Here is a 115,343-nt window from a genome sequence, read left to right as displayed (position 1 = left end):
GCGTTATATGGAGGGGAAGTTGGGATTGAAATGTATGACTTTGCAAATATCTCAGCTAAAACAATCGTATATGCAGTACTAGATGATTTCAGTGGAAATACATTAATGGGGCCAACTGTCCCGAATCAATATAGGAATGTGAAAACAGGAAAAGTTATTTTAAAAAAACATACGATTATTGGTGCTGATTCTATTATTTTTCCAAATGTAACTGTAGGAGAAGGCACAGCAGTTGGTGCGATGAGTATGGTAAAAGAGAGTTTAGATGATTGGTATATTTATGCTGGAGTTCCCGTAAGAAAAATAAAACCTCGTCAAAAAAAGATGCTAGAGTCAGAAAATGATTTTTTAAAAAGCATTAATTCTTAACAAAAAAGAATTAATGTTTTTTATTTTTATGATACAGCAAAGTTGTATCTTAACTTATTATGTTTTAAATTTAGCTGACAAAGGCAATACTGAGCCATAGTGAATGTAAAGTTGGAGGGCGAGCGTATATGTTTGATGAGGATGGGATTGTTTTAATTATGGAACCAGCTGATGAAAGTAACTTGAGGAGGTTTATTTTTTCGGTGCCAAAGTCAGTGTATGAAAAGAAGGGGCTTACATTACACTATGGAACAGCTATAGGACAAGGATATATGGATATAATTGAAGATATTATTAGCGTAAATATAGAAATAGATGTTGTAACGATAATAGGGCATGTACGAGGGTAAATAGCTATTTGAAAAAGGTTATAAGTAATTTAGCTAGAAGTTATGCATAGAGAAAATTGCAGACAATTATAAAGGCGAAGGGAGTCTAAAATGAAAATCAAATCAATTTTATTAGTATTTATAGTTTCAATTGGTTTAATGGGATGTTCACTAGTAGAGCAAGGAAAGAACTCCATAGATTATGCTCAAAAAGCGACAGACTATGTAAATGAAATAAGTGCATTTGCAAATGATGCACCAGCATTAGCTGAAAAGGCTGTTAATGATAGCGAAGCTCGAAAAGAGTTAGAAACGAAGCTTAGTGAAATTAAACAAGATATACCCGCTTTCAATGAATTAACACCACCTGATGTAGCAAAGGATCTTCATCAGCAAATCGTCGGATATAACGAAAAGTTAAATACATTAATTGATACGGCAATGACGAAGATAGAAGAAGGAAAAGTGGATGTAGAGCAATTTAAAAACTCTGAGCTTATGCAGACGATTGATCAAGTTCGTGATTTGAAAGAGAAGGTTCAAAATTTAGGACAATAATAAAAAGCTCCGTTTTGTGATGAACGGAGCTTTTTTATGTTTTCTAATGGAAAAGTTTATAATATTTTCTTCCTATAATATAAGTGTTTTTTTATATCTTCCATTGTTCTAAAATATGTATTGTTTTATTAGTTGCATCCATGTTCACTTGAGCACCTATCGGCATAGTGATCATCGGATGGGTATGACAACAATCAAAGTCAGCTAATAAAGGAATTCTTTGATTTTGCAGTACTTCTAATAATATTTCATAAGGTTTGCGATTTGTACCACAATCATCAAATTGCTCATGTTTTCCAAGAATAATACCTGAAACTTTATCAAATACGCCGTTAACTTTAAGTAATGAAAAGCTTCTTTCAATAGTAGCTGCATCTTTTGAACTATCCTCAATAAATAAAATATCCCCATCTTGAATACATGGCATATAAGGACTACCCCAAATTCCTTCTATTGTATTTAAGTTCCCTCCAATAATACGTCCAGTAGCTTGTCCATTTGTTACAGAAATCCAATTGTTTGGTCTAAGTTCTTTTTCTATCGTCTTCTCTTCCCAATTCATAAATTCATCTGACCAAAATAAAGGTTGTTTTATGTTGTAAGGAAGCATTTGATCATGTAGTAATGTTTCTACAAAATATTTGTATGTATAATCTACAAACGGCTCAAATTCTCCAAAGGAGGGGACGAGTGCCGGACCGTGAAATGTAGGGATTTCTGTTTTGGCATAAATCCCTAGCAATAAAGCTGTTGCATCTGAATAGCCAATCATTATTTTGGGGTTATTTTGAAAAGCATCATAATCAATATAAGGTAATAATGAATTAGAATTCATACCGCCAATTGTTGACATAATACAAGATACATTAAGGTTTCTTATTAAAGTATTCAGTTCCTCAGCACGCTCTTGTATACTGCCAGAGCGATAATAATCATATCGACCTGTTAGTGAACCTTCTAATATGTGAAATCCTTTCTGTTGTAAATAAGATTTCGCTCGTTCAAATCTTTTTGGAGAAGTGTAGGTTGCTGGTGAAGAGGGCGAATAAATGCCGATTGTGTCTCCGTATTTTAATGATTTTGGAAGTAGCATCGTAAGAATCCTTTCTATTAAGTAGTTAAATTACGACAATATAACATTGAATATTCTTATATTTCGGTATTTTAATTGTAACATAAATGTATTAGATGAATAAATATGCTTTTTGCCTTGACGATATAAAGTAATTATTGTTATGGTTAAACGTGAGTGTATAAAAGGTTTGCTAAAGGAGTTTTGAAATGAAGCGGTTAAAATGGGGAAGGCTGACGATCCTAGTAGTCATTATTTTAGGGATATGTTGGTTCTTATTCCAAGGAACTCAAAAGAGTGCAACAAATATAGAGGGACAACCTTTACAGGTGGCAGAACTACCTAAAACAGGATTAGCTGAAAAAGTAGTGCCACCAAAGTACATACCACCGGAAATTGATGCAAAAGCAGCTATGATTATTGATGCGAGTAATGGAGATGTTATTTATCAACATAATGAAAAAGAAGCTTTTGCGCCAGCAAGCATGTCTAAGATGATGACAGCGTATCTTCTATTAGAAAATGTACATAATGGGAAAGTTCGCTGGGAAGATCCGGTGAAAATGAGTGCGAAAGTGGCACAAACAGAGGGTGCGAGAATCCCAGTCCAAGTGAATGACATATTGACTGTTAAAGATTTGTACCATGCATTAATGATTGAATCGGCAAATAATTCGGCTGTGGCTTTAGCAGAACATATGGCTAAGACGGAGAAAGATTTCGTTCAGCTTATGAATGCAAAAGCGAAGGAGTTAAAAATGTCGGATTATGCTAAATTCGCAAATGCATCAGGACTACAAGAACCTGATGGAAGTGAGACGAAGATGACGGCTGCTGATGTAGCAAACTTGGCGTATCATCTAATAAAAGACTATCCAGAAATATTAGAAGTGACTCACTTACGTCAAAGTCAGTTAGCATTTAATAATATTAATGTTGTAAGTACAAATGATATGTTAAACAAAAATAATAAAGCTTTATATATAGAAGGAATAGACGGATTAAAAACAGGATTTACAGATAGCGCGGGGTATTGTTTTACGGGTACAGCAAAACAAGGTGATACTCGTATTATTACTGTTGTAATGGGAACGAAAGGTAAAACGAAGCGTTTTACAGAGACGAACAAGCTAATGTCTTATGCATTTGGCTTAGTTAATTAAGTGAAATACTGAGTTGGATCATCATATAAGAAAGGCAATTTGTTGTTACTTATTATCGGTAACAATAAATTGCCTTTTTATTGTTAGTATTAGGAAGTAAAAAGGTAAAAAATGTGAGTGTTATTATTTGAGTTTATCCGACTTTAATGGGCAGTAAGACCCCCACCTCAAAATTCAGCGAAAACAAAGAATTTAGAAGGTGGATCAACTGCCCATAAAAGTCCGATTGGTTCAACTAATAATCAGTGGGGGATGAAGAAAACCCCCACTGATTAAAGTTTCACTTTATTATTGTTTGTTGATAGTATAAAGTTAGAAGCTTATTAATGATAAGTTTTAAGAGGCGGAACATGATGTATACATATGAAAAAGCCTCAAATGAAAATTGGAGGGAATTATGATGGCAAAAGATTTTTACACAGCAATTGAAGACAGAAGATCTATTTACGCGATTAGTAAAGAGCAAGTAGTTTCTGATGAAAAAATTCAAGAAGTGATTTATCATGCTGTAAAACATACACCTTCAGCTTTTAACTCTCAGAGCGCCCGCGTTGTCGTCTTGCTAGGAGAACAACATGATAAGTTATGGAATATTACGAAAGAAACGTTACGAAAAATTGTACCTGAAAAAAACTTTGCATCTACTGAAGAAAAAATGAATGCATTTAAAAGTGGTTATGGAACGGTTTTATACTTTGAAGACAGTCAAGTAGTGGAAGAACTGCAAGAAAACTTTGCATTATACAAAGAGAATTTCCCGACGTGGTCACAGCAATCCTCAGGAATGTTACAATTTGCAATTTGGACAGCTTTAGAAATTGAAGGATTTGGTGCTACATTGCAGCATTACAATCCATTAATTGATGAAGAAGTGAGAAAAGAATGGGATGTTCCAGAAAGCTGGAAACTTACTGCGCAAATGCCGTTTGGTAAACCGGTGGTAACTGCAGGTGAAAAAAAATACCAACCTTTAGAAAATCGTGTGAAAATTTATAAATAATGCGAGATAAAAGGTGAACAGGGATACAACCTGTTCACCTTTTATAAGTAATAAGGATTTTTTTGATAGGAATTTTTCATCTGATCTTTTAATTCGTTTTTACGTGTTTCAATAGTTGATATTTTTTGTAAGGTAATAATTGAAACGAATTGAAAAAAAGCATAGTATAATTCTATATTTTTATTTATAGGATCATCTATTATGTTTTTCATAAATATACCTCCTTTTTTAATCCCAATATTTGCGGGCAATAAGACTTCCATCTCAAAATTCAATGTACCGCCCTGTAAAAGTTCGATAGGTTTCAGTGTAGGGTAAATAAAATTTGTATTGGTTAAAATACCACTATATATATGATAATATAAATATCCTATAAATTCCATAGTTAGTGAAAAGTGGGTAGTGGTGTGTGTGTTTTCGCCAAATTAGAACAGAATTTTTGAAGTTAAATCTTACAAATCGTCAAATCTTTTATAAGTGATAGATAGTATCAAAAATAGTTTTCTAAAAATATTATACTATTGATAAAAAAAGTATTTTTTGTCATGATAAGAGTATGCTTCATGGGAGGAGCTTTACTAGGAAATACATTCTTTGCATTGGATTAGATGAATAGGGTTTTTCAAAGTGGATAGACAATGTATATTAAGATAATGAATGAAATGTCGAATTTTCAATGAAATACATAAGAGAATTGAAAAAAGCATTGCAAAAACAATAAGTTTAATGGTAAAGTTCACATGAAGTTCACACGGAATTCACTTCATTCATTTAAAATGAACTCTGTGTGAAAAATAAAACTCTTGTTAAAAAATGGAACTTAATGAATATTTTACTTTAATAATATTGTAAAGTATTAAGTTTATAAGTTTTTTAAAGAGGATAGTAGGGAAAGGAAGTAAAGACAACTTATGAAAAAAGTAATTGCAGGTTTAGCAGCAGCTTCAGTAGTAGGTGTTGCAGTTCCAGGTATGGATTCTGCTCAAGCACAAGTTTCAAATGAGGCGCTAAAAGAAATTAATGGACAAACTCAAACTCAAACGACTGTAACTGAAACAAAAAAGGTAGAAACAACTTCTGAATTAAAATACACGGTAACAGCTGATGTATTAAATGTACGTTCAGGTGCTGGTACAGGACATAACGTTATTTCTAAAGTGAAATCAGGTCAAGTACTACAAGTAATTGGACAAGAAAACGGTTGGTTCAAAGTAACTGTAAACGGTCAAACTGGTTATGTAAGTGGTGACTTCGTAACGACTGGTGGTAAAACAGGAACTACTGTTCAACAAGGAACTGGTACTTACACAGTAAACGTTTCTTCACTAAACGTACGTACAGGCCCAAGTACATCTCATACAGTATTAGGCTCTGTAAATAAAGGTAAAACAGTGCAAGTTGTTGGAGAAGTACAAGATTGGTTTAAAATCAACTTCAATGGTGGAACTGGATACGTAAGCAAAGACTTCGTAACAAAAGGTGGTTCTGCTGTATCTAACGAAACAAAACAACCAACTACAAACAACAATACTACTACAGTTCAAACTGGTGGTTCTTATGTTGTTAACACTGGTGCTTTAAAAGTACGTACAGGCCCAGCTACATACAACGCTGTAATCGGTGGCGTAACACAAGGTAAAGTATTAAACGTTACTGGCGCTGAAAATGGTTGGTACAAAATTAACCATAACGGCCGTACAGGTTACGTAAGTGCAGACTTCGTTAAGTTTGTAAAAGGCGGAGTAAACAACGTTACAAATAACGTTCAACAACCAGGTAAAGACGTACAAAAACCAACAACAGGTGGAGATACATCTTCAATCGCTGGATTCGCTAGATCTTTAAATGGTTCACCATACAGAACTGCTGGTACAACACCTGCTGGTTTTGACTGCAGTGGATTCATTCACTACGTATTAAATCAAACTGGTCATAAAGGCGCTCGTCAAACAGTTGCTGGATACTGGAGCTCTAAAACAAAAACTAGCAATCCACAACCAGGTGATTTAGTATACTTCCAAAATACTTATAAATCAGGTCCTTCTCACATGGGTGTTTACTTAGGAAACGGTCAGTTTATTAGTGCAGAAACTGATGCAACTGGTGTACGTATTAGTTCTGTAAGCAACTCTTACTGGAGCAAGCACATGTTAGGTTACACAAAAGCATACTAAGAAAAAGTAGTTTATATACTTTTCGTATAGAGAAAAGGCTTTCCAGGGAAACTTGGGAAGCCTTTTTATAGTTGAGTAAATTGGGAATGTAGTAGTTTTTACTGTAACTTCCCAGTTAAAAATCGAGCGTATAGGTCATGAAAGTAGTTGGGACGAAATAAGTTTGCTGCATGTCCTGCTAACGGTATTTCTTTATATAAAACGTTAGGAAGAATGGACTTTAAATCAAAAAGACAAGATTTATAGAGATGATCATGTTCACCCATTACCCATAATATAGGGTGGGGAAGTGATTTTAATTTAGATTTTAAATCGAATTCTAAACGATGCCGTAATGATTGGGAAATAATTGATGAATGTAATTGCAATCCGAAACGGTAATAAATATTTCTTGAAATGACTGCGAACGGATTTGCCTTTAGTATGCCACTTGGAAAAATGGTATTTGCATATTGAGAGAGCCATTTAGAGTATTCGTCTCCGCGCTTCTCCCAAAATTTTTGAAATACGTTATATAAAAGGGATGGATTATTATAATGTCCACCAATATGACAAATGCTTAATACTTTTTCTGGGTGCATTTGTGCAAAAATTGTAGAGATATAACAGCCATAACTTAGAGCGCAAATATGAGCTTTTGTAATACCTTCTATTTCATATAATTTCAATAGTTGATCTACGAGGCGCTGTAATGAAAATTCGATAGCTTCTCCTTTATCGTCGCCGTGACCTAATAAGTCATAAGTAATAATGTTGTAAGAGGCGGAAAATCGCTTATGCTCTTTTTTGAAGGCACGACGATTGCCGACTAATCCATGAATAAAAATGATTGTTTCCTTTTCGGAATGTATATTTGTTTGCAAAAAGGATACTCCTTTCAATAACGGGAGATTTATACAGTATTGTAAATTGTTTATCTATAATTCACATAGAATAATATTAAGTACCAGGTAATAATATCAGATGTTTATATCTGTTGTAAAGATGCGTTTGTATGTATATTTTGTAAAAACAGAAAAAGTGTGTTTACATTCAGTTTACATTTGTATTGTATTCTACTTTTAGAAAGAACAGTTTGGGTGAACACGAGGAGATGAACAAAAATGGAAGTTAGAAATGAGATGGAGAAAAAAGGGAGCTGGAGGCAGTTTTTACGCCTTATTCAAGATACAAATCCTCCAAAGGGGATTCTTGCTTTTGCGTTATTAATGAGTTTACTTTCTACTGGAGCAAGTTTATTTATACCGATGTTAACGAAGGGCTTAGTAGATAATTTTTCACTTTCGTCAATTAGTACAGGACAAATTGTTGGGCTAATTGCATTCTTTATTATGCAAACTATAGCCGCGGGATTGTCTATATATTTACTAAATTATATAGGACAGAAGATTGTAGCTGGACTGAGAGAACGTTTGTGGAAAAAGGTGCTTATTTTACCGGTAACTTATTATGATCAAAATAGAACAGGCGATACAATTAGCCGTATGACAAATGATACAGGAGTTGTGAAAACGTTAATTTCTGAGCATTTGTCAAATTTATTAACAGGCGGTATTTCAATTGTTGGATCATTAATTGTATTATTTGTTTTAGATTGGAAAATGACACTTTTACTTTTAACGGTTATTCCATTATCAGTACTCATTTTAGTTCCACTTGGACGAAAAATGTATAAGATTTCAAAAGCACTTCAAGATGAAACGGCTTCTTTTACTAGTGTATTAACACAAGTGTTATCAGAAATTCGTTTAGTAAAATCTTCGAACACAGAAAAAAAGGAATATGAAACTGGAAATAAAGGTATTGAAAAGCTATTACAATTTGGTTTGAAAGAGGGAAAAGTGCAAGCGTTAATTTCACCAGTTATGTCGTTTGTTTTAATGGCATTACTTGTTATTATCGTAGGATATGGTGGAATGCGAGTTTCTAGCGGTGCATTAACAACAGGAGAACTAGTAGCGTTTATTTTATATTTAGTTCAAATTATAATGCCGATGAGTCAATTATCTATGTTCTTTACACAATTCCAAAAGGCAATTGGTGCAACGGAAAGAATTAATACAATTTTAGAATATGAAGTAGAAGATCATGAAACTGGTGTGAAAGTCACAAATGCTAAGCAGCCAATCGTTCTTGAAAATGTACATTTCGAGTATAACGAAGAAGAGCAAGTTTTAAAGAATATTGATTTCACAATTGAATCAGGAAAAGTAACAGCGATTGTAGGACCAAGTGGTAGCGGGAAAACGACGTTATTCTCATTATTAGAACGTTTTTATGAGCCAACTAGCGGTGTTATTAAATTAGGAAAAGACTCAATTAAGAATTATTCATTACAGTCATGGCGACGTCAAATCGGTTACGTATCACAAGATAGTCCGTTAATTGATGGGACGATTCGTGATAATATTTGCTACGGTGTTGAGGGTGAAGTGACAGATGAAGAAATTGAAAAAGTAGCAGCAATGGCATATGTTGATGCATTTATTCATGATTTGCCAAACGGATACGCAACAGAAGTTGGAGAACGTGGTGTGAAGCTTTCAGGAGGGCAAAGACAACGAATTGCGATTGCTCGAGCGTTACTTCGAAACCCACAAATTCTTATGTTAGATGAAGCAACTTCCAGTCTAGATAGTAAATCCGAGTCTGTCGTTCAAAGGGCATTAAATAACTTAATGAAAGGTAGAACAACGTTAGTTATTGCACATAGACTTTCTACTGTTGTAGATGCAGATAAAATTATCTTTATAGAAAAAGGGAACCTTACAGGAAGTGGTACACATGATGAATTGTTACGCACACATGACATGTATCGTGAATTTGCAACGCAACAATTGAAAATTAAAGAGGGCGCATTATAAAATGAATAATCAGTGGGGTATGTACTCCACTGGTTATTCATTTTTAAAAGCTTTATAAAGGATGCTAATTAGAAGGGAAATGGTTTCTTTGATACCTAACATTTTAATTGTGGATGACGATCCGCATATTAGAGAACTTGTTTCTGTATTTTTAGAACGAGAAGGTTTTCAAACATATGAGGCAATTGATGGACTAGATGCACTTAAGAAAATAGATGAAGTAAAAGTTGATATGGTTATTCTTGATATCATGATGCCAAATATGGATGGATTTGATGTATGTTTTGAATTAAGGAAGTACTATGATATTCCGATTTTGATGCTAACTGCTAAAGGGGAAACATCTCAAAAAGTAAAAGGGTTTCACCTTGGCACGGATGATTATCTTGTAAAACCATTTGATCCGATAGAATTAGTAGTGAGAGTAAAGGCGCTACTGAAACGTTACCAAATTACAGTGTCGCAATCGATTCAAGTTGGAAATGTACTGTTAAATCGTAAAACATTTGAAGTTACAGCCGGAGAACAAACGGCTACATTACCGCTAAAAGAATTCGAATTGCTCTTTACTTTAGGTTCTAAAGCAGGAAGAACTTGTTCGAGAGAGCAATTAATTGAAGATGTATGGGGATATGATTTTGAAGGGAATGAACGTACACTAGATGTTCATATTAATCGCCTACGTGAGAAGTTCCAAGTAGAGAAGTCGAAGTTCAGCATTAAAACGATAAGAGGTTTAGGGTATCGCTTAGAGGTAAGTAAATGAGAAAAAGAAAACGAATGAGTAAGTTGAAAATGTTGAAAGTAACGGGAGCGATAATAGCGCTCTTTTCTTTTCTCACTATAATTTGGTCTATCGCATTTTATGTAGCAACTAGTATATTGAATGCTTTTGAAGTGAACGTATCGTCGTTTGTGGCCTTTCTAATTAGCGATATGGTCGGTTTTGTATTTATTGTTCTTATTTGGACATTGATTGGGATATTAATGAGACCAAAACGAGAGGCAATGATCTGGACTATTATTGAACCGATACAAAAAATTACAAAAGGAGACTTTTCCGTAAAAATACGAAATGAAGAAAAGTATGATGGAGAAATTGGTGTACTCGTAAAAAGTATAAATGATATGACAGATGAACTGAATGCGATGGAGAAAATGCGCCAGGAATTTGTATCGAATGTTTCTCATGAAATACAGTCCCCTTTAACTTCTATAAAAGGATTTGCTAGAGCGCTACAAGATAACAATCTTTCCGAGGGAAAACGAAAGCATTATCTTACCATTATTGAAACGGAAACGACGAGATTATCTAAGTTAAGTAAAAACTTACTGAAACTAACTCTTTTAGAGTCGGAAGAGTATACACCAGAAAGAGTGACTTATCGATTAGATCAACAGTTAAAGCAAACTGTGTTAAATAGTGAACCGCTCTGGGCTGAAAAAGAAATTGAATTAGACCTTGATTTAGAAAAAGTGCATATAATTGCGGATCAAGAAAGTATGAGTCAAGTGTGGATTAATTTAATTCATAATAGTATTAAATTTACTCCAATTGGTGGCACAATTACAATCCAGTTAAAAGAATATGAGAAAGTAGTGGAAGTGCGTATTCGCGATTCGGGAATTGGTATATCCGAAGAACAGAAACAACATATTTTTGAACGTTTTTATAAAGCGGACACTTCACGAAATCGTACTTATGGAGGAAGTGGCTTAGGTTTGGCCATCGTAAAAAAAGTACTCGACCTTCATCAAGGAGAAACAAAAGTCGAGAGTGAGGAAGGGGATGGCACAGAATTTATTGTGTGTATTCCGAATTATGAAGAAAAATAGTGTTAGGAGGATATCTTCTAACACTATTTCTCTTTAAAAATACATTCCCCGTTACTGCAACTATATTGATAAGCCTTCCCTTCGTTATCAGTTAGTGACAAGAACCATTTTTTCTTTTCATACACATGCACTCTCCTATGCGGGATTTATTTTTATTTCACATGAATTATGGCAAAAACATGAGATTTATCAATAAAAACTTTCCATAGTTACCTATAAGTAACCTACGCACATGAAAGTGCATCATTGCCTTTTTACATAAACACAGATACAATTTTAATATAATACATAACTGAGATGATTAAGGAGTGTTATACTTGGCAGAATTATTACAAGGTAAAAATGCTTTAATTACAGGAGCAGGTAGAGGGATTGGTCGCGCTGTAGCGATCGCATTAGCGAAAGAAGGCGTAAATGTCGGTCTTTTAGCTCGTTCAGAAGAAAACTTAAAAGCTGTAGCGAAAGAAGTGGAAGCAGAAGGTGTAAAAGCTGTTATTGCGACTGCTGATGTTTCTTCATATGAAGAAGTGACTACTGCAATTGAAACGTTAAAAAACGGTTTAGGCTCTATTGATATTTTAATTAATAACGCTGGTATTTCTAAGTTCGGTAAGTTTTTAGAACTAGACGTTGCTGATTGGGAAAAAATCATTCAAGTAAACTTAATGGGTGTATACTATGCAACTCGTGCAGCTTTACCAAGCATGATTGAGCAACAATCTGGTGATATTATTAATATTTCATCTACAGCAGGACAAAAAGGTGCACCTGTAACAAGTGCATATAGTGCTTCTAAATTTGGTGTTCTTGGTTTAACTGAATCGTTAGCGATGGAAGTTCGTAAACATAACATTCGTGTAACTGCTTTAACTCCAAGTACAGTAGCAACTGATATGGCTGTAGATTTAGGATTAACTGATGGGAATCCAGATAAAGTAATGCAAGCAGAAGATATTGCAGAGTTTATCGTAGCGCAGCTGAAATTAAATAAACGTACATTTATTAAATCAGCAGGACTTTGGTCTACTAATCCGTAAGGGATAATTTCATAAAAAAAGAAGGGATATTTATTCTGTAATGGAGTGGATGTCCCTTCTTTATTTTTTGTATATAAGACAGAATTTTCGTTATAATCAAAAGTGAATAGTAGAAAAGCATTGAAAAATTGAAGGGATGGTATTTTCATGAGTATGATTGAGAAATGGACGGCTGTTGATCAATATGTGAGTGATGTATTAATACCGAAAGATTCTACATTAGAAGAAGTACTTCAAGCAAACGCTGCAGCTAATTTACCAGCACATGATGTATCGCCAACGCAAGGGAAGTTTTTACAACTATTAGTACAAATTCAAGGAGCTCGGAACATTTTAGAAATTGGTACTCTAGGCGGATATAGCACGATATGGCTTGCAAGAGCATTGCCATCTGGAGGCAGAGTTGTTACATTGGAGGCAAGTGAAAAGCATTCTGAAATTGCACGTAGCAATATTGAGCGTGCCAATTTGAATGATAGAATTGAAGTGCGAACAGGATTAGCTTTAGATTCTTTACAGCAAATCGAAAATGAGAATTATGAACCATTTGATTTTATTTTTATAGACGCCGATAAACAAAATAATCCTACTTATTTTGAATGGGCACTGAAACTATCACGCCCTGGTACTAATAATTATTGGTGATAACGTAGTACGTGAAGGAGAAGTTATTGACAATACGAGTAACGATCCTCGCGTACAAGGGATACGTCGCTTCTATGAATTAATAGCTGCAGAGCCACGTGTAAGTGCTACTGCGCTTCAAACTGTCGGAAGTAAAGGATACGATGGGTTTGTAATGGCAGTTGTAAAAGAGTGACGAAAGGTGGTAAAAAGATGAAAAAGATGTTTCAAAAATTATAACATGTATCGTGTACAACACAGCTAGCTCGTGGACCTCCAACATACTTGGAAATATAAGTTTATATAAAAATTGGAGGTAAGGAATAGATGAGAACTGAAAAAGAAATGTTAGACTTAATTATAAATACAGCAAAAGAGGATAGAAGAATTCGAGCTGTCATCATGAATGGGTCACGTGTAAATCCACATGTGAAAAAAGATTGTTTTCAAGACTATGATATTATGTATGTTGTAAATGATATACAATCTTTTACGTCTAATCATAATTGGATTCATAGATTTGGCGAAATAATGATTGTACAAATGCCGGAAGAAATGTCATTAGTTCCAGCAGATGAAGACGGGAAATTTCCGTATTTAATGCAGTTTATGGATGGAAACCGAATTGATTTAACGTTAGTTCCCGTTGATTTGATACATACATTCGTTGGGCAAGATAGTTTAAGTAAACTGCTTCTTGATAAAGATAATTGTATTAACGAATTTCCACCAGCAAGCGATAGGGACTACTTAATAAAAAAACCTACAGAAAAAGAGTTTTTGGATTGCTGTAATGAATTTTGGTGGTGTAGTACGAATGTGGCAAAAGGACTATGGAGAGAAGAACTTTCTTATGCGAAAGGGATGCTTGATGGTCCAGTACGAGATATGTTCATCGTAATGCTAGAATGGCATATTGGTATGAAAACAGACTTTACAGGTAATGCAGGAAAGTTTGGGAAGCATTTCGAGCAATATATTGAAAAAGATATGTGGGAGCAATTTAAAAGAACTTTTTCTAATGCAGAATATGAAAACATATGGGAGTCATTCTTTGTCATGGGTAATTTATTTAGGGAAGTAGCGAATGAAATTGCTAACACATATGGGTATCAATACCCGCAAGGTGATGATGACAGAGTGACGAGCTATTTAAAACATGTAAAAGCTTTGCCGAAAGATAGTGCATCGATTTATTAATTGTATAAAGCAGTAAGACTGTCCAAATTATGGACAGTCTTATTTTTGTTCATGAATAATAATTTCTCTAACAAAGTGCAGATGAATCACATATGAAATTTTAGGGAGGTTTTTATCATGTATTATTTTTATTCGTCAGAAATGTTTGCCCCATATGAATGGGGACTAGAACGAGATGTTTCGTACGCCTATATGCCATATAACTCATTTTATTATGGAGACTATATGAGCTCATTGCCATACGCATATATCCCTCAAAACTATACAGTACAAATGAAAGCATATGAGCGAGGATCGTGGACACCATTTTCGTGGGTCGAAAAATATGCGTACGCATTTTCAGGGCCGTACAATAAAGCGGAAGTAGCTCTTACATTTGATGATGGACCAGATTTAGAATTTACGCCGAAAATTTTAGATAAGTTAAAACAACATAATGTGAAGGCGACTTTCTTCTTGCTTGGTGAAAACGCAGAAAAGTATCCGAATGTAGTAAAACGTATTGCGAATGAAGGGCATGTAATTGGTAATCATACGTACAGCCATCCAAATTTAGCGAAAGTAAATGATGCTGAGTACCGTAATCAAATTATGAAAACGGAAGAAATATTAAATCGTTTAGCTGGTTATGCACCGAAATTTATTCGTCCGCCATACGGTGAAATACTTGAAAATCAATTGAAGTGGGCAACAGAGCAAAATTTTATGATTGTACAATGGAGTGTTGATACGGTTGATTGGAAAGGAGTAAGCGCTGATACGATTACAAATAATGTGTTAGGGAATTCATTTCCTGGCAGTGTTATACTTCAGCATTCGACTCCAGGTGGACATTTGCAAGGATCTGTAGAGGCGCTAGAGAAAATTATTCCGCAGTTAAAAACGAAAGGGGCACGCTTTGTAACGCTGCCAAGTATGTTCCAAACATCGAAAGAGAGAAAATAAAATGGATTTTAAATCACTCGGATTGTGTCTGTTATCTACTGATTATTAGCCCACTCGTACGGGCGCCCGACTTCAAACTCACTCATTGCATTTGTAGAAATTTGAGGTGGGGTTCTTATTGCTCGCAAATAGCAGGATAAAGAATAGGACTCCCAGGTACTTTAAAATGGGAGTCCTATTTTATTTATAAACTATTATTTTCTAGTAAGTCTTTTCCTTTTTCTATAACAAATTCATAGTATGCAAGATCATATGGATAAATATCTTCAAATGTTATCGTTATTGGTTTATTGTTTAAAACAGAAATAGCCGTAAAAGATGAAATCTCTCTTTTTAATAGTTGTAGAAAAGAAGTTGCATGTATTTTCATCACATCGTCTACTTCTTCACCTGGTGCAAATGAGAGTGTATTGATGACATTGTGAAAATACATATGACAAAATTCACGATCAGTAAGATTTGAAATTTCATAATCTATTTTAAAGATTCCTTTGTATGCTAAATCGGTAGTTTGAAAGAAAAGTCCTAGTTCTTCTTCAATTTCACGAAGACCGCCAATTTGTACATCTTCATCATGCATAATATGTCCAGCTGAAGTAATATCCCATATACCCGGCGCTTCTTTTTTATTTTTAGAGCGTAATTGAAAATATAAAAACATATCTTCAGCATCTTTTTCTACAAACCAACAATGAAATGTTTCGTGCCAATCACCGTCGCGATGCACTTCATCACGTAATTTCTTCCCAAGTATATTTCTTTCAGTATCAAATATTGTTAACCACTCTGTCATTTGAATTCCCCTTTCTGCCAATTATATTATACAATATTTGTATTGAATTTTGAGAAAATAAAGAAAAGAGGTAGTTATAAGTGGGGAGAGAGAGTAAGGAAATAAAATCGATTATTTCAACAGAGGAAGAGTTACGAAAAATATTGGGGCGACCAAGTGAGCGAGCTTTGAAAAAAGTTATTTCATCATTAGACCATCATTGCATAGATTTTCTGTCTAAATCTCCTTTTCTAGTATTATCTACTGCAAATAAATTAGGAGAGTGTGATGCTTCGCCGAGAGGAGACGCACCTGGATTTGTACACGTATTAAATAATAATAAAATTATCATTCCAGAAAGACCAGGAAACCGTCGTATAGATTCCATTTTGAATATTATTTCAAATTCGCACGTAGGGTTACTCTTTTTGATTCCTGGTCTTGGGGAGACACTCCGAATAAACGGCCGAGCATTCATTACAAACGATGAAGAAATTTTGCAAGAAATGCAGGCAAATGGACGCAATCCGTTACTTGGAATTGTTGTTGAAATAGAGGAATGCTATATTCATTGCGCGAAAGCTTTTATTCGTTCAAAAATGTGGGATTCAGAGTCATGGCTAAATAAAAAAGAGTTACCTTCAGCAGCAAAAATGTTGCTGGAGCATGCGAGAGTGAATGGTTCAGAAGAAGATGTTGCACGTTCTTTAGAAGAAAGTTATACGAAAAGATTGTATTAAAAAAGCTTTATTAATATATTTTTTGAGGCGGATTTCTACTTGTTTTAGAATGGAGTATTTATATATAAACCGTTGATTTACAAACTGGGGAAATTACAAAATAGGTAAATCAAGCGGTGGTTGTAAAATGTTATTGTGAAATATAATAAAAAGTAATCTTGATGATAGTTAGTAAAAATAGGCTTGCTTTTTAAAAACTTCATAACTATAATAAATTAACAAATAGACATGAACGAAAAAGTAACGATAAGGACATGAAATCATTTTTACGGTTTACAGAGAGGGAAGCCAAGGTGTGAGCTTCCTAACACGAGAAATGATTTTACCACCTTTGAACTTCAATAGTGAACGAGTAATCTAGTAATTATTGACGGAATCAGCCGTTATCTGAACTTGAGCAATCTAGAAGGAAATAAGTCTGGATTGGAACAAGGGTGGAACCACGAAAACACATTCGTCCCTTTCCTAGGGATGAGTGTGTTTTTTTATGGGATTAGAGATTGAAAATTAAAAATAATTAAAAAATAGTATTGATTTTGTTGTTTATGCGAGTATAATGAATTAACAAATAAACATGAGCGAAAAAGTAACGATAAGGACACGGAATCATTTTTACGGTTTACAGAGAGGGAAGCCAAGGGTGTGAGCTTCCTAACACGAGAAATGATTTTACCACCTTTGAACTTCAATAGTGAACGAGTAATCTAGTAATTATTGACGGAATCAGCCGTTATCTGAACTTGAGCAATCTAGAAGGAAATAAGTCTGGATTGGAACAAGGGTGGAACCACGAAAACACATTCGTCCCTTTCCTAGGGATGAGTGTGTTTTTTTACTTTGAAAGGAGGTGCAGTAAAATGAAACGATTTGTACGTACGGAAATAACCACCACCTGCATGATTAAAAAGCAGAGCAAGGTGATTGATAGAGATAAATAATAAAATTGTAGGAGGAGATTAGAAGATGAATAACGTTATTAATGTTGGGGTGTTAGGATTAGGTACGGTCGGAAGTGGTGTTGTCCATATTTTGAAAGAACATTATAAAAAAATTGCACTTGATACAGGGTATGAAGTGAAGGTAAAGACAGTCGTTGTACGTGACTTAGAAAAAGAACGTGATGTTTGCATTGATGGAATCGTAGTAACAAGTCATGTCGATGAAGTTCTAAATGATCCAAATATTGATATTGTAGTAGAGGTAATGGGCGGAATTGAAGAAGCAAAGCAACATATTGTTAAGGCTTTACGAAATAAAAAACATGTCGTAACAGCAAATAAAGATTTAATGGCTGTATACGGTGCGGAACTTCTCCACCTGGCGAACGAAAATGATTGTGATCTATGTTATGAAGCAAGTGTAGCGGGCGGTATTCCGGTGTTAAGGGGATTAACAGACGGATTAGCTTCAGATCAAATTGAAAAAATAATGGGAATTGTAAATGGCACAACAAATTATATGTTAACAAAGATGAGTCAAAAGGGATGGTCGTATGAAGAGGCTTTACAGGAAGCACAAAAATTAGGTTTCGCAGAATCGGATCCAACAGCGGATGTAGATGGGTTAGATGCGGCGAGAAAGGTAGCCATTCTTGCAAACTTAGGTTTTTCGATGAATGTTTCTTTAGATGATGTGCAAGTAAGAGGGATTCGAAAGGTCGAAAAAGAAGATTTACAAATGGCTGAAAAGTTAGGATTTACTATGAAATTAATTGGTAAAGCAGAGAAACAAGGGGCAGCCATTCATTTAAGTGTAGAACCAACACTTTTACCAAGCCATCATCCATTATCGAATGTAAATAATGAATTTAATGCAGTATATGTTCACGGTCAAGCGGTAGGAGAAGTAATGTTTTACGGCCCTGGAGCTGGGAAGTTACCGACTGGTTCTGCTGTAGTAAGTGATATTATTTCAATCGTTAAAAGTATGAATCAAGTTCCGAAAAATAAAAGTGCGTTAAAAGAACCAGAACCGTATGAATTACAAGGAGATGAAGAAGTCGTTTCGAAATATTTCTTACGTATTTCATTACGAGATGAACCTGGGATGTTGCAAAAAATAACAGAATGTTTCGTTAATTATTCTGTAAGTTTAAAAGAAGTTATTCAATTACCTTTAAATCGTGAACTTGCAGAAGTCGTTGTTGTGACACATAAAACTTCAAAGTATCAATTTGAACGAGTACTAGGAGCGATAGAAAATGTCGCAAGTGAAATAAACAGTTATTACATTATTGAGGAGGAAAAACAATATGTATAAAGGATTATTAAAACAGTATGCTTCTTATTTACCGGTGAATGAAAATACACCTGATGTGAGCTTAATGGAAGGAAATACACCGCTTATTCCGTTATTAAATATATCAAAACAATTAGGAATTCAGTTATACGGTAAGTATGAAGGAGCGAATCCGACAGGTTCTTTTAAAGATCGTGGTATGGTAATGGCTGTTGCGAAGGCGAAAGAAGAAGGTTCGGAGGCAATTATTTGTGCATCAACAGGTAATACTTCGGCATCGGCCGCAGCATACGCGGCACGCCTGGGAATGAAATGTATAATCGTAATCCCTGAAGGAAAGATTGCACATGGAAAATTAGCGCAAGCAGTCGCCTATGGAGCTGAAATCATTTCAATAGAAGGAAATTTTGATGATGCACTTAAGGCTGTAAGAAATATTGCTGCGGAAGAGCCGATTACATTAGTAAATTCAGTGAATCCTTATCGAATTGAAGGGCAAAAGACAGCAGCATTTGAAATTTGTGACCAGTTGCAAAGTGCACCAGATGTTTTAGCGATTCCTGTTGGGAATGCCGGAAATATTACAGCGTACTGGAAAGGTTTCTGTGAATATGAGAAAGAAAAAGGCTATAAGAAGCCAAGAATTCACGGATTTGAAGCAGAAGGAGCAGCAGCAATTGTAAAAGGACATGTCATTGAAGAACCTGAAACAATTGCAACAGCGATTCGTATTGGTAACCCCGCAAGTTGGTCATATGCAGTAGAGGCTGCTGAACAGTCTCACGGTGAAATAGATATGGTATCAGATGAAGAAATTTTACATGCGTATAGATTATTAGCAAAAACGGAAGGGGTTTTCGCTGAGCCGGGATCAAATGCTTCATTAGCAGGTGTAATTAAACATGTTCAATCTGGAAAAATTAAAAAAGGAGAGACAGTTGTTGCAGTTTTAACTGGAAACGGCTTGAAAGATCCTGATATCGCAATTTCTTCTAATACATTAGACATTGCAAGTGTTTCAAATAATATAGAACAAATTAAAGAACATATTAAAGGGGTGATTATGTCGTGATACCATTAAGTATTCGTGTTCCTGCTAGTACAGCGAATGTTGGACCTGGATTTGATTCAGTAGGAATAGCTTTGTCATTATATTTAGATGTGGTGGTAAAAGAAAAAGCTGATAGATGGCAAGTAATCCATTCCTTTGAAGAATCAATTCCGACAGATGATAAAAATTTAATCGTTAGCACGGCATGTAAAGTATGTCCTTCTTTATCACCTCATATAATAGAAGTTACTAGTAATATTCCGCTAACAAGAGGACTAGGAAGTAGTGCATCAGCCATTGTAGCAGGGATAGAGCTTGCGAATCAACTTGGCAATTTGAACTTAACGACTGATCAAAAAGTTCAAATTGCAACAAATTTTGAAGGGCATCCAGATAATGTTGCGGCTTCTATATTAGGAGGAACTGTAATCGGAGCACTTGATGGAAAGAATGTTTCGGTTGTAAGAATTGAAAGTAAGGAATTAGGTGTAATTTCTCTTATTCCAAATGAAGAGTTAAATACAGAGGAAAGCCGATCTGTATTACCAGCTGTGTTTCCGTTTCATGAAGCGGTTAAGGCTAGTGCAATCAGCAACGTATTAGTAGCTGCGTTTTGTCAAAAGAAGTGGGAAGTTGTAGGTGAAATGATGGAAAGAGATCATTTTCACGAGCCGTATCGTTTAGAACTCGTACCGCTATTACCCTCAATTCGTAAATGTGCAAAAGAGTTTGGCGCATACGGCACAGCGCTTAGTGGTGCAGGTCCATCCATTTTTATATTAACGCCATATGATAAGCGTCAAGAAATTGCTGAGCAATTAGCGAGAGTATTTACGTCTATGAAAGTGTGTGAGCTAGAAATCGATCATAGAGGAATTACTGTAAATAAAGAAGAACATATAGAACTATAAAAAAGCTAGCATTGCTAGCTTTTTTTGTTGTAAATATCTTTTCATTTGGCATATAAAAGAAAAGTAATAATGTATAATTTAGTAAAGCGTGTATTCATTTGGAGGTGATCGTATGAAAAAAGAGTCACCAGAAGAAAACAGAGAACGTATAAGGCAAAGTGAATTGAAAAATAATCCTACCGGTTCTTTACATGATGGATTCAACAGAGCTGAATCAGGTAGTCCAGTTGATATGACGGGTGGTATGAATTGGAAAGGTACAGCGCTAGTAATTTTAGTGCTATTTTTAGGGTATATTATATACACTTATTTTTTTAGTTAAAAAATAAGTGTTAAGGCTTCGAATTATTTGCTTTTATATTTAGTGGGGATGAAAAAACACGGTTATTGTACTACATATACTTTAAGCAGATTATAGTTGTTCATACACACTTATTTATAATACTCAAAATAGAGCAAGCGTTATGCTAGTTCTATTTTTTTTGCCACATTCCTGTAACAAAGCCCCTGTATATTCAGTGGTGGAGGTGCAGAAGATGAAAAAAATGATAGCAATATGTCTTCTTACAACGATGTCATTTTCGACTTTAGTCGGGTGTGATGTAAAAGGTAACAAGGCTGTACAAGAGTCTAAAGTAAAGAAAGCGACGTATAAAGAGTTTACTTACGATGTAAATCCAGAGACTTTCATGTTAACTGTAGAACATGATGGTGTAAAGGAACAGGCGTCACAGCCGTTACCAAAAATGAAGGTGTCGAATGTAAAAAAAGACAAGGAACGCACATCTTGGGAATATCCAGATCAAAAAGTAAAAGTGAATCTAGAAAAGAAAAAAGATCACTTAAATATTGAAGTGGAATCGACTGGTGCAGAAAGCTTTACGTGGCCGAAAGTACAAGCTGAAAATTATACACTTCCGTTATGGGAAGGTAAGCAAATTCCGAGTAATGATGAAAATTGGAAGAAGTTTTTAAAGGATGATGCATATTCATTTGCTGAATCATTTTCTATGAAGTTTTTTGCGTTAAATGGTTCGAAATATTCAATTGTATTTATTGCGAACAATATGTTTAATAATGAATTGAAATTTCATTCGGATCCCAAAATAGGATTTGATTTTATACATGAATTCCCGAGTATAAATAAAAATAAAGCATATGGATTTCAATTATATGTGACAAATAATGATGCAGTCAGTATTGCTAAACTGTATAAGGATAATATTGCTCGAAAAGGTGAATTTAAAACATTACAAGAAAAGGCTAGAAAAAATAAAGAGATTGAAAAACTTTATGGTGCTGCTCATTTTTATTTTTGGAATCAAAATGGCTTGTCTGACAGTAACGTAAATTGGCCTAAAATAAGAGAGCAAATAAATAGTCCTGTATTTAGTCATATAAAAGGGCTTATTCAAAAGAATAGTTCGGAGCCTGGAGAACTGAGTGTGTTTGAGCAAGTAAGTAAACAAGATTTCATTGATAAGTACCAAAAAAATGTTATTTTGCGTTATGTAAATGAAGTATTATCAATGAAGGAATTGTATAAAGATGATATTTTTCAAAAGGTTGATCAGAACGCTAGTGAGTTATTAAACAAAGGGGTAGATCACTTATCGAAGATGGAGTTATATAACTTAAATAAGCATGTATTAAAGTCGGCGCTCGGTGATGCGATTGAAGAAGTAAGTAAATGGGGTAACGCAGATGGAACGGATATTATAAAGGAAATGAAAGAATCAGGAATAGACAAAGCGTGGATTGGGTTACCGAACTGGGAACAAGGGTATATGCAGCCTGATTTCGTGACAGAAGCTAAGAAAATAGGATATTTAGTTGGTCCGTATGATTCTTATCATTCTATTCACGAAAAAGCTGATAAAAATTGGAATACAGCTTCTTTTCAGGATCCATCGTTATATGAAGAGGCAACTGTGACGAAGAAAAATGGAGAAAAAGTGCAAGGATTTTTAGGTAGAGGGCGAAAGTTAAATCCAACTTTATCTCTTCCTAGTGTAACAGAGCGAATGAACGATATATTAAAAAATGGACCTAAATATAATTCATGGTTTATTGATTGTGATGCAACAGGTGAAATTTATGATGACTATTCAGCCAAACATATAACGACACAAGAACAAGATTTAAAAGCAAGATTGCAACGAATGGATTATATTGCGCAAGAAAAAGGTATGGTAGTTGGCTCAGAAGGCGGAAATGACTTTGCAAGTAGCACGATTGCATTTGCTCACGGTATTGAAACACCGGTTATTAAATGGGACGATGAAGATATGAGGAAAAATAAAACAAGTCCGTATTATGTAGGCGGATATTGGTCACCGAATCAAAATGTTCCAGAAAAATATGCAAAACAAGTACCGTTAAAAGAAGAATATAAACAAGTATATTTAAATCCAGTATATTCGGTACCGTTATATAAATTAGTATACAATGATTCTGTAATTACAACGCACCACTGGGAATGGGGAAGTTTGAAAGTAAAAGATGAGGTAGGAAACCGTATGCTATACGAATTATTGTATAATGTTCCTCCGTTGTACCATTTAGATGAAGTAGAGTGGAATAAGCATAAACAAGAAATTACGCAGCACCTGAAAGTTTGGAATGACGTTCATGAACAGGCAGTAAAAGAAGAAATGACGAACTTTGCATATTTGTCAGAAGATAAATTAGTTCAATCTGCTTCATATGGAAAAGATATTAAAATTATTGTGAATTTCTCAAATGAAGAGATAGAAATAGATAAGGTGAAACTAAAAGCAAAATCCGCTTTCATTTATAATCATGGGAAGAAAACAACGTATACACCGCTTGAGGGATAATATGAAATGTATTGTTGCATTACTAATTTTTCTCTTTATTCTTGTTGATTTTTCAGGTGAAAATTGAAGAATTCGAAACGAATAAATTTATAAATCTGTAATTTCGGATGTTGAGAAGTGCTAAATATTTGAAGTTGGAAAATAGTGACTTGCCAAAAATAGCACGAGAGTATAATGTGAAATGGAATACATTTTGGATTCATCATGTAACCTTACAAAAATGTAAGGTGTTTGAAAGGAAATTCAATATGAAGAATACTAGACATACATTATACTAGGGAAAGAGAAAGAGAGGCGAATGAAGATGAGCTCTGAATTAGAACAAAATACGAGAAGCAATAAAAAACGTTCTAAAAGAAGGTCAATAAAATGGTTCATTTTAATTCCATTTTTCCTACTTATTTTTGGAGGAGTAGGATATGGATCATTAATATATAATAAAGCAAAAGCTGTTGTAAGTGATGCGTATGCACAAATTGATAAATCATCAAAACGTGATAAAGAAGTTGAGCCTTTAAAGGATAACATCTCTATTTTAATTATGGGTGTAGATGGTAGTGAAATGCGAAAAAGTCAATATGGTGAAGCTGTTCGCACAGATGCACTTTTATTAGCAACAATTAATAAAGATGATAAATCAGTTAAATTAGTAAGTATTCCGCGTGATTCACGTGTATATATTCCATCTAGAAAGAAATTAGATAAAATTACACACGCACACGTATTTGGTGGTGTTGAAAGTACACGAGATACAGTGGAAAGATTTTTAAATGTTCCTGTTGATTATTATGTGAAGTTTAACTTTGAATCATTCGTACAAATTGTCGATTCACTTGGTGGTATTGATATTGATGTACCTGTTACTTTCACAGAGCAAGATAGTAAAGACCAAGCGGGTATGATTCATTTAGAAAAAGGCTTCCAACATTTAAATGGAGAACAAGCACTTGCACTTGCAAGAACGCGTAAAATTGATAGTGACGCAATGCGTGGACAAAGACAACAACTTGTAATAGAAGCAATTGCAAAAAAAGCGATGTCTGTGCAATCAATTAGCAAAATGGGCTCTTTACTTGATGCGGTTGATAAAAATATGAAAACGAACTTAACTTTCGATGATATGCTTGCGATTACAAAAAATATGGCAGGATCTAATTTAGAAATGGAAAAAATGCAAATAGAAGGTACGGATAAACGTATCGGAGGTATTTATTATTACATTCCAAATGAAAAAAATGTGAAAGATATTTCGAAAAAATTAAATGATCATCTAGGTGTAACACCGAAACCAGTTCGAAACGAATAATAAAAAAAGATTGGCTTTCGCCAATCTTTTTTTATCGGAATGGATTTGTAACTTTTCTGTAACGATTTTTTATTTTAGAAAAACTATACTCATATGTATGAGAATATTGGAGAAGCAAAAAGTAAAGAAAAATAATAAAAATCTGTAATAAGGAAAGATATCATATGCAGAAATGGATAGGCATTATGGGAATCATTTTTATGTTGACTGGATGTAAAATGTCTGAAGCTCCAACAAGTTTAATGGGTGCTCCTGCCAATGAGAAATGGATTAATGAACTAAAAGAGCAAATAGATAAAGATTTGCCTGTTAATTATCGATTGCTTACTCCAAAGTCTAATAAAGATAAACAGATGATTTGGTCAATGGATTTTAAACAAGATAATAAGAAAGAAGCCATCTTATTTTATAAATTACCGAATGAAGATCATAGCGTATATTTAGCTGTCTATGAAGAAGTTAGGAATGTCTGGAAATTAAAGTCCACGCACAGATTTGATGGTGGAGATGTAGATATCGTTGAAGTCGGTGATTTTACAGGGAACGGGAAGCGAGAGTTATTAATCGGAATTTCTGTAAGTCGTGAATCGTTAGAACATGTTATGTATGTTTTTTCGGAAGAAAATGAAGATATGAAGGAAATATATAATCGAAGTTATACGAAGTTATTCATAGAGGATTTAAATAAAAATGGACTGAAAGATATAAGTCTTGTTACGTATGAAAAAGATGAGAAATTGACAGTTGAGTTCATGGAACAATTTAAGACTTTATCTGAAGCGTCATTCGATCCATTTATAAATAGTATTCAAAGAATACAAATGGGCCGCATTTCTGAATCACTAAAGGCGGTTGTAATTGACGCAGGTGTTGGTGCTCATTCAGGGATAACATATGTAGCAAAATTTGATAAGGGTCATTATGAGGTATTACCTATAGATGGGAAAGAAGATTTGTTCAATGAATATGTTGTAGAAAGTAAAGATGTTAATGAAGACGGCATTATTGAATTTGTTCGTACAGTGCGTCCACAAGGTTGGGAAGATAAATCACATGGTGATAGTCCGCTTTTCGAACGTTACATACAGTGGAGTGAATCTGGAATTAAACCAATTGAAGAAAGATATATCGATATAGAAAAAGGATATTATGTGAAAATTCCTGAAGAGTTAATTGGAAAAATTACGATACCAGATGAGCAAAAGGAATCAAATTCTCAAAAGTTTTTGGAGACAAGTACAAAAGAATTATGGCTTGAAGTCCATATATTTAAGCGAAAAGAATGGTTCAAAATAAAAGGATATGAAGCAGCAGTTAAAACAGCTTCTCACGTATATGCTGTACCGAAACAACCACATTTTGAAAAAGTGAAAGCATATGTAAAACCGCTAGCCGATTATCAACAAGAGTAGGGAGGTGGAAATTATGCCAACAATTTTAGTTTTAGAAGATGAAATGCCTATTCGTAGTTTTATCGTCTTGAATTTGAAACGTGCTGGATTTTATGTGTTAGAAGCTAGTACGGGAGAAGAGGCGTTACAGATTTTATGTGAACATACTGTTGATGTAGCATTACTTGATGTAATGTTACCAGGAATTGATGGTTTTCAAGTTTGTAAATCCATCCGGGAAGAAAATAAAAAAATAGGTATTATTATGTTAACCGCACGCGTACAAAATGAAGATAAAGTACAAGGACTAGGAATTGGTGCAGATGATTATATCGCAAAGCCGTTTAGTCCAGTGGAATTAACTGCACGTATACAATCGTTACTAAGGAGAATAGAAGTACATCATGAAAAAGCGAATATCATCATATCTGGCCCATTTTCGTTAAATGTAATAGAGGAAAGACTATATAAAAGTGGACAATTAGTCGATTTAACCCCTACAGAGTATATGATATTACAGTATTTGATGAATCAGGCTTCAAAGCCGGTTTCACGTGATGAAATTTTAAATATGATTTGGGGAACGAATTATGTAGGTGAGACGAAAGTAGTAGATGTAAATATGAGGCGGTTACGCCAAAAAATAGAATGTACTCCATCAGAACCTGAATTTATTCTTACTGTGTGGGGAAAAGGATATGTGTGGAAGGAAAGTATAAGATGAAAAGAAAAGTGACTTTATATTTTATGACGGTCATTATACTTATGCTTGTATTATTTGAAGTCGTATTTTCAGTCTCAATTTATCGATATTATTATAATGGTATTGTGCAATATATAGAATCTCATGCGAAGACAAGTACGCGATTTTTCTCTGAATACAATTCACTATACTTTATTCGATTGCAAGAATACAGCGGGGATATAATTGAGAGCTTTCAGTTAGAAGGAACCGAATTACAATTAATTGATCGGCATGGTACGATTATACAATCGTCAAGTGGACAAAAGGTAGAAGGTAAAGTAGTTATTCCATATTCGTTACTAGAAGGAGAAATGTATCATCAAGTGACTGCTACGAAAGACAATGTGAAACAATTGGAAGTGATTAGTCCACTTATTCATCAAGGACAAACGATCGGTGCTTTGAAATATACAACTGTTTTAACGAATGTAAATGCAAAGATTATTGAAATTATTATGTTTACTATTTCAGTTGGAATTGTCATTTCTGGTATCGTATTCTTAATCAGTAGACGATTAGCGAATTCGTTTGTTAAACCTATCGAATCTATTATTCATGCTTCTTCACAAATTGCAGAAGGTACATTAAAGAAGAAAATTAAAGAGGATTATCCAGGTGAATTAGGTGAGTTGGCACATAGTTTAAATCATATGTCTAATAAAATAGAAAAAGCGGAACAGATGAAAAATGAATTCATTGCTTCGATTTCTCATGAAATACGAACGCCTTTAACTGGAATTAAAGGTTGGAGTGAGACGTTAAAAACGGTAGATCATTTAACGGAAGAAGAGATAAAGCAAGGCATGGGAATTATATCAGGTGAGACAGACCGATTGATTCATTTAGTAGAAGAATTACTAGATTTTTCAAGATTACAATCAAATCATTTCAATTTATATAAACAAAAGGTGCAATTATACGATATACTAGAGGAGACGATTTGGCAATTAACTCCTAATGCTGAAGAGAAGCAAATGCAATTCATCAAAACTATAGAACGAATTGAATTGATGGGAGATCGAAATAGGCTAAAGCAAGTTTTCTTGAATATTGTTCAAAATGCCATTAAATATTCACATAAAAATGGTAAAGTATATATTGAAGCGACTAAAAATGAAGGACAAGCAGTGATCAAGGTGAAAGACGAAGGAATTGGAATTGCTAAAGAGCATTTACCATATATAGAACAGTCATTTTACCAGATTAATAACCATGCTACAGGTGCTGGTCTCGGTTTAGCTATCGTTAAAAAAATGGTGGAGCTTCATGGAGGTACACTTAGTATTATAAGTAAAGAAGGAATAGGAACAACCATTTTAATAAAACTCCCATTATAATACATAAAAAGTCTGTTTATATAGTGTAATAAAATAAATAGATGTATAATTATATTGGGTGATTTATATATAAGATTAATAGGGAGAGGAATTCGATAGAATGGAAAAAGCTTTTAAAATTAAACGAGTAGTAGTCGTTTTAATAGCGATTGCAGCAGTAGCTATTGGGTATTTCATGTTTCAATCCATTACTTCACCAGCAAAGGCTGTTGCAAAACAAGAAAATGTAGTACAGCTTGCAAGTGAACAACCGAAAGTAGAAATGAATAAAACGGCACCAAGTCGTTTTAATGGAAAAGAAAGAAAAGTTGCTTATCTTACATTTGATGATGGCCCAGGGAAATATACGGCTGAATTGTTAAATATGTTAAAACAGCATGATGCGAAGGCGACGTTCTTTTTAATTGGAGCGAATGTAAAAGAATTTCCGGATTTAGTGAAACGTGAAAATGCAGAGAGTCATTATGTAGGTATGCATAGTATGACACATAATTTTGCAAAGTTATATAAAAATGGCGAGTATGTAAATGAAATGAAAGAAGATCAAGGCTTAATCGCAAATATTATTGGAAAATCACCTAAATTAACACGTCCACCATACGGTTCGATGCCTGGATTAAATGAAGGTCTTCGAAATAAAGTGGTAGAGGGCGGTTTTAAAGTATGGGATTGGACAATTGATTCATTAGATTGGAAATATAACAAAATGCAAGTTGATGCAGCGGCAGCACAAATTGCTCAAAATGTAATAACAAATGCAACAAAACCACAGGAAGTCATTTTAATGCATGACATTCACCCACAATCAGTTGCTGCTGTGCCAGCAATTTTAAAAGGGTTAAAAGAAAAGGGTTATGAGTTTGAAGCTTATCATGAAGAGAGTCACTTCTCAGTGAATTTCTGGCATGATAACCGTATGTAATGGAGGAATGAACGTTGAAGTATGGAAAAGTAGCAGTAGTTGGAGCACTATCAGTAGGACTATTAACAGGTTGTTTCGGTGAAAAACCAGAAGAAAATCTATACACAGCTTTTGAAACAGCAGCGACACAAGAAAAATCATTAGTTGATGAAGCGAAGAAATTAGAGAAATTAGAGAATGAAGGTCAAGAGCTATATTCTCAAATTTTACAAGAAGGTAAAGATCATAATGACGCTGTTATGAAGAAAATAGAGCAAGCTACTGCAAATGTAGATGAACGTGAAAAAGTATTGAAAAATGAGAAAGAAATGCTAGAAAAAGCTCAGAAAGAAACAAAATCTGTTCAAGGAAATATAGAGAAGCTTGAAGATAAGAAGTTACAAAAACAAGCGAAAGCAGTAGAAGAGTCGTATAAAAACCGTTATGATGCATTCCAAAAGATGAATGAAAATTATACGAAGGCGTTAGCGACTGAAAAAGAACTGTATGAAAAATTAAAAGTAAAAGAAACGAAATTAAAAGAGATTGGTGAAAAAGTTAAGGCTGTTAATGAATTAACTGTGGAAGCACAAAAATCAAAAGAGCAATTTAACAATTTTACAAAAGAGTATAATGACAGTAAATTAGCATTCTACAAAGATGCAGAGATTAAGATTAAAGATCAGAAATAAAGAAGAATCTTAAGCATAATAAAAAGCCGGAGAAACATCGTTACAAATGTTTTTTCGGCTTTTTACGTTAAATGAATAGAAAAGACTGGAATTGATATCATAAAAGAGTTATAGTGAATTATTCCAAGGGAAACATTGTAAAGTAAGGAGAATGGAAATATGTCATATGAATTTTTACTCAAATTAGGTTTAGCACTCTTTTTAGGATTATTCATCGGGATAGATAGGCAGCTAAAGAATAAACCGCTTGGTGTGAAAACAAGTATGGTTATTTCTGTAGCAAGTTGTTTAATTACGATGGTTTCAATTGAAGCCGTACATGTATATTCTGTTCCAGGGCATACAAATATGGATCCAATGCGTCTAGCTGCTCAAATTGTGAGTGGGATTGGTTTTCTTGGGGCAGGTGTTATTTTACGAAGAAGTAATGATGTTATTTCTGGATTAACGACAGCTTCTATGGTGTGGGCTGCTTCAGCTTTAGGTATAGCAATTGGGGCAGGCTTTTATTTACAAGCGACGGTTGCAATGATTTTAATTATTTTAGCAATTAACGTACTTCCACAACTTGTGAAAATTGCAGGTCCGTATTCATTAAGACAAAAAGATTTATCTATAAAAATTACTGTAAAAGAGCATCATGAGTTAGATGGTATATTTAAGCAAATTAAAAATTTAGGTATGCATGTGAAACGCGTAAAAATTAAAGATATAGATGGTGGAGCATTTCAGCAATTGGAAATGGTTATTTTAGCTCCAGAAGATTTATATACAACAGAGTTATATAGTTCCCTGAAAGAGATTGATCGTGTTGTTTCAGTTGAAGTGGAAAGTAGATAATTGTGATAAAAAAGAGTGAAGTGCATTCGCTCTTTTTTCATTTGGATTTTTAAGGAAATAAGTTGATATAATGATGAATAACAAGGGGGAGAAATGATGGAAATACATATTAGAAGAGCGATAAAAGATGATATACGAGGTATAGCAAAGGTGCATGTTGATAGCTGGAAAACAACGTATAAAGGGATATTTGCTGACGAATTTTTAGAAAATATAACATATGAGCAACGAGAAAAACAATGGGAAAACATTTTTCAACAAGAAGATACATACCAATATAGATTTGTAGCAGAGACGTCAGATGAAACAATAATCGGATTCATTGACGGAGGAGTTGAAAGAACCGGTACATATAATTGTGATGGAGAATTATATGCAATCTACCTTTTACAAACGTATCAAGGAATGAAAATAGGACAAAAGTTATTTCAAGCTTTATTATCGGAATGTATAAACAATGATATGCAATCACTTTTAGTATGGGTTGTTACGAATAACCCTTCTAAAAAGTTTTATGAAAAATTTAATCCTGAAAAAATTGATACGAAATTTTTAGAAAGACTCAATGTAGAAGAAACAGCGTATTGTTGGAGAGATATAAATAATATTATTATGTAAACTTAGTGTTTGAAAGAGGTATACCAAATGAGGTATACCTCTTTTGTTTAACTATTTCGAATGGATTAGTAATGAAAAATAGTAATGTATGTAGTTTGAAAATGAGAATTTTCCTAGTTTATTTTTAATTAGGTTAAAGAAAAGGTAAAAAAAGAAATATTTATTCAGATTAAAAAATTCTGAAATAAACTATTGAATTGATAATGATAATCAATTAGAATCTTAATTGATAACGAAATTCAATTATCAAGTGTAATATGAAATTCCGATAGTGTTTATAGAAAGAGGAGGGCAAGTATGAAGCATGCGAAACAAATCGCGGAACATGCAACAATACAAAGTTTTTTAAATTGTTATTTAAGAGAAACAGGAAGTGGAGAATGGATTACAGAGGATAAAAGGATAGAGGATATTTTCTACCATTCATTTCAAAGAGATACTTGCTCTACTTATTTATGCTGTCGGTTATCGGCACAACACATTACTTTGTATGAAGAAGTTATATATAAATCAGCAACAGATCGCCATTTGTTTGGAGAACAATTTTATTATCAAATGGGAGAAAATAAGAATGTTATAAAAGCAGATTACGTTACAGTGATTACGTTCTTAATAAAAGAGATGTCTATCAACTACGGAGAAGGTACGAATCCTGCTGAACGTATGCTTCGAGTTATTTGTAGTTGTCAAAATATTGAATAATTTACAAAGGAGAGAATAGAAGATACATCTGCATTATACGGTTTCCATACATCCTTTATAGAAGCGGAGCAATCTTTATTATTTGGACATTTAACGCATCCAACCCCAAAGAGTAGACAAGGTATTTTGGAATGGAAAAGCACAATGTATTCTCCAGAATTAAAAGGAGAATGTCAGCTTCATTATTTTAGGGCACATAAAAATATAGTAAATGAAAAATCATTATTGTTAGATTCTACAACAGTAATTCTAAAAGAAGAGTTACGTAATGATGAGATGGTTTGTAAAGAATTTATATCGAAGTATTGTAATGAAGATGAATATTCATTACTTCCAATTCATCCGCTTCAGGCAGAATGGCTATTACACCAATCATACGTACAGGATTGGATAGATCAAGGAGTACTTGAATATATCGGTCCTGTCGGTAAGTATTATATGGCAACATCATCACTTAGGACGTTATATCATCCCCAATCAAAATATATGCTTAAGTTTTCATTCCCAGTAAAAGTAACAAATTCAATGCGTATTAATAAATTGAAGGAACTAGAGAGTGGTCTTGAAGGAAAGGAAATGCTAAATACAGCAATTGGTGAAGTGTTAGATAAGTTTCCAGGTTTTGATTTTATTTGTGATCCAGCATTTATTACATTAAATTACGGGGCAAAAGAATCTGGATTTGAAGTAATTATACGAGAGAACCCTTTTTATGGTGAACATGCAAATGACGCTACTTTAATTGCTGGATTAGTTCAAGATGCTATACCTGGGGAACGTACTCGTTTATCGAATATTATTCATCGACTAGCAGATTTAGAAGGTAGAAGCTGTGAAGAAGTAAGTTTAGAGTGGTTTAGACGATATATGAACATTTCTTTAAAGCCGATGGTATGGATGTACTTACATTATGGTGTTGCATTAGAAGCGCATCAGCAAAATAGCGTTGTTCAGCTAAAGGACGGTTATCCGGTCAAATATTATTTCCGTGATAATCAAGGTTTTTATTTCTGTAACTCAATGAAAGTATTAACAAATAGAAATTTAGAAGTAGTAACTTCTTAATATAAAATGATGTAAGAGTCTCTCATTGTAGAGACTCTTTTTTTAAAAATATAAATAACCAAAAATTACCATGTATTTAAATTAAAATTTAACACAATTTATATATAAATAAGGAGGTGATTGGTAATGGCTAGAAATCGTAACTCTAATCAATTAGCATCACATGGAGCACAAGCAGCTTTAGATCAAATGAAATATGAAATTGCACAAGAATTTGGTGTACAACTTGGCGCTGATACTTCTTCACGTGCAAACGGTTCTGTAGGCGGTGAAATTACAAAACGTCTAGTAGCGATGGCAGAACAACAACTTGGTGGCGGATATACTCGCTAATTGTAGAAGGTTATAGGAGAAAGGAAGGATTCTTCCTTTCTTTTTTTTTCAATTAATTGGTATGAATATATTGCGAACTGGATTCAAAGAATAGGAATAATACTATATTTTCCCCAATTTCTTTTGTTGTGAATGGGAAGTAGTAAAGATGTAATAGCCCTGGTGGAATGAAAAATTACGTTCCAGCAGGGCTATTATATGGTCAGAAATATACGATGAAAGGGTTCCGAAGCCAACATGTTAAAAAAAGAAAACTGTTGTTTAATTGCGCTTGCATCAGTTCCACTTGTTATGACATTAGGGAATTCAATGCTCATTCCAATCCTACCGACTATCGAAAAGAAATTACATATTTCATCGTTTCAAGTATCCATGATTATTACAATTTACTCTATTGTAGCCATTTTACTTATACCGATTGCTGGTTATTTATCAGATAGATGGGGACGAAAGATGATAATGGTTCCGAGTTTGCTGATTGCGGCTATAGGCGGAGCGGTAACAGGTTGGGTATCATGGAAAGTTGATAATCCCTACACTTGGATACTGATTGGTAGAGCGATTCAAGGTATTGGTGCAGCTGGTGCAATGCCAGTTGTTATACCTTGTGTTGGTGATTTATATAAAGATGAAAAACAAGTTAGTGCAGGTTTAGGAATCATTGAAACATCCAATACATTTGGAAAAGTGCTGAGCCCTATTTTAGGATCTGCTCTTGCTGCCATTGTATGGTTCTTACCATTTTGGGCGATTCCAATTTTATGCGTAGTATCAATTGTTTTGTTACTTGTTCTAGTAAAGGCAAAGAAACAAGAAGGAGAAGTGCCACCACTTAAAGAGTTTATAAAATCTATTATCTCTACATTTCGAGAAAAGGGAAGATGGTTAATTGCCATTTTTGTATTAGGTGCAATTATTATGCTTATTTTATTCGGAATGCTCTTTTATTTGTCGACGATACTGGAATCAAAGTATGACATACATGGTATATGGAAAGGTTGTGTACTTGCTATCCCGTTACTTGTACTGTCACTTAGTTCATATATGGCCGGTAAAAAAATTGGAGATAATCAAAATGTAATGAAGAAGTGTATTTATATTGGTTTTTTAATGGCAGCTGCATCAGTCATCATTCCTTTATTTATAAAAGGGGTTTATTTACTACTTCTTTGTCTCGTTATTATGGGGATAGGAATTGGTATGGCACTCCCATGTTTAGACTCCCTAATTACACAAGGAATTGAAAAGGAGCAAAGGGGAACGGTTACATCTTTTTATAGTTCCATGCGATTTATCGGTGTAGCAGCTGGCCCACCTCTATATTCTTTTTTCATGAAAGGTGCTGACCATGAAGTGTTTTATGTAACAAGTATTTTCGCTGGTATCGGTGCCGTTATAGCAATGATTTGGATTAAACCAGCAAAAGATGCAAAGAACGTAAAACAGAAACCGGAACCTACTTCATAATTTGTAAGAGAATTGTATGGTGTTTTAAGGAACATGCAATTCTCTTTCGTTCATTAAGAATACATAACTTGTTTTAACATATAAAGCGCGACACCCCATATGATGAGACCCGAAAACTTATTTAATAATACGATTGTCTTTCCAGTTGAGTCTATTTTTTTTAGAAATTTCCCCGCTAAAGCTAAGCTTATAAACCAAATCCAAGAAACGATAATAGTTGCAAGTGTGAAAGCCCATTTTTCACTTCCTATGTATTGAATAGAATTTGTTCCGATTACACCGATTGTATCTAAAATTGCATGTGGATTTAATAACGAAACCGATGCAGCAAAAAGGATTTGCTTTTTTAATGGCATGCTGTTTTCTTGTTTTATATCGTTGGAAGGGTTACTTCTCCAAATAACAAAGCCCATATATAGGAGAAAGAAAAATCCAATTATATATAACGTGTTAGTTAGCCAAGAAAAAGTAAGGAGTACAAGGGAGACACCTTGCACCGCAATCAATATGAGTAACGTATCACATATAGAGGCAGTTAATACTACAGGGGCTGCCCTCCAAATGTTTGGTTGGCTCGCACCTTGATTAAAGACGAAAACATTTTGGACGCCTAATGGAATGATAAGACCAAATGCAAGAATGATACCATGAATAATTGCTTCACTCATCATATTACCTCCTATTTTAATTCATTATGATAGTGTATATTGTATAGAAGAAATGAAAATTTGTATCCATCCATATGGTTGGAGAGGTTACCAACCAAAAAGAATATAAGGTGATATGATGGAAAGATTTGTTTGGAAACCGAATATGTCTCTAGCGACTCCTCTGTATAAACAAATAGAAACGTATATAAAAGAAAGAATCGTTAATGGAGAATGGACTGTTGGAACGAAATTACCTTCACAAAGAGATTTGGCACATACATTCGGTGTGAACCGGAGTACAATTGTAATGGCTTTCGATGAACTAGTGGCAAAGGGATACATTGAAGGGAATGGCAGGAAAGGAACAATTGTTGTAAATAATAATGAGAATGCTTCAACGTACGCGCCCCCGCCTAATTGGCAGTCTTATGTAGAAACAGGACTTCATTATCCGAATCTGCCTGCTATTCAAGAGATTAATCAAGCTGAATTTTATCCGCATGTAATTCGTTTAGGAACAGGTGAGCTCGCGCCGAGTCTTTTACCTGAAAAAAAGATGAAAGATATTATGAATAAGCTTTTAAAGTCGAGCATGATACTTGGGTATGAAGAACCAAAAGGGAATTTCTATTTAAGGAAGAAAATTGCGGACTATTTAAAAGGACATGGTATAGATGTAACTCCTGATTCTATATTAATTGTTTCAGGAGCAATTCAAGCGTTGCAACTTATTTCTATGGGACTTCTTCCAAAAGGGGCATCCATCTTATTAGAAAAACCATCTTATTTATATTCTCTTAATGTTTTTCAATCAGCAGGAATGCGTTTAATTGGTATACCAATGGATGAGAACGGTTTACATGCATCATATATTACGAAATATAAGAAGCAATTTAATGCATCTATTTTATATACAATTCCGTCTTTTCATAATCCGACGAACTTTAGTATGAATGCGAAGAAACGAATAGAAGTGATGGAAATATGTAACGAAATTGGTTTGCCTATTATAGAAGACGCGGTGTACCAAGACTTATGGTTTGATGAGCCTGTTTCAAAGCCTTTAAAAGCATATGATAAAAACGGAATTGTACTACATATTGGGAGTATGTCTAAAGTTATTAGTCCAGGATTAAGAATTGGATGGATTGTTGGATCTGAGCCTGTCATTCAAAGATTGGCAGACATAAAAATGCAAACAGATTATGGTTCAAGTTCTATATCCCAACAAATTGCAGCGGAATGGTTTACAAATGGATTGTATGATGAACATTTACAGGTTGTAAGAACTAAGTTGAAAAAACGCAGAGATTTTATGTTACAAATGTTAGAGAAATATTGTCGTGATATAGCAACATGGTATGAACCGACAGGTGGTTTTTATATTTGGTTATATATGAATGTACCCGTTTCGAACCGTAGCTTATTCGACAAAGCTTTGAAAGAAAAGATTTTATTAAATCCAGGTACTTTGTATGATAGAAGTGCAAACCAATTTTTGCGTCTATCCTATTCATACGCAACGTTAGAAGAAATTGAAATAGGTATCAAAAAACTTGCACAACTAATGAAAAAGTAAGAGGAGAAAATAATGAAACAATATGTAATTTGCCAAATTATCAATGGAGATAAATATTTAGCTGCTTATGCGGATACGAAGCAGGATGCAATTGAAAAAGCAGAATTGTTAGGATTACGAACAGGAAATCGATATACAGTTATTACTGCGGAGGAAGCTGAAGGGTTAACTTATCCTTAAGCTACGTATCATAATGATACAGGAAGTAAATAAGCCTAGTAATATATGATATTACTAGGCTTATTTTTTTGAAAGCGTTACGTGTTCTCGTATGAAAAATAATAGTATTATGAGTCAAGTTGACGGAAATACCGATTTGTTTTTCGGTCCTGATTTCCGTTTCTATATGCATCAATATATTGTCTGAAATTCCACGATTGTAAAAACTTATTTGCGGCGTTATAACCAGAATTGTAAAGCCACTCTTTTTCTTCCTTTGTTAAGTCAAAGTTTGTACTAGTAATGGCTCCTGTTGGAATTATAATCGTTCTTGCTTTTGATTCCTTATCTAAATGACGTAAATCATGGGCTTGCATCATTGTTTTAAATAGTCCTTTGAACATGGAGATAGGCTCGTTATAGTGAGCGGGATCAGCTTGAATCTCATCTTTTACGAAATGAAATCCAAAAGTCGGCCAGCGAGGAGAGGTAGGTGAGTCGAAAATCCAAATTGGGTAATTGCTTAAAATCCCTCCATCAACCATATAACAAGGTTGCTTCCATTTTGGGGTTCTCCATTTTACGGGTTCAAAAAAGAAGGGGATTGTACTACTCATTCTTACAGCTTTAGCAATAGAGAAGCGATAATTTAAAAATCCGTAGTTCGGTAAGTCATCGGGAAAGATAACCATTTTGCCATTACTTATATCAGAAGCGATAATTTTAAGCTTATTTAAATCAGGTAAATCTGTAAATAAGTGAACTCCTTTTTTTCGAAGTAATTCCTCAATCCATTCTTCTATGAAAATATTAGAGTAAATACCAAGAGTAGTCCATGCGCTTAATCCTTTTCCGATAAACGGGATTCTGTCAATAAAGGTTCTTTTCGTAAATTTATTATAATCGATATCAGTTATAATCGTTTTTAACTCTGAGCAAGAGTATCCTGCTGCTAGGAGCGCAGCGATAATGGAACCAGCTGATGTTCCAGCTACACGTTCCCATTCATAGCCTTTTTCAGCTAACGCGCAAATTGCCCCTACATGCGCAATTCCGCGTACACCGCCCCCTTCAAAAACACCATCAATCTTCATCAATCATACTTCCTTTCACATAAAAAATTTGAAAATGGCAAAAAAGCACGTATTGTACGTGCTTTTTTACAATAGTTTTTAAATTAACTAGCAGCCTACAAAGCCGCCCCAACAGCTAGCTCCGATGATGATTAGAAGGATAAATAAAACGATTAATAAAGCGAAACCTCCATAACCACATCCACCGCAACTACCGCCGTAACCGCCGTAACCGCCGCAACTATATCCGTAACCCATGTGGAATTCCTCCTTATATTAAAAATAAAAATGAACGAGGGGAAAATGTGCTGGAAGAAATAATGAACTATCGTGTTTGTAGGAACAATGTATACTATGCTTTTTTAAACTTGTTCGCGTATGTAGGAAGAGCCCGTTTTTTTGGAGGCTTGTTGTTTTTACAAAGAATGGAGTATAATTTTTGTACAATGATACAAATAAGTATGTAAATATAAGGAGAATTTATGAATAAACAAATTGAAGTATTAATTGATAAATATGGGCTGACACATTTAAAAGAGGAACTTATTAATACTGTATTTCCTTGTGTGAAAGTTGTGCCAAAGCAGGAGGCAACAGTTGCGGTAGGTAGTTCGAAAATGGGAGGAGCTCCTGATTTGCCAGCTACATTTGAATACCCAACGCATAAAGGAAATCCGTTACAGTTTCTCGCTCAATTTAATTTAAATGATTTACAAAATGTTGGTATAGATCACAATCTCCCTAAGACAGGAATGTTATATTTCTTTAGCATTGAAAATTATTTTGAAGAAGATGTGAAGCCAACTGAAGCGGGGCGTGTGCTTTATTATGATGTTCCTGTAGAGCAATTAAGAAGAGCAGATGAATTGCAAACGAATTATAACCAGTGTGCAACTACTTTTGAATTGACATATAAATTGCCAGAGCTCTTCATTGAAGATGAGGCTGATTCAGATCGATTCTTACAATTGCTTGAAGAGTTAATTCCGGACAACTACGATAGCCATCAAATGTTTGGAGAGCCATTCTCTGTACAAGAGGAAGTATTATATGAGACAGGAGAATATATGGGGATAGACCCGCAGCAAATGACGCTTTTATTCCAAATTGATTCAGATACTAAAAATTGTAATATGATGTGGGGAGATTTAGGAATGCTTTATTTCTGTATTGGAAATGAAGACTTGAAAAATCGACGTTTTGAAAATACATGTTGTGTATTACAAACTTGTTAATGAAAAAGGTTGTTCTTGTAAAAAGAACAACCTTTTTACAATGTTAAATATGCATAATCTCATATGACCTATACGAAAAAGTATTGTATACTCTGAAACTATACGATACTTTTTTCGTATAGTTATAGAATGTAAGGAGTGACGAGATGGGAAAGACAAGTAAGTATGTGACAGCTACCCTGCTTTGTTCAACTATAGTAATGGGAGGCTTACACGCGTCAACGGTATCTTATGCAGCTACGAATCCGACTGTAGCGACAACACAAACAGATGCAAAGCTATTAAATGATTTCAGAAAAGAATTAAAAAAACAGGTTGATAATCGAGAAGAAAATATGACAATCACTTATAAAACGAAAGATAGAAATGCCAGAAATGTTATGGATCAATTGTATGGTGAGTTTAATAAAATTGTAGATGCAGATGAGTATGTAAAATATAATGTAGCCTCTACTAAATATTCTATTAAAGGGCTACCAGGAAACTATACGTTTACACTGCAAGTGAAATACCGTGAATCAAAAGAGCAAACACAATATGTAAAATCTCAGGCAAAAGCAATTATCAGTTCAATTATAAAACCTGGAATGGATGAGCATGAAACAGTAAAAGCTATTCATGATTACGTTGTAAAGCATGTATCTTATGATACGTCTTATGAAGCGTATACAGCATATGAAGCATTAGCGAATCGTTCTGCCGTTTGCCAAGGATATACGTTATTAACATATGAATTGCTAAAAGAAGCGGGGATCGAAAACCATATTGTAACAGGTACAGGAAATGGACAAGCTCACGCATGGAATTTAGTAAACATTGAAAACAAATGGTATCACCTTGATACGACATTCGATGATCCAGTACCAGATAAAGCTGGACGTGTAACATATTCGTATTTTAATATGTCTGACGAGCAATTAAGTAAAGATCATGAATGGGATCGTAGTAAATATCCAGTGGCATCTACAAGTTACTTTAATGAATTAACAAACAAAATAAAAGCGGGTAGTTTAAAGACTGCTGCATATGAACAAATGTTAAAAGAAACAAATTTAAAATATTTGTCTGCACAATACGGGGCAGACAATTACAGTGAATTTAAGAAAAAATTACAGCAACAATTCGCTTCTAAGCCAGAGAAGGTAGAAGTACGATATAAGCAATCCATGGATGGAACAATGCAGGATATAAAGAAAGTGTTAAATGAAATAAATTGGCCAAAAGGTGCAAAACGTGTATCTTATCAAGTAGCACCGTATAGTGCAATGGCAGATTATTCATTAGCGACAATTACATTTACGTATTAATTAATGAAGAAGAGCATCTGTAAAGGGTGCTCTTTTTGTTATGTATCACTTTAAAAAACAGAATTGTGTGATAAAATTAAAAAGGAAGGATGTGGAATCTGAATGAATTTGTTCGAAAATAACATATTTACATTGATATATACTTGTTTAGTAATCGGACTTATCGTTTTGTTTTTCCTATCATTTACTTTGTTTATTAGAAGAGTATTTCAAAACAGTGTTGCAAAAAAACAACAAGTGATGCATATGAACGAGAAGCTAGACCGAATGATTGAATTTCTTGAAAAAGATAAGAAATAGCGATAGAAGATGTATGAAAAGGAGAAGAGGATGGCTAATTATATAAAAGAATTACGTGAAAAAGTAGGTCACGACTGTGTTCTCATAAACTTTGCGGGTGGTTGTGTGTTGAATAAACATGGAGAAGTATTACTGCAAAAAAGAGGTGATTTTAACGCTTGGGGATTTCCTGGCGGTGCAATGGAAATTGGAGAATCTGCCGCAGAAACCGCGATTCGAGAAATAAAAGAAGAAACAGGTTATGACGTGGAAATAAATGAGCTTATCGGGGTGTATACAAAATATTTTCAAGCATATCCAAATGGAGATAATGCCCAGTCAATTTTAATATTCTTTTCATGCTCAATTGCCGGTGGAGAGCAAAAAGTAGACGGTGATGAAACGTTGGAATTGAAGTTTTTCCCGCTAAACAAAATGCCACCATTGTTTAATCAACAACATGAGGATTGTTTACAGGACTTACTAGAGAAAAGAGTAGGGGTGTATCGTTAACATAAAAAAGAAGCTAATGAGATTAGCTTCTTTTTTATGTTTTATTTATTTCCACCAATCATCAAACATTGATGCTGGAACTTGTCTTTTATGTTCGCTCACTGTGTAACGTTTTTCAATTTTTTCTGCAACGTCAGTTGGAACTGCTTTACCTTCTAAATAATCATCTAGTTGATCATACGAAATACCTAACTCCGTTTCATCAGCTTGACCTGGTTTTTCATCTAATAAATCAGCAGTTGGCATTTTTAAGTAAAGTCGCTCATCCGCACCTAATTCTTGTAAAAGAGCACGTCCTTGACGTTTCGTTAAACCCGTTAATGGTAGTAGGTCTGCACCACCATCTCCGAATTTTGTAAAGAATCCTGTAACAGCTTCTGCAGCGTGATCAGTTCCAATCACAAGTAATCCATGTTGGCCGCCGATTGCATACTGCGTAACCATACGGATACGCGCTTTCACGTTACCTTTATTGAAATCTGTTAATGATTCACCCAATAAGTTTTCGTATTGATTTGAGAAAGCATCAACTGTTGAAGCGATATCAAATGCAACAGATTGATCAGCTTGAATAAATTGTAATGCTAATTGCGCATCATCTTCATCTTTTTGCACTTTATAAGGAAGGCGCACGGCGATAAATGTTGCGTTACCACCTTCATTACGAATTTCCTCCACTGCAAGCTGAGCTAAACGTCCAGCTAATGTAGAGTCTTGTCCGCCACTAATGCCAAGTACAAATCCTTTTGCACCTGTTTTTTTTACATAATCTTTTAAGAAATCTACACGTTTACGGATTTCTGCTTTCGGATCAATTACAGGCTGAACATGTAATGCTTTCATAATCTGTTCTTGTAATGTCATTATGTTTCCTCCTATTCATATTAAAGCGGTAATTAAGTTTATATGTATATTGGTACATACTTCTATCCTTTATTATTTCGCAAAACTAACGAATATACAATAGGATGCGTGTATGAATATGAATGTAGTCATTATAATGAAACTGTTTCGTTTAAGCAATTTTTTTGAAACCTTTCAATAATGTAAGGTTTTTGTCATTTGAATCGATGGAAGGTATTTCCGGACTTTACTAATATAAGAACATAGTTAGTAGAAGGGCGGAGAAGGAATATGAACATTAGAGAACTTGCTTATCGGAATGTAACGAGAAATAGACGAACATATTCAGCATATTTTTTAAGTAGTGCATTTGCCATTATGGCCTTTTTTGTATATTCGTTTTTTGCGTTTCATCCCGCATTAAGTGTTGGAGAATTGGGACGATACGTGTTCGTAAGTATGTCTTTTGCACAGTCCATTATTTACTTATTTACATTTTTCTTTATTTTATATTCGATGGGAATGTTTTTAAAAACGAGAAAGCGTGAATTAGGAATTTTAATGATGTTAGGTATGACAAAATATCAATTAAAGCGTCTTATCTTTTTTGAAAATATTATGATTGGAATAGGGGCAATTATTTTTGGGATACTTTCTGGAATGGTATTTTCCGGAATATTAATATTTGTAGCGCCCATGATATTAAAGTTAGATATTTCCTTACCCTACTACATTCCAATGAAAGCCATTGTTGTAACGAGTATTATGTTTTTCGTATTATTTATGATTATTTCATTGTTTAGTGCAGGAATGATTCGAAAAAATAAAATTATGAAATTGTTTAGAGGATCAGCAGAAGCGAAGCCAGAACCGAAAGCATCCATTATTTCTTCTATATTAGCAGTCATATTGCTTAGTGCGGGATATGCAGGAGCGCTTCTGTCACACGGCGCAATGGTATTTGTCATGATGATTCCTGTTACAACGGTAGTCATTATTGGTACGTATTTGCTGTACAAGCAGTTGAGTGTCTTTATTATTAGACTATGTAAAAAAAGTAAACGTTTCTATTGGACACAGACAAATATTATTACGTTGTCAGATTTAGCTTACCGTATGAGAGATAACGCAAGAATGTTTTTTATTGTAACCATCATTTCAACTGTAGCATTTTCAGCAATAGGTACATTAGTTGGCTTTACATCAATGACAAAGGCGATTATGGAGAGACCAATTGCGTTTCACTATCATTCTAAGCAAGGAAATAGTAATGAATCACAGCATTTGAAGATGATTGACGAAGGATTAAAGAAACATAGTATAGCAGCTTCAAAAACTAATATTTCGACGAAGAAAACGGAGGAGCAGTCGTTAAAAAACGCCACCTTTATAAAGGAATCAGACTATAAGGAATATGCGAAGTTAACAGGAGAACCCTTTAATGCGGTATCCAAAAAAGAAGCTTTATTTTTATCAGTCGATATACCAGGCCCACCGATGAAAGAAAGAAAAGAAATTACTTTACCACATTTGAATGAATCTTTAAAAGTGAAAAAAATTAATACTTCTTCATTAAGTAAAATACTAAGAGGTAACGTTTATGTAATTTCTAAAAATCAATATGATGCATTACAAGAAGGGTTTAAAGAGGAAAAAGATTATGTGTACAAAACAGAAGGAACGAAAGATGAAATAGAGGCTGGTAAAGAGCTCACGTATCAAATGAAGCCTTATGAAGAATATGCAACGTTTAGTGCAGAAGAGTATGAACAAAACCAAAGTTTACAAATCGCAGGACCAATTCTATTTGTAGGTTTCTTTATTGGTATAGTATTTTTCGTATGTGCAGGAAGTTTCCTTTACTTCCGTTTGTTTTCTGATTTGGAGGATGATACTCGTTTGTTTGAAATGATTCGAAAAGTAGGCTTAACGAGTGGAGAGTTATCGAAAGTAGTTACAATCCGATTGGCACTTTTATTCTTCGTTCCTATAGGTGTTGCAACATTACATGGAGCAGTAGCGCTAACTGCTCTGGGACAGATGTTTGAGTACTCACTATTTAAAGAAAATGCGATTGTATTAAGTGTTTTCGTAGGAATTCAAGTTGGTTACTTTTTACTGATAAGATCTCGTTATTTAAAACAATTGAAAGAGAGATTACGTATTCGATAAATGTGTTTTTTTAACTTGAGTACAAAATTTTCTAAAAAGAGACAAGTATTACCAAAAAGTGATAAAATGGAAAGAGCGAGGTGGAAAAAAATAATAGAAAGTAAGGGGGGAGTATTATGAAAGCAACAGGAATTATTCGAAAAGTAGACGAATTAGGACGAATTGTTATTCCTAAAGAGTTAAGAGAAGTATTAGGAATCCAAATCAAATCACCACTTGAAATTTTCGTAGAAGCAGATAAAGTCATTTTACAAAAATATCAACCTTACAATGCTTGTCAAATAACAGGTGATGTTTCAGATCAAAACATATCATTAGCAAATGGAAACATTACTGTTAGTATAGATGGAGCGAAACATTTAATAAAAGAAATAGAGAAGTTTTTAAATAAGAGTGAGGCTTAGTCTTAATTTATTTTATTTTTAAAATTTCATATCATTCTTTAAAAATTATAAAAGGACCATTAAATTGGTCCTTTTATTTTTGTTATTGGTTGTACCAATCGGATGTTTGGTGCCTAAAAATTACGAGATTAATAAAAGAGTAGTATAAAATTAGTAAGCTTTATTGAGAAATATTTTTAAGGAAGGAAAACGAAACGAATAAAACGAATGTTACATTTAAACGTTTTCAAAGGTGGTCTGAAATGAAAATAATATATTTTCAGGAGGGATTACGATGAATAGTAGTACAGCGAATAAACAAAAAGGTATACAATTGATTCCTTTTACAGTAGATAAGGTGGTTGAACAAGTAAATGAAATCCCGCCAGGTGTACAACTCATTCATGCTCCACAAGTATGGGAGAAGAGCGCGAAAGGAAAAGATATTGTTGTTGCCGTATTAGATACAGGTTGTGATGTGAATCATATTGATTTAAAGGATCGTATTATCGGTGGAAGAAATTTCACGAAAGACTACGAAGGGGATCCAAATATTTATCTTGATAATAACGGACACGGTACTCATGTAGCGGGGACAATTGCAGCGAATGAAAATGGTGTCGGTGTTTTAGGAGTCGCACCACTTGCTAAAATGTTAGTATTAAAGGTTTTAGCGGGAGATGGTTCTGGAAGTTATGAGCAAATTATTGAGGCGATTCATTATGCTGTAAATTGGAGAGGGCCTAATAAAGAAAGAGTTAGAGTCATTTCAATGTCACTTGGTGGCCCGCAAGACGTTCCAGAATTACATGAAGCAATTCAAAATGCGGTAAGGCAAGATGTTCTCGTCGTATGTGCTGCTGGGAATAATGGAGATTGTAATGATAACACGGAGGAACTGGACTTCCCAGGTGCGTACTCAGAAGTAATTGAAGTCGGCGCTGTCAATTTAGAACGGAAAATCGCATGTTTTAGTAATTCGAATCAAGAAATTGATTTAGTGGCGCCAGGTGATGAAATTTTATCTACTTATCCTGAGGGGAAATATGCGGTATTAAGTGGAACTTCTATGGCGACACCGCATGTCGCTGGAGCGCTGGCATTGCTCATTAAGCAGTGTGAGAGAGAATATGGTAGAAAGTTATCAGAGCCAGAAATATATGCACAACTTATTAAAAGAACTGTACCTTTAGGGTATGAACGTACATCTGAAGGGAATGGATTAATAGATTTATTAAAAGAATAGCAAATACGAAAAAACATCTCATATTCATATGAGATGTTTTTTCGTATGGTTCTGTCGCATATACAGGGGAATCTAGTATTTAATTCTTTTTCACGAAATGGTTGACACAACTATATCTATTTTTTCTGAAATAGAGGCTATGCATCCATTAAATATTACGAATACGTTGTTCGGTGGCGATATCGAAAAAGTGTGCTTTCGCTAAACTAAAAGCTAATGGAAGTGTATCGTTAGCTTTAATCTCGGAACGAGCATTAATTCGCGCAACAAAGTTTTGATTCGAAAGTTTTCCATGAATCATCGTTTCAGCACCTAATAATTCAGCAACTTCTACTGTAATTTCGACTGTGGATTCAGGTGAAGATTGAAGAACGATTGGTTCATCATGAATGTCTTCAGGACGAATGCCGAGTATGATTTTTTGTCCATTATATCCTTTTTGCTTTAATGTTTTTAGTTGGCCATCTGGTACTTTGAAGCGAATATTTTCTATATAGAAATAGTTCTCTTGTAATGTCCCGGTAAAGAAATTCATAGCTGGAGAACCAATGAATCCACCAACAAATATGTTTTCAGGAGTATCATATACTTCTTTTGGAGTACCCACTTGCTGGATGAGCCCATCTTTCATAACAACAAGGCGTGATGCCATTGTCATAGCTTCTGTTTGATCATGTGTTACATATATAGTGGTCGTATTTAAACGACGATGCAGTTTGGAGATTTCTGAACGCATACTGACGCGTAATTTTGCGTCTAAATTCGATAGAGGCTCGTCCATTAAAAATACTTTTGCGTCACGGACGATAGCTCTTCCTAGCGCAACCCGTTGGCGTTGCCCACCCGATAATGCCTTCGGTTTTCGTTGTAAGTAATCTTCAAGCCCTAAGATTTTCGCTGCCTCCGTTACTCGGCGATTAATTTCATCTTTTGGAAGTTTGCGTAGTTTTAAGCCAAACGCGATATTATCATAAACAGTCATATGCGGGTATAGTGCGTAATTTTGAAATACCATCGCAATGTTGCGATCTTTTGGAGCGACATCATTCATACGCTCTCCATCAATATAAAACGAACCATCAGAAATGTCTTCTAGACCTGCAATCATACGTAGAGTTGTTGATTTTCCGCATCCAGAAGGACCGACAAATACGATAAACTCTTTATCTTCAATATGTAAATTAAAGTCAGAAACAGCAGTAGTTTTATTATCATAAACTTTAAAAATATGATCTAATACTAGTTCGGTCATAAATATTCACTCCTTTTCATAATTGATTGAATTATAAGATTTTTATAACCGTAAGTAAATCGGCATTGTGCACAAAAGAATGAGAGGGTTTTATACAAGTTTAAAGATGTAAGAAACGAGAAAGCACCTGTAGGATGTACTTTCATCTATAGATATGGGATGAAAGTATTACTTTTTCGTAGAAAAATATGTAAAAAGAGTTTCCAAGTCATAAAACAATGATGGTATGAGAAAATGAATATTTTATCGTCTTTCATGAGAGCTTCACGAGATATCTAAAGAAAGAAACGCCATATAAACTGCTACTGCGCCTTCAAAAGTTTTTATATTCATTCCTGTTTTTTCAATGAATTTATCAATTCGATACTGCAAAGTATTACGATGTAAATATAATTGTTTCGCTGCAAGAGATACATTTAAGTTACATTGGAAGAATACTTTAACGCTATCTATAAGTTCTTTGTCATTCGAAATGTGTGCCAATAATTGATTCGTGTACTTTTTTCTTTCTTCTTTTGATAATGAGATCATTAATTGATAAGGGAGCAGTTGTTCAATGTGTGTAATTTTTTTGGATAAATAGGGAGAAAGAACAGAAAATAATTTTCGCTCCCATTCATACAGATAAGCAAATTCAGTTGTTTGCGTATAGCGTCTGCCAATAAAGAAGGATAGGGATATAAAAAAATCTGTTTCTAGTGTATCAAGGGCTGCTCGCAATATAGACTCAGGTACATTTTCTTCTAATATGAGGACACCGGCTTGCGAAGTTTCCCATATCATTGTAGTAGTAAAAGAAAACATGGACTGTAAAGCATCTTGAAATTCTTCTCTCTCTATTATGGGTTGTGTTGTGAAAAAGTGTAAAAAACGAACTGATAGTATAGAAATATTATTATTTTTGTATAATGCTTCATGCCATGATTTTTCTTTTTCTGTTTTATAAAATGTATCAGTATGAATGGGCGTTAAGATGGATGAAAGCAATTGATGCTCCTTTTGATGTAATCGGATTTTTCGAATCCCGACTTTGTTTCCTTCAACTAAAAACCAGCTATAATCTTCAGATAACACAGCTGCATTGATTTTGATATCCTCACCATAGTATGTTTTTAATTGTTGAATCATAGGAACACTCTCCTTTCTAAAATAATAGTATCAATATAGTAAAGAAGTATAGATTCATTGCGATTATCTTTAAAATTTCGCGCTAGAATCTGGTTTGTTTTTGCTAGAATTGATAGTGTTTCTGTATTGTGAAGGAGATAGATTCGTTTCTCGTTTAAATGATTGTGCAAAGAATGATTGGGAAGAAAAACCGGTAATGGTTGAAATATTAGAAATCGAATAGTTGGTCGTTTCTAATAATATTTTGCTTTCTCTAATACGAGTTTGAATTAAGTATTCAATAGGCGAAACACCAACGAATTTCCTGAAGGAATGAGATAAATAATATTTATTAATATGACTGATTCTTGCTAATGTATCCAGACTTATATTTTCGTGAAAATGCTGCTTAATATAGTTTTTTATAAATTCAATATCTTTATTGATTTTTTGAGTAGATGTTTTTTCTACATTAAAAGATTTTTTTCTCATCATTTTAAGTAGTAAAATTTCCAGAATATTTTGTATAATTAAATCGTAATCTTCTTGATGATTTTCCACTTCCTCAATTAATTGCTGAAGGTAGAAGAGGAAGCTCTTTTGATCCTGTTTATAGTTGTGAATAGTGACTTGACTAGGATTTTCTATGGATGAAAAGGACAAACCTTGAATACCAAGTGCGATGTATTCGAGTGGGTGATTCGTATCAGATTTTTCTGTGTGCTCGATATTTGGATTGATGATAATCAAATTGTGCTCTTGGACAGGGATTTCTTCTTTGTAAAAGATAAAAGTTCCTTTGCCCTTGGTAATATACAATAGCTCTGTAAAGTGATGCGCATGAATGGTACTATGCCAATCTTTATCGTATTTTGATTTTGTTATATAAAGAAGTTTTACTGGAAGATGGTTTCGTTGAATTTGTGGAATCTCATATACTTCATTGGACAAATGAATCCCTCCTTCGTAGACTTTTTATCTATGTTATAAAGATTTTAGTGGGATATTCAGTAAAAAGCAAGATATCTAAAAAACAGAACAAGATGTTTATTGTGAAAGCGTTATCTATTTTGTATTCTTTAATTATGAAAGGAAGATTAGGAGATGGGGGTAAATAAAGATGAAAAAAAAGTTATTGTTGTCTGGAATGACAGCTTTGTTATCTTTTAGTTTAATAGCTTGCCAAGGTAATACTACAAAAGTTGATAACTCTAAGGAAGGTAAAGGCTCCAGTGAAAAACAAACCCTTCATGTGGCAACACTTGAATCGGCTTATGGTAAAGAGATGTGGAGCAAAGTCATTGACGCATATGAAGCTGCTAATCCAAAAGTTAATGTTAAATTGACGGTGGACAAAAATCTTGAGGATGTCATAGGCTCAAATATGAAAGCAGGAAAATATCCAGATGTTGTGTTGTTGGCAACCGGGAGAAAACAGGCACTAACAGAAACTTTAATTAAAGATAAAGCATTAGAAGACATTACCGATGTTTTTGATAAAAATGTTTATGGTGAAGATGTTAAAGTGAAAGATAAGTTAGTACCAGGGCTTACTGGTACACCTGCGACTAATCCTTATAATGACGGTAAAATTTATATGGCACCGATGTTCTATAGTCCAACTGGATTATTTTATAATGCTAGTTTATTTAAGGAAAAAGGTTGGGAAGTGCCGAAGACTTGGGACGAGATGTGGGCCTTGGGAGATAAAGCGAGAGCAGAAGGAATTTCATTATTTACTTATCCTACAACAGGCTACTTTGATACATTCTTCTACTCTTTACTACTAGGGGTGGGTGGACCTGAGTTATTTAATAAAGCTATGAAATATGCAGATGGTGTTTGGGAAACTTCTGAAGCAACAAAATCTTTTGGAATTATCGGAAAATTAGGAAAATACACAGAACCAACTACTGTTGCGAATGCAAATGATAAAGACTACAAGAAAAATCAACAATTGGTTCTCGATAACAAAGCTTTGTTTATGCCAAATGGTACATGGGTAGTTGGTGAAATGAAAGAAGCTCCTCGATCTAAAGGGTTTGAATGGGGCATGATGGCTTTACCAACAATTGATGCTAATAGCGACCGTTATGCATTTACTTTCTTTGAACAAATGTGGATTCCTTCGGCAGCTAAAAATAAACAACTTGCTAAAGAGTTCATGACGTTTGTTTATTCGGATAAGGCAGCTGAAATTTTTGCTGAATCGAGTGCGATTCAGCCTATCAAAGGCCTTTCTAATAAACTGACAGGTGAAAATAAATCATTCTATAGTATCTATGATAATGGAGTGAAAGTGGGAATAGGTGGATTTGCTGCAACGAAAGCCGTTGAAGGTGTAAGTATGCCGGATACATTATTTAGAACGATTGATAGTGTTATTTCTGGTGATAAAAAGGTGAAAGATTGGCAAAGCTCTGTTGAAAAAGTGAGTGACCAATTACGGTCTGCATTAAAATAAATTCGTTTTCACTACGTACAATGGTGAGTCGCTAGTCTCACCATTGTACTTATTAACTGAGGTGATGGCATGAATAAGACAACAGAAAAAAGAATTTTTATTTTTGTTTGTACTGCACCCGCACTAATCCTGTTAGCCATTTTTATGATTGTTCCTACGATTGAGGTATTCAGGATGTCCTTATATAAGTGGGGAGGGTTTTCTAATAATAAAGTATTTGTTGGATTAGAAAATTTCAAGATTTTATGGAATGATATGAATTTCATTCGATCTCTCCAAAACAGTATCGTATTAATTGTTATTGTTACACTTATCACGATGGTGATGGCGATCTTGTTTGCTACTTTGTTAACGAGAGAAAAAATAAAAGGTAAAAGTTTCTTTCAAATTATTTTTTATCTCCCTAATATCTTATCCGTTGTAGTTATCGCGGGAATATTTTCTGCAGTTTATGATCCGACTACAGGATTGTTAAATAATATACTTGCTTTATTTAACCTTGAAAACCTTCAAAAGATGTGGCTCGGCAATCAAAAAATTGCTATCTACAGCATTGGCGGGGCACTCATTTGGCAAGCGATTGGTTACTATATGGTTATGTATATGGCGGCAATGGCAAGTATTCCGGAAAGTTTTTATGAAGCATCTGCTTTGGAAGGTGCTGGACGGGTCAGACAATTTTTCAGTATTACTTTACCGTTAATTTGGAATAACATTCGGACGACGTTAACTTTCTTCGTTATTAGTACGATTAATTTAAGTTTTCTACTCGTTCAAGCGATGACTGGCGGCGGACCTGATGGATCGACGGAGGTGTTTTTAAGCTACATGTATAAGCAGGCTTACACTAATTCTTCTTACGGTTACGGTATGGCTATTGGGGTGGTCATTTTCCTATTCTCATTCGCATTATCTGCAATTATCAGCGGTGTCACTAAAAGGGAAGTGTTGGAGTATTAAGGAGGGCCAAAAACGATGGAAACACAAAAAAGAATGAATACAGAAACAGCTTATCGAGATCCAAAAACGGTGGAAACCAAAAAAGAAATGATTGTAGAAACAGCTTATCAAGCCCCAAAAACAATGAAGCCCCAAAAAGGAATGACTACAGAAGCAATATATCGCTGTTTTATATATGTTGCACTGATTACGTTAGCAATTTCTATTATTATTCCTGTTGCATGGGTTTTCTTAGCTTCAGTGAAGCAAAATTCAGAATTTTACGGAAGTCCTTGGGCCATGCCGAAAAGTTTCTATTTTCAAAACTTTATCGATGCTTTCCAAAAAGCAAACATGGGTACCTACATGTTGAATTCAGTCATGGTAACTGCGTTGGCTCTGCTTATTTTATTAATTGTAGCCTTACCAGCAGCTTATGTGTTGGCAAGGTATACCTTTAGAGGAAGCAAGTTAATAAATACTTTTTTTAAAGCTGGATTATTCATCAATGTGAACTACATCGTTGTTCCAATTTTCTTGATGTTATTGGACGGAGATACCTTTTTACAAGGCCAACTGGGTGATGGATTTCTACTAGACAATTTATTTATTTTAGCTGTGGTATATGCGGCGACGGCGTTACCATTTACCATTTACTTGCTGACTAGTTTTTTTCAATCACTTCCATCCACGTATGAGGAAGCGGCGTTGGTCGATGGTGCCGGATATTTCAAAACAATGATTTCAGTCATGATTCCGATAGCTCGTCCAAGTATTATTGCCGTCATTTTATTTAATTTTCTTGCCTTTTGGAACGAATACATTATTGCCTTAACGTTAATCCCAGGACCGAATAAAACGTTACCTGTTGGGTTAATGAACTTGATGGCAGCTCAAAAATCTGCTGCGAACTATGGTCAAATGTATGCAGGAATGGTTCTTGTCATGCTGCCAACTTTGATTTTATACATCATTGTTCAAAAAAAATTAACACAAGGAATGTCCCTTGGTGGTTTAAAGGATTAAAGGAGGATTTACATGAAAAAGAAAAAAGGCCGTGTTACTTTACCGAGTGAAGAAAATTTTCTTAAGGAAACAAAAGAATTGATGGAACGATGGGGTGCGGATGCGATTCGCGATAGTGATGGAACGAAACTAGATGATGATATTAAACAATTGGATGCAAAAATTTATACGACTTATTTTGTTGCTCGAGCTCACAATGAGTTCGCAGAGAAGCACATGGATGAATGCCAGCAACTTTATTTAATGAGCTTATTCAATACTGCGCTTACTAACACCCTTGAAATTGATTTTATGAAAGGCTACTTTGAGGAACAGTTAAAGCCGGATTACGTTCACAACCCTAAAAAATACTGGGAGGTTATTGACCGGACAACCGGAGAAGTTGTTGACGTTAATGATTGGGAAGTAAATGAAGAGCAAAATCGTGTTTTGATTACGAAGGCGATTCCTTGGCATGAATATACGGTTTCATTCCTAGTCTATGCGATTTGGGATCCAACCCAAATGTACAATCATATTACTAATAATTGGGGAGATAAGCCGCATGATATTCCTTTTGATGTCAGGCAGCCACATTCCAATGAATTTATGAAAACCTATTTAAAACAATGGCTGACAGAAAATCCAGATACAGATGTGGTTAGGTTTACAACGTTTTTCTATCATTTTACCCTTGTGTTTAATAATCTTGGCAAAGAGAAATTTGTCGATTGGTTCGGTTATGGTGCTAGTGTTTCAGTTGCTGCTTTGGATGCTTTTCAAAAAGAAAAGGGCTATCGCTTAAGGCCAGAGGACATTGTTGATCAAGGCTATTATAATACTGCATTTCGAATTCCAACTCCTGCTTTTTTAGATTATATAGATTTTGTTCATAAGTTCGTTGCTGAAGAAGCAAAGAAACTTGTGGATATTGTCCATGAAAGTGGAAAAGAAGCAATGATGTTCCTTGGTGATAACTGGATCGGTACAGAACCATATGGGAAATACTTTGAAAATATCGGATTGGACGCAGTTGTAGGCAGTGTGGGCGGTGGAGCCACGTTACGTATGATTGCAGATATACCACATGTTCGTTACACGGAAGGGCGATTCTTACCTTATTTCTTCCCAGATACTTTTTACGAAGGTAATAACCCGACGATTGAAGCGAATGAAAACTGGTTAACGGCGCGAAGAGCTTTACTACGGAACCCTGTTGATCGTATCGGCTATGGCGGTTATTTAAGTCTAGCTTATCAATTCCCAGAATTTATCTCTTATATTGAAAAAGTTACGGAGGAGTTTCGTGAAATTCATGACACGATCAAAGGCGTTCAACCATATAGCGGTCTTAAAGTTGCAATTTTGAACTCTTGGGGCAAGTTGAGAACTTGGCAAACACATATGGTTGCTCATGCTCTATGGTATAAACAAATTTATTCTTATTTAGGTGTTTTAGAATCCTTGAGTGGGGCAGCCGTGGAAGTTTCGTTCATTAGTTTTGATGATGTTATTAACGATGGGATACCAGCGGATATTGACGTTATCATTAATGCTGGCGATGTAGGCACAGCTTTTTCAGGAGGGGCTAATTGGATTAATGAAAAGTTAGTCACTACAATCAGGGCCTGGATGTATAATGGCGGAGGCTTCATAGGTATTGGCGAACCGACAGCCTATCAGCATGAAGGACATTATTTTCAATTGGCAAACGTCTTAGGTGTTGACAAAGAACTAGGATTTAGCTTATCCACAGATAAATATTTTATTAATCCTGTTGAAAATCATTTTATTTCTGCTGACAGTACCCAATTTGATTTTGGTGAAGGAATGAAAAACATTTATGCGTTATCAGAGAAAACCGAAATAATCGAATATTCGAATGGTGAAGTTCATCTTTCTAGTCATCCGTTTGGAGAAGGCAGAGCTGTCTATATAGCAGGGCTGCCGTACAGCGAAGAAAATACACGTCTGCTGATGCGCGCGTTATACTATGCCGCCCATAAAGAAGGAGAATTTCAAAAGTATCATGCGAGCAACATTTATTGTGAAGTTCATGCATATCCATCTATTCAAAAAATGGTGATTGTTAACAACTCGATGATCGAACAAAAGACAGTTGTATATGATGGACAAGGAAACAGAAAAGAAGTGACATTGGCACCTAGTGAAATCAGATGGGAGGATGTTTCAAATGAAGGCTAGCGCTTTATTCATTATTAAAATTGTTGTGTTTATCGTATGTCTGTCTTTGATTATCATCTACCAAAAGACAGCTGGCAAATTCGAACTAGGTATGATGTTGATTGGATTAGCTGGTCTCTTAGGGATACTTTATGACTACAATCGGAAATACGTATAAATCAACCTGGGCACGTGGATTGATCAAGGAATCGCACATATATGTTTAACGATAACAATTATAAACATTACTCAATACTTCAAATACAAACCTAGGGGTGCGGACAAATGAAAAAGGCAGTCGGCATTGATATTGGGGGAACGAAGATTGCAGCTGGAGTCATTTCGGATACAGGCGAACTGCTTGAACGTTCGGAAATAAAAAGTGATCCTTCAGATCGGGAAAAAATGTTTGGTAGAGTTGTAGAAGCTGTGGAACAAGTTCTCAGAAAATCATCGATTTCCATCGCTGATATCGAGGGTATTGGCGTTGGGGTACCGGGAAAAGTGGATTACGAGAAGGGAATTGCCGTTTTTCAAAATAATTTACCTTGGAGACAGTTTCCTATTTCAGTTCGTTTGCAGGAACAATTTGGTATCCAACGAATCACAATTGACAATGATGTCTATATGGCGGCTTATGCCGAATGGAAAGCAGCTCATGTAAAAAGGAATGAAACCTTTGTCTACGTGACTATAAGTACGGGAATATCTTGTTCTATCATTCATAACGGCTCATTTTTTAGGGGAGCAGGATTTGCTGGAGAACTAGGCTTGATCCCTGTCCTCTCAAAGGGGATCAATGAACGATTAGAAAAAATCGCTGCTGGGCCAGGGATCCAAAGAATAGCCGAAAGGGACTTACAGGTAGATACAATTTCAACAAAGGATGTTTTTGCTGGTTATATAAACGAGGTACCGGAATATCAGTTCATCATCAACGAAGTAACCGACTACTTAACTCAAGGACTTTATACGATTTCCTCCTTATTAGATCCGCACAAAATAGTTTTTGGCGGTAGTGTCATTGTGAAAAATCCATTTCTACTGAAGTTGATTAAAACGAAGCTGAAAATGTATCAGCTTCCTGAGCAACAACATCTTTTGGAGCAGATGAGTATTAGTACATTGGCACAAAATAATGGAGTTACTGGTGCAGGATTACGAGTGTTTGAAGGTATGTAATGAGGCGGCGCCGATCTTCTTTTATGAAGAGAATGATCGTAAATAGGTAGAGGAGTGGACGAATATGTTTACATTAAGTCAAGAAAACTTAGTTTCGTTAGGTGCATCGATAACAACAGCGGAAATAAAGCGGCAGCCTGATTTATGGGCTGAAACCTTTGCTTTGTATATGGAGAAAAGCGAGGGGATTGAAGGGTTTTTACAAAAAATAGTAACGAAACACAATCGGGTTCGAGTTATTTTTACGGGCGCTGGAACGTCTGCCTATGTCGGTGATACAGTCACCCCTTATTTAATAGAAAAAGTCGATGAACAACAGTGGGAGGTACTAAGTATTCCGACAACCACGTTAGTTTCAAATCCTTATCAATTCTTCAAAAAGGATTATCCAACCTTACTCGTTTCATTTGCTAGAAGCGGGAACAGTCCGGAAAGTGTTGCTGCCGTACAATTAGCTGAGCAAATAGTAACGGATTTGTATCAAATAACGATTACTTGTGCGAAAGACGGTAAATTAGCCAAACGGGCAGTAGGGAATGAAAATAATTTATTGCTATTGATGTCTGAAAAATCAAACGACCAAGGATTTGCGATGACTGGAAGTTATACTTGCATGGCGTTAACAGCATTACTTGTTTTTGATTCTATATCGACTGAAGAAAAATCAAAGATAGTGAAAAAAATTCATCAAATGGGTGAAAGTGTCATTCAAAGAGAAGACGTCATCAAAGAGATAGTAGATTTTGATTTTGACCGAATTATTTACTTAGGTTCTGGTAGTTTAGAAGGCTTAGCGAAAGAATCACAATTAAAAATATTAGAACTGACAGCTGGAAAAATTGTTACCGCATTTGATTCACCACTCGGATTCCGACACGGTCCAAAATCATTTGTAAACGAAAAATCATTAGTTTTCGTGTTCGTTTCTAACCATCCGTATACACGTCAATATGATTTAGATATGTTAAAAGAAATGCAGCAAGACGACATTGCCAGTTATATTTGTGCCATCGAGGTTGATGGAAAAACTAATTATACCGGGAACAGATTTGTATTCGGCAGCGAGTCTCAGTCTGTACCAGATGCTTACTTAACATTACCTTTTGTCATGATTGGGCAAACAGTCTCACTGTTAGCTTCCGTGAAAGTAGGCAATACACCGGATACACCTTCACCGACAGGAACAGTGAACCGTGTCGTTAAAGGTGTTACCATCTACGAATATGAGTAACTAGGATAGGAGAAACATACATGTCTATTTTTATTTTTGCAGATAAGTTTTTTCTTGAGGAGATGGTCACAGGGCCTGGATTTTTAGGAATAAAAGACGGAAAATTCGGTATTTTTTCAGAAAACAAACCAGAGGAAACGACAGACATTATTGAGTATAAAGGACATTGGATCGCTCCTGGCCTAGTAGACACACATATTCATGGATTTAGAAATCACGACATTATGGACAATAGTTTTGGAGGACTGGACCAAATTTCGGTAGGACTCCTTTCTTGCGGCGTTACATCCTTTTTACCGACAACTTTAACTTCCTCAATAGAATCGTTAAATAACGTCGTTGAAATGATTGGTGCCAATTACACAAAAGTGCAAGGTGCAAAAATTAAAGGAATCTTTTTAGAAGGACCGTTTTTTACTGAAAAGCATAAAGGAGCACAAAACACGAAATATTTTTGTGACCCATCAGTTCATATGTTGAAAGTTTGGCAGGAATTATCAAATAATGCTATTAAAAAAATCGCGATTGCACCTGAAAGGAAAGGGGCAGCGGAATTTATTGAATATGCTGTAGGAGAAGGGATTGCCGTGGCGTTGGCCCATAGTGACGCAACTTATGAAGAAGCAAAGCAAGCGGTTGAAAAAGGAGCTTCCATTTTTATTCATACTTTCAATGGAATGAGCCCACTACACCATCGTGAGCCGGGGATGGTCGGTGCGGCCATGAATCTAAAAGATGTTTATGCTGAAATCATATGTGATGGACATCATGTTCATCCTATTGCCTCAAATATTTTAATGAATGTCCGCGGCAGAGAAAGGGTTGTAATGGTGTCTGATTGTATGATGGCTGGAGGTATGCCTGAAGGAATTTATCAACTAGGAGAGTTTCCGGTGAAAGTAAAAGATGGGATGGCTCGTTTGGAAAGCGGAAGTTTAGCCGGGAGCATTTTGCAATTAAAAGATGCTGTCAAAAATGTCGTCCAGTGGGGAATTGCTACACCTGAGGAAGCAATTTACATGGCGAGTACTGCACCAGCAAAAAGTATTCAGCTCGATGGCGAATGCGGGAAGATTGCTGAGGGATATGCTGCTGACTTTATTGTGATGACGCCAGCGATGGATGTAACTGCTACCTATCTTGATGGTGTATGCCGTTTTCAAGCTTAAACAATTTTCTGAAAGAGGGAGTACCAATGATTTTATCTGTCACCATGAATCCATCGGTCGATATTTCCTATCCGATGCATGAATTAAAGTTAGATGTAGTTAACCGTGTGGAAACGGTTCATAAAACTGCTGGTGGAAAAGGTTTGAATGTTGCACGAGTAATTGCTCAAATGGATGAAGTTGTTCTAGCGACAGGTGTGCTTGGTGGTACGATTGGTGAATACATTATTCAAGAATTGAATAATGTCAATATTCCAAATGACTTTTTAAAAATCAAAAAAGAATCAAGAAATTGTATTGCTATTCTTCATGAAGGGATGCAAACAGAGATTTTAGAATCTGGGCCGACATTATCTAAAGAAGAGGGAACTGATTTTCTAAAAAAATTCGAATATCTACTTACAACAGCTTCACTTGTGACAATTTCGGGTAGTTTGCCGAAAGGGTTACCAACTAACTTTTATTATCAAATGCTAGAAATCTGTCATAAAAATAGAATTCCAGTAATTATGGATTCGTCAGGGGAACCTTTAAAACAAGCGATGGTGCATAAAGAAAAACCATTAGCCATTAAACCAAATACAGCGGAATTATCTCAGCTGTTGGGCATTAACATGGAAGCGGGAATCATAGATCTGAAGCAAGCATTAAACCATGAACTATTTACTGGAATTGAGTGGATTATCGTGTCAATGGGTAGTGAAGGTGCATTTGTTAAGCACGGTGAGGACTATTACAGAGTTACGATTCCGAAAGTAGAAGTGGTCAATCCTGTAGGGTCAGGTGATGCAACAGTTGCAGGGTTAGCTGTGGCACTACATCAACATCAAACAGTGGAGACTGTTCTTAAAACGGCGATGACTACAGGAATGTTAAATACGATGGAAGCTGGGACTGGTTATATTAATGTGAATAAGTTTAAACAATACTTTGATCTCGTTAAAGTTGAAAAAATAGATTGATAGAGGAGAATGTTGATGCTAGAACTAACCAAAAATAAATTGGAAGCTCTAAAACGGTTATCTGCTGAAAATGGCATAATTGGGGCATTGGCTATTGATCAACGCGGTTCATTGAAAAAAATGATTGCGTCTGGTGGTGCAAGTCATGTTGGAGATGAAGGGATTATCCGTTTCAAAGAATTAGTTTCTGAGGAATTAACACCATTTGCAACAGCGATTCTTTTGGACCCGGAATATGGTCTACCAGCGGCTAAGGTCCGTGATAAAGAATCGGGCTTAATCGTAGCGTATGAAAAAACTGGATACGATGCGTCAGAAGTAGGACGGTTGCCGGATTTATTACCAGAATGGTCAGTGAAACGATTAAGGGAAGCGGGTGCCGACGCTATTAAATTCTTACTCTACTATGATGTCAATGAAGATGAAAAAATTAATAACTATAAACATGTCTATATGGAACGTATCGGATCTGAGTGTGCAGCTGAAGACATACCATTTTTCTTAGAGATTGTTACTTATGATGCTGACAGTGATGATGTAAAAAATAAAGCATATGCAAAAATAAAACCGTATAAAGTGATTGAGGCCATGAAGGAGTTCTCAAAACCACAATATAAAGTAGATGTATTAAAAGTAGAAGTTCCAGTAGATATGAACTATGTGGAAGGATATACAGAAGGAGAATGTGTTTACAGTAAAGAAAAAGCAGCTTCCTATTTCAAAGAACAAAGTGAAGCAACCGAGCTGCCGTTTATCTTCCTGAGTGCAGGAGTAAGCGCAAAATTATTTCAAGAAACATTAAAATTTGCAAAAGACTCCGGTTCTACCTTTAACGGAGTGTTATGTGGTCGGGCAACTTGGAAAGACGGTGTTATACCGTTTGCTATAGGCGGTGAACAAGCAGGTCGTGATTGGTTAAAAGATATTGGTAGAAGGAATACTGAAGAACTGAATCTCGTATTGAAAGAGACAGCTAATTCATGGTTTGCTAAAGTAAAAGTAACAGCTGAGCTTCAAAGTTAGTACAATATCTTTTCTTCCATTTTTAAAAGGAATGAAGAAAAATGAGTAGACATTCGTCTGCTCATTTTTTAGTTGCGTCCAGTTTGGTCACAAATTTTAGGGTGAAAGCTCAGAACAGTTAAGGGAGCAGTCATCATGACTAAGGGGAGGGGGAACAAACTTTACGTATAAATAAACCGAAGAATATTAATTATCCTATAAAATCCAATCGATTGAATGTAGTAAGACTCAATAAAAAACATACTTAAAAAGGTAACAATACCCTTATTTTGTAAGCGTTTTAAAAAGACAATATATCTAAAAAAAGAAACAATATCTTTATTGAGTGGACACTAAAAAAAAACTATTCTAAACATAAGTGAAAGCGGTACCTTTCAGGTTTTGGTATATTTTAAAAATGAATGTGCAGGTATTGTTTTTAACTAAAATTTAAATTTCAAAGGGGGAGAAAAATTGGAGAGTAAGCATTTCAAGATAGCTTTTAATACCCTTCTTGCACTTGTGCTAATTGTGCCGACATTTTTAGTTAGTATGATTGTGCCATTACATGTAGGAGCAAATGTGTCTAATCCATGGGTTACAATTTCATCTGGAGGAAACGAAATCAATGCATTAATAGAACAAAATGGGAAGTCCTATGTAAGGCTTGGAGCAGGTGCCGGAAATGATAATGGGGCTAAAGCTGCAATTTTTCAAGAACAAAATAAAATCGCTAAAGAATCGGGAACGATGGCGTATACCTTTACTCCAGAAACCAGTGGAGAAGATACTAGATTTGGTTTCTATCCTCACTATATTGACAATAATAACTTCGTTTTTGTAGGCTATGACTCACTTGGATGGTTTTATGAATACAAATATCAAGGAAAAGGTGATTGGTTAAAAACGAGACCGAATGTTTCACTTCCAGAGGCTGGGACCTCACATTCTATAAAAATCGATTATAACGCAACCACTTTGAATATTACATTAGATGGAAAAGATTTATTTGGATCGGTTACTTTACCTAATGATGTAAATAACCTCCTTACAGGTAAGGAAGCAGTTAAACTTGGTGCTTTTGGAGATAAAAAAAGTCAAGTTCTCATTGAATTAGGAGCTGCACCTGGAGATGGAGGCACGGATCCAGGAGATGAAAAACTTGTCGACATTACGGATAATAAACTAGAAGAAGGCGACTTTAAAATTATCTCAGGCGATGGAAAAGTCACTTATAATGAAGATGGTTCAGCAACTTTTGGTGTTACATCTACCCAAAAGAATCGAATTGTATATAACCAAATGAAATCGATTAAAAATGGTGTTTTTGAAGCGGATGTTACTACTAATACTGATAAGATGAATCGCTTCGGATTAATCTATCGTGTTCAAAATGCATCTGCATACACTTATGTGGGAACAGGGGATACGAACGACCAGTATTTTGGTGAAACATTTGGACCTATAAACAATTGGACGTCGATGACTTCAAATGTACCGTTAAAAGCAAAACAAACATACCATTTACGTTTAGTATTCATGGACGATGTTGCAACGTTATACATTGATGGTAAAAAGGTAGATTCTTGGACTTTAACAGGTGGTGTAGATCAAGCGGGGGGACTTGGGTTTGAAAAAAGCCGAGGAGCTGCCGATATTACGATTTCTAATATCAAAATCAAGGAATATAGTGCGCCAAAACCTCCAGATACTCCACCAGTAGAAGATACATTAAAGTCAAAGTATATGGATGTCACTATTGACCAAGTATTCCCGCGGGTTGTGAAATACAAAGTTGGCGATAAAGTAATGAATGGGCAAGAATCACCTGTTTACGGATTGAAAGTAAATGGTGCACTATACTATCCTAAAGTAAGCTTTGAAAAGTTAAGCGATAGTGAAGTGCTATATACATTAAAAGTTGTGGATGAAATGAAAAATCTTGATGCTATATTTAAAGTATCTTTGAAAGTAAATGATAATAAAGTTATTTATAGTTTCGATGAAATTAAAAATAATGGTAGTGCAAAAATTGAAACAGTTGAGTTTGCTGATATGAACGTTATCTCAGTAAATTCGGAGCAAAAAGGTGCAAAAGCTAAATTAACGAATATAAGTACTGATGTTAGGAAATCAGGAGATGTGGATGTAAGCGTAGATTCTTCCATGGGAGAAATAGGTACATCTACTAAAAATTATACTGCATTTTTGTCAACTGACGAATTGAGTGCGGGTGTATGGTCCAGTTCAGAAGTAGATGGCTATAAAAACTTAGTTGCAAATCGATATGTAAATAAAAATGGTTCTAAGGCAATGGGGATAAGTTCTAGTGCACTCTATTACCAAAGAGATTTTATGTCAGAACCACAAAAAAATAAACCAACTATTAAAATAGCTATCGCTAAAGATTTGAATACTGATAATAAGACAGATTGGCAAGATGCGGCGATTGCATACCGTGATATTATGCAAGACATTAAAGGATATCAAGATGTAAACAATAATGTTGGAATGCGTATTGCAATGAATTTCGGATCACAAGCACAACAACCATTCTTAAAAACAGCAGATAATATTAAAAAGGTTGCTCTTGCTACAGATGAATTGGGGCAGGCTGTTTTATTAAAAGGATATGCAAACGAAGGACATGACAGTGGTCATCCGGATTATGGTAATGTAGGTGAGCGTATGGGTGGCGTGAAAGATTTGGATACGCTTATTAAAGAGGGGCGTAAGTATAATACCCAATTTGGTGTCCATATCAATGCGCAAGAAGTTTATCCTGAAGCGAAAGCTTTCAACAATGATTTTATTGACCGTCCAAATTCTTTAGGATGGGGATGGTTAGATCAATCTTATACAATTAATAAATTAAAAGATTTGTATTCAGGAGCGCGTGCGAAAAGACTAGATGAATTGAAAGCTGCTGTTTCAGATCTTGACTTTATTTATTTAGATGTATGGTATCAAAATCAATGGGAATCAAATAGAATAGCAGAACAATTTAAAGATAGAGGCTGGAGATTAACAACGGAATTTGGTGGTTCTATGGCCAATTATTCAACGTGGCAACACTGGGCTACCGATAAAAACTACGGTGGACCGGAAAGCAAAGGTATCAACTCAGAAGTACTACGCTTTATTAGCAATCACCAAAGAGATTCTTGGGTGTTGAATTGGCCTGAAGTAGGAGGAACTGCTGATCATCCATTGCTTGGTGGATTTGAATTAGCTGGTTTCGAAGGGTGGCAATCTGATAAGAATTTTGATAATTTTATTCGCATGACATTTGATACGAATCTACCTACTAAATTCTTACAAAAATATTATGTAACGAATTGGACAGCTGTAGAAGGGGATAAAAGCAAGACAAACTTAGAAAAGGAAATAAAATTGAAAGACCCAAGTAATGGGGATGTTGTCGATGTAACTAGAAAAGACAATTCTAGGGAGCGTGTTATTACACTAAATGGAAACGTTGTACTTGATGGACACACATATTTAATTCCTTGGGTGAAACAAGACTTTAAAAACCCAACTTCTAATTCTGAAAAACTATATCACTGGAATTTGGAAGGTGGTACAACTACTTGGACACTTCCAGATGAATATAAAGATGCTTCTAGTGTTTATGTATACAAACTGACAGATCGCGGTAGAGCAGATATGAAAGAAGTCAAGGTCGTAAATAATAAGGTAACTTTGACAGCTAGTGCGGCAACTCCTTATGTTGTTGTACCAAAAAGAGATAAAGGTTTGGAAATTCTTGATTATGATTGGAGCAAGGGTGCTCATATATATGACGCGGGATTCAATACAGGAAAAGTAAGTGCATATACAACTATTGAGGGGGATAACAAAGCTGTAAGCGCCGTCAGAACAAATCAAACTGGAAGCAACCGTAATGTAAGTAGTGGAGATTACTACTTGAATATTGATAGTCCATCGAAAGATACAACTGTTTCCCGTGTTCTTACTGGTTTGGAACCAGGTAAAGATTATGTAGCAGAGGTATATGTTGAAAACAATAGTGATGTAAAGGCCGGAATTACAGTAACAGGTGGGAAAGAAGACGTTAACAATTACACACTTCGAAGCCTGCAAAAGAACTATGTTAAGGCAGATTCACATGCCTCAAATGATGGATACAATAGCAAAATGCAAATCATGCAAGTGAGCTTTACAGCTGTAACGAATAAAGCTAAATTAACTCTCAGCCGTGATTCTGGAAAAGGGAACACAAAATTTGATGATATTCGGATCGTTCAAAAGTCCTTAAAAAATTATGTCTCACCGACGGAATTTAAACAAGATTTTGAATCAGTAGTACAAGGTATTTACCCATTCGTTATTGGTAACACAGAAGGGGTAGAAGACAACAGAATTCATCTGTCTGAACTGCATGCTCCATATACGCAAAAAGGCTGGGCAGATAAAAAATTAGTCGACGATGTATTGGGTGGGAATTGGTCCGTTAAAGTGAACACTGGAAATAAAGGTTTGCTGTACCGTACTATTCCTCAAAATTATCGTTTCGAACCTGGCGTAACTTATAAAGTATTATTTGACTATCAAACGACAGCAAATGCATTCCGCTTTATTTCAGGGGATCAAGAAATTGATGTTCGAGACATTGCGAGTGCAAAGGGATTGAGTGTGAATAACACTCTTACTGCATCTACTGATACAAAAACAGTAGAGTTTACTGTGACAGGTTCTGAGAACGGTCAAACTTATGTTGGGATTTTCAGTGATGGAACGAATTTAAACGGGGATACCGGAGCAGGTACGTTTATTTTAGATAATTTACGTATTGAAAAGGTGACTTCAGGGGGAGAGACAGAGAGGTAAAAATCTCTATTAAGATAAAAGTAGTTTTATCGTTCGAGTAATATTGCGAATGAAAAGAGGGTGACCTAAAAGTAGCTGAGTAGCTATATGGGTTAACCTCTTTTTGATTTAAGTATGTCATCACAACTAAATGATGGAAAGAAAGGAACGATACTCTTATGTTTATCCCGCATTTAACGGGCAGTAAGACCCCCACCTCAAAATTCAGCGAAAGCAAAGAAGTTAGGTGGGGGATCAACTGCCCGTAAAAGCCCGATTGGTTCAACTAATAATCAGTGGGGGAGGAACAAAACCCCCACTGATTAAAGTTTCACTTTATAGATTATAAAAAATAAGGTGTCTCCAAAAGATCATTTGTAATGACCTTTTGAGACAACCTCTTTCAAATTATAACAACTGATTCTATTTATTTGACACTACTTCAATAACTAGATTATCAAGCATAATATCTTTATAACCGTTAAAGTTAGCTTGTGAGCCTTTCACACCGTTAGTATTAGCTGCTTTATTAGTGGAATAAATCCCAAACCAGCTTTGCCCCGATCCATCTCCTGTTAAAGTAAAGGAATATGTGCCAGCTTTTGTATTCTTATCACTGCTTGCGGTTGATTTTAATTCCTCCTTAGTTAATACTCCTTTTTCTTCAAATGGAGCATTACCTGTCACTACTGCATACGTTCCATCACTACCTGCTTCATAATCAAAAGTAATTTTATACGTTACTCCTGGTTTAAATGTGAAGTTTTGAGGGATAGTTTGGTAAACAAGAGCATCACCTTCCGTTAATCCATTTGTTTTAAGTGACCATTTACCTGCGATAACATCATTTACTATTTTTTGGTTCCAACCTCTTTGTGTATATGGTGCATGTAATTCAGATAGGTGTGTTCTATTATCTTCTACGCCTTCAATATTACCAATTACAAACGGATAGATGCCTTGTACAACATTTTCAAAGTCTTGTACGAATTTATTATTGCTTACTTGGTTTTCGGCATTACTTTCCACGATGCGAATATCATCAAAGTAACTTGCACCATTTCCAGCATCTCTAGATAAATCAATTGTTACATCGGATGTTTTTTTACCAGTTTCAAAAAATACATACATGTTTTGGAAGTAACTTGTTCCATCCACAGTTGAAGTCATTTGACCATCAGCTTTTGCTTGCTCAGAGCCTAGTGTATTATGTGCGTATGCTCTTACATAGTTTTTAGCGATAGATTTACCAGTACTATTCGTATACTGTTTGTCGTTAGAAGTAATTGTGATGCTTGCTTGTGCTTCACTTCGGTTGTCTATACCAACATATGCAGCATACTTTGTATTAGGTTTTAGGTCTGTTAATTTTTGAGTAACATTTACTTTCTTTTTATTATTGGAGATTGTTAGCATATTATTATTACCTTCACTCTTCGTAATCTTAACTGCTTTTGAGTCTCCTTTGATTTTCCAATCTTTTAGGGAATTGCTGTTAAATCCAGTATCTATAAGATGCATTCCTTCACTCCATTTAACATCTTTATTGGATTTTGGCCCTTTATAAATTACATATGCAGTAGATTTTTTTGCATCTAATGTGATTTTTCCATTTTCAATTTTAACATTTTTCATTTTCTCTTTACCTAATTCTGTTAACTCATACACTTTAACGGTACCTTGCCAACCAGTAGGGACAGTCCACGTTGTTTTTCCACCGTTTGTGTTCCAGTGATATAATTTTTCATTATCTGCTGATAATTTTTTACCATTTTGATCCCAAGACCATGGGAATAAATACTTTTCGTCACCAGGTTTACCTTCAAATATTTGCTTGCCATTTAATGTCATAGTTCTCGTTCGATAGCCATCTTTATCATTTGCAAAATCATTTGATTTTCTTTCAATTGTAAGTGTATTTTCACTAGATTCGTCCTTTAATACTGTCTTCATACCTGGTACCCAGTTGTAAGTTTGTTGTTTATCATCTATCATTTCAACTGCTTTTCCATTTTCCCACTGTGTTACTTTATAATGTTGAATGAATTTGCTTGGAACATTCACCGCAAATAAGTTATCAATATACGCTTTGTAGTCACTTCTACCTTGCCAACCTTCAAAGTCTTTCATACTGTATCCACCTAATAATGGAGCATCTGCGTCGCCTCCATACTTAGGATAGTTACCAATCCATGCATCTTTTTGATGGTTTTTAATGAAACGAGTGATGGTACTATTAATACCTTTTAAGGTATACCCGCCGTAAGTCAGATCGGCTGCCCAGTGTTGGAATGTGGAATCGTACTCGTTCGCATATCCCCACTCACTGCCTAAGCGCCAACCTAAACTATTTATTTCTTTACTTAATTGACGGCTCGGCCATGTACTATTATCACCTGACTGTCCATTACCCCAAACGTCTACATAAATAAAATCTAATTCATTCTTCTTGCCACCAAGAGCATCATATAAATCTTTGAATCGTTGTGCTCTGCCATTTCTTAAATCATAATCAGCATTAATGTTTATTCCTTGATCGATCCAGTTCCAACCATACTTATAAGTTCCATCTGGATTTTTTAATAAACGATCTTCTTGGAAATATTTTGACTCTGGATACGTTTCACTTGCATTCACATGAACACCAAAAGTTGCCCCATATTCTTTACCCCTCGTTAGCAATGTTTTCATGTCCTTTGCACCGCCAATTCGGGTTCCAATGTCAGCATAGTTTAAATGACCAGAATCATGCCCTTCACTACCATAACCTTTTAGTAGAATAGATTGCCCTAGTCCATCAGTATTTAGGTGAAATTTTTTCACTCCGTCTAAAGCCATTAAGAAAGGGTTTTGGGCTTGACTGCCAAAGTTCATGTTCACACGGTAACCAACTAGGTCTGGAACTTTTTCTGCTCCTAGAGGTTCGTTCATAATTTTCCTATAAGCAATTGCTCCGTCTTGCCAGTTTATTTTTTTATCATCATTAGCGTCAGCAGTAATGACAACCTTCACAGACGGCATTTCATCTACCTTATTAACTGTCCCGTCCTTTAGCTCTAGAGTGCCATCTTCTTTACGATGTTCTTCTGACTTTTGATACGTCCAGAATGTACTACTTAGACCAATTGTTTTTTTTCCAGCACTATTAGTCGTAGCGCTAGCCGTAATTCTTTGAGCGTCAGTCTTTGCAGCATAAGAATCTGGAGCTAATTTTTTTACTAAACTATTCTCCGTATTAGACCATATACTTGCACTTAATTCATCAGTAGAAAGAAAAGCATACATATATCCTTTTTGCTCTTCATCTTTCGTAATTAAATTTTCATCAACCTTTACTTGTCTGTCACCATTGATATGTGTATTTGTTGACATCTGTACACCATCTAGCACTGCATCTTTTTGACTGTTATTTACAGAAATTAAATGATGATTTGGAATTTCAATAGTTTTTACGATTTTGTTGTCGACGATCTTTGTAATATTGAATGCTAATGTATTCTCTTTAACAACCATCTCAGCAGTAATAACCGCAGAAATATTGTTATTAGTGTCTATTACCGTCATTTCATATACAACTTTATCTGATAAAACTTTTGCTTTTACTTTCGGTTTTACTGCTACGTCATTAATAAGGATTGTATCTAATGCCTCAGTCTGTCCGTAAAAAGTCTTTCTTGCTCCATTTCCAGATTTTAAATCGTATTGAATGACTCTTGGAAAATTCACATCAACAAGAACGTTCATTTGATTAGATGAAATAACCGCATTTGGGCTTTGAGAAATGATTTGATTTTCAGCTTGTTTAGTATCCGTGGTGCCCTCAGCTTGGATTAGGTAACCATTTGTAAAACAAGTAGAACCTACGACACAACCCGATACAAGTGTTGCGATCGTCCTCCTGAATTTCTTTTTTGATTTTTTCATATGTACCCCCTCGTTTTCGATTTTGGCACTTTTGATATTGATGGTTCTTCACAGGTATAGATCACTTTTTGGCCTTTTAAACTTAATATTTTGATAGAATGTAAAGCTTGTATAGTAGTTGAGAATCTATTAAAACCAGAAGTAGTTTCTAGTATCTATCTGTACCCATAGATTACTTTTTGTGAAACGCTTACACAAGAGAGATATTGCTCTGTTTTTTAGAAATATTGTTTTTTGTAATGTTGAAAATAAGATAAATAAAAAATAATTCTGGCTTATAAAGCTAGGATTATTTTATTTGAGAAGCTCATTAAAAATTAAACGGCGGCGATACTGGAGCAGATGCGTTTATTATTGAAAAGCTACCTTCAGGAGAGGGACACAGAGATACAGATCAGGGTTTAAGATAAAGGTAGTTTTATATTCTGTGTATTATTGTGTTTATTAAATCGTCAGAAATCGTTCTTCAAAAAATGTACCTTTTTATGTTTTTAGTGAGATGTTAAAAGTGAAAAGCAAGATGTCTAAAAAATACGACAAGATGTTGATTGTAGAAGTGCTTTTACGTACGTATAATGTAACAAAATAGCTTACTAAACGGGCGATTCAAGTATGCTAATAGCTTCTTCGGAGAAAGCAAAAGGTATATTAGAACGGTGGTTATCCCATACGTCTGTTCATAAAATTATAAAAGGTACATAGAACTTGCATCGTAACAACGAAAACCGCTATAAGGCTAGAGGAGGTATATACTGATGATATATCAAGCTATCCAGCAGTTAATTGATCGTGCTATTGAAGTTCAACTGATTGAAAAAGAAGATGAAATATATACAAGGAATCAAATCCTTTCCTTACTTCGTTTAGATGACTTTGTAGTGGAAGCGTCAGCGCCCGCAAAGAAAGCAATTTCGGAGTTATTGGAAGAGTTAATTGAATATGCTTGTATGCATAAAGTCATTGAGGCAGTAATGGACGAGAAGGAGGTTTTAGCAAGTGCAATTATGGATGTATTTATGTCCAAACCGTCCGTTATCAATTCTCTATTTTATGAAAAATATGAACAAAATCCGAAGGCTGCGACAAATTACTTCTATGAGTTAAGTAAAAACAGCAACTATATCCAAATGAAGCAAATTTCCAAAAATATAAATTATAAAGTAAATACGGAATATGGACCCATTGATATAACGATTAATTTATCAAAACCGGAAAAAGACCCGAAACAAATTGCTAGAGAGAGAGTATTGGAAAGTACAAATTATCCAAAATGTTTACTCTGTATTGAGAATGAAGGATATAGAGGCAGAATTGGACATCCAGCACGCTCGAATCATCGTATGATTCGTATGAATCTTACAGATGAAAGCTGGTTTCTACAGTATTCCCCGTATATATACTTCAATGAACACTGTATTGTATTGTCTTCAGAACACCGTGATATGAAAATTGACCGTCAAACATTTTTACGTTTGTTAAAATTTGTAGAAAAATTCCCGCATTATTTCCTTGGTTCTAATGCAGATTTACCTATTGTAGGAGGTTCGATTCTAACGCATGACCATTATCAAGGTGGAAATTATGAATTTGCTATGGCAAATGCATCAAACGACCTAATTTTTGAACTAACTAACTTTCCAGAAATGCAATGTTCTATTATTAAATGGCCTATGTCAGTTATTCGCTTAAGAAGTAAAGACATAGAACAAATAGTAAATGCAGGGGAGTACATATTAGAGAGGTGGAAGGGATATAGTGATCCATCTGTTAATATATTTGCATTTACGAATGATGTTCCACATAATACGATAACTCCGATTGCTCGTTACCGGAATAGTATGTACGAATTGGATCTTGTTTTGCGGAACAATCGTACAAGTGAAGAACATTCGCTAGGTATTTTCCACCCTCATGCGGAAATACAGCATATTAAAAAGGAAAATATCGGTCTAATTGAAGTAATGGGGTTAGCAGTACTTCCGGCGCGTTTAAAAACAGAACTTCAGGAAGTGGAAAAATTCTTACTTAACATTCCAAGTGATATTCCAACGCTTCATATACGATGGGCAGAACAATTAAAAATCAAATATTACAATCGGATACATGAACAAAATGTACAGGAGATAGTAAGAGCAGAATTAGGAGAGAAATTTATACAGGCGCTTGAATATGCTGGTGTTTTTAAACGAGATGACGAAGGGATATCGGCATTTAAACGTTTTATTCAGACCTTAAATTAGGAATGGACTTAGTAGTTATAGTAATTATAAAATGACCTAATTATATGATAAGGGAGGTAATAATATGGAGGAGTGTGAGCATAAGCAACTACAGGAATTGAAACAGATAGGCGGCCCTATATTAATGATGTGTATAAACTGTAATCAAATAATTAAAGTGTCCAAAGGATCCAGTACAAAAATAAAGTGAAAAAGAATGAAGCGTATATATTTCTAGTGTGTGATGAACAAAGTTCCTTCTGATTAAAGTTGCATTTTATTAAAAGAATAGAACCATACTAAAAAACATCTCATATGAATATGAGATGTTTTTTAGTATGGTTCTGTCGCATGTAATACGACGTCTAATAAACCGGGGAATCTAGCATGTAAGTCATCTTCACGAATTGAAATGAAACGCTGTGTTCCTTCAATGCGTGTATACATAACACCGGATTCACGTAACACTTTGAAATGGTGAGATAAAGTTGATTTCGCAATTGGAATGTTTAACGCACCACAAGATTGTTCATGTTTCTCTAGTAGCATCGTTACAATTTGTAAACGAATTTGATCGCTAAGTGCGTATAAGACAGAAGAGAATTGAATTTCTTCTCGATTTGGATGATAGAGAGTACGCATTTTTTCACCTGCTTGTATAAGTTAATATAGTTTGCACTATAACATATAAAGTGGTATATTTCTATTGTTCGAATATAATCGAACAATAGAAATATAGGGGGAGAAAAAATGAAATATACAAAATTGCAAAAGGCAGGACTAAATATTTCAAAGTTAGGGCTAGGAACAAATGCTGTAGGGGGACATAATTTATATGCTGATGTGAATGAGGAGGAAGGAAAACGATTAATAGAAGAAGCTATCCAGCAAGGGATTACATTTTTTGATACAGCAGATTCATACGGTTTCGGTAGATCAGAGGAATTGGTAGGAGAAGTATTGAAAGGAAAACGCCAAGAAGTTGTACTTGCTACAAAAGGTGGAATACAGCCGTTATTAAATGGAGAGGTTTATATTAATAATGAACGAAGCTATTTAAGAAATGCTGTGGAAAATAGCTTAAGAAGATTACAAACTGATTATATTGATTTATATTATTTACATTTTACAAATCCAGAAACAAGTTACATAGATTCAATTGGTGAGCTTACTCGCCTAAAAGAAGAAGGGAAAATTCGTTCAATTGGAATATCTAACGTAAACATAGAGCAATTAAAAGAAGCGAATCAGCACAGACAAATAGATGTTGTACAATCACCGTATAATATGTTAGATCGTGCTGCTGGGGAAGAACTTTTGCCGTATTGTATAGAATCAGGTATTTCATTTATACCGTACGGGCCTCTTGCTTTTGGGATACTAGGTGGAAAATATACAGAAGATTTTAAATTAAACGAAGGTGATTGGCGTCAAAGTGTAAATCTATTTGAAGAAAATACATATAAGAGTAACTTTAAAAAAGTTGAGAAGTTAAAAGGCTTAGCTAAAGAAATGAATCTTGAAGTATCGCATTTAGCTTTAGCGTGGCTATTAAACAAAAAAGGAATTGATACTGTTATTCCTGGTGGGAAACGAGCGGAGCAAATAAGAGAAAGTGTAAGAGCGGTGGAAGTTTCATTGAATCAGAAGGTGATGAAAGAGATTGAATCTATTTTAGAAGATTAGTTGAGAAGAGGGGTACTTCCCTCTTTTTATCCCGCATTAACGGGCAGTAAGACCCCCACCTCAAAATTTAGCGGAAGCAAAGAAGTTAGGTGGGGGATCAACTGCCCGTAAAAGCCCGATTGGTTCAACTAATAATCAGTGGGGGATGAACAAAACCCCCACTGATTAAAGTTTCACTTTATATAAAAGGAGAAGGTTTAAATGAAAAGAGTACTAGCTGTATTCTTTACGATAATGTTTATGATAGGTACAGATACTTTCTTAATTTCACCACTTTTACCGACATTACAACAGGTGTATCATGTTTCAACTGAGCTGTCAGGGTGGATGGTGAGTTCATATGCTTTAGGATACGCTGGATTTGCGCTTATTGCTGGTCCTATATCAGATGGCTTAAACAGAAAAAAAGTGATGGTAATAGGAATGAGTTTTTTTGCGTTAAGTACGTTTTTATGTGGAATGGCACCGAGTTTTCTATGGATGCTAGCATTTAGATTTTTAGCAGGTGTAAGTGCAGCCTTTGTATCTCCACAAGTGTGGGCATCTATTCCGCTCCTTATAGAGAAGGAGCAAATTGTAAAGGCAATTGGAATTGCAACAGCAGGGTTAGCAATCTCTCAAATTTTAGGGTTGCCAGTTGGATCGTATTTGGCGATGATACACTATACAACACCATTCTTCGTCATTGGTATATTATCAACACTACTTGTAATTCTTATCTATGTAGTATTACCAGAAATACAACCGGTTCATATAGGTGGAAGTAAAACAAACATCTTAAAGCGCTATAAACAATTACTTACAGATTCAAAGGTTTCAATTTCTTATTTTGCATATTTTGTTTTTCAAACTGGTAATTTTGCTGCATTTTCATTTTTTGGTGTATGGCTTTCCATTCAATTTGGCTTACAAGTTCACGAAGTAGGTACAGCTATGCTTATATTAGGATTAGGGAATTTAACTGGTAATATTTTTGGCCCTAGAATCGTAAATAAAATTGGTTATAACCTTTCTTTCTATGGTGGAATTATATTTACAGCAGTGCTATATGTATTACTTCCTCATGTAAAGAACATTATATTGGTGAAGTTATTGTTCTTTGTTTTGTTTTTTGTGACAGGAATTTTGTTTGTATTAATGATGAGGCACTTACAAAACATGTCTAGTGTAGCAAGAGGAACAGGAGCCGCGCTTGCTAATGCTTCTATGTATATTGGTCAAATGATTGGAGCGGCAATAGCAGGACTGCTATTTGCAGCATCTCACAATTTTATACTTATAGGTAGTTTTACTGCGTTACTATATATAGGAGCTTTATTTTTGTTTAGAAAAAGTGAAAAGCTTAATGAAGATAGTGAAACAGGAATTGCATCATAAAGCCTGTATAAATATTTCGCAAATCAGAATTAATAAGAGTGTGAATACATGAATGTGCTTTTAATTACAGTGGTTACTAAAAGTATAGAAATAGTAGAAGAAAGGTATTGTAACAAATTTATGAGGAATTCAAAAATAAAAAATCCCTACAAAGATAGGGATTTATATATCGGCATATAGTTCCTTGGAAAAGGATATATGTAGTTTAACATATAGGACTACTTATATTTGTGAAATAGATGTGAAAGTAATGTGAAAAACGCTGAAAGAAAAAACTATTTTAATAGAGGATAATTTAGATTAGGATATGGATTTTACATAAAAGCTGTGTTATATTTCTACTTATCTGTTAATAATTACATGTTTTAATTTTATTGGGGATAAAAGGGAGAGATTTAAATGCAATGGTATTTGAAAGCTCTAAAGAATTATGGGAATTTTAGTGGTAGAGCTACGCGAAAAGAGTACTGGACTTTTAGTTTATCGAATATCGTAATTTTTTGGTTACTGTTATTTTTATCATCATTTTCAGAGGTGTTAGTTGCTATTATTGCGTTGCTATTTATGTTAGTAATGATTATACCAAGTTTTTCGGTTGGTGCACGACGATTGCATGATATTGGGAAAACAGGATGGTGGCAACTATTAAATTTCGTACCGTTTGGTAGCGTTGTTTTACTTGTATTTTTTATCATTGAAAGTGAAGAAAATGACAATCAATACGGACCAAATCCGCATTCAGATTTAAAAGAAGCGATTTAATAAACCTATTATTAAAATGGTTTGCAAGGGCTAATATTATTAAGTTGATCTCTAGGCCTATATGACTTTTGAAACTGTAAAAATGGGAAGAATAAAGGCAGAGAGAATATAGCATGGCAAGAAGAAAAAATTCTAAATAAAAAGCACTGTTTTAGCTAATGTAACTAAAACAGTGCTTTTCTTTTTGATTGAACTGTTGCTGCATTTTCATCATGTATGCCTGCATCTTTAATAATTCGTTGTTTTGCTTTATTTAATAGATGGTCTACTGCTTCACCAAAATAATTAGCTTCGCTTTTTGTGCGGGCTTCTCGTAAACATTTATAGTTTTCTAGCAGTTCCTCTTTTTCAGTGTTTGTTAAGAAATCTTCTATTTTCTTTTTTGTCATACGAAACACCCTTTCTTCTGACAAACGACGCAATAGAAAATATTTATTGTTTATTATAGCAATAATTTTTAAAAAAAGTATAGACTAACGTCGTAATAATTTGTCAATTTCTTGAATCTTCTCATCAGCTTTCCCAATTTGTGTATTTTTAGCCTGCTCACCACCAAGCGCTTGGTGCAGTAAGAAAGTCTGACCGGAAATAGCAGTCACAATGGATACTTTAATAATTTCTTTTATTAAGGTGACATCGAATAAAACGAGTCCAAGAAGTGCAGCTAGACTACCAGTAAAAATATCAGTCAAAAACCCAAAGTGAAAAAAAGTTTTCAAACGGCGTGGAAGCAATAACTTACCTTGGTTATTGATTAGATGGGAAACGAAGCCAGTAATGCCACCAACGAGAACTGCAGTTAGCCATTGATACATTTCCATCGAATCCACTCCTTTTAGTGAATAAGATTCGATTCTTTTATATTGATTCCTTTTAATATTTCATAGAAGCATATTGAGAAAGTTTGTTTGGGTTTATTACGTATTCAATTTAATTATAACGGAAAAATCTGATATCTTTTAGTCTATTATATGAAGCGGTTATTCCTTAATATGAATGTAGAAAGGGGTGCGTGATATGAATATAGATTATCGAATAAGAAGTGTAGATGGTTATACAAAAATATTGGGGAATTAGTAAGCATGCTGGAGCATACGAGGGCTGTAACATTACAGGAAATAAACGATCTATCTGTTGAGCAATTAGATTTCATTATGACGAGTGGAGGGAATTCCATCGGAGCGTTACTAAAGCATATAGCAGCTATAGAAAAAGCCCATCAACTTATGTCATTTCAAGAGCGCGACTTTACAAAAGAAGAGTTAGAAATATGGGAAGACGCACTGTATTTAGGGGAAGCGGGGAGAACAATCCGTGGTAATGAAATACAGTATTATGTACAACTTCTACAAATTGTTCGAGAAGAATCTCTGAAGTATTTGAGTGAACAAAATGATCAATGGCTTATGTCAGAAAGAAAGTGGCCTAACGGTGTAGTGTATAACCAACACTATCTGTGGTTTCATGTGCTAGAAGATGAGGTTAGTCACCGTGGACAAATTAGAATGATGAAAAATAAAATATTTGAAAATTGCGTTAAATAAGGTAGCTTTTTAAATGAATATTCCATATAATGAGAGTAATTAAAATGAGAACGGAGTGATGTATTATGGCGAAAATAACGTATATGAATAATAAACCAAATACAAAGGTGGATGGAAAGGGCGAGACTGTATAAGTGAGCGCACGATCCTTCCGCTTAGCTTAAACTAGGGAGGATATCAATTTGAATCAAAATATTTTAGAATCATTCGGCTGGGATTCTTTTTTTAAAGAACAAGCTGTAGAGAACTTTGAAGTAGGGCGTATTTTACTAGAGCATAAACATATATATCGAATTATTTGTAATGATGGTGAATATATGGCAGAGCTGTCTGGAAAGTTTCGGCATGAAGCAGTAACGAAGGGAGATTATCCAGCGGTTGGTGATTGGGTGTATATAAAGAAAATAGAGAATGAAAAGAAAGCAATTATTCATCGTATTTTTCAAAGAAGAAGCTCTTTTTCTAGACAAGAGGCTGGTAATCGAACGGAAGAACAAGTAATAGCAGCAAATGTAGATTATCTATTTTTAGTAAATGCACTTAACCATGATTTTAACGTAAGAAGAATAGAACGTTATTTACTATTAGCGTATGAAAGTGGTGCAATGCCTGTTATTGTTTTAACAAAGAGTAGCTTATGTGAAGACGTGGAACAGAAAATTGTTGAAACGGAAGCTGTGGCAATTGGTGTTCCGATCTTCGTCGTTGATAGTTTAGAGCATACTGGTATTGAATCGTTGCAGCAATTTGTTTCTTCAGGAAAAACAATTGCTTTAGTCGGGTCATCGGGGGTTGGAAAATCCACTTTGTTAAATGCACTCATAGGACTTGAAGTAGCAAAAACGGGAGATATTCGTGAGGAAGATAGTAAAGGAAGGCATACGACAACTCATCGTGAATTGTTCCGATTACCGAGTGGTGGTTTAGTTATTGATACTCCGGGTATGAGGGAGCTACAGCTTTGGGAAGGAAGCGATGCAATTCAAACAACATTTTCTGATATTGAAGAATTAGCAAAAACGTGCCGTTTTAGGGATTGTAAACATGAAAATGAGCCAGGGTGCGCAGTGCATAATGCAATTGATAACGGAATTATTACGATAAATCGTTTGCAAAGCTATAAAAAATTACAAAAAGAACTGGCGTATTTTATGAGAAAACAAGATGCTATTCTTGCGAGAGCAGAGCGTGATAAGTGGAAAAAGATTTCTAAACAGCATAAAAAAATATGAAAAGCCAAAGGGTGGTTCCCTTTGGCTTTTTTTGCATTTGTAAATTTTATAATAATATTATTCAAATATATAGACAAAGGGAATTTAATTGTTTAAACTTTACAAGGTATTCATTGTAATAGCTTATGAAAATAATAATTTAGGGATGGGAAATGTTTACAACTCGCTAGATTTAACTATTGAAATTGAAAAGCAGGAGGTTTGTAATGGGTAGACTATTAAATTGGTTTCGTGATATGAAAGTAGCAAAAAAACTACTAATTTCGTTTTTTGTCATTTTAATTGCGGCTGTCTCTATTATTGGAGGCATGTCTTATCAAACAGCTAAAAAGAATTTTGAATCACAAATTACGAGCAGTGCTCACGACAATATAAAAATATTAGATAATTTAATCAATCAAATGATTGAGGCGAAATTTAACGATGTAAATAATTTTGCACGGGTGATTCAAGGTAATATGTATCAAGGGGATAATCAAGATGAATTAAGAAAAATGTTATCTCAATATATTAATTTGAATAAAGATGTTGAACAAGTATACGTTGGTGGGAATGATAAGAAATTCGTGCAAGAACCAAATATACAAATGGCAGCAGACTATGATCCAACAGAACGTTCTTGGTATAAAGATGCAGTGGCAAAACAAGGGGGTATTGTCGTTACTGAGCCGTATAAGGCGCAAGGAAATGGACATATTGTCGTAACAATTGCAAAACAAGCAGAAGATAAAAACGGTGTTGTAGCAATAGATTTAAGTTTAGATAATTTGTTAAAAACAACAAAGTTAATCAATATCGGTAAAAAGGGATATGCTTTCATTTTAGATGGAAAACAAAAAATAATTGCTCACCCTCAAGAAAAATCAGGAGAAAAAGCAGCTGATTCTTGGGCGAAGAAAATTTATGAAGATAACCATGGTGCTTTTTCATATATGTATGATGGCAGCGAAAAACAAATGGTATTTGCTACAAATGTAAAAACAGGTTGGAAAATCGGTGGAACGATGTACTCAAATGAAATAATTGAAGCTGCGCAGCCTGTATTTTATAATATGTTAATTGTTATGTTTATTTCATTAGTTATAGGCGGGGCACTTATTTATTTTGTGACACTTTCTATAACGAAGCCATTAAAGAGATTAGTTACCACTTCTAAAGAAATAAGTGAGGGAGATTTAACGCAAACAATCGAGATTCATTCTAATGATGAAATTGGTCAACTTGCAAAAGGGTTTAATGAGATGACAGATGCATTGCGAACGTTAATAGGAAGAATTAATACTTCGGCTGGACATGTTGCAGCAGCATCAGAAGAGCTAACGGCAAGTGTAAGACAAGCGAGTGAAGCGACTGAGCAAATTACAATGGCAATGGATGAAATATCGAGCGGGGCAACAACGCAAACGGCAAGTGTAGAAAATGGTGCAATGTTATTATTTGATGTAACAGAAGGAATTCAGCATGTAGCAAATAGTTCCTCATCAATTAGTACCGCTTCTGCTCATACTCGTGAAAAAGCAGAAGATGGCGGAAAACTAGTCGGAAAAACTGTAAATCAAATGCAATCTATTGCAGAATCTGTTTCACAATCAGATGAAGTTATACAGTTACTAAATAATAAATCAAAACAAATTGGTGACATACTAGAAGTAATTCAAAATATTGCAGATCAAACAAATCTTTTAGCTTTGAATGCAGCAATTGAAGCTGCAAGAGCGGGAGAGCACGGAAGAGGGTTTGCAATCGTTGCAGATGAAGTACGTAAATTGGCGGAGAAGTCTAGTGTATCTTCTAGTGAAATTAGTAAATTAATATGTGAAATACAAGATGACATGAGTAAGACGGTAAAATCTATGGGGCATGTAAATGAAGAAGTTCAATCTGGACTTGTTATTGCGAATGAAACGAAGCAAAACTTTACTGAGATTTTACTATCTACAAATGAAATTGCAGATCAAATTAAAACGATGGTTGAAACGGCTAACGGGATGTCAAAAGGTGCAAATGAAGTGTCTATTTCAGTAGGTCAAATTGCAATGACAGCACAGAATAATGCGACGAGTACTCAAAACGTTGCAGCATCAGCAGAAGAACAACTAGCGTCCATTGAGGAGATTAGTTCGGCGGCTGGTACATTATCTCAAATGGCTGAAGAGTTACAAGGGTTAATTGAAAGATTTAAAGTTTAACAGAGGACAGACTATCTCCAAAATAGCAGTATGCTATTGGAGTAGTCTGTTTTTATTATGTAAAATGAAATGAGATTGAGAGTATCTTTATAATATTTAAAGGTATATTTTGTATGACATTTGTCGAAAAATAGAGGTATTTGTTTGCTTTGTGTATAATTATAATCGTATAAAATGCAAATAAAGGAGATTACTATGGGAGTTTATTGGGGTACCAAAAGACATTCTTGGCTTAATTATGTCTCATTTTGGTTAAGTATTTCATTTTTTATTGTCTTTCTAATTGAAGTGTTTATTTTAAAAACACTTTCGAATAGTTCGGTGCAAATTGTTAAATATTTTTATTTTATACTTGTACCAGTAAACATCTTTCTTAGTTTAAAGTTACTCTTTAAGAAGAATGAAAAGAAAGCATTACCTATTTTTAGTTTCATTGTATCATTATTATTTACAATTTTAATACTAGTATTAGCGTTAGTAGCTACGGGGAAATTCTTTTAAGGGGAGTGATAAAAGTCACTCTTCTTTTTTGTTATTGTAAGGAAATACTAAGCGGAGGATGGACAAAGAGTGCATTTACTTATGTTTGATATGCTTGGAAAGCGTTAGAAACATATTAAGAAATATAATGAGAGACAATTCATATAATAATGAAGAGAATCAGGTGCTTTACATGCAATTATGAAGCAAATGAATACGGTAAAAACGACGATATATGGTACAATACATATGGATAGTGATAGAGATAAAGGGTATATAAAATACTCATCGTTTTTTAGTAAGAGAGGGGTTATCTTATGCTATACGAGGATTTGATGACATTATTTCAAGCAGCTCCGAAAGAAGAAGGTAGAGGTGGCTGGAAATATATAATCCAGGAACGAAATGATAAATATGAAATTGTTGATGAACTGTTGAAAAATCAAATGAGTGTTGAATTGTGTTTTAATGAATATGATGAGGTGAAAATCACTTTATATAAAGACGGAATGCCTATTTCTACTATGCAAAGAATTGCGATTTCAAAAGTTGAATTAGACGAAGAGGAAGAAGGAATTCAATTCGTTTTAGAACGTATGCCTAGTCGGATGATTCGGTTGCAATTAAAGCCATATTTAGCACTCGAAATGGGGCCGTACTGGGAAGTATGCGGTGATTGTGAATGAACATAAAAGAAGCATCCAATAACATGGATGCTTCTTTTATGTTTTTTGAAGTTGTTTAAAAGCAATAATTGGCAGTAAAATGATGCTGACCCATCCAATTATAGGATATAGAATGTGGAGTAATTCACTGTAACCAATGTAACTAAAGCAATAACTAATTAGTAAAATGAAGAAAATAATATTGTGACTTTTCCATCCGGTGATGGATTGCATTTGTTTTGTCATTCCGAATACATTGCCAACTAAAGTTGTGAACACTTCACCGAAAATAACAAGAACAAAGAAGAAGTGGAAAGTTGCATTAAATCTTCTTATGACTTCAGCCATTGGGATGTTATATTGATAAAATTGATCGACTGATAAGATAGCTAAATGGCTACATAATAAAATTAAAGAAAGTCCTGCACCGCCTAAAATACCGCCCCATAAAATGGCCTTTCGATCTTTTACTTCACTGGCTAACGGGACGAGAACGCTTTGGGCGAGAGAAAGATTTAAGGCGACATATGTAATAGGACTAGTAATCCACTTCATATTCCAGCTTTCTGCAGGAATAGTGTCACTAATAGGAGTTGTACCGTGAAAAAAAGTTGTAATAGCAAGTCCGATAATAAAAATCATCATAATAGGTACGACAAGTGTATTAACTTCAAAAACCCCTTGTAATCCGCGACTACCTATAATGAGGCAGGCGATCAATATAATGAAAATACCAAGTTGTCTTGGTAAACGAAGTTGCTCTTCAAATACCGCCCCAGCTCCTGATAACATAACGCTCGTTACACCAAATAATACGAGTAATAATAGTGTGTTTACAACATTGCCAAATACATCCCCAAATAAATATTTGTTAAATTCTTGCGCTGAAAATGCACCGATTTGTGATGAAAGTAACATCATCTTTGTGCCAAGCCAAATAAAAAAAAATCCACTTACACATATGCCAATTGTTCCGTAAAATCCGTTCACTGTAAAAAATTCAACAATTTCTCGTCCAGTAGCAAATCCAGCTCCAACGACTGTTCCAATATAAGTAGCAGCGACCTTCTTTGCTACTTGCCATTGTTGATTGTCCATGTTATCCCTCTTTCTACTACGATGAGCTTGATTTACTATTATGCATATGTATGAGCTTGGACAATTAGACGTATGAAGTGTTTGAAAACATACATGAATTAAAAGATATTAGGGAAGTATTAAAGGTGTTAAAACTTTGTTACATATGAGCCAATCGTTCGAAAGGATAGGAAATGTATGGTAACATGTAACTATGTTATTAAAAGATAAACATTATGAAATGATAAGAGGAGTGGATTGTATGAGTACGAAAACAAATGTTGTTGAAGTATTAAACAAGCAGGTAGCAAACTGGAATGTGTTATATGTGAAACTACATAATTATCACTGGTATGTGACAGGGCCACACTTCTTTACGTTACATGAGAAATTTGAAGAGTTTTACAATGAAGCTGGAACAAATATTGATGAATTAGCAGAACGTATTTTAGCGTTGGAAGGTAAACCGCTAGCGACAATGAAAGAATATCTTGCAACATCTAGTGTGAGTGAAGGGACAAGCAAGGAATCTGCAGAAGAAATGGTGCAAACATTAGTGAATGATTACTCTGCACTTATTCAAGAATTAAAAGAAGGTATGGAAGTTGCTGGCGAAGCTGGCGATGAAACATCAGCAGACATGTTGTTAGCGATTCATACAACATTAGAACAACATGTATGGATGCTAAGTGCGTTCTTAAAATAAATATAAGTATATTAAGAAAAAAGTCGTTGAAAAATTCGTTCAATGGCTTTTTTTGTCATTTTTCAGTTTTCTTTTATGCTATAATATAGTAAAAAGGAGGCGATGCAATGTTTCGCTTTTTCAGAACTGGAAAAGAAGAGCGTGAAATTACGAAAGATGAATTAGAACAAGCGATGGCTAAGTTTCTAGAAACGAATGCTAATATCGTTTATACAGTATTAGTAAATGATGATTATACAGTAAATTATGATTTGTTAAAGCCGTATTTACTTGCATTTCCAACAAATAGTTTTCTTATTACGAAGGAAACGCTTGAGGTATTTGAACATACAGAAGAAAATCTAAACCTAGTTAAAGAAATTGATATCGTACAAAAAGCAGTAGATCAGTACGTAACAGAAAAAGAAATGTTTCCACTTGTTGAAGGTAGTGAAGAGCGTCTTATATGCGGGATAAAATTAGGACCATATTTGAAGCGTATATTAAAAAGAGACCTATATATTTCAGAAAAACATTATTTAGTTTCAAGTAAACCGGACAGAAAAAAACAAAAGAGTGGGTAGATGTATTGAGAACAACAATAAATATATTGTTGTCTTTTTTTGTTTTTGAAAATATTGATTTTTCTGTTTATTAAACTTTATACTAAACTTATTGGACGAAGAGAAGTAATGATTAAGTATTGTTAGCGTGAGTTATATACAGTGATTACAGAATGGTATGAAGGTTTGAGAAATAAATATTATAAAAGATTACGGGGGAATGGGTGTATGGAAAATAGTATGACTTACATTCAATTATTAAATGAAACGTTACATTGTTACGCAAATAAAGGGAGTTTGGAAGCGTACACTTATATAATGGAGCATGCTAAAGGTGTAGTGGGGAATAAAGCGCAAATATATAATTTTAAATATGCGCTAGCGAGTGCAGCGGGGCTTGAAGAAGAAGCGTTACAGATAATGAAGGAAGCTATTATAGACAATGGATTTTGGTACGGAAATGAGTATTTAATTTCGGACGATGATTTAACACCACTACATAAATTTGAAGAGTTTCATAAAATAGTTCAATTATGTAAAGAAAGAGAAGAATTAGCAAAGAAAACAGAACGAGCAGACGTGAAATATTTAGACAGCAATAAAGAAGGAAAACTATTTATTGCAATGCACGGGGATCAAGAAAATATAGAAATAATAGAACCATATTGGAAATCTGTTTTGACACAAGATTATACGTTAGCTTTACCACAATCTTCGCAAATTCAGTTTTCAGATGGATTTGTTTGGGACGATATACATAGAGGGAAAGAGGAATTAAAAGAGCATTACGTTACGTTTATAGAAAATCATACAGTAGAAAGTGTAATAATTGGTGGTTTTTCTGCTGGCGCAAGAGTAGCTTTGTATACAATTTTACAAAAAGATATAGATATAGATGTAGATGGTTTTATTTTTGTGGCGCCGTGGCTTCCAGAGATTGAAGAATGGAATGAGTTGTTGGGAGTGTTACAGAATAAAAATATAAAGGGATATGTAGTGTGCGGGGATCAAGATGAAGATTGTTTCGAATGTACGCAGCAATTTGTACAATTATTAAGAGATAAGAATATAGAACATGAGTTTAAAGTTGTACCCCATTTAAATCATGATTATCCTAAGGATTTTAATGAACTATTAAAAGAAGCTATTGAATATATAGACGACAAAAATAATAAGTAGTAAAAAAGGGAGATGCATCATAATTGATGTATCTCCCTTTTGTCATTATAAATGAAAAGCATTTGCTAGTAAGCGATAAGAATTCAATTTATCTTCAAATCGATGAGTAATTGTGACAATCATAAATTCATCAGTATTGTACGCTTTGCTTAAGTTTATGATTTGTTCTTTCACAGAAGATGGATCACCGACGATCATACGTTGACGATTTTCTTTTATACGGAATAAATCATAAGCGCTGTATGAATAATTTTGTGCAGTTTCGATAGAAGGAGTACCAGTTGTACGCTTTCCTTGTTCTAGTAATAAGATTGATAAATCTAAACTAGAAGCAATTTTTTCCGCCTCTTCATTCGTTTCTCCGCAAATAACAAAAATAGAGACGATTGATTTTGGTTTATCTCCTAAATAAGAAGGTTGGAACTGTTCTTGATAAGCATTCATTACTTCAGGACCACCGTATCCGTTAATGAACTGTGCGAATGCAAAAGAAGCACCTTGTTTTGCGGCAATCATTGCACTCTCTCCGCTAGAACCAAGCATCCACATCTCGGGAGATGTTGGAATGACAGGAGTAGCCTTTAAATTTGCATAATGATGGTTTTCTGGTACTTGATCATGTAAGTACATTGCAACATCTGCAATTTGTTCTGGGTATTGATCAAGTGAGACCATTTTGCCTTCTTGAAGTGCGCGAGTTGCAATTGGCATACCACCAGGTGCTCTGCCGACACCAAGATCAATACGATTTGGATAAAGCGCTTCTAAAACGCGGAAATTCTCAGCAACTTTATAAGGGCTATAGTGCGGTAACATAACACCACCTGAACCAACTCTCATACGACCCGTTTTTGCTGCAATATGAGAAATAAGTATTTCAGGGCTTGAACCAGCAAGGCTGATGGAATTATGATGCTCAGATACCCAAAAACGTGTGAATCCTAATTTTTCAACTTCTTGTGCAAGTGTAACTGTATGTGAAAAAGCTTGGGCTGCTGTACTACCATCTGAAATAGGGGATTGGTCTAACACACTTAATTTGATCATAGAATATACCTCGCAATCTTAATGTACATCCTATTATATATTTACTTACGAAAAATGCGTAATAAAATGCTCAAAATAAAAAGTGGATAAACCACCTATCCACTTTTAACGAGGAAAGCCTCGTTCATAATGATTCATTTCGGCTAAATTTAATATATATTCGTAGTTATCAATCTCAAGTTTTAGTTGTTCACGCTCTTTTTTAGATAGTTGTTTACTACTAAGTTTGTTGCATAGTTGTTGTTTCTTTCCTTCTAAATACTTCTTTGTAGCGTTGTAGTCGTAAGTTTGTTTCATTTTCAACCACTCCTTCTTTGCTGTTGCTATATTATACGAAGCGTGAAGAGATGTGAAAGCTACCTCTTATGTACTTTTAGTGAATATTCCACTTGCTATGTTGTTATGTTTATAGGAATTTATGAATAAAATGCACTAAACCACTAATGCCCATTTTATCCCGCATTAACGGGCAGTAAAACTCCCACCTCAAAATTCGGCTGGAGCAATGAAGTTAGGTGGGAGATTAACTGCCCATAAAAGCCCGATTGGTTCAACTAATAATCAGTGGGGGAAGAACACCCCACTGATTATAGTTTCACTTTATGAAGTAAGGGGTGGAATTGTGCAGAAAGATATAATGTATAACACTGACATGGATGAAACGTTGAAAGTGATAAATAAAGGATTAAAGAAGACGACGAACCCGAAGCAAATTATCGTAGTAGGGGCTGGTATGGCTGGGTTGGTTTCGGCATCATTATTAAAGGCTGCAGGACATGATGTGAAGATTTTTGAAGCAAACAACCGGGTAGGTGGCCGCATAGAGACGGTTAGAATGGAAGATACCGGATTATATTTAGATGTTGGGGCAATGAGAATTCCGTATTCGCACACATTAACGATGGCATATATAAGAAAATTTGGGCTACAGGTGAGCCCGTTTATTAATAGGAATGAGACTGATATCATTTTCGTAAATGGCCGGAAAACGACATTAAAACAATACGAAAAAGATCCAAATATATTAAAGTATCCTGTAGAAATGAATGAAGTCGGAAAAACGTCTGAGGAGCTATTATTGTTAGCGGTACAGCCCATTATAAATTTTATAAAAAAGAACCCAGAGAAAAATTGGGATGTTGTAGTAAAGGATTTTGGGAGGTACTCTACAGGACAATTTTTAAAGTATCATCCTTATCAATATAATACGTATTTCTCGCCAGTAACAATTGAGATGATCGGTGTTCTATTAGATTTGGAAGGTTTTTTGGAAAGGTCATTTGTTGAGACACTACGCTTTTTATACATTATGCAGGAGGAGAGTGGATTTTGTGAAATAGTAGGCGGAAATGATAGATTACCAAAGTCTTTCTTACCACAATTAGAAGAAAATATTATATATAATCAAAAATTAATGAAGCTACATCAACACGATAATGGTGTGACAGCTTTTTATCGAAACGAGGAAACTTTTGAATATAGTAGTATTACAGGGGATTTAGTTATTATTACAATTCCATTTTCGACAATGCGCTTTGTGGAAGTAGATCCATTTGATTCTATATCTCATGAAAAATGGAAAGCAATTCGTGAATTGCATTATATGCCAGCGACAAAAATAGGAATTCAATTTAAAAGTCGATTTTGGGAAGAACAAGGACAGTTAGGTGGCAGGATTATAACGGATTTACCAATTCGTTACGCCTATTATCCAAGTCACGGAATTGGAGAAAAAGGACCTGCTATGATGTTAGGCAGCTATACATGGTCTTATGATGCGTTGTTATGGGATGGGTTATCAAAAGGTGATCGTATTTATTACACACTACAAAATTTAGCGACAATATTAGGCGGTCAAGTATATGATGAGTTCATGTCTGGCATATCAAAAAGTTGGACATTGGATCCATATGCACTTGGAGGGTTTGCGCTATTTCAGGCAGGGCAAGAATCTGAGCTACAACCAGCGATTATAAAACCAGAGGGGAGATTATACTTTGCAGGTGATCATACAACGTTATATCACGGATGGATACAAGGTGCAATTGAATCTGGAGTTCGTGTAGCGGTAGAGGTAAATGATTAAAATGTGTAAAATTCAGAAATTTCTTTACTGTATGGTTTGAGATGGATATTATTATATATAAAAGAATTAAAAGGAGTGTTGAAAGTGAATCCGTTATTATTCGATTTTCCTTCTGAATTTTATACTGATAGGCTATTTATTCGAATGCCGAAACCGGGTGACGGTAAAGCTGTATACGATGCAATTCAAGCTTCTATGAAAGAATTAAAACCTTGGATGGTTTTTGCACAAAAAGAGCAAACAGAGGAAGAAGTAGAAGTGAGCATTAGAAAATCGCATATTCAATTTTTGCAGCGTGAGGATTTAAGATTACTAGTTTTTTCGAAAGAAACAGGTGAATTTATTGCATCAGCTGGATTGCATCGTATTAATTGGGATATACCTCAATTTGAAATTGGGTATTGGATTGATTCAAGGTTTAGTGGAAAGGGTTATATGGTAGAGGCTGCAAAGGGTATAACGGATTATGCTTTTTCTGAGCTGAAAGCAAACCGCGTAGAAATTCGATGTGATTCTTTAAATAAGAAGAGTAGAGCGATACCTGAGAAATTAGGATTTAAGTTAGAAGGTACATTGGAAAGTGCGAGTGTAGCGGTAGATGGAAATGGGTTAAGGGATATGTGTGTATTTGCCAGGACTAGAAATACATATGAAAAAGAAGAGCTGTAAAGAAACAGCTCTTCTTTTTGTGTATTATGGTACAGGATGTCCATTAGAGCTTTCGAAAATTGTAAACCATTGTTGACGATCTAAATTAACTTTTGTAGCAAGAGCGGCTGTTTTAACACGATCTAGTTTACCAGATCCAACGATTGGCATCATGTTAGCTGGATGAGCAAGCAGCCATGCATACATAACTGTATCGATGCTAGTAACATTTAGTTCAGTGGCAACCTTTTGTAACGTTTCACGTACACGTATGGCACGTTCTGATTGACCAGTAAAGATTTCTCCGCCAGCAAGAGGCGACCAAATCATAGGATTGATTCGCTTTTCTTGGCATAAATCAATGGTCCCTTTTTCGAAATGTTCAAGCTGCATCGCAGATACTTCAATTTGATTTGTAATGAGCGGGAAATCTAAATAAGAACTTAACATATTAAACTGTGAAGGTAAAAAGTTAGATACACCGAAGTGACGGACTTTTCCTTCTTGCTTTAAGCGTGAGAACGCTTCTGCTACTTCATTTGGATCCATAAATGGATCAGGGCGATGAATGAGCAGTACATCAATATAATCTGTATGTAAGTTTTGTAATGAGTCTTCCGCGCTTTTTATTATATGTTCAGCACTTGTATTGTAGTGCGCAACATATCGCTCTGGAAATTTTGGTGATGGGGGAGCGATTCCACATTTTGTGATAATTTGCATGTCTTCGCGTAAGGAAGGCTTGAGTTGTAACGCTTCTCCAAATAATCCTTCACACGTATAGCCGCCATAAATATCAGCATGATCGAAAGTAGTAATTCCCATATCCATACAAGCTTCCATAAAAGAAAGTAACTCATGCTTTGTCATATTCCATTCTGCTAAACGCCAAAAACCTTGAATAATACGAGAAAATTCTAGTGTTTCGGCCATTTGAACTCGTTCCATTATAAGTACCTCCTTGATGAATGAATCATTTTTTGAAAAGGCTTTCTTGCTACATATTATTATATAGTTACAGTATCGTACATACAATAAATATGTTTTGCTACAAAAACGATTTTCTCTATATGCTATAATGTAAAAACATATAGCTATAAGGAGATGTACGAAATGATTCCAGTAACAATATTAACTGGTTTTCTTGGATCAGGGAAAACGACATTATTAAATCGCATTTTATCAGAAAATCACGGTCATAAATTAGCAGTGATTGTAAATGAAATAGGGCAAATTGGTATTGATAATCAGCTGATTATGAATGTCGAAGAAGAGATTATGGAGATGACGAATGGATGTTTATGTTGTACTGTACGTGAAGATTTACTAGTCGCTTTAAAACAATTACTGGACGTAAAAGCAGAAGGTAAAATGGAATTTGATGGATTAGTAATTGAAACGACTGGTCTTGCAAATCCAGGTCCGATTATTCAAACATTCTTTTTAGATCCTGTGATTCAATCTGCATACCAAATTAACGGCGTTGTAACAGTAGTAGATAGTTATCATATACATAAACATTTTGAAAAAGGACTAGAAGCAAAGGAACAAATTGCATTTGCTGATGTCGTTTTAGTAAATAAATTAGATTTAGTGGATGAAAGTGAAAAGGAAAATCTATTGCAGGAACTGCAAGGTATTAACCCTACTGCAAAGTTAATCGAGGCGACTAACTGTGATGTAGATATTCCATCGTTACTACAAATTCAAACGTTTAAAACGAAAGATACGTTACAAATTTATCCTCATAAAGAGCATAATCATCTAGAAGGCGTAAAGTCGTTTGTACTACGCGAAGAGCGACCGTTAGATTTACAAAAACTAAATGAGTGGATGTCAGCTGTCGTTCAAGAGCTAGGGGAGTATTTATATCGCTACAAAGGAATTTTATCGATTGATGGAGTAGATAAACGTATCGTTTTCCAAGGTGTGCATACACTGTTTGCTGCATCATATGATAGAGAGTGGCAAGAGGGCGAAGAACGAGTAAGTGAAGTTGTGTTTATCGGAAAAGATATTAATAAAGAATGGTTCCAAGAACATTTCGGGGAGTGTGTGAAATAAGTCTGCATATGGTGCAGGCTTATTTTTTTTTTAACTAAGTATTTTGTAGAAAAATGCTAGATTGCAAAAAACGAAGGATAATAAAAAGCCTGTTTTCACAGGCTTGTATGTTCATCTAATAGTAACTCCATTACAACACCTACAACTGGACCTTCGTCATCAATATCACCATTTAAACGGAAACCAAATGACTCGTATAATCCCATTGCGAGTTTGTTGTCTGGATGTAAACTTAAATAAATTATTTTACATTTAAATTTATCTTGTAAGAATTGAATGAGTATGCGAAGGAAACGTTTTGCATATCCTTTTCCTTGATATTGCTCGTCAATCATAAAGCGATCTAACCACACACTTTTACGTTTTTCCCAATACCATCCATACATTGCGTATCCTACAAGTGTTTCTCCATCATATAAACCTACTGACGTTCCGTTTCCCTCATATAATGATTCTGCTAGAGAAAACGCATTGCTTTCAATAAATTGCTGCTGGTCTTTTGCGACGTTTAAAGCAGCTACCGAACGCCAATTTTTTTCTGTTACTTCACAAATGTGAAGAGTCATAATTCCAACTCACCTTCTAAATTAATATAGCTTAAAAGCTAATATGGATAATTTTACTTGTTATTTTGGTCAAGTCAAGTAAGTACAAATAAAAAAGAAGCTGAATGACATATTCAGCTTCTTTTAAAAATTTGATTAGTTAGTAGCTTCTTTTAATGTATTTACGTTTTCTTCCATTAAAGTGAAGTAATCTTTATTGCTCTTCGCATCATCTTCAGAAATAGTAGCAAGATGATTTAAGCGTAAAATTTTTGTACCCGTCTCTTTTTGAATTACGGACGCTACCTTTGGTGTAGAGAATGTTTCAAATAAAATATATTGTAGATTATGTTCTTTTACTGTTTTTGTAATGTCAGCAAGCTGTTTTTGAGATGGTTCATCAGAAGCTGAAATACCAGCGATAGCAATTTGTTTCAGGCCATAGCGTTGTTCCCAGTATCCATAAGCCGCATGAGAAACTAAAATGTCTTTCGTTTTTGCATTCGCAACAGCTGCTTTAAATTGATCATCTAAATCAGTAAATTTTGTTTGAAGTGCTGCGAAGCTTTTTTCGAACTCTTGTTTATGATCAGGTTGTAATTCTACAAGTGCATTTTTTATTTTTTCTGCCTGTTTCATTGCTAGAGTAGGGTCTAACCAAATGTGTGGGTCTTTATCGTGATGATGTTCATCCTCTTTATGACCGTCTCCGTGATCATGATGCTCTTCTTCAGTAGAAGTACGCAGTTCAATACCTTTTGATGCATTTACAATTTTAACATTTTCTTTTTGTAATGCTTTTTCCATTTTTTCAGCAAATGGTTCTAATTCAGCACCGTTATAAACGAATAAATCCGCTTTTGCAACTTGTACTGTTTGTTTTTGACTTGGTTCAAATGTATGTGAATCTGCACCAGGTGGGTAAATCGCTTCAACAGTTACATAGTCGCCACCAATTTTTTTTGCAAAATCTGCAAGAGGAAAAATAGTAGTATAAACAGTTAGCTTTCCGTCTTTCTTGGCATTACCTTCTTTTTTATTTGAGCAGCCAGTAAAAATTAAAGTGAAAATAAGTAAGAATGAAAATATAGTCAATCTTTTAGGCATGAAGTTCTCCTCTTTTCTTTTTTTACGGATATATTTTCCCCAATTATAGAAGAAAAATATCATTTTAATACAAAACGGAATAATTACGTTTTAGTTTGCGAACTTAGTATAATACATCTTTTATAAAGTTGCAATAAATAATAATCATTCCGATTTATTTTTGTTATAAAGTTGTCAAATTTGGATGTATTATTTTTAGGAATGCATGCATATGTGACAACGCTACGTTCATATATTTGAAAGGAGGGTGCAGAGGGGGATGAGTGTTTGGGTTACTTAATGGAAGCTATTTTATTGATATTAGCGGTAGTATTACCATTAGCATTAGTCTTAATTTTTTTAAGAAGATTAATAAGTAATTTAGGAGATGCATCAACAGTAACAAAATTGCGAGAGAAAGATGAGAAAAAAGAGTGAGTAAAGCACTATGCGTACGCATAGTGCTTTACTTGTGGTAAAATGAGAGAAGGAAACTCCTAAAAGTTGTATTTTACTGAAGGAGAGAAAAGTAAAATAAGAGGTATATGCATATATGAATAAGCGAACAGCGTTAGTACTTGGTGCAAGTGGTTTAGTTGGACAAGAGATAACGCGTCTATTACTTGAATCAGATTACTACGATTCGGTTACTATTTTTGTAAGGGAACCAATGCAATGGCAACATGAAAAGTTACAGCAAAAACAAATAGATTTTTCGGTGTTAGAGGAATATAAAGAGTTTTTTGCTGTAGATGATGTATTTAGTTGTCTAGGAACAACAATCAAAAAAGCAAAAACAAAGGCAAATTTCAAAAAGGTAGATTATGAATATACGTTACGAGCTGCTTGTTTAGCTGAAAAACAAGGGGTACAAAATTTCCTTGTTGTGTCTTCAATGGGAGCAAAACCTAAATCGTTTTTCTTTTATTCGCAAGTTAAAGGGAGAATGGAAGAGGAATTACAAAAGTTAGTCATTGGTGGTATTCATATTTTTAGGCCATCTTTATTAGTAGGAAATCGACAAGAATTTCGTTTCGGTGAACGAATGGCTGAAAAGTTATCTCGTATCATTCCTTTTATATTTAAAGGGGCTTTCAAAAAGTATAAACCAATTTCAGCGAAAGATGTGGCGAAAGGGATGTATATCACTGCATTGAGAGAAGAAACGGGTATTTATATTTATAACTCAAATGAAATTACAACGATAGAATAAAAAACGAGAAAAATGGCATGTATTACAAATCAAGTTTGAATCTTGAATGAATAGTAAATACATGTAGTTTAGCAATTATAAGAAAGTAAAAAAGGAGTGGGGAGCCCACTCCTTTTTTACGATAATTTATTATGCAAATCGCATTTTTATCCCGCTATTTGTGGACAGCAAAACCCCCGCGGTTTAAAGTTTCACTTTATACGTTTCCAACACTCTTGATCTTGTACGACAAGTGACCTCGTTTATTGCAATGCTATTTTTAGAGTCGTATTATACTAACGGATGATTTCGTCTTATAAGAATGTTTCACTTCATTTGAAAATATACTACTATCATATATCCATTGTTTGTAATACCAATAAATCAAATAGAATATACTTTCTATTTGGAAACAATCTGTTTTTATATCTGTTTGAGTAAAATCTGAAGGGAATTGGGTTCCGAAGATATAAAAGTCCTATATGTACTACTCCGTATTTTTGGGAGATTTGCAAAAGGAGGATATACGAATGAGTAAAAAAGAAATGTTGCAAAATGGAATTAAGCAAGTGTTTTACGAAGAAGAATGGTATCCACCTTTATCAGACGCGTTAAAGGACCTTACTGCTGCGCAAGCATGTTGGCAACCAGAAGGAGAGGCTAGTAATACGATTTGGGAAAATGTAAACCATTTACTTATCTTTAAAGAACGCTTACTTGCCCGCTTGCATCAAGATGAAACATTTGTGGCGCCACAAAATAATGATGAAACGTTTGTCCAAGGTGGACGTAATGATGAGGGGGCTTGGCAACAAACAGTGTTGCGAACAATTCAACTGCATGATGCCTTACAATCTGCATTAATATCCCTCCAAGAAGCAGAACTAAATCAATTAACTCCTTCTCTACCAATTTGGCAACAATATATGATCATCCTTTTGCACGATGCTTATCATACAGGACAAATTGTACAACTTCGCAAGCTTCAAGGTTCATGGCCAGCGCATCGTTCTTATTTGTAAATGATACTTAAAATTGTTGGAGTTTCAAACTAAACAAACGAATTAATATGTAGAATACTACTATATCAAAAAAAAATTTCTCACTTAATCTGAGAAATTGTTTTTTTTCGTAATCACGATTGTGGAATTCGATTTTTAACCCTGTCACATATTCAGAACGGGAGATAAATACATAAAAAAATAGGTGTATCAAGCAAAATGTTGATCCACCTTAAAACGATATTATGAAATAACATACGTTATCTTATAGTATACTTTTTATTCCTCTAGATTCAGTAGTACATATTATTCTCGGTTTTATTTATTCGTATGGATTTTCCCCGGTGCTCGTTTGTATTGATACGGTTCTTCTAACTCAAAGCTAAGTTCATTGGCGGCTATTCTTGGGAAGTAAGGATTGCGAAGTAACTCACGTCCGATAAAAATTAAATCTGCTTCGTTATTATTTAAAATTTGTTCTGCCTGTACTCCAGTCGTAATCAAACCAACAGCCCCAGTTGCAATGTTAGCATGTTCTTTAATATGTTTAGCATATTGCACTTGATACCCGGGATATACATCGATGTGTGCCGGAACAACAGCTCCAGAACTACAATCAATCAAATCTACTCCTTGTTCTTTCATCCAGTTTGTATATGGAACGTAATCTTGAACCGTTAAACCGTCAGGATGATAATCGTTTGCTGAAATACGAACAAATAACGGTCCGTTCCAAACTTCATTTATTGAGTCAATGATTTCACGTAAGAAACGATAGCGATTTTCAGGTGAACCTCCATATTCATCAGTCCGTTTATTAGAAAGTGGAGAAAGAAATTCATTAATAAGATAACCGTGAGCGCCGTGTATTTCAATAACGTCAAATCCAGCTTGTTTGGATCGTATTGCAGCCTCTTGAAAAGCTAATATGGTCTTTTTTATTTGCTGTATACTCATTTCTACTGGGATTTTCATAGTTTCATTAAACGGAATTGCGGATGGAGCGAGAGCATCCGTTTCTAATTCAGCTTTTCTTCCGGCGTGAGCAAGTTGAATGGCGGCTTTTGCGCCGTTATCATGTATAAAAGTTGTCGTTTTATGTAAGCCTTCAATTAGGCTATCATCCCATATACCTAGGTCTTTATTAGAAATTCTTCCTTCAGGTAACACGGCTGTTGCTTCGATCATAACTAAACCAACTTGACCAGCAGCTCTTGTTCCGTAATGAACGTGATGGAAATTAGTTACTTGGCCATCCTCGTTTTCTGATGAATACATGCACATAGGTGACATAACGATACGGTTTTTTAATGTAACGTCCTTAATTGTATAAGGTGAAAAAAGTTCAGAATTCATCCAATAGCCTCCTAGATTTAATTTTCTTACATTTTATCATTCTTGTTTTTGTTTCCCTAATAAAACGCTTATACGAAAAATTTTGTCTATTCGTGTTACAATAATTAATATGAATTGAATTGGAGGATGACATATGTACCAGGCTTATTATGAAAGTGAATTAGGCTTGCTGGAAATTACAGCGAACGATAAAGGAATTACGTCTGTTATATTTGTTGATGAGAGAAAAGAAGAACATAAAAATGAAATGATAGATCAATGTATAAATGAGCTAGATGAATATTTTAAGGGGAAAAGAAGAGAGTTTACGGTCCCACTGTCTGCTGAGGGAACAGCATTTCAAAAAAATGTATGGGATGCGCTCTATACTATTCCTTATGGCGTAAGTGCTTCATATTTAGATATTGCAGAGAAGGTCGGAAATACGAAAGCTGTACGAGCGATAGGAGGAGCAAATAGTCGTAATCCAATTTCAATTATCGTTCCGTGTCATCGTGTAATAGGAAAGAGCGGGAAGCTTGTTGGGTATGCGGGCGGTTTATGGAGGAAAGAGTGGTTATTAAATCACGAAGGTATTTTGAAATGACGTATGGATGGGAAGAGGGATTGTTTTGAAATGTATAAATTGTGGAAAACCTTGCGAGGAGGAACAGTTAAATTGTGCAAGTTGTCAACGAAACTTGGATAATGAACAAGATGAAGGTAGCTCGTTAATAGATAAAGAATTAGAAGTATATGTAGGGAGACAATATCCGTATTACAAAAGGAAATGGGAGCTTGAGAATAAGCGGATTGCTAGGTGGAGCTGGAATGGTTGGGCTGCTATTTTCAATATAGGTTGGCTAGGATATCGCAAGTATTATGTACCAGCTGCTTTATTTATGTTGTTATTAGTAGCGTGTGATGCATTTTCGTATTATATGGGATTTAATGTAGCGTTGCCAATCATTAATATGGTACCTCTTACGTTTTTATTACTTATTTTTATTTTGTTTGGAATGGGGATTTTTGCAAATGGATTATACTATCAATTTGCGGAAAGACGTATATATCGAATAAAAGCAAGAGAAATAAAAAATGAATCAGTTGCAAACTATCTCATCCATGATAGTGGCGGAACGAGCAAAATGGGAGCGACAATTGTTACTATTTTAGCAGTTGCTAGCATATTTTTTAGCCATTTCTTTTTTCCGACTGATCGAGATGTTATTCAAAAAGTTCGTACAAGCTCGCTTTATGAATATCCTTTCTTTTCAATAGGTGAATCTTTCGAAAATTATTTTCAAAATTCAGGTTGGATATATTATCGTGGAACGGAAGGATTAGAATTAGTAGAATTTCAAGGATATAACGCTGGGACGCCAAGGCAAAAGGTGAAAATTCAATTTGTTGTCGATTATAAATTGGGTGAAGTGGAACCATACTCACTTACGGTTAACGGTGAATCTAAAAATGAAGAAGAGTTTTTGAAGATGATGGAAGAAATATTTAAGGTCCAAAATCCATTTGATATAGAGGAGGGATTACAAGTAAATGCTATTCAACAAAGTGGCTGGAAAGAAATTTCTGACCGCTTTTTTCTATGTTTATTAAAATAAATATTTAAAATAATCAGAATCTTTTGTATAATGAAATGTATTATATAGGATTTAACTTATACATATAGATTGGGGGAAGGAAGAATGAAGAGAAAGACAACAACAATTGCTGCACTTGTATTAACGACGAGTGTATTGGTTGCAGGATGTGGAAATGGTGAGAAGGCTTCGACAACGAAGAAAGAATCGAATAAGGGAATGGCAGATAAACAAGTTTTAAATTTGCTAGAAACAGCTGAAATTCCTTCAATGGATACATCTAAATCAACGGATTCTGTATCTTTCCGTGTATTTGTAAATGCAATGGAAGGTTTATATCGTCTAGATAAAGATAATAAACCAACACCAGGCATGGCAAAAGATGTGAAGATTAGTGAAGATAAAAAGACATATACATTTGAATTACGTGATGCGAAATGGTCAAATGGTGATCCAGTTCGAGCACAAGATTTTGTATATGCATGGCAACGTACATTAGATAAAGCAATAGCGGCAGAATATGCATTCATTTTATTTGATGTGAAAAATGCACAGAAAGTAAATAAAGGAGAATTACCATCAGATCAATTGGGTGTTAAAGCGAAGGATGATAAAACGTTGGTAGTAGAATTAGAGCAACCAGCACCTTATTTTCTTGAGCTTACATCATTCCCTACATTTTTCCCATTAAATGAAAAATATGTGAAAGGACAAGGAGATAAATACGGATTAGAAGCAGATAAATTAGTATATAATGGACCATTTACAATGAGTCAATGGAAACACGAACAAAATTATCAGTTGAAGAAAAACCCTAATTATTGGGATAAAGATACTGTAAAGTTAGACGAAATTAATGTAAGTATTGTGAAGGAAACAAGCACGGGAGTAAATTTATATGATAGTGATCAAGCAGATCGAGTTATTTTAACTTCTGAATTTGTTGATAAATATAAAAAGAATAAGCCAGATGAATTTAAAACGAAGTTAGATCCACGTATGTATTTCTTGCGTTTTAACCAAAAAAATGCAACATTTAAAAACCAAAAAGTACGTGAAGCGATTGATTTAGCATACGATAAAAAAGGAATTGCTGATGTTATTTTAAATGACGGTTCATTGCCAGCATATTTCTTAGTACCTGAAAAATTCACGACAGGTCCAGATGGAAAAGACTTCCGCTCTGTAAATAAAAACTTCCGTGATAGTAAAGATAATGCAGAGAAAGCAAAAAAATTATGGGAAGAAGCAAAGAAAGAGCTTGGTCAAGATACAATTACGGTTGAATTACTAAACGATGATAACGGTAGCCGTAAAAAAGTAGGCGACTTTATTAAAGAAGAACTAGAGAAAAACTTGCCTGGTATTAAAGTGAATTTGAAACAGCAACCATACAAGCAGAAGCTGGATTTAGAAAAGAAATTCCAATATGAATTCTCATTATCTGCATGGAGCCCTGATTATCCGGATCCAATGACTTATATTGATATGTTTGTTACTGGAAGCTCATTTAATGAAATGGATTATTCTAATCCGAAGTATGATGATTTAGTAGCGAAATCAAAAGGAGAGCTATTAAAAGATGATAAAGCACGCTGGAATGCACTTGCGGAAGCTGAAAAAATCTTAATTGGTCAAGATGCAGCAATTTCTCCTACGTACCAACAAAGTACAGCTTATTTAGAGAAGCCATTTGTAAAAGGTATTGCTAATCATACGTTTGGTGGGGACTTCAGTTATAAATGGGCATATGTTACAAAGAAATAGTATAATAAAAGATGAGCGAATTTTCGCTCATCTTTTATTTGTATAGGAGGAATTAGAGTTGGTAAAGGGAATCAATCATCTTTGTTTTTCAGTATCTAATTTAGAAAAATCTATTACATTTTACGAAGAAGTACTAGAAGGAGAATTATTAGTTAAAGGGAAAAAACTTGCATATTTTAATATATGTGGGGTATGGGTAGCACTTAATGAAGAAACACATATTCCGAGAAATGAGATTCATCAATCTTATACGCATATTGCGTTTTCAGTTGAACAGAAAGACTTTGAACGTCTACTGCAGAGATTAGAAGAAAACGATGTTCATATTTTACAAGGAAGAGAACGAGATGTAAGGGATTGTGAGTCTATATATTTTGTTGATCCAGACGGCCATAAGTTTGAATTTCATTCAGGGACATTGCAAGACCGACTTAATTATTATAGGGAAGATAAACCTCATATGACATTTTACTAAGGGGAGAAGAAGTTGCATGCGCTAGTAATTGGTGGAACAGGAATGCTAAAGAGAGTTTCTATGTGGCTTTGTGAGCAAGGATTTCATGTTTCTATTATTGGACGAGATAAAGTGAAATTAGAAAATGTTAAGCGAGAGAGTGCTATACCAGAAAATATCACATGTCTTCCGTTAGATTATCATAATGACGACGATGTAAAGCTAGCTATTAAAAGCACAATTGTGCAGAATGGCCCAATAACATTAGTTGTCGCATGGGTACACGCAAGTGCGAAGGATACGTTGTCATTCATTTGTAGAGAAGTGGATTTGTCGTCTGAAACATACAACGTTTTTCATATTTTAGGTAGTAAAGCGTCGCGTATACCCGCACAAAAAATAGGTGGTACGCGATGTAGCTACCATAGAATAATATTAGGTTTTATTTTAGAAGATACATACGGGAGATGGCTTACCCATGAAGAAATATCGGATGGGGTAATAAAAGGAATTGAGAGTAAATGTGATGAATGGATTGTAGGACGAGTAGAACCGTGGGAATTGCGGCCAACATGGTAAGGGGGAATGTGAAATGAAAATAACTGTATATGTAACAAGGCACGGTGAGACGGAATGGAATGTAGCGAAACGAATGCAAGGGCGGAAAAATTCTGCTTTAACTGAAAATGGTATGTTACAAGCAAAGCAATTAGGAGACCGAATGAAAGATTTATCTATCCATACGATCTATAGTAGTCCAAGTGAAAGAACCCTCAATACTGCAGAGTTAATAAAGGGCGAACGTGACATACCGATAATAGCGGATGAGCATTTTTATGAAATTAACATGGGTGAATGGGAAGGACTGACAATCGATGATATAGAAAGGCAATACCCAGACGAAATACAGTTGTTTTGGTATGAGCCACATCTTTTCCAGTCAACATCGGGAGAAAATTTTGAGGCTGTTCATAAAAGGGTAATGGATGGGATACAGCTTCTTTTAGAAAAGCATAAAGGAGAAAGTATATTAATTGTTTCCCATGCGGCAGCAGCAAAATTACTTGTAGGACATTTTGCGGGTATTGAAATAGAAAATGTATGGGATGATCCATTTATGCATAGTGCTAGTCTAAGTATAATAGAATTTGAAGAAGGGAAAGGTGCAGTGAAGCAATTTGCAGATATAAGTCACTTTCAATAAAGTGAAACTTTAATCAGTGGGGGGTTCTTCATCCCCCACTGATTATTAGTTGAACCAATCGGACTTTTATGGGCAGTTAATCCCCCACCTAACTTCTTTGCTTTCGCTGAATTTTGAGGTGGGGGTCTTACTGCCCATTAAAGCGGGATAAACGTAAAAAAGGCCGCAAAACGGCCTTTTTTTGTAGGCATAAAAACTAGCAATTACGTTTTTTATACCAGAAGTGATCGAATTTCTTATTTTTGCAAGATGGGAATTTATGTCCGCCTTTGCAATCATTCCATTTGTGCCCGTCATCGTGACAGTCTTTACCATGATCACAATCATCATCGCAAGATCTACCGTGTCCGTGAGGGAAGAATTCGCATTTTTTACAGAAACTGCGTTTTGTCCAGAAAAATTTCTTTTCAAAGCGTATGCATTTTGTAACGAAAGTACAATGCTTTCTGCGAGTACGTTTTGTAACTAAAACGCATTCTTTTCTACGCGTCACTTTCGTAACGAACGTCCATTTTTGAACGCGTACACGAGTACATTTTGTAACAAATGTCCATTTTTTTACGTGCGTACATTTTGTAACGAAAGTACAATGTTTCACGCGAGTACATCTTGTTCTTGGACATCTACCTCCTGTAGTACATTTACATCCTGTAGTACATTTATGATGAGAGAATTTATCATCATCGCACTCAAAAGTACTTGGATCTTGGTGTAAGAAATCCTCCATCCCAGCACTTTTGATTTCTTCAACAGCTTTTCTAATATCACGTTTCATAGAAATCCTCCTTATCATGTATTAAGTTGAAAAGGTATTCTTTTTCCTTAACATGATATGAGATATGACGTCTTTCTGAACAGGACAAGAGTGTAATTTTATATAAATGGATGATAGCGGATGTATGGACAAGACAAGGCGCATACATTGAATGAAGAGAACTGAGAAGGGATGAGAAAACATGCTACCTTCATATGATTTTTTTATTCATCCAATGTACTTAGTGGAATTGAAAAAAGACATTTGGTCAGACAGCCCAGTGCCGGCAAAATTAACTTATGGAAAAAAGAAGTATGACATTGATATCGTATACCGGGGTGCTCATATTCGTGAATTTGAGAAAAAGTCTTATCATGTTATGTTTTATAAACCGAAAAAATTTCAAGGTGCGAAAGAGATTCATTTAAATTCTGAGTTTATGGATCCGTCTCTCATACGAAATAAATTATCTTTAGATTTTTTTCATGATATTGGTGTACTTTCACCAAAATCACAACATGTATTTATAAAAATTAATGGTCAAATTCAAGGTGTATATTTACAGTTAGAATCAGTTGATGAAAACTTTTTGAAAAATAGAGGATTACCGAGTGGTTCTATTTATTATGCGATAGATGATGATGCGAATTTTTCTTTAATGAGTGAGAGAGATAAAGATGTTAAGACCGAGCTCTTTGCGGGTTATGAATTTAAATATTCGAATAAAAATAGTGAAGAACAGCTGAGTGAATTTGTATTTCAAGCGAATGCTTTGTCGAGGGAAGCTTATGAAAAAGAAATTGGAAAGTTTTTGCATGTTGATAAATATTTACGATGGTTAGCTGGCGTTATTTTTACACAAAACTTTGATGGTTTCGTTCATAACTATGCACTATATCATAACGATGAAACAAATTTATTTGAAGTGATACCTTGGGATTATGATGCGACTTGGGGGCGAGATGTACAAGGGAGACCACTTAATCATGAGTATATTCGTATCCAAGGTTATAACACGTTAAGTGCAAGATTGTTAGATATACCTGTATTTAGAAAACAATACCGAAGTATTTTGGAAGAAATATTAGAAGAACAATTTACCGTTTCATTTATGATGCCGAAAGTAGAAGGTTTGTGTGAATCGATTCGCCCATATTTACTACAAGATCCATATATGAAAGAAAAATTAGAAACATTTGATCAAGAAGCTGATATGATTGATGAATATATAAATAAAAGAAGAAAGTATATACAAGACCACTTACATGAATTGGATTAATTTTGAAAGAGATTGGAACATTATCAATCTCTTTTTTTGTATAATAAAGATGTATCAATTGAATTGACGTAATATTTATTTAATAAAGAATGGAGATGTGGAAACATGACAGTTAAGTGGGTTGATTGGGTAAAACAAATACAAGCTATAGCTCAAGCGGGTTTAACGTATTCTAAAGATGTGTATGATATAGAGCGTTTCCAACAATTACGGGATATTTCCATTTCAATGATGTCACATTATACAAAGACAGATTGGGAAATAGTAGAGAAGTTATTTGCAAGTGAGACAGGCTATCAAACACCTAAAGTTGATATAAGAGCAGTCATTTTTCAAAATGAAAAACTATTATTTGTGAAAGAAAAAAGTGATGGGAAATGGGCATTGCCAGGTGGATGGGCTGATATCGGTTATACGCCGACAGAAGTAGCAGCAAAAGAAGTTTTAGAGGAGACGGGTTATGAAGTAGATGATTTTAAGCTACTCGCTATATTTGATAAAGAAAAACATCAACCATCGCCTTCAGCAACACACGTATATAAAATTTTTATTAGCTGTAAGATTGTTGGTGGTGAAAAGAAAATTAGTATTGAAACAGAAGATGTGGAGTTTTTTGGTGAGAATGAATTGCCTAATTTATCGATTGCTAGAAATACAGAAGAGCAAATTAAAGAAATGTTTGCCTACATGAAAGAACCTCAAAAAGAAATAGTAATAGATTAATTATGCTTATGCCGATAATATTGTTGAAATGAAGATATTGGCAGAATGCGACCTTTATGTAATAATGGGATGGTATGTGAAGAAAAAAGGAGATAGAAAATAAAATGTTAGCAAGCATAATAGATCAGTTATTGCAATTTTTTGCAAGCTTAGGTTACTTTGGAGTAGCACTAGCTTTAATGATTGAAATTATCCCAAGTGAAATTGTACTTTCGTATGCTGGATTTTTAGTAGCGGATGGTAAAATTAGTTTTGTCGGTGCAGTTATCGCCGGAACTATTGGTGGTACTTTAGCCCAAATCTTTTTATACTGGCTTGGATATTACGGAGGGCGTCCAGTTGTAGAGAAATATGGGAAATATCTACTTATTAATAAACACCATTTAGACATAGCGGAAGGTTGGTTTAAGCGTTACGGAGCAGGAGTAATCTTTTCTGCACGCTTTATCCCAGTCGTACGTCATGCAATCTCTATTCCAGCAGGATTAGCTAAAATGCCATTAAAACTATTTACACTGTATACTGTGGTTGCGATTATTCCATGGTCAATACTATTTATATACTTAGGTGAAAAGCTTGGTGGAAATTGGCGACACATTAAAGAGTATGCATCTGATTACACACATTACATAATTATAGGAGCTGTTCTCTTTGTTGCTCTATACTTCGGTTTAAAGTATTTAAAAAAGAAAAAAGCAGCGCGTTAAAGTCAATGATTTTTCATTGGCTTTTTTATTTGTTTCGGTTCTAAAAAAAAGGAGTTGTCCATAATGTGTAATAATAAAGCGTAGCGGAGGAATGTGATGAAAGGGTCACCGTTTATACGTGGAACGATATTTTTAACGATGGCAACGATGATATCTAAAATGTTAGGATTTATATATGTTATACCTTTTACAGCAATGGTCGGTACGAGTGGGTACGTTTTATACACGTATGCTTATCGCCCATATACGATTATGCTCAGCGTTGCGACGATGGGACTACCACTTGCCGTTTCAAAAATGGTATCAAAATATGATCAACTGAATGATTATCATACGGTTAAGAGAGTGCTAAAGAGCGGTATCTTTTTTATGTTAATAATGGGAGTAATCTCATGTTTTACGCTATATATATTAGCTCCACATTTAGCTAAACTTGTAATCGATGGAAATGATCAAACAGGGAATAGTGTAGCAGCGGTCACTACTAATATCCAAATTGTAAGTTTTGCGTTAATACTTGTACCGGTAATGAGTTTATTAAGGGGATTCTTTCAAGGGTTTCAATCGATGGGGCCTTCTGCTTTAAGTGTAGTTGTTGAGCAGTTTTTTCGGGTCTTAACCATTTTAATAGGAAGCTTTGTCGTTTTATATATTTTAAAAGCTTCTGTCTCGCTAGCTGTTGGTATTTCAACGTTCGGTGCTTTTATGGGAGCGATAGGTGGATTAACTGTTTTAAGTGCGTATTACATAAGAAGGAGAAAGCACTTAAAGAAAAAAGAAATGGCAAGTATTCCGCAAACAACGAAATCTTTCTTCTCACTGTATAAGGAGCTCTTTACATATTCAATACCGTTTGTTGTGGTTGGTTTAGCAATTCCGTTGTATCAGACGATTGATACATTTACAATTAATAAACTACTTATACAAATAGGGTATATGCAAGGAGAAGCGGAGAAGATAAATGCAATAATTGGTCTTGTTCAGATGGTTGTACTCATCCCAGTTTCCGTTGCGACTGCTTTTAGTATGTCTCTCGTACCTGAGATGACAAAAGCCTATACAGCAGGGAATGTGAAGTTACTGTACAAACATTTTACGAGAACGAATGTATTAGTAGTAGGTATTACGGTACCAGCGGCGATTGGAATGATGTTGTTAGCAAAACCAGTATATACTCTTTTATTTGGTGCCGGAAATGATCCGGAGATGGGGCGAGTTATTTTACAGTATTATGCTCCTGCCTGTATACTATTTTCGCTTTTTACAGTAACAGCTGCGATGTTACAAGGAATTAATCAGCAACAGAAAACAGTGCTAGGATTAGTAATTGGCATTATTGTAAAGATAGTTTTAAATATCGTATTGCTTCCGTATTTCGACTATGTAAGTTTTATTATTTCAACATACGCTGGTTATACGATTTCAGTTGGCTTTAACTTGTGGATGCTTTCTAAATATGTTATAAAGGCAACATAAGCTTTTTAAGGCAGAGAGCACTCTGTCTTTTTCTTTGTTTAGAATATTTTTCTTATAAAAACGTTTTCAAAATAATTTTTCTATTGAAATTTAAACGTATGTTTCATATGCTGAGAATGGCGGTTCAAAAACTGTTATGTTAGAGAGGTAGATTCCTACATGTAAAAAGAATCGGGGTGATAGTATGCTAAATATTTATTTAACAGACCGAAACGGAAAACTACAAGAGGTTGAGGAAATGCAAAAGGGTTGCTGGATTAATGTACTTCATCCAACGGAAGAAGAAATTCAATATCTAGTACAAACTTTAAATGTAGACTTAGATTTCATTAAAGACCCTTTAGATGATGAAGAACGCTCTCGTATTGAAAAGGAAGACAATAATACCTTAATAATCGTGGATATTCCAACAGTTAGACATGATGAAGAAGGAAATTCGATTTATGACACGATTCCAATAGGTATGATTGTAATGCCAGATTGCTTTGTGACAATTTGTTTAGAAGAAAACCCAATTTTCGAACGCTTTATTAATCAACGTATTAAAGAATTTTATACGTTTAAAAAGACACGCTTTGCACTTCAGCTCTTATATACGATTTCTACTTATTATTTAAGATACTTAAAGCAAATTAACAGAAAAACAATCGATTTAGAGCATCAATTAAATAAGTCGATGAAAAATAAAGAGATTTTCACATTGCTAGGCCTTGAAAAAAGTTTAGTTTACTTTACAACATCATTAAAGGCGAATAAAATTGTAATTCAAAAATTAATGCGTAACAGTACATTTTTAAAAATGTATGAAGACGATCAAGATTTATTAGAAGATGTATTAATTGAAAATAAACAGGCTATTGAAATGGCGGAAATATATAGTCACATTTTAAGTGGAATGATGAATACTTTTAGCTCCGTTATATCAAATAATTTAAATAGTGTTATGAAACTGTTAACGTCTATTACAATCATTTTATCGTTACCAACGATGGTTTCTAGTTTCTTTGGAATGAACGTAAAGGTTCCGTTTGAAGGGGAAGCACATGGTTTTGTAATTGTACTCATAATATGTGTAACACTATCTTTCACATTAGCGTTTGTTTTTTGGAAGAAACGTTACTTTTAACGAGAAGAAAGCTGCTCTAGCATAGTTATATAACTGCGCTAGAGCAGCTTCTTTGCTATGAAATCGAAAGTTTTGAATAGAATATAACTTATAAAATGTAATGTATATGAAGGAAGTGAATTCCGTATAAGCCTTGTCCAATTCATAAAATGGGGTTAAAATTACATATTGTTAATGAAAAGTTGGAGGAAATACATCATGGAATTGTTTCAATTACCGAAAGCATTCCTGCAAATGAATACAATCTTTATCTCCATATTGATCGAAGCACTTCCTTTTGTGCTCATTGGTGTATTTATTTCAGGATTCATTCAAATGTTTGTGACAGAGGATATGGTAGCGAAATGGATGCCGAAAAACCGTTTTCTGTCTGTTTTAATGGCTACTTTTTTAGGTATGATGTTTCCAGGTTGTGAATGTGGAATCGTTCCGATTGTAAGACGGTTAATCGGAAAAGGGGTTCCACCATATGCCGGGATTGCATTTATGTTAACTGGACCAATTATTAATCCGGTCGTATTATTTGCAACATACGTTGCCTTTGGAAGTAGTATGCACATGGTATGGTATCGTTCTATCGTAGCGATTATCGTAGCAATTATCGTTGGAATTATATTATCATTTATGTTTAAAGAACATCAATTACGAGATGATCACTTCCCAGAAGTGAATCATAAGCGTCCATTACGTAAAAAAATGTGGGATGTATGTACACACGCTGTTGAGGAATTTTTCTCGATGGGAAAATATTTAGTATTAGGTGCGTTAATTGCAGCGGCAGTTCAAACGTTCGTACAAACTTCAACACTTCTTGCTATAGGACAAGGGCCGTTCTCTTCACCAGCTGTTATGATGGGACTAGCTTACATTTTATCACTTTGTTCAGAAGCGGATGCGTTTATTGCTTCGTCGTTCCAAAGTACATTTTCAACAGCATCACTTGTCGCGTTCCTCGTATATGGACCGATGGTGGATATTAAAAATATGTTTATGATGCTTGCGACATTTAAAACAAAATTTGTAATTGTCGTTACTGTTACAGTTACACTTGTTGTTTATGCAAGCTCACTACTCATTTATGCGATGGGGTGGTAGGTTATGTTTCGAGCATATATATTATTAGGTTTTACAATCTTAATCGCGCAGCTTCATATTTCCGGTAATATTACGAAGTATATCAATATGAAGTATGCTTATTTATCAACAACAGCAGCTATTATTTTAGGGTTTTTAACGGTCGTTCAAATTATTATCGTATTCCAAAAAGAACATCAGAAAGAACAAGAAAAACAAGATTGTAGTTGTGATCATAGCCATTGCGGGCATGATCATTCAAAAGATGAGAATACATGGTGGAAAAAAGCATTTTCGTACTTATTGTTTTGTTTTCCGATAGTCTCAGGATTATTTTTCCCAATTGCAACGTTAGATTCAGATATCGTTAAAGCGAAAGGATTTCACTTTCCAGTTGCGCAAGCAGAAAGTAAAGATCCGTTTATGACAAGGCAATTCCTAAGACCAGACACAAGTATTTATTACGGAAAAGAAGGATACCGTGGTGTAATGGAAAAAGGGAAGAAAGAGTTTGTTACGAAAGATAATATTACTTTAAACGATGAAAATTTTCTTAAAGGAATGGAAACAATTTATAATTATCCTGGCGAGTTTACTGGGAAAAAATTATCTTTTAAAGGGTTTGTTTTCAAAGATGACTCTTCTCAAAAAGAACAATATTTCTTATTCCGTTTCGGGATTATACATTGTGTAGCGGATTCTGGTGTATATGGTATGTTAGTGAAAAAACCAGAAGGGATAGAATGGAAAAATGATGATTGGATTCAAGTTGAAGGAGAAATATCAACGGAATTTTATCAGCCATTCCATGCGAATATCCCTGTATTAGAAGTAACGAAATGGAATAAGGTTGAACCGCCAAAAGAACAATATGTATTTAGAGGAGCCGATTGATAACATCGGTTCTTTTTTGTAGACTAAGAGTTCTGAATGTTGTTAATATTAAACGTGTAGTGATAGTAAGCTCATACCGTTCTAGTGTTAATGGGAAATGGAACTCTTACCGAACTTCTTTGCTCCAGCCGAATTTTGTGGTGGGAGTCTTAATGTCTGCAAATAGCGGGTTAAATAATCAAAGAGGTGATAACAATGACTGAAGTAAAAGGGAAAACAGCTAATGAGTCTAGAGTGTTTAAAACGAGCCGAGTATTTCCAACAGATTTAAACGATCATAATACGCTATTTGGTGGGAAGATATTAGCCGAGATGGATATGGTTGCTTCTATTTCGGCAACAAGGCACGCAAGAAAAGAATGTGTCACAGCATCTATGGATTGGGTAGATTTTTTACATCCTGTTCGCTCTTCAGATTGTGTTAGTTATGAATCTTTTGTAATTTGGACGGGTAGAACTTCTATGGAAGTATTTGTGAAGGTAGTAGCAGAAGATTTAATTTCAGGTGAGAAACGTATAGCAGCAACGTCATTTGTTACTTTTGTTGCGCTTAGTAAGGAAAATAATCCGGTTCCTGTGCCGCGAGTTATCCCTGAAACAGAAGAAGAGAAAGAATTACATCGCATTGCAGTGTTACGTGCAGAACAACGTCATATACGTAAGGCGGAGAGTAAGAAAGTAGCTACATTATTAACTTTTTGAGTTGAATATGTAGTCGTTAAAGGTACAATAACAAACGGAAATGTTTTTCATATGAAAAGCGGACACCTAAAAATAGGTGTCCGCTTTTATAGTTTTTTCATCCACATATCATATGACGATAACTACTTAGCAGAAGCAAGCAGCACCGACGATGATTAAGAGGATAAATAATACGACTAATAGCGCGAATCCATTACCATGTGCGAAGCCCATTGTTATTTCCTCCTTTTATTTTAAGATACAACATACAATATGCAAATGAGCTATCGTTTGATATGGACATATATCATGTAATGACATATTTTCTTGAATGATATTGTATTAAAAAAGGGAAGATATAGAAATAACAGTAAGTGGAGGAAGGAAAATATCCATGAAACACTTTTTCGTTGTAATCCTTTGTTTAATATGTGTATTCATTTGGATGAACATCGATGTGGAAATGGGGAAAAAAATGGCTAGTGAATATGAATTAGGACAAGTTCAATTAGGTGAATTTCAACTATATACGAACGGTGAAGAGTTATATACGAAATTGTTTGAGGATATACGCAATGCAGAAAAGTACATATATATCCATTTTTATATTGTAGGTAAAGATGAAATAAGCAAAGAATTTTTGCAGTTGCTTGAGAAAAAGGCATCGAGTGGAGTAGAAGTAAAATTGTCAGTTGATCGAATAGGTGGATATAAGCTGAAGAAAAAGATAATTCGTCAACTAAAAAGCAATGGTGTCCAATTTACGTTTAGTAAAAAACCTAAATTGAAACATTTATTCTATTCGTTGCATCAACGAAACCATAGACGCATTGTTACGATTGACGGAAAAGTATCATATATCGGCGGCTTTAACATTGGAAAGGAGTACCTTGGACAAGATTCGAAATTTGGCCCGTGGCGTGATTATCATGTACGAGTTAAGGGGAATGGCGCCACGGATATGGAAAGAAAGTTTGCTGCTGACTGGAAAGAAGATACGGGAGAAAAAATGCCTATACATAAAAGTCTACCTGCAATTGGGCATGTAAAATATCAATATTTATTTTCAGATGGAAAAGGGTTATGGGAAAAATATGGAGCGCTTTTAAAGCAGGCTAAAAAGTCTTTAATTATTGCTACGCCATATTTTGTACCAAGTAAAGAAATGATGAAAGAGTTAAAAGGTGCATTAAACCGAGGTGTCAATGTGAAAATTCTCGTACCATTTAAAAGTGACGCAGTATTGTTAAAACAAGCTGCCTATCCGTATTTGAGAGAGATGAACCATGCTGGAGCGGAGATTTATCAATATCGGAATGGTTTTTTTCACGGGAAAGTAACAATCATTGATGGAGAAATTGTTGATATAGGTACAGCGAATTTTGATAATAGAAGTTTTTATTTAAATTGTGAATCTAACTGTATCATATATGATACAACAGTTGTTGCTGACGTATGGAACCGATTAAAAGAAGACTTTCATAAATCAAAAAGATTTTCAGAAGAAGACTTTGAGAAAATTAGTAAGTGGGATTGGTTTTTAGCAAGAATAGCAAATGTTATAGCATCATATTTATAACATATAGACAAAAGAGAAGGGAGGTATTTTCATGGATTGTATGAAAGAATTAATGAGGTATAGTTATATGCTTATTTATAAGGTTGGGGAGTATACAGGAGAGGTAAGAGACGAAGAATTAAAAGAGCTATTACAGCATCATTTACCATATATGTTGCAAGCGTATAATGAACAAGTGAATTTTCAAGAAGGAGAGAATGTACAGCATATAACTTGTGAACCAATTTCATCTCATTTTCATGAAATGGAAAAGGAAACTGATAGTAAATATACAGGGGATATCCTTATTGCAACTTGTTATATTTCGCATTTAAAACGGTTAGCACTAAAGTTCGCTCAAGTGGCAGTTGAAGTTGCGAATCCAGAATTCCGCTCGTTTTTAGAAAATTGCTTCCTGAAAATGAATCGTTATGCCTATAGTGTATGGCAATATGTTGTGAAGAAAGAGTATAAGATTAAACATGTATATGAAAATGAGAAGTTTGCATAAGAAACTAAGGCGGAAAGATAGGCGCCTTAGTTTTTTACTTTTCATGGAGAAAAATAGACTAGGTGTACATATCTATTATTAGAAAATTTACAAATATTTACCGTTTATTTACTATTTTTCAATCTTTCCTTTAAAAATAGAGAGTAATATGGGGGTTGTACATATTCTATCTAAAGGAGGAAACGCAAATGAACAAATGGGTTAAATCATTAACTGCTATGGCACTTGCAAGTTCTTTATTAATGGTAGGTTGTAGTAAAGGTGAGGACAAGAAGAAAGAAGACGATACAACAACACAACAAGAGGACAAAAAGGATAAAGAAACAAGTGGAACTGAGAAGTCTACCGATTCTAAAGAAAAGAAATAAAGTGAAACTTTAATCAGTGGGGGGCATCCCCCACTGATTATTAGTTGAACCAATCGGGCTTTTACGGGCAGTTGATCCCCACCTAACTTCTTTGGTTTTACTAAATTTTGAGGTGGGGTCTAACTGCCCGTTAAGGCGGGGTAAAATAATAAAAAAGCTTCCTCTTATATATGAGGAAGCTTTTTTGTTGAAAATTGATTAAAATTATTGAAAAATAGAGAAAGAATGAAAAAGGGGGAAAACAAATGAAAGTATGTATATTAGGAGCAACAGGTCGAGTAGGTTCAAATATAATAAAATTAGTATTAAAGGATGCAGCTGAAGTAACTGCATTAGCACGTGATTTAAATAGAATAGAAATACAACATGAAAGGTTACGAGTAATAGAAGGTAATGTACTAAATGAAAATGATATAAAGAAAGCGATAGAAGGAAGCGATATAGTAATAAGTGCACTTGGTACGGATCGAAATGGAACGTTAGCGAAGAGTATGCCACAAATTATAAAGCAAATGGAAGAAGAAGGGGTACATAAAATCATTACAATAGGAACAGCAGGTATTTTACAAGCAAGAACAAATCTAAATTTATATCGTTTTCAATCAGCTGAATCAAAAAGGAAAATGACAACAGCAGCAGAAGATCATTTAGCTGCATATAAGATACTTAGTAGTAGTAATTTATGTTGGACGGTCGTTTGTCCGACGCATTTAATAGACGGTGATGTGACAGGAGTGTATCGAACTGAAAAAGATGTATTACCAGAAGGGGGAGCGAAAATAACAGTTGGTGATACAGCACAATTTACGTGGAATCTGTGTAGTGAAAACAAATATGAGAATAGTCGAGTAGGTATTTCATATTAAAAAAACCATCCCGAAATTGGGATGGTTAAAAGATGATATAACATACAAATATGAGAATCATAATGATTTGGAGAATAGCTTTCGCTACTGTGCTGCTTAAAAAACCAACTACAGTAGCAACTCCTACTAGAAAGGCGTCTTTTGGCGCTTTTTTATGCATTAGTTCTGTAATAAATACCGATAAGAACGGTATGATAATTAAACCGAATGGTGGGAAGAAGAAAGATCCGACAATAATAGAAATCATACCGACACGCTCTCCCCATTTAGAACTCCCATATTTCTTTAAGAAATATCCATTTGCAATAAAATCAGCAATGAAAATAAATAGTGTGAAAATGACTTGAATAATCCAAAAGGAAGTTGTTAGTTCTCCGCCATTTATACCAAAATGGTAAATTAAATATCCAGCCCAGACAACAAGGATGCCTGGAATGATAGGATAAATAAAGGCGAGAAATGAAACAATGAAACAGGCAATGATACAGATTGTTAATAATACTGTCACTTTATAACTCCTTCTTCGTGTCTAATTTATGTACCGCAATTTTTTTCACTTGATGTCCATCAAGTTCTAGTGCTTTAAATTGAAAACCGGCAAATTCAATGGAATAACCAGCTTCAATATTTAAATCAACTGCTTGAGAGAGGAGCCAGCCTCCAATTGTATCTAAATCGCTATCATCAATATGCAGGCCAAACATATCATTTACTTCAGAAATGAGCACCTTCCCATCTAAAACAGTAAGCTTCGGCGTACGTTTTTCAATCATAGGTGATTCATCCGCATCAAACTCATCTTGAATTTCTCCAATGATTTCTTCAAGAATATCTTCCATTGTTAAAAGTCCAGCAGTACCACCATATTCATCCATAATGATTGCCATCTGAACGCGATTCTTTTGTAGATGTACTAATGTTTTGCGAATTGGAACAGTTTCAAATACAGTTAGTACTGGATGTATGTAAGATTCAAGTGGTTTATGAATGCCTTTCGTTTGATCGTGAAATACTTCTTTCGTATTGATCATACCGATAATATCATCTTTATCTTTTTCGATGATCGGATAGCGTGTATACTTTTCAGTTGCGACGATATCCATATTCTCTTCTAACGTATTTTCAGTAGATAAGCAAATCATTTCTGTACGAGGGACCATAATTTCTTTCGCGACCCGGTCGTCAAATTCAAAAATATTATTTACATATTTATATTCGGTTTGGTTTATTTCGCCGCTTTTGAAACTTTCACCTAAAATGAGTCGTAGTTCCTCTTCAGAATGGGCAAGTTCATTTTCTTTCGCAGGCTCTAAACCGAGTAGTTTTGTGAAAAAGATTGCCGTACTATTAAGTAGCCAAATGAATGGATACATAATTTTATCAAATAAAATAAGTGGTCGTGCAAACTTAAGTGTGATTGCTTCAGCTTTTTGAATGGCGAAAGACTTTGGAACTAATTCACCTAATACAACATGGAAAAATGTAATAACACTAAAAGCAATAATAAAGGATAAAGTATTCGCCATTGTTCCAGTAATATTAATCTTTTCAAAGAGCGGTCGTAGTAAATGTTCCACAGTCGGTTCACCAAGCCAACCAAGCCCTAAAGAAGTAATCGTAATCCCTAGCTGACAAGCTGATAAATAAACATCTAAATTAGATAGGACACTTCTTGCAGCTAAAGCTTGTTTATTGCCTTCATTTGCAAGTTGGTCAATGCGACTTTTTCGTACTTTTACAACAGCAAATTCTGATGCAACGAAAAAGCCGGAAATAAGGATGAGCACAAAGATGAGAAAAATATTTAATATGTCCAAGTGTGTTCTCTATT

109 protein-coding genes, 5 pseudogenes and 2 other annotated features (1 of these 116 running past the window's edge) are annotated in these 115,343 nt (G+C 34.7%); of the genes and pseudogenes, 88 read left to right on the top strand and 26 right to left on the bottom strand.

The features are described 5' to 3' along the window. From ACUN0F_RS23945 to ACUN0F_RS23935, 3 genes are all read left to right on the top strand, one after another. Positions 1 to 369, top strand: the 3' portion of a protein-coding gene (locus ACUN0F_RS23945; RefSeq protein ID WP_046955013.1) for an acyltransferase. 198 nt of this gene lie to the left of the window's left edge; only the last 369 of its 567 coding nucleotides appear in the window; the start codon falls outside the window, past its left edge; it ends in the stop codon at positions 367 to 369. 128 nt (positions 370 to 497) lie between these two features. Further along, on the top strand, positions 498 to 719 hold the full coding sequence (locus ACUN0F_RS23940; protein WP_000459113.1) for a hypothetical protein: 222 nt from the start codon (positions 498 to 500) through the stop codon (positions 717 to 719). 90 nt (positions 720 to 809) lie between these two features. Further along, entirely contained in the window at positions 810 to 1,256 is a 447-nt protein-coding gene (locus tag ACUN0F_RS23935) for a DUF6376 family protein (protein WP_000695207.1), read from the top strand. A 91-nt stretch (positions 1,257 to 1,347) separates the two neighbouring features. Here ACUN0F_RS23935 and ACUN0F_RS23930 read toward each other — a convergent pair whose 3' ends face one another. After that, positions 1,348 to 2,349 (bottom strand): S66 family peptidase, encoded by a 1,002-nt coding sequence (locus ACUN0F_RS23930; RefSeq protein ID WP_445540298.1) that lies wholly within the window; start codon positions 2,347 to 2,349, stop codon positions 1,348 to 1,350. Positions 2,350 to 2,537: 188 nt separating this feature from the next. On the opposite strand from ACUN0F_RS23930, the gene ACUN0F_RS23925 reads away from it, so the two are divergent. Together ACUN0F_RS23925 and ACUN0F_RS23920 are read left to right on the top strand one after the other, a co-directional pair. Beyond that, positions 2,538 to 3,491 carry a D-alanyl-D-alanine carboxypeptidase family protein gene (locus ACUN0F_RS23925; protein WP_327973516.1) on the top strand — a complete coding sequence of 318 codons (954 nt, stop codon included), beginning with the start codon at positions 2,538 to 2,540 and terminating at the stop codon, positions 3,489 to 3,491. A gap of 397 nt (positions 3,492 to 3,888) precedes the next feature. Next, the gene (locus tag ACUN0F_RS23920) at positions 3,889 to 4,491 is read left to right on the top strand and encodes a nitroreductase family protein (protein ID WP_445540297.1); all 603 of its coding nucleotides are present in this window, start codon (positions 3,889 to 3,891) and stop codon (positions 4,489 to 4,491) included. Between the two features lie 41 nt (positions 4,492 to 4,532). Here the strand turns inward: ACUN0F_RS23920 and ACUN0F_RS23915 are convergent, their stop codons facing one another. Then, entirely contained in the window at positions 4,533 to 4,703 is a 171-nt protein-coding gene (locus ACUN0F_RS23915) for a hypothetical protein (RefSeq protein ID WP_000789341.1), read from the bottom strand. A gap of 699 nt (positions 4,704 to 5,402) precedes the next feature. Here ACUN0F_RS23915 and entFM point away from each other — a divergent pair. Continuing rightward, positions 5,403 to 6,665: an enterotoxin EntFM gene (gene entFM / locus ACUN0F_RS23910; protein WP_098221780.1), complete on the top strand. Its 1,263-nt coding sequence runs from the start codon at positions 5,403 to 5,405 to the stop codon at positions 6,663 to 6,665. Positions 6,666 to 6,763: 98 nt separating this feature from the next. Here the strand turns inward: entFM and ACUN0F_RS23905 are convergent, their stop codons facing one another. Beyond that, positions 6,764 to 7,528: an alpha/beta fold hydrolase gene (locus tag ACUN0F_RS23905; protein WP_001194290.1), complete on the bottom strand. Its 765-nt coding sequence runs from the start codon at positions 7,526 to 7,528 to the stop codon at positions 6,764 to 6,766. Positions 7,529 to 7,768: 240 nt separating this feature from the next. Here ACUN0F_RS23905 and ACUN0F_RS23900 point away from each other — a divergent pair, with 240 nt between their 5' ends. The 7 genes and pseudogenes from ACUN0F_RS23900 (at position 7,769) to ACUN0F_RS23870 (ending at position 15,171) form a co-directional block, all read left to right on the top strand. Then, positions 7,769 to 9,529, top strand: a complete 1,761-nt coding sequence (locus ACUN0F_RS23900; protein ID WP_088082592.1) for an ABC transporter ATP-binding protein — start codon at positions 7,769 to 7,771, stop codon at positions 9,527 to 9,529. A gap of 88 nt (positions 9,530 to 9,617) precedes the next feature. After that, a complete protein-coding gene (hitR, locus tag ACUN0F_RS23895) occupies positions 9,618 to 10,295 on the top strand; it encodes an envelope stress response regulator transcription factor HitR (RefSeq protein WP_033662676.1) in 678 nt (225 codons plus the stop codon). Beyond that, positions 10,292 to 11,365 (top strand): envelope stress sensor histidine kinase HitS, encoded by a 1,074-nt coding sequence (gene hitS / locus ACUN0F_RS23890; protein WP_445540296.1) that lies wholly within the window; start codon positions 10,292 to 10,294, stop codon positions 11,363 to 11,365. The genes hitR and hitS overlap by 4 nt, the downstream gene beginning before the upstream one ends. Positions 11,366 to 11,682: 317 nt before the next feature. Further along, complete coding sequence (locus tag ACUN0F_RS23885) at positions 11,683 to 12,402, top strand: 3-ketoacyl-ACP reductase (RefSeq protein WP_000818985.1); 720 nt, start codon at positions 11,683 to 11,685, stop codon at positions 12,400 to 12,402. 147 nt (positions 12,403 to 12,549) lie between these two features. After that, positions 12,550 to 13,222 (top strand): annotated as a pseudogene (locus ACUN0F_RS23880) (O-methyltransferase). A gap of 131 nt (positions 13,223 to 13,353) precedes the next feature. After that, on the top strand, positions 13,354 to 14,226 hold the full coding sequence (locus ACUN0F_RS23875) for an aminoglycoside 6-adenylyltransferase (RefSeq protein WP_445540295.1): 873 nt from the start codon (positions 13,354 to 13,356) through the stop codon (positions 14,224 to 14,226). Positions 14,227 to 14,343: 117 nt separating this feature from the next. Continuing rightward, the gene (locus tag ACUN0F_RS23870) at positions 14,344 to 15,171 is read left to right on the top strand and encodes a peptidoglycan-N-acetylglucosamine deacetylase (RefSeq protein WP_046955004.1); all 828 of its coding nucleotides are present in this window, start codon (positions 14,344 to 14,346) and stop codon (positions 15,169 to 15,171) included. 184 nt (positions 15,172 to 15,355) lie between these two features. On the opposite strand, the gene ACUN0F_RS23865 is transcribed toward ACUN0F_RS23870, so the two are convergent. Continuing rightward, entirely contained in the window at positions 15,356 to 15,964 is a 609-nt protein-coding gene (locus ACUN0F_RS23865) for an NUDIX hydrolase (RefSeq protein WP_327973521.1), read from the bottom strand. Between the two features lie 80 nt (positions 15,965 to 16,044). On the opposite strand from ACUN0F_RS23865, the gene ACUN0F_RS23860 reads away from it, so the two are divergent. The 17 genes and pseudogenes from ACUN0F_RS23860 to ACUN0F_RS23780 all read left to right on the top strand — a co-directional run bounded on the left by ACUN0F_RS23860 (position 16,045) and on the right by ACUN0F_RS23780 (position 35,120). Continuing rightward, on the top strand, positions 16,045 to 16,683 hold the full coding sequence (locus tag ACUN0F_RS23860) for a pyridoxamine 5'-phosphate oxidase family protein (protein ID WP_327973522.1): 639 nt from the start codon (positions 16,045 to 16,047) through the stop codon (positions 16,681 to 16,683). 234 nt (positions 16,684 to 16,917) lie between these two features. Then, positions 16,918 to 17,148, top strand: a binding site (T-box leader). 115 nt (positions 17,149 to 17,263) lie between these two features. Next, positions 17,264 to 17,495, top strand: a binding site (T-box leader). Between the two features lie 151 nt (positions 17,496 to 17,646). Further along, the gene (locus ACUN0F_RS23855) at positions 17,647 to 18,942 is read left to right on the top strand and encodes a homoserine dehydrogenase (protein ID WP_445540294.1); all 1,296 of its coding nucleotides are present in this window, start codon (positions 17,647 to 17,649) and stop codon (positions 18,940 to 18,942) included. Next, positions 18,935 to 19,993, top strand: coding sequence for a threonine synthase (thrC, locus tag ACUN0F_RS23850; protein WP_000276442.1), 1,059 nt, complete (start codon positions 18,935 to 18,937; stop codon positions 19,991 to 19,993). The genes ACUN0F_RS23855 and thrC overlap by 8 nt, the downstream gene beginning before the upstream one ends. Next, positions 19,990 to 20,883: a homoserine kinase gene (thrB, locus tag ACUN0F_RS23845; protein WP_000612663.1), complete on the top strand. Its 894-nt coding sequence runs from the start codon at positions 19,990 to 19,992 to the stop codon at positions 20,881 to 20,883. Before thrC ends, thrB begins: the two co-directional genes overlap by 4 nt. Positions 20,884 to 20,995: 112 nt before the next feature. Continuing rightward, positions 20,996 to 21,205, top strand: coding sequence for a DUF6366 family protein (locus tag ACUN0F_RS23840; protein WP_000712286.1), 210 nt, complete (start codon positions 20,996 to 20,998; stop codon positions 21,203 to 21,205). A 214-nt stretch (positions 21,206 to 21,419) separates the two neighbouring features. Then, positions 21,420 to 23,723, top strand: coding sequence for a glycoside hydrolase (locus ACUN0F_RS23835; protein WP_445540293.1), 2,304 nt, complete (start codon positions 21,420 to 21,422; stop codon positions 23,721 to 23,723). Between the two features lie 304 nt (positions 23,724 to 24,027). Beyond that, on the top strand, positions 24,028 to 25,029 hold the full coding sequence (locus ACUN0F_RS23830) for an LCP family protein (protein ID WP_046959173.1): 1,002 nt from the start codon (positions 24,028 to 24,030) through the stop codon (positions 25,027 to 25,029). 164 nt (positions 25,030 to 25,193) lie between these two features. Beyond that, positions 25,194 to 26,441, top strand: coding sequence for a hypothetical protein (locus ACUN0F_RS23825; RefSeq protein ID WP_445540292.1), 1,248 nt, complete (start codon positions 25,194 to 25,196; stop codon positions 26,439 to 26,441). A gap of 13 nt (positions 26,442 to 26,454) precedes the next feature. Further along, complete coding sequence (locus tag ACUN0F_RS23820; RefSeq protein ID WP_445540291.1) at positions 26,455 to 27,144, top strand: response regulator transcription factor; 690 nt, start codon at positions 26,455 to 26,457, stop codon at positions 27,142 to 27,144. After that, entirely contained in the window at positions 27,141 to 28,502 is a 1,362-nt protein-coding gene (locus tag ACUN0F_RS23815; protein WP_046954998.1) for a sensor histidine kinase, read from the top strand. Before ACUN0F_RS23820 ends, ACUN0F_RS23815 begins: the two co-directional genes overlap by 4 nt. Before the next feature lie 100 nt (positions 28,503 to 28,602). Next, positions 28,603 to 29,424, top strand: a complete 822-nt coding sequence (locus ACUN0F_RS23810; protein WP_445540290.1) for a peptidoglycan-N-acetylglucosamine deacetylase — start codon at positions 28,603 to 28,605, stop codon at positions 29,422 to 29,424. Positions 29,425 to 29,438: 14 nt separating this feature from the next. Continuing rightward, positions 29,439 to 30,095: a YkyA family protein gene (locus ACUN0F_RS23805; protein WP_264461260.1), complete on the top strand. Its 657-nt coding sequence runs from the start codon at positions 29,439 to 29,441 to the stop codon at positions 30,093 to 30,095. 159 nt (positions 30,096 to 30,254) lie between these two features. Continuing rightward, positions 30,255 to 30,935, top strand: coding sequence for an MgtC/SapB family protein (locus ACUN0F_RS23800; RefSeq protein WP_000119501.1), 681 nt, complete (start codon positions 30,255 to 30,257; stop codon positions 30,933 to 30,935). A gap of 96 nt (positions 30,936 to 31,031) precedes the next feature. After that, positions 31,032 to 31,553 (top strand): GNAT family N-acetyltransferase, encoded by a 522-nt coding sequence (locus tag ACUN0F_RS23795; protein ID WP_264461261.1) that lies wholly within the window; start codon positions 31,032 to 31,034, stop codon positions 31,551 to 31,553. A gap of 297 nt (positions 31,554 to 31,850) precedes the next feature. Beyond that, positions 31,851 to 33,302 (top strand): annotated as a pseudogene (locus ACUN0F_RS23790) (IucA/IucC family protein); the annotation flags it as partial. Positions 33,303 to 33,446: 144 nt separating this feature from the next. Continuing rightward, on the top strand, positions 33,447 to 33,653 hold the full coding sequence (locus tag ACUN0F_RS23785; protein WP_000113545.1) for an alpha/beta-type small acid-soluble spore protein: 207 nt from the start codon (positions 33,447 to 33,449) through the stop codon (positions 33,651 to 33,653). Positions 33,654 to 33,890: 237 nt separating this feature from the next. Next, entirely contained in the window at positions 33,891 to 35,120 is a 1,230-nt protein-coding gene (locus ACUN0F_RS23780) for an MFS transporter (RefSeq protein ID WP_445540289.1), read from the top strand. A 53-nt stretch (positions 35,121 to 35,173) separates the two neighbouring features. On the opposite strand, the gene ACUN0F_RS23775 is transcribed toward ACUN0F_RS23780, so the two are convergent. Next, positions 35,174 to 35,788, bottom strand: coding sequence for a LysE/ArgO family amino acid transporter (locus ACUN0F_RS23775; RefSeq protein WP_445540288.1), 615 nt, complete (start codon positions 35,786 to 35,788; stop codon positions 35,174 to 35,176). A 118-nt stretch (positions 35,789 to 35,906) separates the two neighbouring features. On the opposite strand from ACUN0F_RS23775, the gene ACUN0F_RS23770 reads away from it, so the two are divergent. Then, positions 35,907 to 37,349, top strand: coding sequence for an aminotransferase-like domain-containing protein (locus ACUN0F_RS23770; RefSeq protein ID WP_445540287.1), 1,443 nt, complete (start codon positions 35,907 to 35,909; stop codon positions 37,347 to 37,349). Positions 37,350 to 37,361: 12 nt separating this feature from the next. After that, the gene (locus ACUN0F_RS23765; RefSeq protein ID WP_046954990.1) at positions 37,362 to 37,529 is read left to right on the top strand and encodes a DUF3933 family protein; all 168 of its coding nucleotides are present in this window, start codon (positions 37,362 to 37,364) and stop codon (positions 37,527 to 37,529) included. A 107-nt stretch (positions 37,530 to 37,636) separates the two neighbouring features. Here ACUN0F_RS23765 and ACUN0F_RS23760 read toward each other — a convergent pair whose 3' ends face one another. Together ACUN0F_RS23760 and ACUN0F_RS23755 are read right to left on the bottom strand one after the other, a co-directional pair. Continuing rightward, the gene (locus ACUN0F_RS23760) at positions 37,637 to 38,602 is read right to left on the bottom strand and encodes a patatin-like phospholipase family protein (protein WP_075311033.1); all 966 of its coding nucleotides are present in this window, start codon (positions 38,600 to 38,602) and stop codon (positions 37,637 to 37,639) included. Between the two features lie 87 nt (positions 38,603 to 38,689). Beyond that, entirely contained in the window at positions 38,690 to 38,839 is a 150-nt protein-coding gene (locus ACUN0F_RS23755) for a YjcZ family sporulation protein (protein ID WP_046197626.1), read from the bottom strand. Positions 38,840 to 39,063: 224 nt separating this feature from the next. Between ACUN0F_RS23755 and ACUN0F_RS23750 the strand changes: the two genes are divergently transcribed. The 4 genes from ACUN0F_RS23750 to ACUN0F_RS23735 all read left to right on the top strand — a co-directional run bounded on the left by ACUN0F_RS23750 (position 39,064) and on the right by ACUN0F_RS23735 (position 41,915). Further along, a complete protein-coding gene (locus tag ACUN0F_RS23750; protein ID WP_088081095.1) occupies positions 39,064 to 39,816 on the top strand; it encodes a YwqG family protein in 753 nt (250 codons plus the stop codon). Positions 39,817 to 39,962: 146 nt separating this feature from the next. After that, positions 39,963 to 41,123, top strand: a complete 1,161-nt coding sequence (locus ACUN0F_RS23745) for a transglutaminase domain-containing protein (protein ID WP_445540286.1) — start codon at positions 39,963 to 39,965, stop codon at positions 41,121 to 41,123. Between the two features lie 102 nt (positions 41,124 to 41,225). Next, entirely contained in the window at positions 41,226 to 41,423 is a 198-nt protein-coding gene (locus ACUN0F_RS23740; RefSeq protein ID WP_264461266.1) for a DUF4083 domain-containing protein, read from the top strand. A gap of 30 nt (positions 41,424 to 41,453) precedes the next feature. Then, complete coding sequence (locus ACUN0F_RS23735; protein ID WP_000024990.1) at positions 41,454 to 41,915, top strand: NUDIX hydrolase; 462 nt, start codon at positions 41,454 to 41,456, stop codon at positions 41,913 to 41,915. A 45-nt stretch (positions 41,916 to 41,960) separates the two neighbouring features. Here the strand turns inward: ACUN0F_RS23735 and nadE are convergent, their stop codons facing one another. Further along, the gene (nadE, locus tag ACUN0F_RS23730; RefSeq protein WP_046959191.1) at positions 41,961 to 42,779 is read right to left on the bottom strand and encodes an ammonia-dependent NAD(+) synthetase; all 819 of its coding nucleotides are present in this window, start codon (positions 42,777 to 42,779) and stop codon (positions 41,961 to 41,963) included. 270 nt (positions 42,780 to 43,049) lie between these two features. On the opposite strand from nadE, the gene ACUN0F_RS23725 reads away from it, so the two are divergent. The 3 genes from ACUN0F_RS23725 (at position 43,050) to ACUN0F_RS23715 (ending at position 46,559) form a co-directional block, all read left to right on the top strand. Beyond that, entirely contained in the window at positions 43,050 to 44,930 is a 1,881-nt protein-coding gene (locus tag ACUN0F_RS23725; protein WP_445540285.1) for an FtsX-like permease family protein, read from the top strand. A gap of 116 nt (positions 44,931 to 45,046) precedes the next feature. After that, positions 45,047 to 45,334, top strand: coding sequence for an AbrB/MazE/SpoVT family DNA-binding domain-containing protein (locus ACUN0F_RS23720; protein ID WP_000648282.1), 288 nt, complete (start codon positions 45,047 to 45,049; stop codon positions 45,332 to 45,334). 274 nt (positions 45,335 to 45,608) lie between these two features. Continuing rightward, positions 45,609 to 46,559: a serine protease gene (locus ACUN0F_RS23715; RefSeq protein WP_046954984.1), complete on the top strand. Its 951-nt coding sequence runs from the start codon at positions 45,609 to 45,611 to the stop codon at positions 46,557 to 46,559. Between the two features lie 148 nt (positions 46,560 to 46,707). On the opposite strand, the gene ACUN0F_RS23710 is transcribed toward ACUN0F_RS23715, so the two are convergent. The 3 genes from ACUN0F_RS23710 to ACUN0F_RS23700 all read right to left on the bottom strand — a co-directional run bounded on the left by ACUN0F_RS23710 (position 46,708) and on the right by ACUN0F_RS23700 (position 49,869). After that, positions 46,708 to 47,811, bottom strand: a complete 1,104-nt coding sequence (locus ACUN0F_RS23710; protein WP_000138024.1) for an ABC transporter ATP-binding protein — start codon at positions 47,809 to 47,811, stop codon at positions 46,708 to 46,710. A 264-nt stretch (positions 47,812 to 48,075) separates the two neighbouring features. Continuing rightward, a complete protein-coding gene (locus tag ACUN0F_RS23705) occupies positions 48,076 to 48,939 on the bottom strand; it encodes a PucR family transcriptional regulator (protein WP_264461270.1) in 864 nt (287 codons plus the stop codon). Between the two features lie 69 nt (positions 48,940 to 49,008). After that, positions 49,009 to 49,869: an AraC family transcriptional regulator gene (locus tag ACUN0F_RS23700; RefSeq protein WP_000064380.1), complete on the bottom strand. Its 861-nt coding sequence runs from the start codon at positions 49,867 to 49,869 to the stop codon at positions 49,009 to 49,011. 169 nt (positions 49,870 to 50,038) lie between these two features. Here ACUN0F_RS23700 and ACUN0F_RS23695 point away from each other — a divergent pair, with 169 nt between their 5' ends. The 11 genes from ACUN0F_RS23695 to ACUN0F_RS23645 all read left to right on the top strand — a co-directional run bounded on the left by ACUN0F_RS23695 (position 50,039) and on the right by ACUN0F_RS23645 (position 65,907). After that, complete coding sequence (locus ACUN0F_RS23695; RefSeq protein ID WP_445540284.1) at positions 50,039 to 51,382, top strand: carbohydrate ABC transporter substrate-binding protein; 1,344 nt, start codon at positions 50,039 to 50,041, stop codon at positions 51,380 to 51,382. Between the two features lie 69 nt (positions 51,383 to 51,451). Further along, the gene (locus ACUN0F_RS23690) at positions 51,452 to 52,342 is read left to right on the top strand and encodes a carbohydrate ABC transporter permease (protein ID WP_002202310.1); all 891 of its coding nucleotides are present in this window, start codon (positions 51,452 to 51,454) and stop codon (positions 52,340 to 52,342) included. 15 nt (positions 52,343 to 52,357) lie between these two features. Then, positions 52,358 to 53,347 carry a carbohydrate ABC transporter permease gene (locus tag ACUN0F_RS23685; protein WP_264461272.1) on the top strand — a complete coding sequence of 330 codons (990 nt, stop codon included), beginning with the start codon at positions 52,358 to 52,360 and terminating at the stop codon, positions 53,345 to 53,347. A 12-nt stretch (positions 53,348 to 53,359) separates the two neighbouring features. Then, a complete protein-coding gene (gene gnpA, locus ACUN0F_RS23680) occupies positions 53,360 to 55,531 on the top strand; it encodes a 1,3-beta-galactosyl-N-acetylhexosamine phosphorylase (protein WP_327973533.1) in 2,172 nt (723 codons plus the stop codon). Next, positions 55,521 to 55,688 (top strand): DUF6903 family protein, encoded by a 168-nt coding sequence (locus ACUN0F_RS23675; RefSeq protein ID WP_000647588.1) that lies wholly within the window; start codon positions 55,521 to 55,523, stop codon positions 55,686 to 55,688. The genes gnpA and ACUN0F_RS23675 overlap by 11 nt, the downstream gene beginning before the upstream one ends. Positions 55,689 to 55,795: 107 nt before the next feature. Then, entirely contained in the window at positions 55,796 to 56,692 is an 897-nt protein-coding gene (locus ACUN0F_RS23670) for an ROK family protein (RefSeq protein WP_445540283.1), read from the top strand. A gap of 64 nt (positions 56,693 to 56,756) precedes the next feature. Then, positions 56,757 to 57,923, top strand: a complete 1,167-nt coding sequence (locus ACUN0F_RS23665) for an SIS domain-containing protein (RefSeq protein WP_046954979.1) — start codon at positions 56,757 to 56,759, stop codon at positions 57,921 to 57,923. 20 nt (positions 57,924 to 57,943) lie between these two features. Then, complete coding sequence (gene nagA, locus ACUN0F_RS23660) at positions 57,944 to 59,092, top strand: N-acetylglucosamine-6-phosphate deacetylase (RefSeq protein WP_445540282.1); 1,149 nt, start codon at positions 57,944 to 57,946, stop codon at positions 59,090 to 59,092. A 26-nt stretch (positions 59,093 to 59,118) separates the two neighbouring features. Next, positions 59,119 to 60,054: a tagatose-6-phosphate kinase gene (lacC, locus tag ACUN0F_RS23655; protein WP_445540281.1), complete on the top strand. Its 936-nt coding sequence runs from the start codon at positions 59,119 to 59,121 to the stop codon at positions 60,052 to 60,054. A gap of 15 nt (positions 60,055 to 60,069) precedes the next feature. Continuing rightward, the gene (gene lacD, locus ACUN0F_RS23650; RefSeq protein WP_000891849.1) at positions 60,070 to 61,077 is read left to right on the top strand and encodes a tagatose-bisphosphate aldolase; all 1,008 of its coding nucleotides are present in this window, start codon (positions 60,070 to 60,072) and stop codon (positions 61,075 to 61,077) included. Positions 61,078 to 61,530: 453 nt separating this feature from the next. Beyond that, entirely contained in the window at positions 61,531 to 65,907 is a 4,377-nt protein-coding gene (locus ACUN0F_RS23645) for an endo-alpha-N-acetylgalactosaminidase family protein (RefSeq protein ID WP_445540280.1), read from the top strand. A gap of 402 nt (positions 65,908 to 66,309) precedes the next feature. On the opposite strand, the gene ACUN0F_RS23640 is transcribed toward ACUN0F_RS23645, so the two are convergent. Then, the gene (locus ACUN0F_RS23640) at positions 66,310 to 69,810 is read right to left on the bottom strand and encodes an endo-alpha-N-acetylgalactosaminidase family protein (RefSeq protein WP_445540279.1); all 3,501 of its coding nucleotides are present in this window, start codon (positions 69,808 to 69,810) and stop codon (positions 66,310 to 66,312) included. A gap of 755 nt (positions 69,811 to 70,565) precedes the next feature. On the opposite strand from ACUN0F_RS23640, the gene galT reads away from it, so the two are divergent. Beyond that, the gene (galT, locus tag ACUN0F_RS23635) at positions 70,566 to 72,050 is read left to right on the top strand and encodes a UDP-glucose--hexose-1-phosphate uridylyltransferase (protein WP_264461278.1); all 1,485 of its coding nucleotides are present in this window, start codon (positions 70,566 to 70,568) and stop codon (positions 72,048 to 72,050) included. Positions 72,051 to 72,362: 312 nt separating this feature from the next. On the opposite strand, the gene ACUN0F_RS23630 is transcribed toward galT, so the two are convergent. Continuing rightward, on the bottom strand, positions 72,363 to 72,671 hold the full coding sequence (locus ACUN0F_RS23630; RefSeq protein WP_098705008.1) for an ArsR/SmtB family transcription factor: 309 nt from the start codon (positions 72,669 to 72,671) through the stop codon (positions 72,363 to 72,365). Positions 72,672 to 72,779: 108 nt separating this feature from the next. On the opposite strand from ACUN0F_RS23630, the gene ACUN0F_RS23625 reads away from it, so the two are divergent. The 4 genes and pseudogenes from ACUN0F_RS23625 to ACUN0F_RS23610 all read left to right on the top strand — a co-directional run bounded on the left by ACUN0F_RS23625 (position 72,780) and on the right by ACUN0F_RS23610 (position 75,854). Beyond that, positions 72,780 to 73,715 carry an aldo/keto reductase gene (locus ACUN0F_RS23625; RefSeq protein WP_445540278.1) on the top strand — a complete coding sequence of 312 codons (936 nt, stop codon included), beginning with the start codon at positions 72,780 to 72,782 and terminating at the stop codon, positions 73,713 to 73,715. A gap of 201 nt (positions 73,716 to 73,916) precedes the next feature. Next, positions 73,917 to 75,092: an MFS transporter gene (locus ACUN0F_RS23620; protein ID WP_445540277.1), complete on the top strand. Its 1,176-nt coding sequence runs from the start codon at positions 73,917 to 73,919 to the stop codon at positions 75,090 to 75,092. 48 nt (positions 75,093 to 75,140) lie between these two features. Continuing rightward, positions 75,141 to 75,348: pseudogene (locus ACUN0F_RS23615) on the top strand (hypothetical protein). 143 nt (positions 75,349 to 75,491) lie between these two features. After that, positions 75,492 to 75,854: a DUF805 domain-containing protein gene (locus ACUN0F_RS23610; RefSeq protein ID WP_001198797.1), complete on the top strand. Its 363-nt coding sequence runs from the start codon at positions 75,492 to 75,494 to the stop codon at positions 75,852 to 75,854. A gap of 164 nt (positions 75,855 to 76,018) precedes the next feature. Here the strand turns inward: ACUN0F_RS23610 and ACUN0F_RS23605 are convergent, their stop codons facing one another. Next, on the bottom strand, positions 76,019 to 76,243 hold the full coding sequence (locus tag ACUN0F_RS23605) for a hypothetical protein (protein WP_000162604.1): 225 nt from the start codon (positions 76,241 to 76,243) through the stop codon (positions 76,019 to 76,021). A gap of 84 nt (positions 76,244 to 76,327) precedes the next feature. After that, positions 76,328 to 76,675, bottom strand: a complete 348-nt coding sequence (locus ACUN0F_RS23600; protein WP_000426320.1) for a DUF4257 domain-containing protein — start codon at positions 76,673 to 76,675, stop codon at positions 76,328 to 76,330. Between the two features lie 196 nt (positions 76,676 to 76,871). On the opposite strand from ACUN0F_RS23600, the pseudogene ACUN0F_RS23595 reads away from it, so the two are divergent. From ACUN0F_RS23595 to ACUN0F_RS23570, 6 genes and pseudogenes are all read left to right on the top strand, one after another. Further along, positions 76,872 to 77,398, top strand: a pseudogene (locus ACUN0F_RS23595) (DinB family protein). Positions 77,399 to 77,580: 182 nt separating this feature from the next. Next, positions 77,581 to 78,630, top strand: a complete 1,050-nt coding sequence (rsgA, locus tag ACUN0F_RS23590; RefSeq protein WP_445540276.1) for a ribosome small subunit-dependent GTPase A — start codon at positions 77,581 to 77,583, stop codon at positions 78,628 to 78,630. Between the two features lie 206 nt (positions 78,631 to 78,836). Further along, a pseudogene (locus tag ACUN0F_RS23585) lies at positions 78,837 to 79,877 on the top strand (cache domain-containing protein); the annotation flags it as partial. After that, positions 79,872 to 80,819, top strand: a complete 948-nt coding sequence (locus tag ACUN0F_RS23580; protein ID WP_412677930.1) for a methyl-accepting chemotaxis protein — start codon at positions 79,872 to 79,874, stop codon at positions 80,817 to 80,819. The pseudogene ACUN0F_RS23585 and the gene ACUN0F_RS23580, both read left to right, overlap by 6 nt. A 195-nt stretch (positions 80,820 to 81,014) precedes the next feature. Continuing rightward, positions 81,015 to 81,320: a hypothetical protein gene (locus tag ACUN0F_RS23575; RefSeq protein ID WP_445540275.1), complete on the top strand. Its 306-nt coding sequence runs from the start codon at positions 81,015 to 81,017 to the stop codon at positions 81,318 to 81,320. Between the two features lie 296 nt (positions 81,321 to 81,616). Then, complete coding sequence (locus tag ACUN0F_RS23570; RefSeq protein WP_445540274.1) at positions 81,617 to 81,985, top strand: DUF3979 family protein; 369 nt, start codon at positions 81,617 to 81,619, stop codon at positions 81,983 to 81,985. 36 nt (positions 81,986 to 82,021) lie between these two features. Here the strand turns inward: ACUN0F_RS23570 and ACUN0F_RS23565 are convergent, their stop codons facing one another. Further along, the gene (locus tag ACUN0F_RS23565; protein ID WP_445540273.1) at positions 82,022 to 83,062 is read right to left on the bottom strand and encodes a YkvI family membrane protein; all 1,041 of its coding nucleotides are present in this window, start codon (positions 83,060 to 83,062) and stop codon (positions 82,022 to 82,024) included. Between the two features lie 241 nt (positions 83,063 to 83,303). Here ACUN0F_RS23565 and ACUN0F_RS23560 point away from each other — a divergent pair, with 241 nt between their 5' ends. The 3 genes from ACUN0F_RS23560 to ACUN0F_RS23550 all read left to right on the top strand — a co-directional run bounded on the left by ACUN0F_RS23560 (position 83,304) and on the right by ACUN0F_RS23550 (position 85,468). Continuing rightward, a complete protein-coding gene (locus ACUN0F_RS23560) occupies positions 83,304 to 83,747 on the top strand; it encodes a Dps family protein (RefSeq protein ID WP_000105195.1) in 444 nt (147 codons plus the stop codon). A 107-nt stretch (positions 83,748 to 83,854) separates the two neighbouring features. After that, the gene (locus tag ACUN0F_RS23555) at positions 83,855 to 84,310 is read left to right on the top strand and encodes a DUF3939 domain-containing protein (protein WP_000488201.1); all 456 of its coding nucleotides are present in this window, start codon (positions 83,855 to 83,857) and stop codon (positions 84,308 to 84,310) included. Positions 84,311 to 84,517: 207 nt separating this feature from the next. Beyond that, positions 84,518 to 85,468, top strand: a complete 951-nt coding sequence (locus tag ACUN0F_RS23550) for an alpha/beta hydrolase (protein ID WP_445540272.1) — start codon at positions 84,518 to 84,520, stop codon at positions 85,466 to 85,468. Positions 85,469 to 85,513: 45 nt separating this feature from the next. Here the strand turns inward: ACUN0F_RS23550 and ACUN0F_RS23545 are convergent, their stop codons facing one another. Continuing rightward, complete coding sequence (locus tag ACUN0F_RS23545; RefSeq protein ID WP_445540271.1) at positions 85,514 to 86,515, bottom strand: LLM class flavin-dependent oxidoreductase; 1,002 nt, start codon at positions 86,513 to 86,515, stop codon at positions 85,514 to 85,516. Positions 86,516 to 86,620: 105 nt separating this feature from the next. After that, positions 86,621 to 86,812, bottom strand: a complete 192-nt coding sequence (locus ACUN0F_RS23540; protein WP_046954965.1) for a DUF3896 family protein — start codon at positions 86,810 to 86,812, stop codon at positions 86,621 to 86,623. A gap of 325 nt (positions 86,813 to 87,137) precedes the next feature. Here ACUN0F_RS23540 and ACUN0F_RS23535 point away from each other — a divergent pair, with 325 nt between their 5' ends. Beyond that, positions 87,138 to 88,601: a flavin monoamine oxidase family protein gene (locus ACUN0F_RS23535; RefSeq protein WP_001168106.1), complete on the top strand. Its 1,464-nt coding sequence runs from the start codon at positions 87,138 to 87,140 to the stop codon at positions 88,599 to 88,601. Between the two features lie 84 nt (positions 88,602 to 88,685). Then, positions 88,686 to 89,270 (top strand): GNAT family N-acetyltransferase, encoded by a 585-nt coding sequence (locus ACUN0F_RS23530; protein WP_046954964.1) that lies wholly within the window; start codon positions 88,686 to 88,688, stop codon positions 89,268 to 89,270. Between the two features lie 24 nt (positions 89,271 to 89,294). Here ACUN0F_RS23530 and ACUN0F_RS23525 read toward each other — a convergent pair whose 3' ends face one another. After that, positions 89,295 to 90,197, bottom strand: a complete 903-nt coding sequence (locus tag ACUN0F_RS23525) for an aldo/keto reductase (protein WP_088321514.1) — start codon at positions 90,195 to 90,197, stop codon at positions 89,295 to 89,297. A 165-nt stretch (positions 90,198 to 90,362) separates the two neighbouring features. Between ACUN0F_RS23525 and ACUN0F_RS23520 the strand changes: the two genes are divergently transcribed. Further along, positions 90,363 to 91,313 (top strand): CobW family GTP-binding protein, encoded by a 951-nt coding sequence (locus ACUN0F_RS23520; protein WP_000613417.1) that lies wholly within the window; start codon positions 90,363 to 90,365, stop codon positions 91,311 to 91,313. A 95-nt stretch (positions 91,314 to 91,408) separates the two neighbouring features. Here ACUN0F_RS23520 and ACUN0F_RS23515 read toward each other — a convergent pair whose 3' ends face one another. Beyond that, positions 91,409 to 91,879: a GNAT family N-acetyltransferase gene (locus ACUN0F_RS23515; protein ID WP_101167252.1), complete on the bottom strand. Its 471-nt coding sequence runs from the start codon at positions 91,877 to 91,879 to the stop codon at positions 91,409 to 91,411. A gap of 135 nt (positions 91,880 to 92,014) precedes the next feature. After that, positions 92,015 to 92,965 (bottom strand): metal ABC transporter substrate-binding protein, encoded by a 951-nt coding sequence (locus ACUN0F_RS23510; protein ID WP_445540270.1) that lies wholly within the window; start codon positions 92,963 to 92,965, stop codon positions 92,015 to 92,017. A gap of 267 nt (positions 92,966 to 93,232) precedes the next feature. Here ACUN0F_RS23510 and ACUN0F_RS23505 point away from each other — a divergent pair, with 267 nt between their 5' ends. From ACUN0F_RS23505 to ACUN0F_RS23495, 3 genes are all read left to right on the top strand, one after another. After that, a complete protein-coding gene (locus ACUN0F_RS23505) occupies positions 93,233 to 93,382 on the top strand; it encodes a hypothetical protein (protein WP_000540925.1) in 150 nt (49 codons plus the stop codon). 115 nt (positions 93,383 to 93,497) lie between these two features. Then, positions 93,498 to 94,157 carry an oxidoreductase gene (locus tag ACUN0F_RS23500; RefSeq protein ID WP_001042750.1) on the top strand — a complete coding sequence of 220 codons (660 nt, stop codon included), beginning with the start codon at positions 93,498 to 93,500 and terminating at the stop codon, positions 94,155 to 94,157. Positions 94,158 to 94,666: 509 nt separating this feature from the next. After that, a complete protein-coding gene (locus ACUN0F_RS23495) occupies positions 94,667 to 95,158 on the top strand; it encodes a DinB family protein (protein ID WP_445540269.1) in 492 nt (163 codons plus the stop codon). Between the two features lie 297 nt (positions 95,159 to 95,455). Here ACUN0F_RS23495 and namA read toward each other — a convergent pair whose 3' ends face one another. Further along, a complete protein-coding gene (namA, locus tag ACUN0F_RS23490) occupies positions 95,456 to 96,493 on the bottom strand; it encodes an NADPH dehydrogenase NamA (RefSeq protein WP_001083629.1) in 1,038 nt (345 codons plus the stop codon). Between the two features lie 133 nt (positions 96,494 to 96,626). Here namA and ACUN0F_RS23485 point away from each other — a divergent pair, with 133 nt between their 5' ends. The 6 genes from ACUN0F_RS23485 (at position 96,627) to ACUN0F_RS23460 (ending at position 101,495) form a co-directional block, all read left to right on the top strand. Beyond that, on the top strand, positions 96,627 to 97,079 hold the full coding sequence (locus ACUN0F_RS23485; protein WP_264461291.1) for a methylated-DNA--[protein]-cysteine S-methyltransferase: 453 nt from the start codon (positions 96,627 to 96,629) through the stop codon (positions 97,077 to 97,079). A 7-nt stretch (positions 97,080 to 97,086) separates the two neighbouring features. Then, positions 97,087 to 98,091 (top strand): DUF2628 domain-containing protein, encoded by a 1,005-nt coding sequence (locus ACUN0F_RS23480; RefSeq protein ID WP_080345055.1) that lies wholly within the window; start codon positions 97,087 to 97,089, stop codon positions 98,089 to 98,091. A gap of 84 nt (positions 98,092 to 98,175) precedes the next feature. Next, positions 98,176 to 99,837, top strand: coding sequence for a peptide ABC transporter substrate-binding protein (locus tag ACUN0F_RS23475; RefSeq protein WP_046954959.1), 1,662 nt, complete (start codon positions 98,176 to 98,178; stop codon positions 99,835 to 99,837). 58 nt (positions 99,838 to 99,895) lie between these two features. After that, positions 99,896 to 100,312, top strand: a complete 417-nt coding sequence (gene fosB / locus ACUN0F_RS23470) for a FosBx1 family fosfomycin resistance bacillithiol transferase (protein WP_445540268.1) — start codon at positions 99,896 to 99,898, stop codon at positions 100,310 to 100,312. A 12-nt stretch (positions 100,313 to 100,324) separates the two neighbouring features. Then, complete coding sequence (locus ACUN0F_RS23465) at positions 100,325 to 100,870, top strand: short-chain dehydrogenase (protein WP_000543157.1); 546 nt, start codon at positions 100,325 to 100,327, stop codon at positions 100,868 to 100,870. 13 nt (positions 100,871 to 100,883) lie between these two features. Next, positions 100,884 to 101,495 carry a phosphoserine phosphatase 1 gene (locus ACUN0F_RS23460; protein WP_445540267.1) on the top strand — a complete coding sequence of 204 codons (612 nt, stop codon included), beginning with the start codon at positions 100,884 to 100,886 and terminating at the stop codon, positions 101,493 to 101,495. A 196-nt stretch (positions 101,496 to 101,691) separates the two neighbouring features. Here ACUN0F_RS23460 and exsB read toward each other — a convergent pair whose 3' ends face one another. After that, positions 101,692 to 102,270: an exosporium protein ExsB gene (gene exsB, locus ACUN0F_RS23455; protein WP_046954956.1), complete on the bottom strand. Its 579-nt coding sequence runs from the start codon at positions 102,268 to 102,270 to the stop codon at positions 101,692 to 101,694. A gap of 181 nt (positions 102,271 to 102,451) precedes the next feature. On the opposite strand from exsB, the gene cotH reads away from it, so the two are divergent. The 8 genes from cotH (at position 102,452) to ACUN0F_RS23415 (ending at position 110,230) form a co-directional block, all read left to right on the top strand. Continuing rightward, positions 102,452 to 103,528 carry a spore coat protein CotH gene (gene cotH / locus ACUN0F_RS23450; protein WP_098088357.1) on the top strand — a complete coding sequence of 359 codons (1,077 nt, stop codon included), beginning with the start codon at positions 102,452 to 102,454 and terminating at the stop codon, positions 103,526 to 103,528. Positions 103,529 to 103,633: 105 nt separating this feature from the next. Then, entirely contained in the window at positions 103,634 to 104,251 is a 618-nt protein-coding gene (locus ACUN0F_RS23445) for an NUDIX hydrolase N-terminal domain-containing protein (RefSeq protein WP_264461295.1), read from the top strand. Positions 104,252 to 104,355: 104 nt separating this feature from the next. Further along, positions 104,356 to 104,958 (top strand): DedA family protein, encoded by a 603-nt coding sequence (locus ACUN0F_RS23440; RefSeq protein WP_000881203.1) that lies wholly within the window; start codon positions 104,356 to 104,358, stop codon positions 104,956 to 104,958. A 96-nt stretch (positions 104,959 to 105,054) separates the two neighbouring features. Continuing rightward, entirely contained in the window at positions 105,055 to 106,434 is a 1,380-nt protein-coding gene (locus tag ACUN0F_RS23435) for a putative polysaccharide biosynthesis protein (RefSeq protein ID WP_264461296.1), read from the top strand. Between the two features lie 184 nt (positions 106,435 to 106,618). Continuing rightward, positions 106,619 to 107,560 (top strand): magnesium transporter CorA family protein, encoded by a 942-nt coding sequence (locus tag ACUN0F_RS23430; RefSeq protein WP_000932392.1) that lies wholly within the window; start codon positions 106,619 to 106,621, stop codon positions 107,558 to 107,560. A gap of 198 nt (positions 107,561 to 107,758) precedes the next feature. After that, positions 107,759 to 108,655 carry a permease gene (locus tag ACUN0F_RS23425; protein WP_000418724.1) on the top strand — a complete coding sequence of 299 codons (897 nt, stop codon included), beginning with the start codon at positions 107,759 to 107,761 and terminating at the stop codon, positions 108,653 to 108,655. 3 nt (positions 108,656 to 108,658) lie between these two features. Beyond that, positions 108,659 to 109,528 carry a TIGR03943 family putative permease subunit gene (locus ACUN0F_RS23420; RefSeq protein WP_097858503.1) on the top strand — a complete coding sequence of 290 codons (870 nt, stop codon included), beginning with the start codon at positions 108,659 to 108,661 and terminating at the stop codon, positions 109,526 to 109,528. A 195-nt stretch (positions 109,529 to 109,723) separates the two neighbouring features. Beyond that, positions 109,724 to 110,230 carry an acyl-CoA thioesterase gene (locus ACUN0F_RS23415; protein ID WP_000141167.1) on the top strand — a complete coding sequence of 169 codons (507 nt, stop codon included), beginning with the start codon at positions 109,724 to 109,726 and terminating at the stop codon, positions 110,228 to 110,230. 126 nt (positions 110,231 to 110,356) lie between these two features. Here ACUN0F_RS23415 and ACUN0F_RS23410 read toward each other — a convergent pair whose 3' ends face one another. Further along, complete coding sequence (locus tag ACUN0F_RS23410) at positions 110,357 to 110,443, bottom strand: YjcZ family sporulation protein (protein WP_000505094.1); 87 nt, start codon at positions 110,441 to 110,443, stop codon at positions 110,357 to 110,359. 160 nt (positions 110,444 to 110,603) lie between these two features. Between ACUN0F_RS23410 and cls the strand changes: the two genes are divergently transcribed. The 4 genes from cls (at position 110,604) to ACUN0F_RS23390 (ending at position 113,512) form a co-directional block, all read left to right on the top strand. After that, on the top strand, positions 110,604 to 111,788 hold the full coding sequence (gene cls / locus ACUN0F_RS23405; protein WP_046954952.1) for a cardiolipin synthase: 1,185 nt from the start codon (positions 110,604 to 110,606) through the stop codon (positions 111,786 to 111,788). Positions 111,789 to 111,819: 31 nt separating this feature from the next. Continuing rightward, the gene (locus ACUN0F_RS23400) at positions 111,820 to 112,278 is read left to right on the top strand and encodes a spore coat protein (RefSeq protein ID WP_000340549.1); all 459 of its coding nucleotides are present in this window, start codon (positions 111,820 to 111,822) and stop codon (positions 112,276 to 112,278) included. 188 nt (positions 112,279 to 112,466) lie between these two features. Next, entirely contained in the window at positions 112,467 to 112,646 is a 180-nt protein-coding gene (locus ACUN0F_RS23395) for a hypothetical protein (protein WP_001045960.1), read from the top strand. Positions 112,647 to 112,891: 245 nt separating this feature from the next. Further along, complete coding sequence (locus ACUN0F_RS23390; RefSeq protein WP_264461299.1) at positions 112,892 to 113,512, top strand: NAD(P)-dependent oxidoreductase; 621 nt, start codon at positions 112,892 to 112,894, stop codon at positions 113,510 to 113,512. A gap of 25 nt (positions 113,513 to 113,537) precedes the next feature. Here ACUN0F_RS23390 and ACUN0F_RS23385 read toward each other — a convergent pair whose 3' ends face one another. Continuing rightward, positions 113,538 to 114,020 (bottom strand): DUF456 domain-containing protein, encoded by a 483-nt coding sequence (locus tag ACUN0F_RS23385; protein WP_097858502.1) that lies wholly within the window; start codon positions 114,018 to 114,020, stop codon positions 113,538 to 113,540. A 1-nt stretch (position 114,021) separates the two neighbouring features. Further along, positions 114,022 to 115,329 carry a hemolysin family protein gene (locus ACUN0F_RS23380; protein WP_000353742.1) on the bottom strand — a complete coding sequence of 436 codons (1,308 nt, stop codon included), beginning with the start codon at positions 115,327 to 115,329 and terminating at the stop codon, positions 114,022 to 114,024. Positions 115,330 to 115,343: the final 14 nt, after the last annotated feature.

It is taken from the genome of Bacillus sp. 1A (assembly GCF_052682215.1).
This window is presented reverse-complemented; position numbering and strand designations above follow the sequence as displayed.

What these genes read in the sequence shown, in the direction of transcription:
- ACUN0F_RS23750 (WP_088081095.1), top strand. Translation starts at nt 39,064, where the DNA reads ATGAATAAACAAATTGAAGTATTAATTGATAAATATGGGCTGACACAT.
- ACUN0F_RS23820 (WP_445540291.1), top strand. Translation starts at nt 26,455, where the DNA reads ATGCCAACAATTTTAGTTTTAGAAGATGAAATGCCTATTCGTAGTTTT.
- ACUN0F_RS23525 (WP_088321514.1), bottom strand. Translation starts at nt 90,197, where the DNA reads ATGGAACGAGTTCAAATGGCCGAAACACTAGAATTTTCTCGTATTATT.
- ACUN0F_RS23665 (WP_046954979.1), top strand. Translation starts at nt 56,757, where the DNA reads ATGTTTACATTAAGTCAAGAAAACTTAGTTTCGTTAGGTGCATCGATA.
- ACUN0F_RS23460 (WP_445540267.1), top strand. Translation starts at nt 100,884, where the DNA reads ATGAAAATAACTGTATATGTAACAAGGCACGGTGAGACGGAATGGAAT.
- ACUN0F_RS23745 (WP_445540286.1), top strand. Translation starts at nt 39,963, where the DNA reads ATGGGAAAGACAAGTAAGTATGTGACAGCTACCCTGCTTTGTTCAACT.
- lacD (WP_000891849.1), top strand. Translation starts at nt 60,070, where the DNA reads ATGCTAGAACTAACCAAAAATAAATTGGAAGCTCTAAAACGGTTATCT.
- ACUN0F_RS23430 (WP_000932392.1), top strand. Translation starts at nt 106,619, where the DNA reads ATGCTAAATATTTATTTAACAGACCGAAACGGAAAACTACAAGAGGTT.
- ACUN0F_RS23840 (WP_000712286.1), top strand. Translation starts at nt 20,996, where the DNA reads ATGAAAAAAGAGTCACCAGAAGAAAACAGAGAACGTATAAGGCAAAGT.
- ACUN0F_RS23565 (WP_445540273.1), bottom strand. Translation starts at nt 83,062, where the DNA reads ATGGACAATCAACAATGGCAAGTAGCAAAGAAGGTCGCTGCTACTTAT.
- ACUN0F_RS23485 (WP_264461291.1), top strand. Translation starts at nt 96,627, where the DNA reads ATGTACCAGGCTTATTATGAAAGTGAATTAGGCTTGCTGGAAATTACA.
- ACUN0F_RS23835 (WP_445540293.1), top strand. Translation starts at nt 21,420, where the DNA reads ATGAAAAAAATGATAGCAATATGTCTTCTTACAACGATGTCATTTTCG.
- ACUN0F_RS23760 (WP_075311033.1), bottom strand. Translation starts at nt 38,602, where the DNA reads ATGAAGATTGATGGTGTTTTTGAAGGGGGCGGTGTACGCGGAATTGCG.
- ACUN0F_RS23775 (WP_445540288.1), bottom strand. Translation starts at nt 35,788, where the DNA reads ATGAGTGAAGCAATTATTCATGGTATCATTCTTGCATTTGGTCTTATC.
- ACUN0F_RS23765 (WP_046954990.1), top strand. Translation starts at nt 37,362, where the DNA reads ATGAAACAATATGTAATTTGCCAAATTATCAATGGAGATAAATATTTA.
- ACUN0F_RS23605 (WP_000162604.1), bottom strand. Translation starts at nt 76,243, where the DNA reads ATGACAAAAAAGAAAATAGAAGATTTCTTAACAAACACTGAAAAAGAG.
- gnpA (WP_327973533.1), top strand. Translation starts at nt 53,360, where the DNA reads ATGAAAAAGAAAAAAGGCCGTGTTACTTTACCGAGTGAAGAAAATTTT.
- ACUN0F_RS23800 (WP_000119501.1), top strand. Translation starts at nt 30,255, where the DNA reads ATGTCATATGAATTTTTACTCAAATTAGGTTTAGCACTCTTTTTAGGA.
- ACUN0F_RS23550 (WP_445540272.1), top strand. Translation starts at nt 84,518, where the DNA reads ATGGAAAATAGTATGACTTACATTCAATTATTAAATGAAACGTTACAT.
- cls (WP_046954952.1), top strand. Translation starts at nt 110,604, where the DNA reads ATGAAACACTTTTTCGTTGTAATCCTTTGTTTAATATGTGTATTCATT.
- ACUN0F_RS23940 (WP_000459113.1), top strand. Translation starts at nt 498, where the DNA reads ATGTTTGATGAGGATGGGATTGTTTTAATTATGGAACCAGCTGATGAA.
- ACUN0F_RS23925 (WP_327973516.1), top strand. Translation starts at nt 2,538, where the DNA reads ATGAAGCGGTTAAAATGGGGAAGGCTGACGATCCTAGTAGTCATTATT.
- ACUN0F_RS23540 (WP_046954965.1), bottom strand. Translation starts at nt 86,812, where the DNA reads ATGAAACAAACTTACGACTACAACGCTACAAAGAAGTATTTAGAAGGA.
- ACUN0F_RS23825 (WP_445540292.1), top strand. Translation starts at nt 25,194, where the DNA reads ATGCAGAAATGGATAGGCATTATGGGAATCATTTTTATGTTGACTGGA.
- ACUN0F_RS23740 (WP_264461266.1), top strand. Translation starts at nt 41,226, where the DNA reads ATGAATTTGTTCGAAAATAACATATTTACATTGATATATACTTGTTTA.
- ACUN0F_RS23570 (WP_445540274.1), top strand. Translation starts at nt 81,617, where the DNA reads ATGCTATACGAGGATTTGATGACATTATTTCAAGCAGCTCCGAAAGAA.
- ACUN0F_RS23810 (WP_445540290.1), top strand. Translation starts at nt 28,603, where the DNA reads ATGGAAAAAGCTTTTAAAATTAAACGAGTAGTAGTCGTTTTAATAGCG.
- ACUN0F_RS23855 (WP_445540294.1), top strand. Translation starts at nt 17,647, where the DNA reads ATGAATAACGTTATTAATGTTGGGGTGTTAGGATTAGGTACGGTCGGA.
- ACUN0F_RS23685 (WP_264461272.1), top strand. Translation starts at nt 52,358, where the DNA reads ATGGAAACACAAAAAAGAATGAATACAGAAACAGCTTATCGAGATCCA.
- ACUN0F_RS23625 (WP_445540278.1), top strand. Translation starts at nt 72,780, where the DNA reads ATGAAATATACAAAATTGCAAAAGGCAGGACTAAATATTTCAAAGTTA.
- ACUN0F_RS23630 (WP_098705008.1), bottom strand. Translation starts at nt 72,671, where the DNA reads ATGCGTACTCTCTATCATCCAAATCGAGAAGAAATTCAATTCTCTTCT.
- ACUN0F_RS23500 (WP_001042750.1), top strand. Translation starts at nt 93,498, where the DNA reads ATGAATAAGCGAACAGCGTTAGTACTTGGTGCAAGTGGTTTAGTTGGA.
- ACUN0F_RS23870 (WP_046955004.1), top strand. Translation starts at nt 14,344, where the DNA reads ATGTATTATTTTTATTCGTCAGAAATGTTTGCCCCATATGAATGGGGA.
- ACUN0F_RS23695 (WP_445540284.1), top strand. Translation starts at nt 50,039, where the DNA reads ATGAAAAAAAAGTTATTGTTGTCTGGAATGACAGCTTTGTTATCTTTT.
- ACUN0F_RS23865 (WP_327973521.1), bottom strand. Translation starts at nt 15,964, where the DNA reads ATGACAGAGTGGTTAACAATATTTGATACTGAAAGAAATATACTTGGG.
- ACUN0F_RS23480 (WP_080345055.1), top strand. Translation starts at nt 97,087, where the DNA reads ATGGGAAGAGGGATTGTTTTGAAATGTATAAATTGTGGAAAACCTTGC.
- ACUN0F_RS23390 (WP_264461299.1), top strand. Translation starts at nt 112,892, where the DNA reads ATGAAAGTATGTATATTAGGAGCAACAGGTCGAGTAGGTTCAAATATA.
- ACUN0F_RS23815 (WP_046954998.1), top strand. Translation starts at nt 27,141, where the DNA reads ATGAAAAGAAAAGTGACTTTATATTTTATGACGGTCATTATACTTATG.
- ACUN0F_RS23425 (WP_000418724.1), top strand. Translation starts at nt 107,759, where the DNA reads ATGGAATTGTTTCAATTACCGAAAGCATTCCTGCAAATGAATACAATC.
- ACUN0F_RS23725 (WP_445540285.1), top strand. Translation starts at nt 43,050, where the DNA reads ATGAACATTAGAGAACTTGCTTATCGGAATGTAACGAGAAATAGACGA.
- thrC (WP_000276442.1), top strand. Translation starts at nt 18,935, where the DNA reads ATGTATAAAGGATTATTAAAACAGTATGCTTCTTATTTACCGGTGAAT.
- galT (WP_264461278.1), top strand. Translation starts at nt 70,566, where the DNA reads ATGATATATCAAGCTATCCAGCAGTTAATTGATCGTGCTATTGAAGTT.
- nadE (WP_046959191.1), bottom strand. Translation starts at nt 42,779, where the DNA reads ATGACATTACAAGAACAGATTATGAAAGCATTACATGTTCAGCCTGTA.
- ACUN0F_RS23640 (WP_445540279.1), bottom strand. Translation starts at nt 69,810, where the DNA reads ATGAAAAAATCAAAAAAGAAATTCAGGAGGACGATCGCAACACTTGTA.
- ACUN0F_RS23610 (WP_001198797.1), top strand. Translation starts at nt 75,492, where the DNA reads ATGCAATGGTATTTGAAAGCTCTAAAGAATTATGGGAATTTTAGTGGT.
- ACUN0F_RS23755 (WP_046197626.1), bottom strand. Translation starts at nt 38,839, where the DNA reads ATGGGTTACGGATATAGTTGCGGCGGTTACGGCGGTTACGGCGGTAGT.
- ACUN0F_RS23875 (WP_445540295.1), top strand. Translation starts at nt 13,354, where the DNA reads ATGAGAACTGAAAAAGAAATGTTAGACTTAATTATAAATACAGCAAAA.
- ACUN0F_RS23710 (WP_000138024.1), bottom strand. Translation starts at nt 47,811, where the DNA reads ATGACCGAACTAGTATTAGATCATATTTTTAAAGTTTATGATAATAAA.
- ACUN0F_RS23715 (WP_046954984.1), top strand. Translation starts at nt 45,609, where the DNA reads ATGAATAGTAGTACAGCGAATAAACAAAAAGGTATACAATTGATTCCT.
- ACUN0F_RS23445 (WP_264461295.1), top strand. Translation starts at nt 103,634, where the DNA reads ATGACAGTTAAGTGGGTTGATTGGGTAAAACAAATACAAGCTATAGCT.
- ACUN0F_RS23580 (WP_412677930.1), top strand. Translation starts at nt 79,872, where the DNA reads ATGACAGATGCATTGCGAACGTTAATAGGAAGAATTAATACTTCGGCT.
- nagA (WP_445540282.1), top strand. Translation starts at nt 57,944, where the DNA reads ATGTCTATTTTTATTTTTGCAGATAAGTTTTTTCTTGAGGAGATGGTC.
- namA (WP_001083629.1), bottom strand. Translation starts at nt 96,493, where the DNA reads ATGAATTCTGAACTTTTTTCACCTTATACAATTAAGGACGTTACATTA.
- ACUN0F_RS23560 (WP_000105195.1), top strand. Translation starts at nt 83,304, where the DNA reads ATGAGTACGAAAACAAATGTTGTTGAAGTATTAAACAAGCAGGTAGCA.
- ACUN0F_RS23520 (WP_000613417.1), top strand. Translation starts at nt 90,363, where the DNA reads ATGATTCCAGTAACAATATTAACTGGTTTTCTTGGATCAGGGAAAACG.
- ACUN0F_RS23770 (WP_445540287.1), top strand. Translation starts at nt 35,907, where the DNA reads ATGGAAAGATTTGTTTGGAAACCGAATATGTCTCTAGCGACTCCTCTG.
- ACUN0F_RS23620 (WP_445540277.1), top strand. Translation starts at nt 73,917, where the DNA reads ATGAAAAGAGTACTAGCTGTATTCTTTACGATAATGTTTATGATAGGT.
- ACUN0F_RS23395 (WP_001045960.1), top strand. Translation starts at nt 112,467, where the DNA reads ATGAACAAATGGGTTAAATCATTAACTGCTATGGCACTTGCAAGTTCT.
- ACUN0F_RS23495 (WP_445540269.1), top strand. Translation starts at nt 94,667, where the DNA reads ATGAGTAAAAAAGAAATGTTGCAAAATGGAATTAAGCAAGTGTTTTAC.
- ACUN0F_RS23795 (WP_264461261.1), top strand. Translation starts at nt 31,032, where the DNA reads ATGGAAATACATATTAGAAGAGCGATAAAAGATGATATACGAGGTATA.
- ACUN0F_RS23545 (WP_445540271.1), bottom strand. Translation starts at nt 86,515, where the DNA reads ATGATCAAATTAAGTGTGTTAGACCAATCCCCTATTTCAGATGGTAGT.
- ACUN0F_RS23420 (WP_097858503.1), top strand. Translation starts at nt 108,659, where the DNA reads ATGTTTCGAGCATATATATTATTAGGTTTTACAATCTTAATCGCGCAG.
- ACUN0F_RS23510 (WP_445540270.1), bottom strand. Translation starts at nt 92,965, where the DNA reads ATGCCTAAAAGATTGACTATATTTTCATTCTTACTTATTTTCACTTTA.
- ACUN0F_RS23415 (WP_000141167.1), top strand. Translation starts at nt 109,724, where the DNA reads ATGACTGAAGTAAAAGGGAAAACAGCTAATGAGTCTAGAGTGTTTAAA.
- entFM (WP_098221780.1), top strand. Translation starts at nt 5,403, where the DNA reads ATGAAAAAAGTAATTGCAGGTTTAGCAGCAGCTTCAGTAGTAGGTGTT.
- ACUN0F_RS23400 (WP_000340549.1), top strand. Translation starts at nt 111,820, where the DNA reads ATGGATTGTATGAAAGAATTAATGAGGTATAGTTATATGCTTATTTAT.
- ACUN0F_RS23785 (WP_000113545.1), top strand. Translation starts at nt 33,447, where the DNA reads ATGGCTAGAAATCGTAACTCTAATCAATTAGCATCACATGGAGCACAA.
- ACUN0F_RS23930 (WP_445540298.1), bottom strand. Translation starts at nt 2,349, where the DNA reads ATGCTACTTCCAAAATCATTAAAATACGGAGACACAATCGGCATTTAT.
- lacC (WP_445540281.1), top strand. Translation starts at nt 59,119, where the DNA reads ATGATTTTATCTGTCACCATGAATCCATCGGTCGATATTTCCTATCCG.
- ACUN0F_RS23575 (WP_445540275.1), top strand. Translation starts at nt 81,015, where the DNA reads ATGGGAGTTTATTGGGGTACCAAAAGACATTCTTGGCTTAATTATGTC.
- ACUN0F_RS23515 (WP_101167252.1), bottom strand. Translation starts at nt 91,879, where the DNA reads ATGACTCTTCACATTTGTGAAGTAACAGAAAAAAATTGGCGTTCGGTA.
- ACUN0F_RS23935 (WP_000695207.1), top strand. Translation starts at nt 810, where the DNA reads ATGAAAATCAAATCAATTTTATTAGTATTTATAGTTTCAATTGGTTTA.
- ACUN0F_RS23600 (WP_000426320.1), bottom strand. Translation starts at nt 76,675, where the DNA reads ATGGAAATGTATCAATGGCTAACTGCAGTTCTCGTTGGTGGCATTACT.
- ACUN0F_RS23670 (WP_445540283.1), top strand. Translation starts at nt 55,796, where the DNA reads ATGAAAAAGGCAGTCGGCATTGATATTGGGGGAACGAAGATTGCAGCT.
- ACUN0F_RS23915 (WP_000789341.1), bottom strand. Translation starts at nt 4,703, where the DNA reads ATGAAAAACATAATAGATGATCCTATAAATAAAAATATAGAATTATAC.
- ACUN0F_RS23690 (WP_002202310.1), top strand. Translation starts at nt 51,452, where the DNA reads ATGAATAAGACAACAGAAAAAAGAATTTTTATTTTTGTTTGTACTGCA.
- ACUN0F_RS23780 (WP_445540289.1), top strand. Translation starts at nt 33,891, where the DNA reads ATGTTAAAAAAAGAAAACTGTTGTTTAATTGCGCTTGCATCAGTTCCA.
- ACUN0F_RS23435 (WP_264461296.1), top strand. Translation starts at nt 105,055, where the DNA reads ATGAAAGGGTCACCGTTTATACGTGGAACGATATTTTTAACGATGGCA.
- cotH (WP_098088357.1), top strand. Translation starts at nt 102,452, where the DNA reads ATGCTACCTTCATATGATTTTTTTATTCATCCAATGTACTTAGTGGAA.
- hitS (WP_445540296.1), top strand. Translation starts at nt 10,292, where the DNA reads ATGAGAAAAAGAAAACGAATGAGTAAGTTGAAAATGTTGAAAGTAACG.
- ACUN0F_RS23920 (WP_445540297.1), top strand. Translation starts at nt 3,889, where the DNA reads ATGATGGCAAAAGATTTTTACACAGCAATTGAAGACAGAAGATCTATT.
- ACUN0F_RS23440 (WP_000881203.1), top strand. Translation starts at nt 104,356, where the DNA reads ATGTTAGCAAGCATAATAGATCAGTTATTGCAATTTTTTGCAAGCTTA.
- exsB (WP_046954956.1), bottom strand. Translation starts at nt 102,270, where the DNA reads ATGAAACGTGATATTAGAAAAGCTGTTGAAGAAATCAAAAGTGCTGGG.
- ACUN0F_RS23720 (WP_000648282.1), top strand. Translation starts at nt 45,047, where the DNA reads ATGAAAGCAACAGGAATTATTCGAAAAGTAGACGAATTAGGACGAATT.
- ACUN0F_RS23475 (WP_046954959.1), top strand. Translation starts at nt 98,176, where the DNA reads ATGAAGAGAAAGACAACAACAATTGCTGCACTTGTATTAACGACGAGT.
- ACUN0F_RS23830 (WP_046959173.1), top strand. Translation starts at nt 24,028, where the DNA reads ATGAGCTCTGAATTAGAACAAAATACGAGAAGCAATAAAAAACGTTCT.
- ACUN0F_RS23735 (WP_000024990.1), top strand. Translation starts at nt 41,454, where the DNA reads ATGGCTAATTATATAAAAGAATTACGTGAAAAAGTAGGTCACGACTGT.
- ACUN0F_RS23900 (WP_088082592.1), top strand. Translation starts at nt 7,769, where the DNA reads ATGGAAGTTAGAAATGAGATGGAGAAAAAAGGGAGCTGGAGGCAGTTT.
- ACUN0F_RS23705 (WP_264461270.1), bottom strand. Translation starts at nt 48,939, where the DNA reads ATGATTCAACAATTAAAAACATACTATGGTGAGGATATCAAAATCAAT.
- ACUN0F_RS23555 (WP_000488201.1), top strand. Translation starts at nt 83,855, where the DNA reads ATGTTTCGCTTTTTCAGAACTGGAAAAGAAGAGCGTGAAATTACGAAA.
- ACUN0F_RS23410 (WP_000505094.1), bottom strand. Translation starts at nt 110,443, where the DNA reads ATGGGCTTCGCACATGGTAATGGATTCGCGCTATTAGTCGTATTATTT.
- ACUN0F_RS23675 (WP_000647588.1), top strand. Translation starts at nt 55,521, where the DNA reads ATGAAGGCTAGCGCTTTATTCATTATTAAAATTGTTGTGTTTATCGTA.